This window comes from Klebsiella sp. OBRC7 (assembly GCF_000293135.1).
Lineage (GTDB): Bacteria > Pseudomonadota > Gammaproteobacteria > Enterobacterales > Enterobacteriaceae > Klebsiella > Klebsiella michiganensis.
Genome location: NZ_ALNJ01000146.1, coordinates 113,993 through 226,553, shown reverse-complemented (window position 1 = coordinate 226,553; position 112,561 = coordinate 113,993). Strand labels below are relative to the sequence as shown.

General features: G+C 56.3%; 108 protein-coding genes and 4 pseudogenes (2 of these 112 cut by a window edge). 49 read left to right on the top strand and 63 right to left on the bottom strand.

All coding sequences use genetic code 11. From position 1 onward, the window contains the following. Positions 1–893: the 3' portion of an IS110 family transposase gene (locus HMPREF1144_RS28770; protein ID WP_009652075.1), read on the top strand. The gene continues 88 nt to the left of window position 1, outside the view; the window shows 893 of its 981 coding nt (coding positions 89–981); its start codon lies beyond the left edge, outside the window; the stop codon is at positions 891–893. Positions 894–1,142: 249 nt separating this feature from the next. On the opposite strand, the gene HMPREF1144_RS28765 is transcribed toward HMPREF1144_RS28770, so the two are convergent. Further along, a complete protein-coding gene (locus HMPREF1144_RS28765; protein WP_009654721.1) occupies positions 1,143–2,342 on the bottom strand; it encodes an MFS transporter in 1,200 nt (399 codons plus the stop codon). A gap of 108 nt (positions 2,343–2,450) precedes the next feature. Between HMPREF1144_RS28765 and HMPREF1144_RS28760 the strand changes: the two genes are divergently transcribed. Beyond that, positions 2,451–3,407: an AraC family transcriptional regulator gene (locus HMPREF1144_RS28760; protein WP_004851102.1), complete on the top strand. Its 957-nt coding sequence runs from the start codon at positions 2,451–2,453 to the stop codon at positions 3,405–3,407. Here HMPREF1144_RS28760 and HMPREF1144_RS28755 read toward each other — a convergent pair. After that, positions 3,404–3,721, bottom strand: a pseudogene (locus HMPREF1144_RS28755) (pyrroline-5-carboxylate reductase dimerization domain-containing protein); the annotation flags it as partial. The gene HMPREF1144_RS28760 and the pseudogene HMPREF1144_RS28755 overlap by 4 nt on opposite strands. A gap of 2 nt (positions 3,722–3,723) precedes the next feature. After that, positions 3,724–3,834: pseudogene (locus tag HMPREF1144_RS33865) on the bottom strand (amino acid ABC transporter ATP-binding protein); the annotation flags it as partial. A 234-nt stretch (positions 3,835–4,068) separates the two neighbouring features. Here HMPREF1144_RS33865 and HMPREF1144_RS28750 point away from each other — a divergent pair. Together HMPREF1144_RS28750 and HMPREF1144_RS28745 are read left to right on the top strand one after the other, a co-directional pair. Continuing rightward, positions 4,069–4,278: a YdgH/BhsA/McbA-like domain containing protein gene (locus tag HMPREF1144_RS28750; RefSeq protein WP_004851107.1), complete on the top strand. Its 210-nt coding sequence runs from the start codon at positions 4,069–4,071 to the stop codon at positions 4,276–4,278. A 131-nt stretch (positions 4,279–4,409) separates the two neighbouring features. Further along, a complete protein-coding gene (locus HMPREF1144_RS28745) occupies positions 4,410–4,598 on the top strand; it encodes a hypothetical protein (protein ID WP_004134116.1) in 189 nt (62 codons plus the stop codon). A gap of 41 nt (positions 4,599–4,639) precedes the next feature. On the opposite strand, the gene HMPREF1144_RS28740 is transcribed toward HMPREF1144_RS28745, so the two are convergent. After that, positions 4,640–4,915: a VF530 family DNA-binding protein gene (locus HMPREF1144_RS28740; protein ID WP_009654715.1), complete on the bottom strand. Its 276-nt coding sequence runs from the start codon at positions 4,913–4,915 to the stop codon at positions 4,640–4,642. A gap of 271 nt (positions 4,916–5,186) precedes the next feature. On the opposite strand from HMPREF1144_RS28740, the gene HMPREF1144_RS28735 reads away from it, so the two are divergent. From HMPREF1144_RS28735 to HMPREF1144_RS28720, 4 genes are all read left to right on the top strand, one after another. Then, positions 5,187–6,215, top strand: a complete 1,029-nt coding sequence (locus HMPREF1144_RS28735) for an isopenicillin N synthase family dioxygenase (RefSeq protein ID WP_009654809.1) — start codon at positions 5,187–5,189, stop codon at positions 6,213–6,215. Positions 6,216–6,368: 153 nt separating this feature from the next. After that, positions 6,369–7,175 carry a MetQ/NlpA family ABC transporter substrate-binding protein gene (locus tag HMPREF1144_RS28730; protein WP_042928691.1) on the top strand — a complete coding sequence of 269 codons (807 nt, stop codon included), beginning with the start codon at positions 6,369–6,371 and terminating at the stop codon, positions 7,173–7,175. Then, on the top strand, positions 7,172–7,963 hold the full coding sequence (locus HMPREF1144_RS28725; protein WP_004851116.1) for a methionine ABC transporter ATP-binding protein: 792 nt from the start codon (positions 7,172–7,174) through the stop codon (positions 7,961–7,963). Before HMPREF1144_RS28730 ends, HMPREF1144_RS28725 begins: the two co-directional genes overlap by 4 nt. Continuing rightward, entirely contained in the window at positions 7,960–8,619 is a 660-nt protein-coding gene (locus HMPREF1144_RS28720) for a methionine ABC transporter permease (protein ID WP_009654800.1), read from the top strand. The genes HMPREF1144_RS28725 and HMPREF1144_RS28720 overlap by 4 nt, the downstream gene beginning before the upstream one ends. Before the next feature lie 31 nt (positions 8,620–8,650). Here the strand turns inward: HMPREF1144_RS28720 and HMPREF1144_RS28715 are convergent, their stop codons facing one another. Next, positions 8,651–9,697, bottom strand: a complete 1,047-nt coding sequence (locus HMPREF1144_RS28715) for an NAD(P)H-dependent flavin oxidoreductase (protein WP_009654742.1) — start codon at positions 9,695–9,697, stop codon at positions 8,651–8,653. A 92-nt stretch (positions 9,698–9,789) separates the two neighbouring features. Between HMPREF1144_RS28715 and HMPREF1144_RS28710 the strand changes: the two genes are divergently transcribed. Beyond that, a complete protein-coding gene (locus HMPREF1144_RS28710) occupies positions 9,790–10,626 on the top strand; it encodes a LysR family transcriptional regulator (protein WP_009654762.1) in 837 nt (278 codons plus the stop codon). Here HMPREF1144_RS28710 and HMPREF1144_RS28705 read toward each other — a convergent pair. After that, complete coding sequence (locus HMPREF1144_RS28705; RefSeq protein WP_009654811.1) at positions 10,609–11,796, bottom strand: YbfB/YjiJ family MFS transporter; 1,188 nt, start codon at positions 11,794–11,796, stop codon at positions 10,609–10,611. The two genes, HMPREF1144_RS28710 and HMPREF1144_RS28705, sit on opposite strands and share 18 nt — an antisense overlap. A 207-nt stretch (positions 11,797–12,003) precedes the next feature. Further along, positions 12,004–12,624: a LysE family translocator gene (locus HMPREF1144_RS28700; protein ID WP_004851124.1), complete on the bottom strand. Its 621-nt coding sequence runs from the start codon at positions 12,622–12,624 to the stop codon at positions 12,004–12,006. 156 nt (positions 12,625–12,780) lie between these two features. Here HMPREF1144_RS28700 and HMPREF1144_RS28695 point away from each other — a divergent pair, with 156 nt between their 5' ends. Beyond that, entirely contained in the window at positions 12,781–13,170 is a 390-nt protein-coding gene (locus HMPREF1144_RS28695) for a VOC family protein (RefSeq protein WP_004851125.1), read from the top strand. 3 nt (positions 13,171–13,173) lie between these two features. Here HMPREF1144_RS28695 and HMPREF1144_RS28690 read toward each other — a convergent pair whose 3' ends face one another. Together HMPREF1144_RS28690 and HMPREF1144_RS28685 are read right to left on the bottom strand one after the other, a co-directional pair. After that, positions 13,174–13,392 carry a hypothetical protein gene (locus HMPREF1144_RS28690; RefSeq protein ID WP_042928689.1) on the bottom strand — a complete coding sequence of 73 codons (219 nt, stop codon included), beginning with the start codon at positions 13,390–13,392 and terminating at the stop codon, positions 13,174–13,176. A 49-nt stretch (positions 13,393–13,441) separates the two neighbouring features. Then, the gene (locus tag HMPREF1144_RS28685) at positions 13,442–13,888 is read right to left on the bottom strand and encodes a glyoxalase/bleomycin resistance/dioxygenase family protein (protein ID WP_009654757.1); all 447 of its coding nucleotides are present in this window, start codon (positions 13,886–13,888) and stop codon (positions 13,442–13,444) included. A gap of 150 nt (positions 13,889–14,038) precedes the next feature. Between HMPREF1144_RS28685 and HMPREF1144_RS28680 the strand changes: the two are divergent. After that, positions 14,039–14,272, top strand: a pseudogene (locus HMPREF1144_RS28680) (MFS transporter); the annotation flags it as partial. Between the two features lie 261 nt (positions 14,273–14,533). Beyond that, positions 14,534–14,824 (top strand): hypothetical protein, encoded by a 291-nt coding sequence (locus tag HMPREF1144_RS28675; RefSeq protein WP_009654750.1) that lies wholly within the window; start codon positions 14,534–14,536, stop codon positions 14,822–14,824. A gap of 35 nt (positions 14,825–14,859) precedes the next feature. Here HMPREF1144_RS28675 and HMPREF1144_RS28670 read toward each other — a convergent pair whose 3' ends face one another. The 6 genes from HMPREF1144_RS28670 to HMPREF1144_RS28645 form a co-directional block, all read right to left on the bottom strand. Continuing rightward, entirely contained in the window at positions 14,860–17,973 is a 3,114-nt protein-coding gene (locus HMPREF1144_RS28670; protein WP_009654725.1) for an efflux RND transporter permease subunit, read from the bottom strand. Beyond that, the gene (locus HMPREF1144_RS28665) at positions 17,970–19,439 is read right to left on the bottom strand and encodes an efflux RND transporter periplasmic adaptor subunit (protein ID WP_004851132.1); all 1,470 of its coding nucleotides are present in this window, start codon (positions 19,437–19,439) and stop codon (positions 17,970–17,972) included. Before HMPREF1144_RS28665 ends, HMPREF1144_RS28670 begins: the two co-directional genes overlap by 4 nt. Continuing rightward, on the bottom strand, positions 19,439–20,686 hold the full coding sequence (locus tag HMPREF1144_RS28660) for a TolC family protein (RefSeq protein ID WP_009654697.1): 1,248 nt from the start codon (positions 20,684–20,686) through the stop codon (positions 19,439–19,441). Before HMPREF1144_RS28660 ends, HMPREF1144_RS28665 begins: the two co-directional genes overlap by 1 nt. 13 nt (positions 20,687–20,699) lie before the next feature. Further along, entirely contained in the window at positions 20,700–21,068 is a 369-nt protein-coding gene (locus HMPREF1144_RS28655; protein WP_004851138.1) for a copper-binding protein, read from the bottom strand. A 72-nt stretch (positions 21,069–21,140) separates the two neighbouring features. Beyond that, entirely contained in the window at positions 21,141–21,560 is a 420-nt protein-coding gene (locus tag HMPREF1144_RS28650) for a hypothetical protein (protein WP_004851141.1), read from the bottom strand. Positions 21,561–21,799: 239 nt separating this feature from the next. Then, positions 21,800–22,600 (bottom strand): MBL fold metallo-hydrolase, encoded by an 801-nt coding sequence (locus HMPREF1144_RS28645; RefSeq protein WP_009654799.1) that lies wholly within the window; start codon positions 22,598–22,600, stop codon positions 21,800–21,802. Positions 22,601–22,783: 183 nt separating this feature from the next. Here HMPREF1144_RS28645 and tam point away from each other — a divergent pair, with 183 nt between their 5' ends. Further along, positions 22,784–23,536: a trans-aconitate 2-methyltransferase gene (gene tam, locus HMPREF1144_RS28640; RefSeq protein ID WP_009654740.1), complete on the top strand. Its 753-nt coding sequence runs from the start codon at positions 22,784–22,786 to the stop codon at positions 23,534–23,536. 233 nt (positions 23,537–23,769) lie between these two features. Here tam and HMPREF1144_RS28635 read toward each other — a convergent pair whose 3' ends face one another. From HMPREF1144_RS28635 to sad, 7 genes are all read right to left on the bottom strand, one after another. Then, positions 23,770–24,210, bottom strand: a complete 441-nt coding sequence (locus HMPREF1144_RS28635) for a GNAT family N-acetyltransferase (RefSeq protein WP_009654803.1) — start codon at positions 24,208–24,210, stop codon at positions 23,770–23,772. A 329-nt stretch (positions 24,211–24,539) separates the two neighbouring features. Then, positions 24,540–25,991: a tagaturonate reductase gene (locus HMPREF1144_RS28630; protein WP_009654707.1), complete on the bottom strand. Its 1,452-nt coding sequence runs from the start codon at positions 25,989–25,991 to the stop codon at positions 24,540–24,542. Positions 25,992–26,102: 111 nt separating this feature from the next. After that, positions 26,103–26,633: a GNAT family N-acetyltransferase gene (locus HMPREF1144_RS28625; RefSeq protein WP_004851153.1), complete on the bottom strand. Its 531-nt coding sequence runs from the start codon at positions 26,631–26,633 to the stop codon at positions 26,103–26,105. An 89-nt stretch (positions 26,634–26,722) separates the two neighbouring features. Beyond that, positions 26,723–28,135 carry a GGDEF domain-containing protein gene (locus tag HMPREF1144_RS28620; RefSeq protein ID WP_004851155.1) on the bottom strand — a complete coding sequence of 471 codons (1,413 nt, stop codon included), beginning with the start codon at positions 28,133–28,135 and terminating at the stop codon, positions 26,723–26,725. A gap of 107 nt (positions 28,136–28,242) precedes the next feature. After that, positions 28,243–28,617 carry a DUF4186 domain-containing protein gene (locus tag HMPREF1144_RS28615; RefSeq protein ID WP_004851158.1) on the bottom strand — a complete coding sequence of 125 codons (375 nt, stop codon included), beginning with the start codon at positions 28,615–28,617 and terminating at the stop codon, positions 28,243–28,245. Beyond that, entirely contained in the window at positions 28,617–29,543 is a 927-nt protein-coding gene (gene glsB / locus HMPREF1144_RS28610) for a glutaminase B (RefSeq protein ID WP_004851160.1), read from the bottom strand. Before glsB ends, HMPREF1144_RS28615 begins: the two co-directional genes overlap by 1 nt. Before the next feature lie 204 nt (positions 29,544–29,747). After that, positions 29,748–31,133, bottom strand: coding sequence for a succinate-semialdehyde dehydrogenase (gene sad, locus HMPREF1144_RS28605; RefSeq protein WP_004851163.1), 1,386 nt, complete (start codon positions 31,131–31,133; stop codon positions 29,748–29,750). 105 nt (positions 31,134–31,238) lie between these two features. Between sad and ptrR the strand changes: the two genes are divergently transcribed. Continuing rightward, a complete protein-coding gene (gene ptrR, locus HMPREF1144_RS28600) occupies positions 31,239–32,117 on the top strand; it encodes a putrescine utilization regulator PtrR (protein ID WP_004851166.1) in 879 nt (292 codons plus the stop codon). Here the strand turns inward: ptrR and HMPREF1144_RS28595 are convergent. Further along, complete coding sequence (locus HMPREF1144_RS28595; protein WP_004851168.1) at positions 32,071–32,553, bottom strand: GNAT family N-acetyltransferase; 483 nt, start codon at positions 32,551–32,553, stop codon at positions 32,071–32,073. The genes ptrR and HMPREF1144_RS28595 overlap by 47 nt on opposite strands. A 145-nt stretch (positions 32,554–32,698) precedes the next feature. On the opposite strand from HMPREF1144_RS28595, the gene HMPREF1144_RS28590 reads away from it, so the two are divergent. Continuing rightward, positions 32,699–33,643 carry an L-lactate dehydrogenase gene (locus tag HMPREF1144_RS28590; protein WP_042928685.1) on the top strand — a complete coding sequence of 315 codons (945 nt, stop codon included), beginning with the start codon at positions 32,699–32,701 and terminating at the stop codon, positions 33,641–33,643. A 119-nt stretch (positions 33,644–33,762) separates the two neighbouring features. On the opposite strand, the gene HMPREF1144_RS28585 is transcribed toward HMPREF1144_RS28590, so the two are convergent. Both HMPREF1144_RS28585 and HMPREF1144_RS28580 read right to left on the bottom strand, forming a co-directional pair. Beyond that, entirely contained in the window at positions 33,763–34,551 is a 789-nt protein-coding gene (locus HMPREF1144_RS28585) for a PhzF family phenazine biosynthesis protein (protein WP_009654689.1), read from the bottom strand. Positions 34,552–34,560: 9 nt separating this feature from the next. After that, on the bottom strand, positions 34,561–35,352 hold the full coding sequence (locus HMPREF1144_RS28580) for a PhzF family phenazine biosynthesis protein (RefSeq protein ID WP_004851174.1): 792 nt from the start codon (positions 35,350–35,352) through the stop codon (positions 34,561–34,563). Between the two features lie 205 nt (positions 35,353–35,557). On the opposite strand from HMPREF1144_RS28580, the gene HMPREF1144_RS28575 reads away from it, so the two are divergent. After that, positions 35,558–36,757, top strand: a complete 1,200-nt coding sequence (locus HMPREF1144_RS28575) for a sugar transporter (protein WP_009654776.1) — start codon at positions 35,558–35,560, stop codon at positions 36,755–36,757. Between the two features lie 76 nt (positions 36,758–36,833). On the opposite strand, the gene HMPREF1144_RS28570 is transcribed toward HMPREF1144_RS28575, so the two are convergent. Further along, complete coding sequence (locus tag HMPREF1144_RS28570) at positions 36,834–37,502, bottom strand: MarC family NAAT transporter (RefSeq protein ID WP_004119839.1); 669 nt, start codon at positions 37,500–37,502, stop codon at positions 36,834–36,836. A 261-nt stretch (positions 37,503–37,763) separates the two neighbouring features. On the opposite strand from HMPREF1144_RS28570, the gene marR reads away from it, so the two are divergent. The 3 genes from marR to marB are packed head-to-tail and all read left to right on the top strand — an operon-like array spanning position 37,764 to position 38,845. Continuing rightward, entirely contained in the window at positions 37,764–38,198 is a 435-nt protein-coding gene (marR, locus tag HMPREF1144_RS28565) for a multiple antibiotic resistance transcriptional regulator MarR (protein ID WP_004102349.1), read from the top strand. A gap of 17 nt (positions 38,199–38,215) precedes the next feature. Then, positions 38,216–38,596: an MDR efflux pump AcrAB transcriptional activator MarA gene (gene marA, locus HMPREF1144_RS28560; RefSeq protein ID WP_004102351.1), complete on the top strand. Its 381-nt coding sequence runs from the start codon at positions 38,216–38,218 to the stop codon at positions 38,594–38,596. A gap of 30 nt (positions 38,597–38,626) precedes the next feature. Next, positions 38,627–38,845, top strand: a complete 219-nt coding sequence (marB, locus tag HMPREF1144_RS28555; RefSeq protein ID WP_004851184.1) for a multiple antibiotic resistance protein MarB — start codon at positions 38,627–38,629, stop codon at positions 38,843–38,845. Between the two features lie 31 nt (positions 38,846–38,876). On the opposite strand, the gene eamA is transcribed toward marB, so the two are convergent. Then, complete coding sequence (eamA, locus tag HMPREF1144_RS28550; protein ID WP_004851185.1) at positions 38,877–39,776, bottom strand: O-acetylserine/cysteine exporter; 900 nt, start codon at positions 39,774–39,776, stop codon at positions 38,877–38,879. 192 nt (positions 39,777–39,968) lie between these two features. Between eamA and ydeE the strand changes: the two genes are divergently transcribed. Then, a complete protein-coding gene (gene ydeE, locus HMPREF1144_RS28545; RefSeq protein WP_009654801.1) occupies positions 39,969–41,162 on the top strand; it encodes an efflux MFS transporter YdeE in 1,194 nt (397 codons plus the stop codon). 117 nt (positions 41,163–41,279) lie between these two features. Beyond that, on the top strand, positions 41,280–41,750 hold the full coding sequence (locus HMPREF1144_RS28540; protein ID WP_009654748.1) for a helix-turn-helix domain-containing protein: 471 nt from the start codon (positions 41,280–41,282) through the stop codon (positions 41,748–41,750). Positions 41,751–41,877: 127 nt separating this feature from the next. Here HMPREF1144_RS28540 and urtE read toward each other — a convergent pair whose 3' ends face one another. The 7 genes from urtE to HMPREF1144_RS28505 form a co-directional block, all read right to left on the bottom strand. Next, the gene (gene urtE, locus HMPREF1144_RS28535) at positions 41,878–42,576 is read right to left on the bottom strand and encodes an urea ABC transporter ATP-binding subunit UrtE (protein ID WP_009654761.1); all 699 of its coding nucleotides are present in this window, start codon (positions 42,574–42,576) and stop codon (positions 41,878–41,880) included. 9 nt (positions 42,577–42,585) lie between these two features. Continuing rightward, entirely contained in the window at positions 42,586–43,383 is a 798-nt protein-coding gene (urtD, locus tag HMPREF1144_RS28530; protein ID WP_009654783.1) for an urea ABC transporter ATP-binding protein UrtD, read from the bottom strand. Further along, complete coding sequence (urtC, locus tag HMPREF1144_RS28525) at positions 43,383–44,456, bottom strand: urea ABC transporter permease subunit UrtC (RefSeq protein WP_009654726.1); 1,074 nt, start codon at positions 44,454–44,456, stop codon at positions 43,383–43,385. The genes urtD and urtC overlap by 1 nt, the downstream gene beginning before the upstream one ends. Beyond that, the gene (urtB, locus tag HMPREF1144_RS28520; protein WP_009654771.1) at positions 44,456–46,030 is read right to left on the bottom strand and encodes an urea ABC transporter permease subunit UrtB; all 1,575 of its coding nucleotides are present in this window, start codon (positions 46,028–46,030) and stop codon (positions 44,456–44,458) included. Before urtB ends, urtC begins: the two co-directional genes overlap by 1 nt. Before the next feature lie 84 nt (positions 46,031–46,114). Next, the gene (gene urtA, locus HMPREF1144_RS28515; RefSeq protein WP_009654687.1) at positions 46,115–47,386 is read right to left on the bottom strand and encodes an urea ABC transporter substrate-binding protein; all 1,272 of its coding nucleotides are present in this window, start codon (positions 47,384–47,386) and stop codon (positions 46,115–46,117) included. A 176-nt stretch (positions 47,387–47,562) separates the two neighbouring features. Beyond that, complete coding sequence (locus HMPREF1144_RS28510) at positions 47,563–48,666, bottom strand: cobalamin-independent methionine synthase II family protein (protein WP_009654760.1); 1,104 nt, start codon at positions 48,664–48,666, stop codon at positions 47,563–47,565. A 148-nt stretch (positions 48,667–48,814) separates the two neighbouring features. After that, complete coding sequence (locus HMPREF1144_RS28505) at positions 48,815–49,207, bottom strand: rhodanese-like domain-containing protein (RefSeq protein ID WP_004851202.1); 393 nt, start codon at positions 49,205–49,207, stop codon at positions 48,815–48,817. Between the two features lie 67 nt (positions 49,208–49,274). On the opposite strand from HMPREF1144_RS28505, the gene ftrA reads away from it, so the two are divergent. Then, the gene (gene ftrA / locus HMPREF1144_RS28500) at positions 49,275–50,282 is read left to right on the top strand and encodes a transcriptional regulator FtrA (protein ID WP_009654775.1); all 1,008 of its coding nucleotides are present in this window, start codon (positions 49,275–49,277) and stop codon (positions 50,280–50,282) included. 224 nt (positions 50,283–50,506) lie between these two features. Here ftrA and HMPREF1144_RS28495 read toward each other — a convergent pair whose 3' ends face one another. From HMPREF1144_RS28495 to HMPREF1144_RS28480, 4 genes are all read right to left on the bottom strand, one after another. Then, on the bottom strand, positions 50,507–50,737 hold the full coding sequence (locus HMPREF1144_RS28495; protein ID WP_009654795.1) for a hypothetical protein: 231 nt from the start codon (positions 50,735–50,737) through the stop codon (positions 50,507–50,509). 120 nt (positions 50,738–50,857) lie between these two features. Continuing rightward, on the bottom strand, positions 50,858–51,163 hold the full coding sequence (locus tag HMPREF1144_RS28490) for a DUF596 domain-containing protein (RefSeq protein WP_009654710.1): 306 nt from the start codon (positions 51,161–51,163) through the stop codon (positions 50,858–50,860). Between the two features lie 78 nt (positions 51,164–51,241). Continuing rightward, positions 51,242–56,575: a DUF637 domain-containing protein gene (locus HMPREF1144_RS28485; protein WP_009654802.1), complete on the bottom strand. Its 5,334-nt coding sequence runs from the start codon at positions 56,573–56,575 to the stop codon at positions 51,242–51,244. A gap of 53 nt (positions 56,576–56,628) precedes the next feature. Next, on the bottom strand, positions 56,629–58,305 hold the full coding sequence (locus HMPREF1144_RS28480; RefSeq protein ID WP_042928681.1) for a ShlB/FhaC/HecB family hemolysin secretion/activation protein: 1,677 nt from the start codon (positions 58,303–58,305) through the stop codon (positions 56,629–56,631). Between the two features lie 445 nt (positions 58,306–58,750). Between HMPREF1144_RS28480 and HMPREF1144_RS28475 the strand changes: the two genes are divergently transcribed. Continuing rightward, entirely contained in the window at positions 58,751–59,029 is a 279-nt protein-coding gene (locus HMPREF1144_RS28475; RefSeq protein ID WP_009654759.1) for a hypothetical protein, read from the top strand. A gap of 134 nt (positions 59,030–59,163) precedes the next feature. Here the strand turns inward: HMPREF1144_RS28475 and HMPREF1144_RS28470 are convergent, their stop codons facing one another. Further along, a complete protein-coding gene (locus HMPREF1144_RS28470; protein WP_004851211.1) occupies positions 59,164–60,195 on the bottom strand; it encodes a methionine synthase in 1,032 nt (343 codons plus the stop codon). A 27-nt stretch (positions 60,196–60,222) separates the two neighbouring features. Beyond that, positions 60,223–61,200, bottom strand: a complete 978-nt coding sequence (locus HMPREF1144_RS28465; protein WP_009654753.1) for a DUF1852 domain-containing protein — start codon at positions 61,198–61,200, stop codon at positions 60,223–60,225. A 590-nt stretch (positions 61,201–61,790) separates the two neighbouring features. Here HMPREF1144_RS28465 and iraP point away from each other — a divergent pair. Then, positions 61,791–62,102, top strand: coding sequence for an anti-adapter protein IraP (gene iraP, locus HMPREF1144_RS28460; protein WP_004851215.1), 312 nt, complete (start codon positions 61,791–61,793; stop codon positions 62,100–62,102). After that, positions 62,071–62,277, top strand: a complete 207-nt coding sequence (locus HMPREF1144_RS33165; protein ID WP_128910224.1) for a hypothetical protein — start codon at positions 62,071–62,073, stop codon at positions 62,275–62,277. Before iraP ends, HMPREF1144_RS33165 begins: the two co-directional genes overlap by 32 nt. Here the strand turns inward: HMPREF1144_RS33165 and HMPREF1144_RS28455 are convergent. The 3 genes from HMPREF1144_RS28455 to HMPREF1144_RS28445 form a co-directional block, all read right to left on the bottom strand. Beyond that, positions 62,274–63,500 (bottom strand): diguanylate phosphodiesterase, encoded by a 1,227-nt coding sequence (locus HMPREF1144_RS28455; RefSeq protein ID WP_042928677.1) that lies wholly within the window; start codon positions 63,498–63,500, stop codon positions 62,274–62,276. The two genes, HMPREF1144_RS33165 and HMPREF1144_RS28455, sit on opposite strands and share 4 nt — an antisense overlap. Positions 63,501–63,737: 237 nt before the next feature. After that, positions 63,738–64,172: a GNAT family N-acetyltransferase gene (locus tag HMPREF1144_RS28450; RefSeq protein ID WP_004851221.1), complete on the bottom strand. Its 435-nt coding sequence runs from the start codon at positions 64,170–64,172 to the stop codon at positions 63,738–63,740. A gap of 385 nt (positions 64,173–64,557) precedes the next feature. Continuing rightward, positions 64,558–65,628, bottom strand: a complete 1,071-nt coding sequence (locus tag HMPREF1144_RS28445; RefSeq protein ID WP_009654785.1) for a LacI family DNA-binding transcriptional regulator — start codon at positions 65,626–65,628, stop codon at positions 64,558–64,560. A gap of 209 nt (positions 65,629–65,837) precedes the next feature. Between HMPREF1144_RS28445 and HMPREF1144_RS28440 the strand changes: the two genes are divergently transcribed. Next, positions 65,838–68,945 carry a beta-galactosidase gene (locus HMPREF1144_RS28440; protein WP_009654781.1) on the top strand — a complete coding sequence of 1,036 codons (3,108 nt, stop codon included), beginning with the start codon at positions 65,838–65,840 and terminating at the stop codon, positions 68,943–68,945. Positions 68,946–69,000: 55 nt separating this feature from the next. Then, entirely contained in the window at positions 69,001–70,251 is a 1,251-nt protein-coding gene (locus HMPREF1144_RS28435; RefSeq protein WP_004851226.1) for an MFS transporter, read from the top strand. 62 nt (positions 70,252–70,313) lie between these two features. Here HMPREF1144_RS28435 and HMPREF1144_RS28430 read toward each other — a convergent pair whose 3' ends face one another. From HMPREF1144_RS28430 to HMPREF1144_RS28420, 3 genes are all read right to left on the bottom strand, one after another. Further along, on the bottom strand, positions 70,314–71,402 hold the full coding sequence (locus HMPREF1144_RS28430) for an AAA family ATPase (RefSeq protein WP_009654696.1): 1,089 nt from the start codon (positions 71,400–71,402) through the stop codon (positions 70,314–70,316). 102 nt (positions 71,403–71,504) lie between these two features. After that, on the bottom strand, positions 71,505–71,765 hold the full coding sequence (locus HMPREF1144_RS28425; RefSeq protein ID WP_014229513.1) for a hypothetical protein: 261 nt from the start codon (positions 71,763–71,765) through the stop codon (positions 71,505–71,507). A gap of 28 nt (positions 71,766–71,793) precedes the next feature. After that, positions 71,794–72,048 (bottom strand): hypothetical protein, encoded by a 255-nt coding sequence (locus tag HMPREF1144_RS28420; RefSeq protein WP_004851231.1) that lies wholly within the window; start codon positions 72,046–72,048, stop codon positions 71,794–71,796. Positions 72,049–72,430: 382 nt separating this feature from the next. Here HMPREF1144_RS28420 and HMPREF1144_RS28415 point away from each other — a divergent pair, with 382 nt between their 5' ends. Next, a complete protein-coding gene (locus tag HMPREF1144_RS28415) occupies positions 72,431–72,703 on the top strand; it encodes a DUF883 family protein (protein ID WP_004851233.1) in 273 nt (90 codons plus the stop codon). Positions 72,704–72,764: 61 nt separating this feature from the next. On the opposite strand, the gene HMPREF1144_RS28410 is transcribed toward HMPREF1144_RS28415, so the two are convergent. Then, complete coding sequence (locus HMPREF1144_RS28410) at positions 72,765–73,076, bottom strand: hypothetical protein (protein WP_009654705.1); 312 nt, start codon at positions 73,074–73,076, stop codon at positions 72,765–72,767. A 162-nt stretch (positions 73,077–73,238) separates the two neighbouring features. On the opposite strand from HMPREF1144_RS28410, the gene HMPREF1144_RS28405 reads away from it, so the two are divergent. From HMPREF1144_RS28405 to HMPREF1144_RS28395, 3 genes are all read left to right on the top strand, one after another. Then, the gene (locus tag HMPREF1144_RS28405) at positions 73,239–73,778 is read left to right on the top strand and encodes a DUF2058 domain-containing protein (RefSeq protein ID WP_025105772.1); all 540 of its coding nucleotides are present in this window, start codon (positions 73,239–73,241) and stop codon (positions 73,776–73,778) included. 114 nt (positions 73,779–73,892) lie between these two features. Further along, positions 73,893–74,369 carry a cold-shock protein gene (locus HMPREF1144_RS28400; RefSeq protein ID WP_004851238.1) on the top strand — a complete coding sequence of 159 codons (477 nt, stop codon included), beginning with the start codon at positions 73,893–73,895 and terminating at the stop codon, positions 74,367–74,369. A gap of 938 nt (positions 74,370–75,307) precedes the next feature. Next, positions 75,308–75,568, top strand: coding sequence for a hypothetical protein (locus tag HMPREF1144_RS28395; RefSeq protein WP_004851240.1), 261 nt, complete (start codon positions 75,308–75,310; stop codon positions 75,566–75,568). A 1,216-nt stretch (positions 75,569–76,784) separates the two neighbouring features. Here HMPREF1144_RS28395 and dcp read toward each other — a convergent pair. After that, the gene (gene dcp / locus HMPREF1144_RS28390; protein WP_009654704.1) at positions 76,785–78,827 is read right to left on the bottom strand and encodes a peptidyl-dipeptidase Dcp; all 2,043 of its coding nucleotides are present in this window, start codon (positions 78,825–78,827) and stop codon (positions 76,785–76,787) included. A 171-nt stretch (positions 78,828–78,998) separates the two neighbouring features. Here dcp and ydfG point away from each other — a divergent pair, with 171 nt between their 5' ends. Beyond that, complete coding sequence (gene ydfG / locus HMPREF1144_RS28385; protein ID WP_004851244.1) at positions 78,999–79,748, top strand: bifunctional NADP-dependent 3-hydroxy acid dehydrogenase/3-hydroxypropionate dehydrogenase YdfG; 750 nt, start codon at positions 78,999–79,001, stop codon at positions 79,746–79,748. A gap of 90 nt (positions 79,749–79,838) precedes the next feature. After that, positions 79,839–80,525 (top strand): GntR family transcriptional regulator, encoded by a 687-nt coding sequence (locus HMPREF1144_RS28380; RefSeq protein ID WP_004851246.1) that lies wholly within the window; start codon positions 79,839–79,841, stop codon positions 80,523–80,525. 51 nt (positions 80,526–80,576) lie between these two features. On the opposite strand, the gene HMPREF1144_RS28375 is transcribed toward HMPREF1144_RS28380, so the two are convergent. The 6 genes from HMPREF1144_RS28375 to HMPREF1144_RS28350 form a co-directional block, all read right to left on the bottom strand. Continuing rightward, the gene (locus HMPREF1144_RS28375) at positions 80,577–81,008 is read right to left on the bottom strand and encodes a universal stress protein (RefSeq protein ID WP_004851249.1); all 432 of its coding nucleotides are present in this window, start codon (positions 81,006–81,008) and stop codon (positions 80,577–80,579) included. A 277-nt stretch (positions 81,009–81,285) separates the two neighbouring features. Continuing rightward, the gene (locus HMPREF1144_RS28370) at positions 81,286–82,749 is read right to left on the bottom strand and encodes a mannitol dehydrogenase family protein (protein ID WP_042928702.1); all 1,464 of its coding nucleotides are present in this window, start codon (positions 82,747–82,749) and stop codon (positions 81,286–81,288) included. Positions 82,750–82,982: 233 nt separating this feature from the next. Then, positions 82,983–84,359: an MFS transporter gene (locus tag HMPREF1144_RS28365; protein WP_004851254.1), complete on the bottom strand. Its 1,377-nt coding sequence runs from the start codon at positions 84,357–84,359 to the stop codon at positions 82,983–82,985. A gap of 43 nt (positions 84,360–84,402) precedes the next feature. Continuing rightward, on the bottom strand, positions 84,403–85,422 hold the full coding sequence (locus HMPREF1144_RS28360; protein ID WP_004851255.1) for a Zn-dependent oxidoreductase: 1,020 nt from the start codon (positions 85,420–85,422) through the stop codon (positions 84,403–84,405). A 14-nt stretch (positions 85,423–85,436) separates the two neighbouring features. Beyond that, positions 85,437–86,651, bottom strand: coding sequence for a starvation-sensing protein RspA (rspA, locus tag HMPREF1144_RS28355; protein WP_004851257.1), 1,215 nt, complete (start codon positions 86,649–86,651; stop codon positions 85,437–85,439). 204 nt (positions 86,652–86,855) lie between these two features. Then, complete coding sequence (locus HMPREF1144_RS28350) at positions 86,856–87,182, bottom strand: YnfA family protein (RefSeq protein WP_004851258.1); 327 nt, start codon at positions 87,180–87,182, stop codon at positions 86,856–86,858. 136 nt (positions 87,183–87,318) lie between these two features. Here HMPREF1144_RS28350 and HMPREF1144_RS28345 point away from each other — a divergent pair, with 136 nt between their 5' ends. Both HMPREF1144_RS28345 and speG read left to right on the top strand, forming a co-directional pair. Then, on the top strand, positions 87,319–87,660 hold the full coding sequence (locus tag HMPREF1144_RS28345) for a DUF1283 family protein (protein WP_004851259.1): 342 nt from the start codon (positions 87,319–87,321) through the stop codon (positions 87,658–87,660). 62 nt (positions 87,661–87,722) lie between these two features. Then, positions 87,723–88,283: a spermidine N1-acetyltransferase gene (speG, locus tag HMPREF1144_RS28340; protein WP_004102449.1), complete on the top strand. Its 561-nt coding sequence runs from the start codon at positions 87,723–87,725 to the stop codon at positions 88,281–88,283. Here the strand turns inward: speG and HMPREF1144_RS28335 are convergent. Beyond that, positions 88,277–88,987 carry a YnfC family lipoprotein gene (locus tag HMPREF1144_RS28335; RefSeq protein ID WP_004851260.1) on the bottom strand — a complete coding sequence of 237 codons (711 nt, stop codon included), beginning with the start codon at positions 88,985–88,987 and terminating at the stop codon, positions 88,277–88,279. The genes speG and HMPREF1144_RS28335 overlap by 7 nt on opposite strands. 102 nt (positions 88,988–89,089) lie before the next feature. Between HMPREF1144_RS28335 and HMPREF1144_RS28330 the strand changes: the two genes are divergently transcribed. The 6 genes from HMPREF1144_RS28330 (at position 89,090) to clcB (ending at position 95,498) form a co-directional block, all read left to right on the top strand. Further along, positions 89,090–89,341, top strand: a complete 252-nt coding sequence (locus tag HMPREF1144_RS28330) for a DUF1161 domain-containing protein (protein ID WP_009654767.1) — start codon at positions 89,090–89,092, stop codon at positions 89,339–89,341. 148 nt (positions 89,342–89,489) lie between these two features. Continuing rightward, positions 89,490–91,925: a selenate/tellurate reductase subunit YnfE gene (ynfE, locus tag HMPREF1144_RS28325; RefSeq protein ID WP_009654708.1), complete on the top strand. Its 2,436-nt coding sequence runs from the start codon at positions 89,490–89,492 to the stop codon at positions 91,923–91,925. Positions 91,926–91,935: 10 nt separating this feature from the next. Then, positions 91,936–92,553, top strand: a complete 618-nt coding sequence (locus HMPREF1144_RS28320) for a DMSO/selenate family reductase complex B subunit (protein WP_009654743.1) — start codon at positions 91,936–91,938, stop codon at positions 92,551–92,553. Position 92,554: 1 nt separating this feature from the next. Continuing rightward, the gene (locus HMPREF1144_RS28315) at positions 92,555–93,412 is read left to right on the top strand and encodes a DmsC/YnfH family molybdoenzyme membrane anchor subunit (RefSeq protein WP_004851264.1); all 858 of its coding nucleotides are present in this window, start codon (positions 92,555–92,557) and stop codon (positions 93,410–93,412) included. 40 nt (positions 93,413–93,452) lie between these two features. Next, positions 93,453–94,061, top strand: coding sequence for a Tat proofreading chaperone DmsD (gene dmsD, locus HMPREF1144_RS28310; RefSeq protein WP_009654791.1), 609 nt, complete (start codon positions 93,453–93,455; stop codon positions 94,059–94,061). Positions 94,062–94,202: 141 nt separating this feature from the next. Continuing rightward, on the top strand, positions 94,203–95,498 hold the full coding sequence (gene clcB, locus HMPREF1144_RS28305; protein ID WP_009654777.1) for a voltage-gated ClC-type chloride channel ClcB: 1,296 nt from the start codon (positions 94,203–94,205) through the stop codon (positions 95,496–95,498). Here clcB and bioD read toward each other — a convergent pair. From bioD to HMPREF1144_RS28290, 3 genes are all read right to left on the bottom strand, one after another. Continuing rightward, a complete protein-coding gene (bioD, locus tag HMPREF1144_RS28300) occupies positions 95,451–96,146 on the bottom strand; it encodes a dethiobiotin synthase (RefSeq protein WP_004851267.1) in 696 nt (231 codons plus the stop codon). The two genes, clcB and bioD, sit on opposite strands and share 48 nt — an antisense overlap. 127 nt (positions 96,147–96,273) lie before the next feature. After that, on the bottom strand, positions 96,274–97,494 hold the full coding sequence (mlc, locus tag HMPREF1144_RS28295) for a sugar metabolism global transcriptional regulator Mlc (RefSeq protein WP_004851268.1): 1,221 nt from the start codon (positions 97,492–97,494) through the stop codon (positions 96,274–96,276). Positions 97,495–97,627: 133 nt separating this feature from the next. Next, positions 97,628–98,521, bottom strand: coding sequence for a LysR family transcriptional regulator (locus tag HMPREF1144_RS28290; protein ID WP_009654789.1), 894 nt, complete (start codon positions 98,519–98,521; stop codon positions 97,628–97,630). Between the two features lie 118 nt (positions 98,522–98,639). Between HMPREF1144_RS28290 and HMPREF1144_RS28285 the strand changes: the two genes are divergently transcribed. Beyond that, entirely contained in the window at positions 98,640–99,890 is a 1,251-nt protein-coding gene (locus HMPREF1144_RS28285; RefSeq protein WP_009654683.1) for an MFS transporter, read from the top strand. 35 nt (positions 99,891–99,925) lie between these two features. Here HMPREF1144_RS28285 and HMPREF1144_RS33855 read toward each other — a convergent pair whose 3' ends face one another. After that, positions 99,926–100,018 carry a KPN_01571 family protein gene (locus HMPREF1144_RS33855; protein ID WP_004851273.1) on the bottom strand — a complete coding sequence of 31 codons (93 nt, stop codon included), beginning with the start codon at positions 100,016–100,018 and terminating at the stop codon, positions 99,926–99,928. A 299-nt stretch (positions 100,019–100,317) separates the two neighbouring features. Between HMPREF1144_RS33855 and HMPREF1144_RS28280 the strand changes: the two genes are divergently transcribed. Beyond that, positions 100,318–101,805: a carboxypeptidase M32 gene (locus HMPREF1144_RS28280; RefSeq protein ID WP_004851276.1), complete on the top strand. Its 1,488-nt coding sequence runs from the start codon at positions 100,318–100,320 to the stop codon at positions 101,803–101,805. A gap of 174 nt (positions 101,806–101,979) precedes the next feature. Continuing rightward, positions 101,980–102,405 carry an acid resistance repetitive basic protein Asr gene (gene asr / locus HMPREF1144_RS32210; protein WP_009654716.1) on the top strand — a complete coding sequence of 142 codons (426 nt, stop codon included), beginning with the start codon at positions 101,980–101,982 and terminating at the stop codon, positions 102,403–102,405. A gap of 155 nt (positions 102,406–102,560) precedes the next feature. Here the strand turns inward: asr and HMPREF1144_RS28270 are convergent, their stop codons facing one another. Then, a complete protein-coding gene (locus HMPREF1144_RS28270) occupies positions 102,561–103,166 on the bottom strand; it encodes a LysE family translocator (protein WP_009654790.1) in 606 nt (201 codons plus the stop codon). Positions 103,167–103,283: 117 nt separating this feature from the next. On the opposite strand from HMPREF1144_RS28270, the pseudogene HMPREF1144_RS28265 reads away from it, so the two are divergent. Further along, positions 103,284–104,222 (top strand): annotated as a pseudogene (locus tag HMPREF1144_RS28265) (LysR substrate-binding domain-containing protein); the annotation flags it as partial. A gap of 563 nt (positions 104,223–104,785) precedes the next feature. After that, positions 104,786–105,598: a trypsin-like serine peptidase gene (locus HMPREF1144_RS28255; RefSeq protein ID WP_004851280.1), complete on the top strand. Its 813-nt coding sequence runs from the start codon at positions 104,786–104,788 to the stop codon at positions 105,596–105,598. A gap of 4 nt (positions 105,599–105,602) precedes the next feature. Here the strand turns inward: HMPREF1144_RS28255 and HMPREF1144_RS28250 are convergent, their stop codons facing one another. The 3 genes from HMPREF1144_RS28250 to mdtJ form a co-directional block, all read right to left on the bottom strand. Then, a complete protein-coding gene (locus HMPREF1144_RS28250; RefSeq protein WP_009654739.1) occupies positions 105,603–107,759 on the bottom strand; it encodes a putative bifunctional diguanylate cyclase/phosphodiesterase in 2,157 nt (718 codons plus the stop codon). Positions 107,760–107,864: 105 nt separating this feature from the next. Further along, positions 107,865–108,194: a multidrug/spermidine efflux SMR transporter subunit MdtI gene (mdtI, locus tag HMPREF1144_RS28245; RefSeq protein ID WP_004851284.1), complete on the bottom strand. Its 330-nt coding sequence runs from the start codon at positions 108,192–108,194 to the stop codon at positions 107,865–107,867. After that, positions 108,181–108,543 (bottom strand): multidrug/spermidine efflux SMR transporter subunit MdtJ, encoded by a 363-nt coding sequence (gene mdtJ, locus HMPREF1144_RS28240; protein ID WP_004851286.1) that lies wholly within the window; start codon positions 108,541–108,543, stop codon positions 108,181–108,183. The genes mdtI and mdtJ overlap by 14 nt, the downstream gene beginning before the upstream one ends. A 525-nt stretch (positions 108,544–109,068) precedes the next feature. Between mdtJ and HMPREF1144_RS28235 the strand changes: the two genes are divergently transcribed. The 3 genes from HMPREF1144_RS28235 to HMPREF1144_RS28225 all read left to right on the top strand — a co-directional run. Beyond that, positions 109,069–110,103, top strand: coding sequence for an AI-2E family transporter (locus HMPREF1144_RS28235; RefSeq protein ID WP_004119683.1), 1,035 nt, complete (start codon positions 109,069–109,071; stop codon positions 110,101–110,103). A 563-nt stretch (positions 110,104–110,666) separates the two neighbouring features. Then, positions 110,667–112,322 carry a malonate decarboxylase subunit alpha gene (mdcA, locus tag HMPREF1144_RS28230; protein ID WP_009654794.1) on the top strand — a complete coding sequence of 552 codons (1,656 nt, stop codon included), beginning with the start codon at positions 110,667–110,669 and terminating at the stop codon, positions 112,320–112,322. Beyond that, positions 112,322–112,561, top strand: the beginning of a protein-coding gene (locus HMPREF1144_RS28225; protein WP_009654685.1) for a triphosphoribosyl-dephospho-CoA synthase. 603 nt of this gene lie beyond the right edge of the window; the window shows 240 of its 843 coding nt (coding positions 1–240); its start codon is at positions 112,322–112,324; its stop codon lies off the right edge, out of view. The genes mdcA and HMPREF1144_RS28225 overlap by 1 nt, the downstream gene beginning before the upstream one ends.

Below are 112,561 nucleotides of genomic sequence, written 5' to 3'. Positions count from 1 at the left end.
GTAAAAAATTTGATAATACCCTCTCCGGACACGAAGCGCTGGTCCGCTGGCTTCGCGGCCATGACGTGAACCGTGCCCATGTCTGCATGGAGTCCACCAGCACCTACATGGAAGACGCGGCCGCGCATCTGAGTGATGCCGGGTATACCGTGTCCATCATCAACCCCGCCCTCAGTAAAGCTTTCGCACAGAGTGAGGGGTTGCGCAGTAAAACTGACAAAGTGGACGCCCGTATGCTGGCTCACTTCTGCCGGGAAAAACGCCCGTCAGCCTGGGAGGCCCCTCATCCGACAGAGCGGGCACTGAAAGCCCTGGTGTTAAGGCATCAGGCGCTGACAGAGATGCAGACGCAGGAGAAAAACCGGCGGGAAACCGCGCCGGAGGTTCAACTGGCCAGCATTGATATCCTGCTGGGATGTCTGAGCGCGGAGCTGACGCGTATCGAAAAACAGATAAAAGACCTGACGGATAACGACCCGGATATGAAACGACGGCGGAAGCTGCTGAACAGTATCCCGGGCATCGGGGAGAAAACAGCGGCGGTTCTGCTGGCGTATACGGGCCTGAAGCTGAAGTTCGGTACAGCGCGGCAGTTCGCGGCGTATGCGGGACTGACGCCGGTGCAGCATGAGTCGGGCAGCAGCGTGATGCGGGCGAGCCGGATGAGCAAAGCGGGGCCGGTTCAACTGCGCAAGGCGTTATACATGCCGGCATTATCGGCGCTGTACCATACGGCGTGGGGAAAAGCGTTCAGGAAAAGGCTGGAAGAGAGCGGAAAGCGGGCAAAAGTCATCATAGGGGCGATGATGCGAAAGCTGGCGCAGGTGGCGTACGGTGTACTGAAGTCAGGAAAGGCGTTCGATGCGTCACAGCATGAGTTGTTGATAGCGTAAGAAAGAGTGCCGGATTAAACGACAGCACCGGATGGCGCTGTCGTTGTTGTGCCTGTCATCCGGGAGCCGGAAAAGGTGACAGTAGTTAAAAGAGTTGCAGGCGTTCACAGTATCTACGGGTTACCAGCAATCTGCAGCCCTGTAGCCCGGCTAAGCGCAGCGCAAGCCGGGAAGAAGCCACAGCAATACCACGTCACGGCATATTCCCCGGGCTATCGGCAATCTGCGGTGCTGTAGCCCTGAAAGGTCCTACTCCTCGCTCACGACTGGCTTAACTCTTACCGCAAACAGCACTATCACCATGGCGCTGACCAGCAGCACGCCGCTGCCGACAAAAACGCCGCTCGCGCCGTTAAGATCGAATACCGCACCGCCGCCAGCCGCACCGGCGCTAATCGCCAGCTGAATAGACGCCACCAGCAGACCGCCCGCGCTTTCAGCTTCATCCGGCACCGTGGTGGCAAGCCAGGTCGACCAGCCCACAGGCACCAGACCAAAAGCAAAGCCCCACATCGCCACCAGCAGACCGTCCAGCAGCGCGACGTGGCCGAACGTTACCATCATCATCGCCAGCACGCTCATTGCCAGCGGCACCAGCGCCAGCGTCAGGCGCAGGCTTCGGGCTAACAGATGTCCGGCAATCGAGGTGCCGATAAAGTTCGCTACCCCAAAACCGAGCAGGATCAGAGAAACCCCTTCGACGCTGGCCTGCGCCACGGTTTCGAGGAACGGACGCAGATAGGTAAAGAAGGCGAAGTGGCCGCTAAAAATCAGGATTGTCGCGAGCATACCGCCAACCATGCCCGGACGGCGCAGCACCTTAAACAGGGTAGCGAAGCTGCCGACGCTCTCCGGACGCATGGAAGGCAGAACCCACAGCTGCCAGAGCAGCGCAACCACGCTCGGCAGCGCACAGATAAGAAATACGTTGCGCCAGCCGATCAGCGCGCCGAAATAGCTGCCCAGCGGCGCGGCAACCACCGTCGCGATGGAAACGGCGGAAAAGATAATCGCCAGCGCTTTCGGCACCATCGCCGCCGGAACCAGACGCATGGTGGTCGCGGTCGACATCGACCAGAAGCCGCCGATGGCTATCCCCAGCAGCAGGCGTCCAAGCAGCAAAAACTCCAGCGAACCGGCGAAGGCCACCATCATGCTGGAGATAATTTGCAAAACGGAGAAGAACATCAGCACCCAGCGGCGGTCAATATTTCGCGTCGCGGTAGTGATCAGTAGCCCGGTAACTAACGCCACCAGCGCCGTCGCGGTCACCGCCTGCCCCGCCATGCCTTCGCTAACGCCCAGGCTTGCCGCCATCGGCGTCAACAAACTGGCAGGAAGAAACTCGGCGACAATCAGGCCAAACACCCCCAGCGCCAGCGCATAGACGGCGCGCCACGCGGGCCTGGCGTTGGCCTGGCTCTCTTCAGCTGCAATGCAGGAACTCATAAACATCTCTCCAGAACAATTAACATTTCGTTAAGGTTAAGCGCTTCTGTTCGGACGATCTATGATACATACTCCTTGATTATTGATAATTCGTCCGGGAATGATGTTATGACTCAGCACGCCCTCGATCTCACCAGCGAACTTCTGCGCGGCATGCGCCTTTCCGGCGTCAACTACCGCCGCATCGAAACCTCCCGCCCTTTTGGCGTCGAATTCGGCTTCGTACCCGGCAAAGCGCAGTTCCACTTTATCAGCCGGGGGCCGGTACTGCTGCGCATGGTCAGCGGTCAGCGCCTGATGCTGCAGAGCGGCGATGCGCTGTTTATTCCTAACGGCGATGGTCACGTGCTGCTCTCCGATGACCAGGCAACGGTGGTTAACGTGTCCAGACTGCCCAGCGAACCGGTTTGCGACTCGGTAAGCTGCGTCAAAAACGCCTGCGACGACGCGAAAAGCGACAGCGCTATTATCTTCAGCGCCTGTATGGACTTTGAGCTGGGCGGTATGCAACCGCTGGTCAAAGCAATGCCCGAAGTGATGCTGGTCAGCAGCCTGCTGACCAGCCGTCCGGAGATCCCGCCGATGCTGGCGGCCATGGAACGCGAAAGCCTCACTCGACAGGCGGGCTACGCCGGCATTCTGGCGCGGCTGGCCGATGTGGTCGCCGCGCTGATTGTCCGCGGCTGGGTGGAGTGCGGCTGCGGCAACGCCACCGGCTGGGTACAGGTGCTGCGCGATCCTAAGCTGGCCAAAGCCATTTACGTTATGCATCAGCAGCCGGGCATTAACTGGAAAGTCGAGGATCTGGCCCGCGAGGCGGGAATTTCGCGTTCGGTATTTGCTGAACGCTTCCTCTCCGCCACCGGCACCACGCCCGCCCGCTATCTTACCGAGCTGCGTATGCGCCTCGCGGTGCAGTACATTTCCCATGAGGGTCAGGCGCTGGAAAAAGTGGCCTTCAGGCTGGGGTATAGTTCTCATGCCGCCTTCAGCCGCGCCTTTAAACGCATTATCGGAAAGGCGCCGGGCGCGCTGCGCGATCTGTCGCGGGAAGAAGGATTTTAGCGCTGTCCCAGTTCACGGGTGCGTCTGACCGCCGCCAGTACGCTGCGCTGAAGCCCAGCGGCAAAATCGCTGTTGTTCAGCTCATACAGACCGTGGATCCCGACGCCCGCCGGGGAATTGTTGATATCCAGAAGCTGGCGCGGATGCTTCTGGCTTTGGCGCAGCATCTCGACCGCGCCGAGCAGGTTTTCAAGCACCACCTCCGTTGCCTGGGGTCGCGGCAGCCCCGCCAGTACGCCGGCATCGGTAAGGGACTCTATAAAGTAGTAAATATAGTTAGGGCCCGCGACGCCAAAGCCGGTAAAGATATCGATCTCAGTCCTTCGGTAATATTTTGCAGTGCGGTGAGGTTGTGAAAAAGATTCCACGATTGAAAAACCATAGCGGTTTTTGATCGTAGTTTTTCAATCTCCTTTTTCCCGCTTTTGCACAATCCAAAAAGCCAAAAAATAATTTTTTATATATTTGTTATGACAATGAGGCTTGATTGTAACCAAACCTTATTTGCAAAACAGGATTGCGGTAACCGATAGTTTCATTCAAATTTATTGAACAATGAGAGCAAATTGTTTCGATTTTAATCATCGCGTCGTCGGCCTATTATTTATCACATCGGGGCAACAACGCTCCAACACTGACAAAACACTTAAGGAATACGACCATGAAATCCATCAAAACTTTCGTTGCAATTGCCGCACTTTCTATGATCTCTTTTGGTACTTTTGCACAGAGCATCAGCGCCAGCGCTTCCACACTGGACCGCGCAGAAGCCAAAATTGCCGCTCAGGCCGCAGAGCAAGGCGCCTCTTACAAAATCACCAGCGCTCAGTTCAATAACCGCGTGCATATGACCGCAGAACTGACGAAATAAACTCACCCGTCATACTTCAAGTTGCATGTGCGTTGTCCTGCAACCCGAATTATTTAGGGTATATAACAATATTGCCGGGCCGCCGGAAGACACAGGCGACAGCGACAACACGATGAAATAAGGAACAAAATATGAAAAATATCGGCGTAGTCACCGCACTGCTGTTAGCCGCTACACTTTCGTCCGGGGCGATGGCCGCAGAGAATAGCTTTGCGCGTCCGGAGGCAGGTTCAAATATCGACACGTCCGTGCATCAGAATCATATTGATGTCAGCCATGCCTTTGATAAAGAGAGCCTGACTGCGGGCAATCTTCAGTAACACATAGCACAGGGCGCGCGCGGAATTATCCGCTGCGCGCCTTACTTTTTCTGCCAGTGTGCCCACGGATTATCCGCCGGCGCTTCCGCTTTTACCGTATCGATATCGGACAGCGAATCGATATACAGCGCTTCCACTTCTTTACGCGCCCACGGCGTGCGGCGTAAAAACTTCAGGCTCGACTTAATACTCGGCTCGCTTTTAAAGCAGTTGATGTTGATGCGTTTCGCCAGTTCGGCCCAGCCATATTGCGCGACCAGCGCGTTTAACAGCGCTTCCAGCGTGATGCCGTGCAGAGGATCGTTTGGGTGCTGCATTGCGTCTCTTTACCTGAATTAAAAATTTTGCTCACCATACTGGCTCCCGACGCCAATCGCAACCGCCCCGCCTTCCCCTTATCCAAAATTCGCAAAAGCACAGAACCCTCCACGGTCATAAATTAGAAAAGAACGTTATTGGTTGATTTTTTTCGCTTAAGGCAAGCTGGCTTCAACCACCCGACTGAGGAATCGATCATGCGCTGTTGTTGTCCCCGAACCCTGAATCTGAATCGACGAAAACACCTGAATACCGACTTCGGAGAACACAATGAACGCGACAACCTTACCGATACTGGATCTGGCCCGCTACGCGGACCCCGCTGAAAAAGCGGCGTTTCTCGCCGACCTGCGCCACGCCGCCCGCGATATTGGTTTCTTTTATCTGATTAACCACGGCGTCGATGAATCGCTGCAGCAGGCCGTGCAGCAGCAATCCCGCGCCTTTTTTGCCCTGCCCGACGATCAAAAGCAGAGGGTGGCAATGATTCACAATCCGCATTTTCGCGGCTACAACCGCGCCGCTTCTGAATTAACCCGCGGTCAACCCGACTGGCGCGAGCAGTTCGATATCGGCGCCGAGCGCCCGGCCCTGCAGCTTAGCGAACGCGCGCCGCGCTGGCAGCGCCTGCAGGGGCCGAATCTCTGGCCAGAGGCGTTGCCCTCGCTCAAACCCACATTACTGACCTGGCAACGGGAAATGACTGAGGTTGGGATCACCCTGCTGCGCGCCTTCGCCGAAGCGCTGCGCCTGCCGCTGGATGCCTTCGATGGCCTGTATGGCGATAAGCCCAATGAACATATCAAGCTGATCCGCTATCCCGGCCAGCAGGAGACCCAGAGCGCCCAGGGCGTTGGCGCGCATAAGGACTCCGGCTTCCTCAGCTTCCTGCTGCAGGATGAGCAGAAAGGATTGCAGGTCGAAGTCTCCCCTGACCGCTGGATTGATGCGACCCCACTGGCGGGCAGCTTTGTGGTGAATATCGGCGAGCTGCTGGAGCTGGCAACCAACGGCTATCTGCGGGCAACGGTGCACCGTGTCGTTTCGCCGCCCGCCGACCAGCAGCGGCTGTCGATCGCCTTTTTCCTCGGCGCCCAGCTGGATGCCGTGGTCCCCGTCTACACGCTGCCTGACGAGCTGGCCCGCGAAGCCCTCGGACCGGATAGCGACCCGCAAAACCCGCTGCTGCGCGAGGTGGGCTGGAATTACCTGAAAGGGCGTCTGCGTTCGCATCCTGATGTCGCCGAGCGCTACTACCAGGATGTTTTTCGCGAACGCGCCGAGCAATTGATCGTGTAGACCCTAAATAATTCGGGTTGCAGGCAGGCGGCAAGTCAGTGAATCCCGATGAGCTTACTCTGGTAAGTGATTCGGGTGAGCGCGCGCAGCCAACGCACATGCAATTTGAAGTATGACGGGTATAAACATAACAACAACACAAGGAATAAGATGATGAAATATGCCGCATTTAAACTGGCAGGGGTTGCACTGTCTCTCTCTCTGGCATGGAGTTCCGCCCAGGCCGCCGCGCTGCGCGTCGCCGCGGACCCGGTGCCGCACGCCGAGATCCTTAACTACATTAAGAAGATCGATCCCAGCCTCGACCTGAAAATCGTCGAACTCACCAGCGGCGTTAACGCCAACGAACTGCTGGCCAACGGCGATGTCGATGCCAACTACTTCCAGCACGTCCCCTATCTGAAAGATCAGGAGAAAGCGCTGGGCAAAACCTTCGCCGTCGCGGCGACCGTCCATATTGAGCCGCTGGGGATCTATTCGCGCAAGCATAAAGATTTTAAATCGCTGCCCGAGAACGCCACCGTGGCGGTACCGAATAACACCACCAACCTGAGCCGCGCGCTGTTCCTGCTGCAAAATCAGGGTTTGATTAAGCTGGCGGCAAAATTTACCGACCCGGCGACCACCCTGGCGACGCCGAAAGATATCGTGGAAAACCCGAAGCACCTGAAAATCCTTGAGATTGAATCACCGCAGATCCCGCGGTCGCTGGATGACGTTGACCTGGCGGTGATAAACGGCAACTACGCGCTGGAAGCCGGGCTGGTGCCGGCCAAAGACGCGCTGGGTCTGGAGAGCGCGACCAATAACCCGTACGCCAACATTCTGGTGACAACGCCGGCGCTGGCGAACGACTCGCGCATCAAGGCGCTGGCCAAAGACCTCACCTCGCCGCAGGTCGCCGAATTCATTCGTAAGCAGTATAACGGCTCGGTGATCCCGGTTGCTCCGCAGTCATGATTGAGATTGTCGGGCTGAGTAAAACCTATGCCGGAACAGGCCAACCGGCGCTAAACGATGTCTCTCTGCAGGTGCCGAGAGGAGCCGTTTACGGCATCCTCGGCCGCAGCGGTGCAGGCAAAAGTACGCTGATACGCTGCCTGAATCTGCTGGAGCGGCCCACGTCGGGCCGCATTATTGTGAACGGGAACGATATTACCCGGATGGATAAAACCGCGCTGCGCGAGTACCGGCTGCGTACCGGCATGATCTTCCAGCACTTTAATTTACTTCACGCCCGCAGCGTCGCCGACAATGTCGCGGTGCCGCTGGAGATAGCCAAAGTGCCGAAAGCCGCCCGCCAGGCGCGGGTGGCGGAACTGCTGGAACTGGTCGGGCTGGCGGATAAAGCCGCCGCCTTTCCGTCACAGCTTTCCGGCGGGCAAAAACAGCGCGTGGGGATCGCCCGCGCGCTGGCCGCGCGGCCGGATGTGCTGCTGTGCGATGAGGCCACCAGCGCCCTCGACCCCGAGACCACGGCCTCGGTGCTCAGCCTGCTGGCGGATATCAACCAAAAGCTGAACCTCACCATCGTGCTGATCACCCATGAGCTGGAAGTGGTGAAAACCCTCTGCGACCACGCGGCGCTGCTTGAGCACGGGGAGATTATTGAAAGCGGCAGAATTGCCGATTTGCTGGTGGCGCCATGGTCGCGGCTACGGCAGTCGCTGCTGCACGATCCTCAGGCCGAGCGGGATTTCCTCGCTCGCCACGGTTTTCACGGGAGGCCATTATGCGGAGTAGCATGAGTTGGGAAGATCTCTGGCCGCTGCTGCTTCAGGGCACGGTAGATACCGTTTATATGGTCGGCCTGGCGGCGCTGTTTACCGTGCTGCTCGGGCTGCCGACCGGCGTGCTGCTGTTTGTTTCACGCCGCAACGGCCTGGCGCCGATGCCGAAGCTCAACGCCGTGCTGGGCGCGATTATCAACTTTGGTCGTTCGCTGCCGTTTATCGTGCTGCTGATCGCGCTGATCCCATTCACCCGGCTGATTATTGGCACCACCCTCGGCAGTACCGCCGCGGTGGTTCCGGTCACCATTGGCGCCTTTCCGTTCTTTGCGCGGCTGACGGAGAACGCGCTGGATGAAGTGGATTACGGGCGTATCGAGGCGATTTTATCGATGGGCGGCAATATCTGGCACGTGATCTTTAAATCGCTGCTGCCGGAAGCGCTGCCGACGCTGCTGGCAGGCATCACGCTGACCATCGTTATGCTGATCGGCTTCTCTTCGATGGCGGGCGTGATTGGCGGCGGCGGACTGGGCGATCTGGCCATTCGCTACGGCTATCAGCGCTTCAATAACGAGGTGATGTTCGGTACCGTGCTCATTCTGGTCGCGCTGGTGCAGGGCGTGCAGATGGCCGGCGACCGTCTGGTCCGCGGCCTCGCCCACCGTCGTTAACAATAAGCGGGTGGCCGCGCGCCATCCGCGATTAAAAACCACTTTCGCGCACCAGGGTGCGTATCAGCTCCGCTGCCGGCAGCTCGCGAATCAGGCTCACTCCCTGCCCGGCCCAGTGCGCACCGTACTGACGATCTCCCTGCGCTTTCGCCGCCGATGCCAGCGCCTTCCCGGCGTCGTAAGCCACGGGATAAGCCGGAATCAGCGGCGGATCGTTTATTTCACGCCAGCCGTTAACCAGACATCTCGCCGGGCGTCCGGAAATGGCTGAGGTTAAAACCGTTTGCCCGTCAGACGCGCTTTTAAGGGCCTCACGGTATCCGCCATCCGTGGACGATTCAGGGCACAGCAGAAACGCCGTCCCTAGCTGCGCCCCGTCTGCGCCCAGGTTCATTACGCTGTTAATTCCCGCGCCGTCCATCACGCCGCCAGCGGCGATAAGCGGAATATCGGTATGCCGTCTTATCGTCTGAACCAGAGTAAAGGTGCTCATCTGTCCGTCAGGCGCCAGCGGATCAAAGATGCCGCGATGGCCGCCGGCCTCGTAGCCCTGCGCCACCACCATATCGATTCCCTGCTCTACGGCCAGCAGCGCCTCTGCCACGCTGGTCGCGCTCGCCAGGGTGACGATCCCCTTTTCCCGCAGTTGGCGAAGGGTTTCACGATCCGGCACGCCAAAATGAAAGCTCACCGCCGCCGGAGTCAGGTCGAGCAGCAGCTCGGCCATCCGCGGCTGCTGCTGAAAACTCAGATAAATTTCCGCCAGCGTCTCCGGCGGCAAGCTGCCAAAGCGCGCAAATTCCGGGCGCAGCCTCGCCAGCCACCGGGCTTCACGCTGCGGATCCCTTACCGCCGGGGCGTGGCAAAACAGATTGACGTTAAACGGACGGGTGGTTAAGCGCCGGGTCCGGTTAATCAGCGTTTCAGCCTGCTCTATGGTTGCCGAGCCCAGCCCCAGCGAGCCGAGCGCGCCGGCCCCGCTGACCGCTGCCGCCAGTTCCGGCGTCGACACGCCGGCCATCGGCGCCTGAATAATGGGGTAATCAATATCAAGCTGCTGCGTAAGCCTGTTGCTCATGGTTTGCCCTGTTAAAATTTGTGCGTTCGGGCCATTAAAATCTCTTTTAGAGATGATAAGATCAACATTATTTTCAAATTAAGAATAAAAACATGAACCACACCACATTAGAGATTTTTAAAACGGTGGCGCAAGAGCGCAGCGTCACCCGCGCGGCAAAGCGGCTGGGGCGAGCCCAGTCCAATATCACCACCCGCATTCACCAGCTGGAAGAGGAGCTGGACGTGAAGCTGTTTGCCCGCGGCAATAAAAGGATGCTGCTGTCCCCCGCCGGTGAACATTTTTTAGGCTACGCGCTAAAAATCCTCAGCCTGGCCGAAGAGGCCAGACAGGCGCTGCATCCGGCGACGCCGGGCGGCAGTTTACGCATGGGGGCGATGGACGCCACCGCCGCCAGCCGCCTGCCGCCGCTGCTTCCCCGGTTTCGCGCGCTGTGCCCGGAGGTGACGCTCACCCTCAAAACCCAGCCCACCCGTCAGCTGACCCAACAGGTGCTGGACGCCGCGCTGGATTGCGCGCTGGTGAGCCTGCCGCAGGGAACGCCTCCGCCCGATGACCTGGAGTACGTATCCATCTTTAAAGAACAGCTGCTGCTGGTGCTTCCCGCCAGCCCACAGCGCTTTCGCTTTGCCGCCTTTGCAGAGGGCTGTACCTACCGGGCGATGGGGGAAGCGTTTCTGGCGCAATCAGAGGAGGTGGAGAGCGAGATCCAGGACGTCGGCTCCTATCACGCGATGCTCGCCTGCGTCGCCACCGGCGGCTATGCCGGTATCGTGCCGCAGAGCGTGCTCGATACCCTGACGCTGCCCGAAGCCAGCCAGCTGCGGCCGGTTGGCCAGGCGATCACCCAGCTTATCTGGCGCAAAGGCTACGCGTCTCCCGCCCTCGAGAAAATGCGCCAGCTTCTGGAATCAGCTTCCGACCTTTGACGCTCGCCCCGCCCCTGCCGCCACCAGCGCGGCGGCAGCCAGCAGCGCAATGGCGGCCGCGCTCAGCGAAGGATTAAACGACCCGCTGCGGTCATACAGCGTTCCGGCAACCAGCGGGCCGACGATTTGCCCGATGCCGTAGGTCGCGGTCATGGCGGCAATCATATTGAACGAAACCAGATGATTAAGCCGCCGCCCCTCGGACAGCGCGATGGTCACGGTGCCCAAAAAGGTGCAACCCACCAGCAGCGCGCTTAATATGCAAAACGGTAACGCATGGCTCCACGCCGGGAGAATGACGCCGATTGCCTGAATCAGCAAATTAAGGGTAAACGCGCGGCGGTAGCCGAGCTTGATGACCAGCCGGTGCCAGATAAAGCAGGAGGGAACGGCGGCGAGGCCGAAAATAGCCCAGATCTGCACCGGATCGATAGCGTTCAGCGAACCGCTGAGAAACAGCGGAAGATAGGTGGCGGTAATAATGTAGCCGAAGCCGGCCAGGCCGTAAATCAGCAGCAGTTTCCACGCCTCCCGCACCAGCCCCTCGCCCTCCTCGCGGTGTGCGGTCGCGGCGGGTTGATAAGCGATAAGGTAGTCGGTGGGGCTCAGCAGCAGACGCAGCGCGAGAACAAAAAGCACGCCGGAACTTATCGCGCATATCAGCCATATCTGCTGGCTGGAGAGCGCCAGCGCTTTCCCCAGGGAGATAAATTCCGCCGACAAGAATATCCCCATTCCGACGCCAGAAAAAAGCACCGGCGCGCCGTTAGGGTGCTTCATATGCTGCAGTAGCCAGAGAGAGGCGGCGATCAGCGTCACCGCGCTGAGTAATCCGGCAATTCCGCGCACCACAATAATCGCCAAGGGGGAAACCAGGAACGCCAGTAAGGCCAGGCACACCAGCGTCAACAGTGCGGAAAGCAGGCTTAGCCACCTGGCGTCCGCGGGCCTGGCTTTCGCCAGCAGCAGCGCGCCGGCCAGATAGCCGGCATAGTTCGCCGAAGCGGCAAGATTGCCTTCACGCAGCGTCAGCAGCTGCTCATTGAGCATCAGCGGCAGGATCCCGGTATAGGCAAACCGGCCATAGCCCATACCAACGATCAGCACGACCGAACCGGCCAGCGCCAGCAGAAAGGCCTTCCATTCCGGCCTGGTTGCAAAAACGTTCACCCACTCCCCTCCATTATTATTCTCAAATAAAGAATAATAAATAATAATAATTCTTTATTTATTATGATTTCGCTTACCACGATGCGCAAGCAGCGCCATGCGGCAGCGCCCGGCCTGCGGGGAGAAACTTTACGGCAACGGCCGGGGGATGCTTCGGCGAGTAACGAAATGTGGAGTGAGGCGCTGGACATCCTTGTCCAGAGGGATTTAACGGTGGCTAAAAGCCAGTTTGGCGGCAAATAACATAAAGAGGCCGCCGGTTGCGCGGTCCATCCACCGAATAAATAGCGGCGTCTTTAATAGCCGAGCGGCAGAGCGGCTGGTCAGGATTAGCGTTAACGACCAGAGCGTCCCGATCGCCACATGGATGGCGACCAGCAGGAACGTCCAGACGATGGGCGAGTGGCCGGTCGGAATAAACTGCGGCAGGAAAGAGACGTAAAAGATCCCCATTTTCGGATTGAGCACATTGCCCATCATCCCTTTTAAAAACCAGTTACTTGCAGGCGCCGCCGCCCTGTCCTGATGAACAAAATGACCGCGCGGCTTGAGAACTAACTGAATGCCCAGCCAGCATAAATAGGCGGCTCCGCACCATTTGAGCAGGTCATACGCCAGCTCCGATGCCGCCAGCAGCGCCCCAAGACCGAAGGCGACCGCCGCCCCCCAGATAAAACATCCCGTATCAATGCCCAGCGCCGCCTGAAAGGCTTTTTTTCCGCCTTCAACGGTAGCGGTTCGCAGAATTAAAGCGGTATCCAGGCCTGGGGTAAGGGTGAGCAACAGCGCAGCAAAAGAGTAAGCAAGAAGGGAATCAGCAACGGACATTTTCTCTCTCCGAAAGCGAAGATTCTAGATAAAACCCGCCGCAGAGACAATCGAATAAATTCGCTTTGCCGGGCGCGTTAAAAGCTCTTTGTGACAAATGGCCGCCGCAAAAGCGGATACAGTCAATCGACCAAACCTTTATCGATACAGGCTGTTATGACGCTTAACGCTATCCGCATCGCCAGGCCGGTCACCGACCTTTCACTCAGTTGCCACATGTACTGCACAGGCCTTGGGCTGGAGCAAATCGCGCAGTTTGCCGATCATGACGGCTTTAGCGGCGTGATGGTCGGACGCCGCGATCTCGGCTGGCATCTTGAATTCACCCTCTGCCATCATCATCCGGTGAAGCCCTCTCCGGGCGAGGAAGATTTGCTGGTGCTTTATTACCCGGAAGCCGCTGAATGGCGGGAACAGTGTGCGAAAATGCTGACCGCCGGTTTTGTGCCGGTCAGCGCGTTCAATCCGTACTGGAATGTGAACGGAAAAACCTTTGTCGACGGCGACGGTTATCGCGTGGTGCTGCAAAACAGAAGCTGGCCGTAGACGCTACTCCATAAGCCGGACGTCAGGATGGCGCGGGCTTGCCGCTTCGTGAAAAATATCGCCCAGCCAGCCGGGAATTTCCGACTCCGGGAGATCGTCCGGGATGATGATCCCACGCAGCGGCGAACATTTCCGCTCGTTCAGATCGACGCGGAAAAGTAGCCAGCGTTCGCCCTGGCGCTGGACGCCAATATGGCGCCCGAATACGTCATAAATCAGCATTCCATCACCCTGCCGATCGCAGGGGATGATGGGCGGCTCATGCATGCCATTATGCTTTGCCCTCGCGCAGCCACGGGGTCACGGTAATCCCTGTCAGCAGCCCTTCCGGGCTCAGCAGCCGCGTGACGGTTTGCCCCCACGGCTCAATGCGGTTGTCCACCAGCAGACGATAGCCTCTGGCCTTCAGCGCGTCGGTGGCGGTGTTGATATCACGCACTTCAAACTCGACCCACGCCTGCGGCACCGGCAGATAGTCAGGCCAGAGATCGGCGTCAAAGCAGGAGCGCGCCGCCTGCGCCAGCGGCCACAGGGCAAAATGTTTTACCCCGCCAATGGCGTCATGTTCGGTCAGCAGATACTCTTCGTTACCGGGCATCGGTTTTAGCGGCAGGCCAAGCGCAGCCACATAAAACTCCCTGCTGGCCGGCGTCGATTGCGTTATCGGCCCAAAGCCGGCGACAAAAAGCACATCCATACCGTCTAAATCGTATTCCATACTCTCTCCTGTCATTATCCGTGATGCGTTAACAGATTTTATACTCTGCCGCGCACGACTTGCCCAGAATCCTCTTTTCTCATGACTATTTTTAGTGCGTTTGCCTGAATCATTGAGAAAACGCATGCCCTGCTCGTTGCGCCCAACGGCGCTGCGCTGTTGGTGGGGCGTATTTTCCTCGGCGTCGGGGAAAGTTTTACCGCCATCGGCGCGACCCTTTGGGGGATCAAAACCGTCGGTGCGATTCACACTTCGCGGGTGATCTCGTGGAACGGCATGGCGACCTACGTCGCCATGGCGGTCGGCGCCCCGCTGGGTGTCATGCTTAACGGCTATTTTGGCATCAGCGGATTTGCCGCCGTGGTGATCCTGGCGGCGGCGGTGGTCGCGCTGGCATTTATCTTGATTTTGCGCATTTACCTGCAACAACCCGCTGCTTTACCGCGAACCTGAGGAAGCATCGTCGAACGATAACCGGCGCAAATATGGGTAAAAAATTAATCAATAATTGACGGCAATTCAGCTTCCGTGCCACCATCGCCTCAGCGTCCGGCAAGCGGCGCGATGGTGGTACGGGTGAATATCAGAGACCGCATGTTTAAGGTCCATGCCCGTCCGCAACCTGATTCTGGCGGGAATAAAGACATGCACCAAAGTTTTAATCAGCGCGTTCATTTCTATTACTGCATTCTGGTGGCGCTGAAAATACACGCAAAATCGAAGAAATCAGGCGGTATCCGCGGGAAAAATAATTTCCTGCTCAAGTGGCTGCGTAAAGCGCAGGACAACAATATATTCCACCCGGATATTACCAGCGAGATCGAATGGCTGCGCGGCAAAATCATTCAGGCCGGCTACGATACCGACCTTGAACCCATGCTCGATTTTGTCTACGCCACCGCCAAACGTGCGGAAGATCTTAAGAACGCCGACTGATTCACGCCCGAGCCGCCTGGCCCGGACGTTGTACTTTAGCGTTTGTTACGGTGCGTCAGGAGATAGACTGCCGGGATTACCAGCATCGAGAGCAGCGGCGCGGTGATCATCCCGCCGATCATCGGCGCGGCGATACGCTGCATCACCTCCGATCCGGTGCCCCCTCCCCACATAATCGGCAGCAGTCCGGCCATGATTGTCGCCACGGTCATCACTTTCGGGCGCACGCGCAGCACGGCCCCTTCATGAATCGCCTCGTTGAGCGCGCGATCGTTCAGCTCGGGGCGGCGTTTCGCGATCGCCTGGTTCAAATAGAGCACCATAATCACCCCGAACTCCGCCGCCACGCCGGCAAGCGCAATAAAGCCCACGGCGGCGGCTACCGACAGATTGTAGCCCAGCAGCCAGAGCAGCCAGACGCCGCCGATCAGCGAAAACGGCAAAGTCCCCATAATCAGCAGAGCGTCTTTAACGCGACTGAAAGTGACGTAAAGCAGGATAAAGATAATCATCAGGGTAAACGGCAGCACGATTTTCAGCTTCGCGGTGGCGCGCTCGAGGTACTCATACTGCCCGGACCAGGTCAGCGAGATGCCTTCCGGCAGCCTGACCCGTTTGCCGACCTCGCTCTGCATTTCATCAACTGCGGATTTTAAGTCGCGCCCGCGAATATCCACGTAGATCCAGTCCGACAGGCGGGCGTTTTCGCTTTTCAGCATCGGCGGGCCGTCGGTAATAGTGATGTCCGCCAGTTCCGAGAGCGCTACCTGCGCCCCGCCGCTGGTCACTACCGGCAGATCGCGCAGCTTTTGCAGCGAGTCGCGCATTTCGCGCGGGTAGCGGACGCTGATCGGGTAACGTTCTCGGCCCTCGATGGTTTCGCCGATGTTATCGCCGCCGACGACGCTGGCGACGATTGACTGCAGCTCCTTCACCGACACGCCGTAGCGGGCGGCTTTCACCCGGTCGATAGCGATATCGATATAGCGGCCGCCGTCGAGGCGTTCCGCCAGCGCCGACGTCACCCCCGGTACGCTACGCACGATGCGCTCAATCTCTTCGGCGGTCTTTTCGATCTCCGCCAGATTGTTACCGTTCACTTTGATGCCGACCGGGCTTTTGATGCCGGTCGCCAGCATGTCCAGGCGATTACGGATCGGCGGTACCCAGACGTTGGCTATCCCCGGTACCTTCACCGTATTGTCGAGCTCCTCGATCAGCTTATCCATGGTCATGCCGGGCCGCCATTCGCTTTTCGGCTTGAACTGAATCGTGGTCTCCAGCATGGTCAGCGGCGCCGGGTCGGTAGCGCTGTCCGCCCGCCCGGCCTTGCCGAATACGCTTTGCACTTCAGGAATGGTCTTGATCAGACGGTCGGTCTGCTGCAGCAAGCGTCCGGCTTCGCGGCTGGAGATCCCCGGCAGCGTGGAGGGCATATACAACAGGTCGCCCTCGTCAATTTGCGGCAGAAATTCGCTGCCGAGCTGCGCCAGCGGCCACAGCGTGGCAACCAGCAGCAGGCCCGCCGCCGCCAGCGTTGCCTTCGGCCACTGCAAAACTTTATCCAGCAGCGGCTCATAGGCGCGAATCAGCCAGCGGTTGAGCGGATTGGCGGTTTCATCAGGAATTTTGCCGCGAATAAAGTAGCCCATCAGCACCGGCACCAGGGTGATCCCGAGTCCGGCGGCCACCGCCATCGAATACGTTTTGGTGAAGGCCAGCGGCGAGAACATCTTGCCCTCCTGCGCCTCGAGGGTGAACACCGGAATAAACGACAGGGTGATAATCAGCAGGCTGCAAAACAGCGCAGGCCCCACTTCCGACGCCGCGTGCTGGGCAATCTGCCAGTAGTCGGCGGAGGACGGCTGGCGTTCAGGGTGCTCGTGCCGCCACTGCTCCAGCACCTTATGCATATTTTCTATCATCACGATTGCCGCATCGACCATGGCCCCGATGGCGATCGCAATCCCGCCTAGCGACATCATATTGGCGCTGACGCCCTGATAGTGCATCACAATAAACGCGCCAAGGATCCCCAGCGGCAGCGTGATCATCGCCACCAGCGCGCTGCGGAAGTGGAACAGAAACAGCGAGCAGACCACCGCCACGACGATAAACTCCTCAATGAGCTTATGGGTCAGGGTCTCGACGGAGTTTTTAATCAGCTGCGAACGATCGTAGACCGGAACAATCTCCACGCCTGCGGGCAGGCTTTTTTGCACTTCCGCCAGTTTGGCCTTTACCGCGTTAATGGTGCTGAGCGCGTTTTTACCCGAGCGCATAATGATAATCCCGCCCGCCACCTCGCCCTGGCCGTTGAGCTCGGCGACGCCGCGCCGGATCGCCGGTCCCCGGCGCACGCTGGCGACGTCGGAGAGCAGCACCGGCACGCCACTGCGCGCAGCGATAACCACCTGGTTAAAGTCGTCGATGGACTTCAGGTAGCCGGTGGTGCGCACCATATATTCGGCTTCGCCAAGCTCGAGCACCGAACCGCCCCCTTCCTGGTTGGCGCTCTGGATCGCGCTAATCACCTGCTCGTGGGTGACGTTCAGCGCCCGCAGCCGGTCAGGATTAAGGATCACCTGATACTCTTTGACCATTCCGCCGACGCTGGCCACCTCCGAAACATCCGGCACGGTTTTCAGTTCATATTTGAGGATCCAGTCCTGAATCGCCCGCAGGTCGCCGAGGCTATGCTGGCCGCTTTTATCGGTAAGCACATATTCAAACACCCAGCCGACGCCGGTGGCATCCGGCCCCAGCGACGCTTTCGCTTCCGCCGGCAGGCTGCTCTGGACCTGGCTCAGGTACTCCAGCACGCGGGAGCGCGCCCAGTATGGGTCCGTTCCATCATCAAACAGCACATAGACATACGCATCGCCGAACATCGAAAAGCCGCGCACGGTTTTCGCTCCCGGCACCGACAGCATGGTGGTGGTCAGCGGGTAGGTCACCTGATCTTCGACAATCTGCGGCGCTTTCCCCGGATAGCTCACGCGAATGATCACCTGGGTATCGGAGAGATCCGGCAGCGCGTCCAGCGGCGCCTGCTGTACCGACCAGACGCCCCAGGCGGCCATAATCAGCGTCGCCAGCAATACCAGCAGGCGGTTGCGCAATGACCAGCGGATAACGGCGGCAATCATGGCTGCTCCTTAGCGCCGTTCAGCGGCATCATTGAGGTGACTCGCGCCCCTTCATCGGTCAGGACGAAGTGAAACATCACCGACTCGCCGGGCCGCATCTGTTCCCGCAGCTGCGGCGTAATAGCAAAATCCATGATCATCGCCGGCCATTTCAGCGCCGGTACCGGCTGGTGAGCAATGGTTACCGCCTCATCGCTCACGGCCTTAATAACACCCTGCGCTGAGTAGCTTTTTGCCTCCTCCTCTTGCCCGGCCATTTGCGGCAGCGCGCTGCGCAGGCTGGCTTCGGAGTCAATCAGGAACTGCCCGGAGGTCACCACCTTTTGGCCCGCTTCGAGGCCGGATTTAATCTCAACCAGACCATTCTGCGTTCGCCCTGCGGTCACCTCGACCGGACGGAAATGCCCCTCGCCGTCGGCGATCAGCACCCGATTGCTGGTACCGGTGGCAATTAATGCCTCTTCCGGAATAGCCAGAACGGCGCTCTCCTGCTGCGCCTCAGCCAGCTCAACGTTCAAATACATGCCCGGTTTAAGCCGATGCTGCGGATTATTCAGCACTACGCGGGCTTTCAACGTACGGGTGGTGGTTTCGAGGTCGGGAAGCAGTTCGCTGACGGTTCCCTGAAACGCTATACCGGGCCAGCTGCCGGTGGTGGCTGTCACCTTACTGCCTTCGCGCAGCAGGCTGGCCTGGCTTTGCGGGTAATCAATCACGATCCAGACCGGATCGAGGCTGGCCAGCTCGAACAGCGGTTGGGCTGTCGTGACCTGCGCGCCGGTGCGCACATCCAGCTTGCTGACGTAGCCATCGTGCGGCGCGCGCACCGTCATGCGGGTTTGCGGTTGACCACTGCGCTCAACGCTACGGATAACCGCTTCCGGCATAAACTGCAGCCGCAGGCGGTCGCGGGCCGCGGCGGTCAGCCCGCTATCGCCCAGCCGCCTCACCGCCAGATACTCCTGCTGCGCCGCCGCCCACTGCGGGATCCACAGCTCCGCCAGCGGCTCGTTCTTTTTCACAAACTGCTGGGAGGCGTTGACGTAAAGTTTCTCAATCAGACCGCTGGCCAGCGCCGGTACCGTTTCAACGCCCCGCTCATCAATGGCTACGGTAGCAAAAGCATTGAGCTTCAGCGCCAGCGTCTGGCGGGAGACGTTCGCCGTACGGACGCCAAGGTTTTGCTGCTGGCGGGCGCTAATTTGCACGCCCCCGGCGTCTTCTCCCGCGTCTTCATCGGCGTAGCGCGGCACCAGATCCATATCCATAAACGGCGATTTACCCGGTTTATCAAAGCGCGTAGCGGGGGCCATTGGATCGTACCAGTACAGCACTTTGCGGCCCGTTTCCGCCTGGCCGCCGCCAGCGGAGGGCATCGGCGCGCTTCGTGAACCCAGCCAGTAGCCGCCCGCGGCGGCAAGGGCGACGGCCAGCGCCACAAGGGTAAGAGCAGATTTAAGCTTCATTATTTAACATCCTGTGGAATAAGGTAGCGAATAGCGGCCCACGCATCGGCAAGCGCTTTCTCCGCATTGTTGCTGGCAATTTCTCCGCTCAGGAGATCGCGACGGGCGGCGAGCAGCTCAGGCAGCGCGGAGCTGCCGCCCCGATACTGGGCATTGACGAGACTCACCTTCTTGCGCAGCAGCGGCAGCACCTCGCTTTGCTGGCGATCGTAAATGGCTTTCGCGGCGTTATATTGCGAAATCAGCTGATACTGCTGCGCCTGATGTTCGCGCATCAATAACGTCAGCCGATCGTTGGCTTCATAGGTACGGGAGACGTCCGCTGCGTGGTCTTTGTCCTGACGTTTGCCCTGAAAAATAGGCATATCGACGGTAAACATGACCCCCACCATGTCGTCATAATCATCACCGCGTCGGGCGTAATAAACCTCAACGCCCACGTCGGGGATCGCCGCGACTTCCGACTGACCTGATTTCGCTTTCGCCAGATCGGCTTCTCTGGCGGCCTGGATCACTTCCGGGTGAAGTTTAATCCCGGCCATTAAGTCGGCTTCGTCAGCAGGCAGACGTTCAATGCGCGGCAGCGGGCCGGAGATATCGCGTACCTCCTTCCCGGTGAGCTGCAGCAGGCGCGCCTGGGCGATCTGTACATCGCGACGGGCGTTATCCTGCTCATTTTTCATCGCATTCAGCGCCAGCTGAACGTCCAGCACGCTGCTGGGACTGGCGCTGGCGCTGCTGACGCCGGCCTTTTGTACGTCGATTTGCCGGGACGTTTCGCTAATCAACGTCTGCACCGAGCGCAGCGACTTCTGCGCCAGCGCCAGCGCCAGCCACGCCTGGGCGGTTTCCCGCTGCAGCCGGGCACGAATCACATCAGCATTAGCGGCGGTCTGGCGCGCCTCGGCGGTAATGGAGTCGGCTTTCCGTTCACGCTTGGTACTGCTGACGTAGTCCTGCATCACGCCAACTCTTTGCATGGTCATCCCCTCGCGGGTGAGACGGCCGGCGTTATTGCCGCCCAACGGGACGTTTTCAATACCAAATTTCAGCTTCGGATCGGGGAGCTGCATCGCGGAATCCGCCATATTCTTCAAAGCGTTAACCTGATGATCGTTGGCGGAGAGCTCGGCGGAGTAGTTTTCCGCCGCCGACAGGGCCTCCGCGAGCGTCGTTGCCCAGCCGTTGGTGGACATCAGCGACAGTAAAAGCGGCAGCCCGCAGGCCGCCTTATTGAAGATGTGCATAATGACTCCGGAATTATCGCGCGGTAATTGAAACGATCGCGTAGCCGGAGTCGGTCTGGCGGAAGGTGAAATCGACCTGCGCTCCCACCGCCAGCTTTTTATCGTGGTTATCAGCGAGCGCAAAGCTCATGGTCATCGCCGGCCAGTTCAGCTCGGTAACCGGAGAGTGGGCAATCACGACGGCATCGTCGCGCCAGGCTTTAATGACCCCGCTGGCCGAATAAAGCGTGGCGGAATCATCCGCCTTCTTCATCTCCGGCATATCCGCCATGGAGGACATGGTGTGATGGTGCATCGCGGCGTCTTCCGCGCTGGCGGTAAATGCGCTGAAGGAAAAGGTCAGTACGCTGGTAATAAGCAGAAAAATAGAGGTCGAACGCATAATAAAGTCTCCGAAAAAAACATAAAGTCGCCCGCAGACCGGGCAGATCTGATGGATGTTTTTAACGGTGCGTTATTCCCTGAAACGGCAGAAGCGTATCTCAACCGGCGGACCGGTGACCGGCGGCGTGCGCCAGTCCATACGTTCAGCGCAGGTCTCCTGCTGCGGGGAAACCACGAGTAGCGCGGTTTCGGAGGGGAGCGCGTTCAGCTGTAGAGAGGTTAAAGAGTTAGGCTGCGCGGTATCGGGGTCGCAGTGCTTCTCACAGATAACTTTCTGGCCGACGTTTTCCATGCCGGGCATGTTCATCATGCCATCGACAATATGGTGAATCTGCACCTGCGGCGCCGCGGGCTGCTGCTGGCCGCCATGGTGCGCCGCGACGGCGAGCTGAAGGTTGAGCAGTAACCAACAGGCAATAACCAGCCCTGCGCGGATACGAAGCCGGCGCCGGGTTGCTTGTTTAAATAATGCCTGTAGTGACTGAATCATAGTGATATTCGCAATTAGACGACCGCTGGATTAAATCACACTCACTGCAAGAATTAAACGATATTTCAAAGAGAAAATTCCAGGTTAAATAGAATAAAGTTTCTCTATAAATATTTACACCAAAAAGGGATATCAGTATTTGACCTTCCCCTTGGGGGAAGGTGTATAGCCGGCGGATAATGTATTTAATTAATAGAAAAATGTTATTTATATGTAATTAGCAAAAGTGAACGCGATTATTATTCCAGCACCAACGTATCGCCGGTTGCCGGTGCGCTATCCGCGGCAAGCCACCAGCGCCCCCATGAACCGGTGCAGTGGCAGGCCATGACTCTTTTCACCTTCTGCTGGCGCAAGAATTGTCTAAGCTGACGAATTGCCCACGGAGGCGCGCTGCGCAGATGAAGACCGCCGATAATCGCGTATACCTGCTGGATGCCGGTGATCTTCTGGCAGTGGCGAACGGTATTGATCAATCCGCGATGTCCGCAGCCGCAGATAATGACTAACCCTCGCGTCGAGCGGTAGATCAGGACGCCTTCATCGACAATATAGTCCTCACCCAGGGATTGACCCGTCAGGAGGCCATAGGCACGCGGGTGAGCAACCGTAATCTCACCGGACCACAGCAGTCGTTCGCCGATCGCCACCGGCTCGCGGCTGTACTCCATGCGGTGGCGGGAGTAGTCGATGTCTCGCGACAGCTTTTTGACTTTCCAGTTGCGTCCTGCGAGAGATAACGCCGAGTAGCGGGTGAGTCCAATCTGCGGATGACAAATAATACGGCTGTTGTCCGGCAGCCACGGCACCCCGCCGCAATGATCGTAATGTCCGTGGGAGAGTACCGTGGCGGTCAGGTCAGATAAAGAGACGCCCATACGCTGCGCATTATGAAGAAACGTGCCGTCTGGCCCGGTATCAAACAGCACCCGGCTGGTTTCATCCTCCACAAGCAGGCTTAATCCGGGTTTCGCCTGCAGCAGGCTGTCCTGCCCCTTACCGAGCCGGTTTTCGAGTAACACCTTAATGATTAACGCCATTTAATGACCATCCCCCTGGTTTGCGAGGCCTACTGTAGCCAACCGCTGGCGGGCATGCCGTGATGAACCCTGCATAAGGAAAAGTGACAGCGTCACAAAAAGTAACATATTGATTCTGTTTAGTTGCCAGATAAGCATTGCCGTCTATGCTGATGAACGAGTTTCTCTTAACCGGAGCGCGCTATGGCAGACTGGAATCCTTCACTTTATTTGCAATTCGGCGCTGAACGCACGCGGCCCGCCGCCGAGCTTCTCGCCCGCATCGCCCACCATCCCGCCACGCTGGCCGTTGATCTGGGCTGCGGACCTGGCAACAGTACCGCTCTGCTGCGCGATGCCTGGCCAGATGCAACGATTATCGGCGTTGATAATTCTCCGGCCATGCTGGAAGAAGCCTCCCGGCGGTTACCGGACTGCCGGTTCGTCGAGGCGGATATCACTGCGTTTCGCCCCGAGCGGCCGGCGGACGTCATTTATGCCAATGCTTCGCTGCAGTGGCTCACGGATCATCAGCGCCTTTTCCCATATCTGGTCAGCAATCTTGCGAAAAACGGCGTACTGGCGGTGCAAATGCCGGTGAACTGGCAAGAGCCCTCGCACGTGCTGATGCGTCAGGTGGCTGAAGAGCTGGGGCATCCGGCCAGTGGGCGGCAGCCGCTGCCGGATGTGTCGGAGTATTACGATATGCTGATCACCAGCGGCTGCGAGGTGGATATCTGGCGCACCACCTACTATCACCCGCTGGCATCGCATCAGGCCATTATTGAATGGCTACAGTCAACGGGCCTGCGACCGTTTTTACAACCACTTGATGAACAGCAGCGCCAGGCGTTTCTCGAACGCTATCTGGAGCGGCTGGAACAGCACTATCCGTTACAGTGTAACGGAAAGGTGCTACTGCCATTTCCGCGCCTGTTTATCGTCGCGCGCCGATAGCGCCATCGGAGTGTAAAAAGAGAGAGAGAGCGCTACAGCGCAGGAAGCAGGCGCCGTAGACCAGGTTTACCAGGACAGATGATGGACCAGAGAGAGATCCCATGCGGTGGCCAGCAGCGAAAGAAACATGATGAGGTTCACAACCGTCTCTATGCGTTTTTCCATTTTGTTACTCCTGAGTCGTTTCCCCTGTTTTACAGGGGAAATCTTAATAACTTCTTAATCTCAGATTTTCAGAGCGTCACGCGGTAACGAACATAGTCATCGGCGGGCGTAAATTCATCATACAGACGCCGGGCCGGATTATCAGCGCGAGTGTGCCAGTACAGCCGCGACCACCCTTTCTCTTTCCCTTCAGCTTGCAGCGCCTGCATCAACGCCCTGGCGATGCCTTTTCCGCGCATCGGCGGGGCAACGAACAGATCTTCCAGATAGCAAACAGGCGTCTTTACCCAGGTGCCTTCGTGAAGGACACAAATCGCAAATCCAGCGACGTTGCCATCCGCCAGGGCAACCCGGCCCAGCATAGAAGAAGCGGAATCAAGCATCCGCTGCCAGGTAAATTCCGTGACGTCGGACGGCTGCGGGCTACCGTAGAAACGGGTATAGCCTTCCCATAGCTGTAGCCACTGCGCTTTGTCCTGCTGGCACACTTCACGAATTTCAATGACCATGGGTCTCATCCCTCGTTTGGATAAGCCATTATTTTCCAGTCAGATAATTTGTTCAACCGCCGGAGGCACAATTCATCTTTTTCTCTTAATTGCCCCTGTTTCCGCTGCCGGACGAAATGGGCACAATCTTTCAGACCTGCGTTTATAAAAAAACACACAAGTATGTTGTAACTAATGTGAATGCCAAACTAACCCGGCAACTGCCGGGTTGAGAGTGATGCTCCATCGCTTCAGGAATGTGACCGGATGAGTGCCGGGCGGCGGCTGACGCCTTACCCGGCCGACACAATCGACGCTATTCTGGTCGTCCGTCAGCGGGCTTCAGAGTATCAGCATAATGGCTTAACGGCGGCGCGCATGCCGTCGCGCAGAATAGCATCCAGATCCTGCGTGACCCGATCAACCAGACCCGGCACTTTCGTCAGGTCCTGCTCCCAGTGGGATTCAACGGACAGTACGGCTTTTACCAACTCGCCGGTGGTGATTTGCGCATCCCGATGCTGGGCCCATAGCGCCTTATAGCTCTCCATCCATTCGGCATCATCCTGAACCGGATAGTTCTCACCGTTACGCTCGCCGCGATAAAAGGCGATCAGCGCCGCCAGCGCAAAGGTCAGGCGCGTCGGGAGAGTCCCCTCTTTCTTCTGGCCCGCCAGCAGCTGCGGCAGAATGCGGGTACGATATTTAGTCATGCCGTTCAGCGCGATAGACAGCAGCTGATGCTTGATGTACGGGTTACGGAAACGACCGGTTACCGCGCTGGCGAAGGAGGCCAGCTCATCGCGCGGCAGATCGAGAACCGGAATAATCTCCTGATAAATCGCCTTCTCGACGAATGAGCAGATTTCCGCATCGTTCATCGCTTCGCCCACGGTATCCAGGCCTGCCTGGAAGGCGACCGGCACCAGCGCGGTGTGCGCGCCGTTAAGAATGGCCACTTTACGCTCTTTGTACGGTTTAATATCGTCAACAATCAGCACATTAAGGGGCAGCTTATCGAGGCGCAGCTCGGCGGCCAGGGATTTCGGCCCCTGAATGACAAACAGGTAGAAATGTTCGGCGGTATCGAGGAAACCGTCTTTATACCCCAGCTGCTCTTCAATCTGCGCGGCTTCATCGCGCGGATAGCCGGTCACAATACGGTCTACCAGGGTGGAGCAAAAAGCGTTGGCTTCATCCAGCCATGCCACAAACGCTTCCGGCAGCGCCCACTCCTGCGCATAGCGCAGCACCAGTTCCCGCAGCGCTTCACCGTTATAATCAATCAGCTCGCAGGGAACGATGACCCAGCCTTTATCCGCCGCGCCGGAGAAATGGCTGTAGCGTTCAAACAGCAGGCGGGTCAGTTTTGCCGGATAGCTCACCGCAGGCGCATCCTCGAAGCGGTCGCCCGCGTGGTAGCTAATACCCGCTTCGGTGGTATTGGAAAACACAAACCGCATATCCGGGTTGTGCGCCAGCCGCAGCAGTTCATCGTAATCCGCATAGGCGCTGATTTCGCGGTTTACCGAGCGAATCAGACGCGCATCGCTGACCGCTTCCCCTTTCTCGTTCAGGCCGCGAATAATCGTGGTGTAGAGGCCATCCTGGGTGCTGAGCGACGGCGGAAATGAGCTCTCAATCGGACGCACGATCACCACCCCGGCATTCAGGTCGGTATGCTCGTTCAGCAGATCGATCTGCCAGTCGATAAACGCGCGCAGGAAGTTACCTTCGCCAAACTGAATGATACGTTCAGGGTACTGCGCGCCCGGGAAATCGCGACGGTTTAGTGTTTTCACAAGGGTTCCCTCATAGAGTAGTCATACAACCTGAGTAATTGGTCCAATAAGTTATCAGGTTTTTACGCAAGTGAAACCCTGTTTTGATCAAAGCTGTATGCAATATAAAATTTATGACAGAAATTTATAGAACAGCGATGTTGCCGTCAGCTCGCCGTCGGGCATCAGCGCATAGCGTGGAATTTCCCCAGCTTTTTCCCAACCACACTGTACATAAAAGTTTTCTGCTCCGCTGCCGGTCGCCGTATCCAGCACCAGAACGCTCTTACCCTGCTCGCGCGCGATGGCTTCCAGTCGGGACATCAGCGCATTCGCCAGCCCCTGACGCCGCGCATTTTGGTGAACCAGAAGTTTGGCGACATCGGCGCGGTGCGGCTGGTTTTCCGGCTGGTCGGTAATCAGCTGTACCGTACCAACAAGCCGCTGCTGCGCATCCGCTGCGGCGAGAACAATGCGCTCACCGGCGGCGACGCTCTGCGCCATTCGCAGCCAGAACGCCGTCGCGGTTTCCGGGGAAAAAGGCAGCATAAAGCTCACCGAGGCTCCGCCGTTGACGCAGCTGACGAGGATGTCGGTTAATTCAGGAAGGTGTTCAAGAATATCGTCACGCGACAGCGTGCGCAGAGAAAAGGATGTGGTCATAGGTAACTCCTTGAAATTGACCACATCACTATGTTTTTAACTTATATTTAACACAAGCGGAATTACCATCGTATTTTCTTATATACGATTCAGACCATTTCTTGCGTAAAAATACGATTGCGTCCGGCTTTTTTTGCCCGAATCATAGAATCATCGGCGACCATGAGCAGCTGGTTGAACAGATCCGTTATTCTGGCTGAACCCGGCGCCCGGCTCTCCAGCCCCATGCTGATGGTCAGCTGGATCCTGTTTTGCCCCCAGGTAAAGGTTTGCGACTCGATGCCCTGGCGAATTTTTTCCGCCAGCAGCACTCCGTCTCGCGCGGATGAGGTCAGTGCCGCGACGGCAAACTCTTCCCCACCAATACGCGCCACCATGCCCTCTTCACCCACCAGCTGCCGCACCTGCTGCGCAAACTGGGCCAGCATACAATCGCCGCACTCATGGCCCCAGCGATCGTTAACCTGCTTGAAGCCGTCGATGTCGAGCACCATTACGGTGAGCAGCTCGTTTTCCGCGATCGGCTGACGTTTCAACGCTTCGCTTAGCCCGGAGCGAGAATAGACCCGGGTCTGGAAGTCGAAATCAGCGCGCAGCGCCAGCTGTTTGACCAGGTTATTAATCGCCTCAACGCTGGAAGCGACGATGATGGGGCTGATCAGCATCGCAGCAATCCCCAGGCGCGTTGAAAACAGCTGCCACGGCTGCATCCGGGTATCGGGGGAGAGATGGATAAGCGAGTTCGCCACCAGCAGAATTTCGCTAATCCCGGTAATAAAGGTCAACAGGCAGGTTAACGGCAGCGGATAGCGAATCGCGCACCAAATCAGCGCCGGTAACGGGAAGGTTATGCTCCCGGCCCCGCCCACCGCCACGCCGAGCACAATCGACAGCACCAGCGCAATCGCCGGTAACAGCTGACGCAGGCGAAAACGCCCGAACGCCGAAGGGAGCGTGAGGGTTAAAATGAACGGCAGGATCAGCACGGCAGTCGAAAACTGTTCGCTAAACCAGTCCGCCAGTTGGGGAATAAACGTGGCGCGTTCCACATCTACCGAACCCAGCGCCCCGACGGCCGCGCAGAGCAGCGCCGCCAGCAGACAGTAGCAAAACAGGCTTAGCGCATTTATCGGTCCCGGCATCGAATCAGCCCGGCGCTTATCCCACAAAATGAGCTGCGCCAGGGTGACGATAAAAACAATATTGGAGAAGTTGATCAGAAAGGAGGCGAACCCCATTCCCCAACGAGAAGTTAAACCGTCATATACCAGCATGGCGGCAAAACAAACGGCGTAAAAATAGCTGCGATTTAGCCAGATATAACGCGCAAAAATCCCCGCCATTACCGCGTTCAGCGGCCAGAAGAACGACAATTCTTGTACCAGACGCAGCATCGCGCCAAAGAAATGCAGTAGTAGCGTTAAAGTGAACAACACCAGCGCATCACGCACGGGCTGTTCCTCACGAAACAGCGTGAATGACCGAATCGACAGTGGAGACATTCATGATTATCCGTCTAATTGTTTCAGGCAATTATTATGTTAATAATTAGTTAGCGGTTCATCATATCATGAGAATAATTATCAGGCATATACCGCCGCCCGATGAATTACGGTCTGCTGCGGTCCGGCGAATTCATCTGGATCACCAGCCAGTGGTGAATCACCTGCACCACGTAGCGCTGCTCTTCGTCGCTGAGGCCGCGCCCCCGCGGGATCGCGTGCCACTTTTCCAGACAGCCGCGACAGCAGGTCGCGGTGGCATGCTGGGCGATAAATACCGGATGTCCGCGCATCGGGGTCTGCTTACCGTCATTAGGAATTTGCGCAGGGGCCAGCCGACTGGCGATAAAGTCCGCCGCGTGCTGGTCGATAACCTCCGCACCCTTATCATAACAATACTGCCGTTCTTTCACGCCGAGGCGAAAACGGGAGCGAAAAGTGGAGCGCTGCAGGCGGGCAAACAGGTTTTCTATGGGCACCATCAGAATACCGACCTCCCCAGTTTTTGAGTGAGTTTTTCCAGTAAAGCGATCCCGGCCAGCGAGTTCCCGGCGTCATCGAGCTCCGGGCTCCAGACCGCAATCGCCATCTCCTGCGGAACGATGGCCACAATCCCGCCACCGACGCCGGATTTCGCCGGTAAACCAACGCGCCACGCAAATTCACCGGCGTTCTGATACATGCCGCTGGTCATCATCAGCGCGTTGACCTGCCGCGACTGAATGGGGGCGATAACCGCCGACTCAAGGTGCGGAGCGATACCTCGGTCGGCAAGAAACAGAAAGGTGCGCGCCAGCTCTACGCAGCTCATCTCCAGCGAACAGTAGTGGAAATAGTTTTGCAGCACCGTGGCGACATCGTTATGGAAATTACCGAAGGATTTCATCAGCCAGGCTATCGCGGCATTGCGCGCCGAATGGTCGAACTCCGAGCGGGCAACCACCGGGTCATAGGCGATATCGCCCACACCGCTCAGACGACGCACGATTTCCAGCATCCGCTGGCGAGGCGCGCTGAGACGACTTTGCAGCATATCGCAGACCACCAGCGCCCCGGCATTAATAAACGGGTTGCGCGGTTTGCCTTGTTCAATTTCCAGCTGCAACAGCGAGTTGAAAGGCTGGCCGGAGGGATCTTTACCTACCCGCTGCCAGATCTCCTCTTCCTGATAGTGGTTCATCGCGACCACCAGGCTCAGGACTTTCGAGATAGATTGGATAGAGAAGCGCTCGTGCGCGTCGCCGGCGCTGTAGTGCTGACCGTCGACCGTACAGATAGCCACGCCGAGCTTATCGCCGCTGACGCTGGCCAGCGCCGGAATATAGTCCGCCACTTTACCGCGACCAATCAGCGGCCTGACTTCAGCCAAAATGGCATCGAGCATTGCGTTATTCATTACCGTCGCCACGCGCGGCTCCTTGCCAACAACAAAATTCGGGCGGTAATTATAGGCGCACGGGACGCGAAGAAACAGCCTCTTTCTCGCCCTCGCGTCGCCAGGGGGATGGTTCGCTCGTCAGCGGGGCGCCTGCCCGGGCTACCAAACCGGCAAATCGCACGAATCGGTAGCCCGGGTAAGGCGCTAGCCGCAACCCGGGGATTTTACCGCAGGCTAGCGGCGATCTCTCCAGACGGTCTGCACGTTGCAGAATTCATGCAGTCCAAAATGGGAGAGCTCGCGGCCAAATCCGCTTTTCTTCACGCCGCCGAACGCCACGCGGGCATCGCTGGCACAGTAGCCGTTGATAAACACCCCGCCGCACTCCAGCTCATCGGCAAAACGCTGGGCCTGCGCTTCACTGGTGGTGTAAACCGTTGCTGAAAGGCCAAATTCGCTGTCGTTAGCCAGCGCCAGCGCGTGATCGGCATCGCGGGCTTCGGTAATCGTCGCCACCGGGCCAAACAGCTCCTCGCGGAAACCGGTCATCTCCGCGGTAACGTTTCCGAGCACCGTCGGCGCGTAGTAGTTGCCGGCGCCTTCGATTTTTTCCGCCCCCAGCAGCAGGGTCGCCCCCTCTTTTAGGGTCGCGCGCACCTGCTCGTGCAGCTCATCGCGCAGATCGAACCGCGCCATCGGCCCAATATAGTTCTGCTCATCGCGCGGGTCGCCCATTTTCAGCGCGGCAGCGGCGGCGACAAATTTCTGCGTAAAGGCCTCGGCGATGCCCGCTTCGACGATAAAACGCTTCGCCGCGGCGCAGACCTGCCCGGTATTCTGGTAGCGACCTATCACCGCCGCTTTCACCGCCTCGTCAATGTCGGCATCGTTAAGCACGATAAAGGGATCGGAGCCGCCCAGCTCCAGCACGCATTTTTTCAACGCCGCGCCGGCCTGTGCGCCAATGGCCTTCCCGGCGCGCACGCTGCCGGTGACGGTCACCGCGGCGATGCGCGGATCGTTAATCATTTGCGAAACGCCATCGTTGGTGGCGTTCACCCAGCCAAAGACGCCGTCCGGCACGCCCGCAGCGGCAAAAATTTCGCCGATCATCGCCGCGCTGCCCAGCACGTTTGGCGCATGCTTAAGCAGATAGCTGTTGCCCGCCAGCAGAATGGGCACCGCGCCGCGCAGCACCTGCCACACCGGGAAGTTCCACGGCATGACAGCGAGGATAGCCCCCATCGGGCGGTACTCAATCACCGCTTTATTGTCTTCAACCAGCGTCGCCTCGGTATTGAGCATCGCCGGGCCGTGTTCAGCATACCAGTCACAAAGATTGGCGGATTTAGCCACTTCGCCGCGCGCCTGGGCAATCGGTTTACCCATTTCGCGGCTAATCATTTGCGCCAGCGCTTCGCCACGGGCGCGCATCGCGCTACCGACGTTACGCAGCGTCGCCGCGCGCTCCGCCACGCTGACGTTGCGCCACTGACGATACCCCTGTTCCGCAAGGGCAATGGCCGCATCGACCTGCTGTTCGCTGGCCCAGGGCAGAGACGACAGCGTTTCACCGGTGGTCGGACTCACGGAAAGCGCATGAGTAGCAGATAAATTCATCGTTTTTCTCTCTGTGTTGATTGCGAAGTGACCTTATTCTGGCTTACCCTTCCTTTCATTAAAAATGAATAATATTAAGCAACCCATTCATAAAAGAAGAACACTATGGATCTGACCCAGCTTGAGATGTTCAACGCCGTCGCCAGCACCGGCAGCATTACCCAGGCCGCGCAGAAGGTGCATCGCGTGCCGTCAAACCTGACCACACGCATCCGCCAGCTGGAGGCGGATCTCGGCGTCGAACTGTTTATTCGCGAAAATCAGCGGCTGCGGTTATCCCCCGCCGGGCACAGCTTTTTACGCTATAGCCAGCAAATCCTCGCCCTTGTTGATGAAGCGAGGATGGTGGTCGCCGGAGATGAACCTCAGGGGCTGTTTTCGCTCGGCTCGCTGGAGAGTACCGCCGCCGTGCGCATTTCCCCTACCCTGGCGCACTTTAATCAGCGCTATCCCAAGATTCACCTCGCCCTCTCCACCGGTCCTTCCGGCACCATGATCGACGGCGTACTTGAGGGAAATCTGAGCGCGGCGTTCGTTGACGGTCCGCTGGTGCACCCGGGGCTGGAAGGGTTACCGGTGTTCCCGGAAGAGATGATGATCGTCGCGCCCTTTGGCCACCCGCCCATTGCCCGCGCCAGCGAAGTGAACGGCGCCAGCGTCTACGCATTTCGCGCCAACTGCTCCTATCGCCGTCATTTTGAGAGCTGGTTCCACGCCGATCGCGCCACCCCGGGGCGGATCCATGAGATGGAGTCCTACCACGGGATGCTGGCCTGCGTCATTGCCGGCGCCGGACTGGCGCTGATGCCGCGCAGCATGCTGGAGAGTATGCCGGGCCATCAGCAGGTATCCGCCTGGCCGCTGGCCGAAGAGTGGCGCTGGCTGACGACCTGGCTGGTCTGGCGGCGCGGGGCGAAAACTCGCCAGCTCGAGGCGTTTATAGCGCTGCTGAACGAAGATCGACAAGCAGCAGCTTCTCCATAAAAATGCTTAACGGATCCGGCTGATACGGCGCAAAGGCGCTGCGGGTCTGGTAGCCATTGCGCGTGTATAACGCGACGGCGGCGTGCTGATGGATACCCGTTTCCAGGCGTACGGTATGGCATTCGCGATTTATCGCCTCTTTCTCCAGCGCCGCCAGCAGTTTTTCCCCCAGCTGCTGGCCGCGATGGGTCGGATGAATAAACACCCTTTTCATCTCGCCAACCCCCTCTTCACCGAGCACGATGGCCCCACAGCCGACGGCCCGGTGCTGCCCATCGCGGATAATGAGCGCGATGACCGACGCCGCCGGTAGCGCGCTCAGGTCGATAAGATGATTGCTTTCCGCCGGGTAGAGCGTCTGCTGGTATGCGTCCAGCTCGGCAATTAAGGCGGTCAGATCCGGGTGATTTAGCGGGGTCGCGGCGATAGTGTACATAAAGAAGCTCCTTTTTTGAGCGTACTGTAGCGCGGGGCGTCCGCGGAGCCGCCATAGCATTAACTTATAGCTTCTGACCCGACTTGCGCTCCCCCCTTGAGAGGCAGTAATTTTGCGACATAACGTCTTTTATCAGGAAAATACGATGAATACCAAAGCGCGCAAGGTGATGATTATCGGGGCCGGAAACGTCGGCGCCTCAGCGGCCTACGCCCTGTTAAACCAGAATATTTGCGAGGAGCTGATCCTTGTCGATCTCAATACCTCACGCGCCGAGGCGCACGCTCAGGACCTGAGCGACGCGGCCGCCTACATGCCGGGCATGATGACCATTTCCACCCGGGAAGCCAGCGACTGCGCCGATGTCGATATCGCGGTTATCACCGTTTCCGGCGGCGCGCTCAAGCCGGGTCAAACCCGGCTGGACGAACTGACCAACACGGCAAAAATCGTCAAAAGTATCGTCCCGCAGATGATGCGCGGCGGCTTCAACGGCATCTTTTTGGTTGCCACCAACCCCTGCGACATCATCACCTGGCAGGTGTGGCAGCTTTCGGGACTGCCGCGCGGCCAGGTGCTGGGTACCGGCGTCTGGCTGGACACGACGCGCTTACGCCGGGTACTGGCCCAGGCGCTGGATATCGGCGCGCAAAGCATCGACGCCTTTATTCTTGGCGAGCATGGCGATACCCAGTTTCCGGTGTGGTCACACTCGGCGGTTTACGGCTCCGCCATCGCCGATGTTTACCAAAAACATACCGGCCAGGCTCTCGACCGGGAGCTGATTGCCGAAAAGGTGCGCAAGCTGGGGTTTGAGATTTACGCCGGCAAAGGCTGCACGGAGTACGGCGTCGCCGGAACCATCGCCGAAATCTGCCGCAATATTTTCACCGGCAGCCATCGCGCGCTGGCGGTGTCGTGCATTCTTGACGGGGAATATGGCGTAACCGGCGCGGCGGCTGGCGTTCCCGCGGTGCTGACGCAAAGCGGCGTGCAGCAGATTATTGAGCTGCAGCTGGCCGATGATGAAGCGGAGAAATTCCGCCACTCTATCGAAGTGATTAAAGCCAGTATCGCCCGTCTACCGTGATGGCCTATTTTTCCTGCAGGTTACGCAGGAATAGCGCGCAGGATAAGTTTGCCGGGTAACCCACTCGGATTCGGGATCGGCGGGTCTGCTGCCGATCCCATCTTATGATGACGGGTGAGTTAGCGTAGCGTGATGACGCCATTTAAATAGGTCACCGCCTGGCCACTCATCAATACGCGTTTTCCTTTCAGCTCGCAGCGCATATCGCCGCCGCGCGCGGAAACCTGGCGCGCCAGCAGCTGAGTTTTACCCCGCTTTGCGCTCCAGTAGGGGATCAGCATAGTATGCGCCGAACCGGTTACCGGATCTTCCCACACTGCTTCACCGGGTGAGAAAAAGCGGCTAACGAAGTCATATTCGCCGCTGCCCGCGGCGGTCACGGTCACTTTATGTTCGCCGGGCGTCATCGCAGCAATATTCGGCCGCAGGGCTTCGACCTGCTCACGGGAGGCCAGTTCGATAAGCCATGCGCGCCCCTTGCGGGCATGCAGGTAGCGCTCAACCCCCAGCGCGGAGAGCATCTCCGCGGGCGGCTCGCGCTCTTCCGTTTCTCCCGCCGGGAAATCCAGGGTTAGCCAGTCGCCCTCGCGGCTCACGGTCAGCCGACCGGAAGCGGTCACGAAGTGAATGACCGCGTCAGGATAATCCAGGTGATGAAATATCACGTGCGCGCTGGCAAGCGTGGCGTGGCCACAGAGGTTGACCTCATTGCGGGTGGTAAACCAGCGCAGCGCAAAACCATCGCTCTCAGGTACCACAAACGCGGTTTCCGACTGGTTGTGCTGCTGCGCCATTTTGAGCAGCAGCTCATCCGGCAGCCACTTTTTAAGCAGGCATACCGCAGCCGGGTTGCCGGCGAAAGGCTGGTCGCTGAACGCCGCCACCAGATAAAAAGGAATTTCCGTCACCGTCCCTCCTTAGCGAAGCGTAATCGTGCCGATTAAGTAGGTGGTCGCCTGACCGCCGATCAGAACCCGGTCGCCCCGCCACTGGCAGCGCAGGTCGCCGCCGCGGGCCGACACCTGCCGCGCCTGCATGTCCGTTTTGCCGAGCTTCTCGCCCCAGTAGGGAATCAGCATACTGTGCGTCGAGCCGGTGACCGGGTCTTCCGCCACCGACTCGCCCGGACAGAAGAAACGGCTGACAAAGTCATACTCTTCGTCCGGGGCGCTGATACAGATCATTTTGCCGAGGCGCTCAAGCAGCTGCATATCCGGACGCACCGCCTCCACCTGCTGGCGGTCGGCTAAAACCACCAGGTAATCACGCGCCACGCGGACTTCCACCGCGTCGCTCAGCCCCAGCCCGGCCAGCAGCTCCGCAGGCGGCTGCTCAACGGCGGTCGTCGCCCAGGCCGGGAAATCCAGCGTCAGCCAGTCGCCGCTGCGCGTGACGCGAAGCTCGCCGACAAAGCGGGTACTAAAAACGATTGTCGATGAGGGGTGGTCAAAATATTCAAAAATGACGTGCGAGGCCGCCAGGGTCGCGTGGCCGCAGAGGTTGATTTCGTACAGCGTCGTAAACCAACGCAGCTCATACCCCTCATCCGTACGCACAAAAAACGCGGTCTCCGACTGATTGTGCTGCTGCGCCATTTTCAACAGCGTTTCGTCCGGCAGCCATTCTGTCAGCGGGCAAACGGCCGCCGCGTTGCCGCCAAAGCTCCGATCGCTGAAGGCATCCACCAGATAAAAGCTAATTTCCTGCATTGTTCAGTCCCTCTGTTTTTTTTACTTATCGATAACATGACATAAACGTGAGAAATCCACACGTTTAATAGAAAAATTAATCCGTTAGTGGCGAAAATCTGGCTGAAGCGAAAATGAGATGTAGATCACAAAATGGTTGTATTTTCAGCAGCAATCGTTTTAAGATCGTTCCACTTCTTTCCTCTTTGTAACCAGCCCTGAACTTATGATGACAAATACGGTTTCACGCAAGGTCGCGTGGCTGCGCGTAGTCACGCTTGCGATTGCGGCATTTATCTTTAATACCACCGAATTTGCGCCCGTGGGCCTGCTGTCGGATATCGCCGACAGCTTTGGCATGGAAACGGCGCAGGTTGGGATTATGCTGACGATCTACGCCTGGGTTGTCGCCCTGATGTCGCTGCCCTTTATGCTGCTGACCAGCAAGATGGAGCGCCGCCGCCTGCTGGTTGGCCTGTTTATCCTGTTTATCGCCAGCCACGTGCTGTCGTTCCTGGCCTGGAACTTCAACGTGCTGGTGATCAGCCGTATCGGTATCGCCTTTGCCCACGCGGTGTTCTGGTCGATCACCTCGGCGCTGGCTATACGAATGGCGCCTGCGGGTAAACGCGCGCAGGCGCTGAGCCTGATTGCCACCGGTACCGCGCTGGCAATGGTCTTCGGTATCCCGATTGGCCGTATCGTCGGGCAATACTTTGGCTGGCGCACCACGTTCCTGGTCATCGGCCTCGGCGCGCTGGTTACCATGGTTTGCCTGATCAAGCTGCTGCCTAAGCTGCCGAGCGAGCACTCAGGGTCGCTGAAAAGCCTGCCGGTGCTGTTCCGTCGCCCTGCGCTGCTGAGCATCTATTTGCTGACGGTGATTGTGGTGACCGCGCACTATACCGCCTACAGCTACATTGAACCGTTCGTTCAGACGGTCGCCGGCCTGAGCGGCAACTTCGCTACCGTGCTACTGTTGACCCTGGGCGGCGCGGGCATCGTCGGCAGCATCCTCTTTGGTAAGCTCGGCAACCTGCATGCGTCCGGGTTAATTAACGCGGCGATTGGCCTGCTGCTGGCGTGCCTGCTGCTGCTGCTGCCCGCCTCGCACAACGCCAACCACCTGATGCTGCTGAGCGTCTTCTGGGGCATGGCGATCATGATTATCGGTCTCGGTATGCAGGTCAAAGTGCTGGCGCTGGCGCCGGACGCGACAGACGTGGCAATGTCGTTATTTTCGGGGATCTTTAATATCGGCATCGGCGCGGGCGCGCTGGTGGGCAGCCAGGTCAGTACCCATCTGTCAATGGCGTCCATTGGCTATGTTGGGGCGATCCCTGCGGTCGTCGCGTTAGTGTGGGCGGTGATGATTTTCCGCCGCTGGCCGGTATCGCTGGAAGATCAGCAGCCGCATCACTCCTGATCGTGCTGCAAAAAAAACCTGCCGGTCGTGAGATCGGCAGGTTTTTTTACGTCTGATATCAGGACGGCGATGACCGTCAGGCGTGATAAGTGGAAATAATCTCCAGCACGCCGTTAATAATAAACTGCACGCCCATACAGACCAGCAGGAAGCCCATCAGGCGGGAAATCGCCTCAATGCCGCCCTTCCCGACCAGACGCATGATTGCCCCGGAGCTGCGGAGACAGCCCCACAGGATAATCCCGACCAGGGCAAAAATAATCGGCGGCGCGACCAGCACAACCCAGTCCGGGAAGCTCGCCCCGTGCTTTACCGTAGACGCTGAGCTGATAATCATCGCGATTGTCCCCGGCCCTGCGGTGCTTGGCATCGCCAGCGGAACGAACGCGATATTCGCCGTCGGTTCATCCTCGAGCTCTTCCGATTTCAGCTTAGCTTCCATCGAATCATGGGCTTTTTGCTGGGGAAAGAGCATGCGGAAGCCGATAAAGGCGACGATCAGGCCGCCGGCAATACGCAGACCGGGAATCGATATTCCGAAGGTGTTCATCACCACCTGGCCGGCATACCAGGCGACCATCAGGATGGCGAACACATAAACCGAGGCCATCAGCGACTGACGGTTACGCTCGGCGTTATTCATATTCCCGGCCAGGCCAAGGAACAGCGCCACGGTAGTCAGCGGGTTCGCCAGCGGTAGAATCACTACCAGTCCCAGGCCTATCGCTTTAAAAAGATCCATCATAGTGAATTAAGGTCCTGTCAATATTGGATTATCAAAAAAATGACGCGTGCTGAGTATATCGTCTGTTGCCAGATTGTACCCGTTCTCCTCAGGACGCATTCACCCTTCCTTCAAATCATAAGAGAACAACGTGGAATAGAGTGACCTGCCTCACAACAATTCGTTTTAGCAAATCGTGGCATCGGCTAATTCATCAGGTTGACTTATATTTGCCTAGGCAATAATATCTCCCGCAACTAAGTCATTGCCTGGGCAACCATTGTGAAAAGTACAAGCGACCTGTTTAACGAAATGATCCCTCTTGGCCGCTTGATCCAGATGGTTAACCAGAAAAAAGATCGCCTGCTCAACGACTATCTCTCGCCGATGGATATTACTTCCACCCAGTTCCGGGTGCTCTGTTCCATTCGTTGCGAAGTGTGTATTACCCCCGTTGAGCTGAAAACCGTGCTTTCGGTCGACCCAGGCGCAATGACGCGCATGCTCGACCGCCTGGTCTGTAAAGGCTGGATTGAACGGTTACCCAACCCGACTGACAAGCGTGGCGTGCTGGTACAGTTAACGCCAGACGGCGCAGCCCTTTGTGAGCAATGTCATCAGGTTGTGGGTCAGAAATTGCACCAGGAACTAACAAAAAATCTGTCGACGGATGAAGTGGCCACTCTTGAGTGTTTACTCAAAAAAGTTCTGTCGTAATAAGAAGAGGTAAGATGATGTCCAGACGCAATAACGACGCCATCACTATCCATAGTATTTTGTCGTGGATCGAGGATAACCTGGAATCGCCCCTGTCGCTGGAGAAGGTTTCAGAGCGCTCAGGTTACTCCAAGTGGCACCTGCAAAGAATGTTCAAGAAAGAGACCGGTCACTCGCTGGGACAGTATATCCGCAGCCGTAAGCTGACCGAGATCGCGCAGAAGCTGAAGCAGAGCAACGAGCCTATCTTATACCTGGCCGAACGCTATGGCTTTGAATCGCAGCAAACGCTGACGCGAACTTTTAAGAACTATTTCGATGTTCCGCCGCATCAGTATCGAATTACCAACGTGCCCGGCGAGTCGCGCTACCTGCTCCCATTAAATAACTGTTGTTAACCGCCTGCAAAAAGACGTATTGAGGAAATCATGAAACTATTCGCTTCCGCCGCCATCGTGCTATTGGCGCTGGTCTCGAGCCAAAGTTATGCGGAGCAAACCAGCACCCCAGTTCGCCACAACAACCGGGATGCGATGATTATTCCTTCCGAACATAATGATTCGCCTTTTGATTTCAATCACATGGCTTCTGGCAGTGATAAATCAGATGAACTGGGCGTGCCCTATTACAACCAGCAAAGCCTGTAAAATCCCTTTAGCCCCGTGACCGGGGCTTTTTTTATCCCCGCGCCATGCCCGGACGCACGATCCGCAGGCCAAATACGTTGATATACAGCCCGGCCATAATCAGTACCGCACCCAGCAGCTGCAGGCTATTCAGCGTCTCGCCGAGCAATAGGGCCGCGCTGGCCATCCCGACTACCGGAACCAGCAGCGACAGCGGCGCCACGCGCCAGGTTTCATAGCGGCCGAGCAGCGCCCCCCAAATACCATAGCCGACGATAGTGGCAATAAACGCCAGATAGAGCAGCGACAGGATCGTCAGCAGGTCGATATGCAGCAGGCTTTCCGCCATAACCTGCGGTCCGTCGAGGATCCACGACGCCAGCATAAACGGCAGCACCGGGATCAGCGCGCTCCATACCACCAAAGACATAATCGGCGGCCGGCTCGCATGCGACATAATTTTTTTGTTGAAGATATTGCCGCAGGCCCAGCTCAGCGCCGCGGCCAGCGTCAGCATAAAGCCCACCAGTGGGACATGCTGGCCGCCGAGGCTGGCTTCGGCCAGCACCAGTACGCCGAAAATCGCCAGCGCGATCCCCGCCAGCTGTTTCCCCTGCAAACGTTCGCCGAAGATAAACGCTCCGAGAATGATGGTGAAAAAGGCCTGCGCCTGCAGCACCAGCGATGCCAGTCCGGCAGGCATGCCGAGGCTAATCGCGCAGAACAAAAACGCAAACTGACCGAAGCTAATCGTCAGGCCGTAGCCCAGCAGCAGGCTCAGCGGAATTTTTGGCCGCGCGACGAAGAGCAGCGCCGGGAAAGCCACCAGCAAAAAGCGCAGTCCGGCGAGCATCAGCGGCGGCATATTATGCAGCCCCACCTTGATCACCACGAAATTCAGCCCCCATACCACCACCACCAGCAATGCCAGCAGCCCGTCTTTACGCGTCATACCCGCCTCGGTTGTTATTGGAATTTTTGTGAACAAAATCAAACTACAGAATAATTCGTCCGCCGCCTAGATCATTATTTTCGGTAGGGCGCTGGCGTGCTTTTTATCACCGCCAGGAACTATACAAGCCCCGGTTAGCGTGCTATTTGTGATCGTGACAACAAAAATAACATCACATCAGGCAAGGAAAAAATGATACCGACTCTCAGGCGCTCAACCGCAGCGCTGCTGGCTTCGTCGTTGCTGTTAACCATTGGCCGCGGCGCAACGTTACCTTTTATGACGATCTACCTCACCCGCCAGTACCAGCTCGAGGTAGATAAAATCGGCTATGCGCTGTCGAGCGCGCTGATCGTCGGGGTGCTGTTCAGCATGGGTTTTGGCATTCTCGCCGATAAGTTCGACAAAAAGCGCTATATGACGCTCGCCGTGCTGGCGTTTATTGGCGGCTTTATCGCTATTCCTCTGGTCAATAGCGTCTCGCTGGTGGTGTTTTTCTTCGCACTGATTAACTGTGCCTACTCCGTCTTCTCAACCGTGCTGAAAGCGTGGTTCGCCGACGTACTCTCGCCGGCAAAGAAGGCGCAGATTTTTTCACTTAACTACACCTTTCTCAATATTGGCTGGACCGTTGGGCCGCCTATCGGCACTCTGCTGGTCATGCACAGTATTAACCTGCCGTTCTGGCTGGCGGCCGGCTGCGCCGCCCTTCCGCTGGTATTTATTCAGCTGTTTGTGCAGCGCACCAGCGCCGCGATTGCCCAGGATAACGCGGTCCAGTGGTCGCCGTCGGTGCTGCTGCGCGATCGCGCTCTGCTGTGGTTTACCCTTTCCGGCCTGCTGGCCTCCTTTGTCGGTGGCTCTTTCGCTTCCTGCATTTCCCAGTATGTGCTGGTGGTAGCGGACAGCGATTTTGCCGAAAAAGTGGTTGCGGTGGTACTGCCGGTTAACGCGGTCGTGGTGGTGGCGCTGCAGTATGCGGTTGGTCGTCGCCTTACCGCCCGCAATATTCGCCCGCTGATGACCTTTGGGACGGTCTGTTTTGTGCTCGGGCTGGGCGGTTTTGTTATTTCCGATAACAGCCTGCTGCTGTGGGGCGTCTCCGCCGCCATTTTTACGCTCGGAGAGGTTATCTACGCGCCGGGGGAATATATGCTGATCGATAACATTGCGCCGCCGGGCATGAAGGCCAGCTACTTTTCCGCCCAGTCGCTGGGCTGGCTGGGGGCGGCGTTTAACCCGATGCTGACCGGAACGATTCTGACCCATCTGCCGCACTGGTCGCTGTTTGTGATATTGATGCTGGCGATTATCGCCGCATGGCTGATGATTTTCCGCGGCATGAACGTTCGTCCGTGGAACGGTAGCGCGGTCGCCCGCGCCTGATACCAGGCGCCGTGCGGCTGTCAGGTTGCTGTCGCGTCCCTGTCGGGTTTCGATCGTGGTGCCCGACAGCCCGCTCGATGATACTCCATCTCAGGTTTTCACCCGGAGATAGAAACAATGAACAGTAGTCATCAGGTTAAACAATTACGTTTGCAGCGCGCCTGGTCGCAGGAGCAGCTTGCCGAACTGGCCGGCGTCAGCGTGCGCACCATTCAGCGCATCGAGAACGGCGACCGTCCCGGCCTCGAGACGCTCAGCGCGCTTGCGGCGGTATTTGAAGTTAACGTCGCCGAGATTAGCGGCGAATCGCCGGCGGGCCACGAAGCGTCGCTGGATTTACGTATTGAGGAAGCCAAAGCGCGTGTCGAACGCGAGAGCCGTTTTTACCGTTCATTGACGGTGGCCGTCGTCGTTTGCGTTCTGCTGGCGCTGCTGAACTGGCTGAGCGGCGCAGAGAGCTACTGGTCCGCATGGGTGGCGATCGTCTGGGGAGCGCTGCTGGTGGTTAAAGGGTTGCGCCTGTTTGTTTTTGGCGAATGGATTAATCGCTGGCGTCAGGCGCGCCTGCAGCGGCTGCTGCGCAAATAGCCCTCTGCGCGCTTTTCCCGGGGGCGGCGCAAGCGCCTTGCCCGGGCTACGGGCCAGCAGACTGCTGTATACCTGTAGCCCGGCTAAGCGCAGCGCGAGCCGGGGGGAGGCCGCCATCCGGGGCGAGTTAAATGGTGACCATCCCGCGGACGCCTTCGGCTTCCATATCGCCACCGTAACCTTGTTGAATAATTGCGCCGCGCGACATCACCAGATAGCGATCCGCCAGACCGGCGGCGAAATCATAGAACTGCTCTACCAGCAGAATCGCCATATCCCCGCGGTTCGCCAGCTGGCGAATCACCTCGCCAATCTCCTTAATCACCGACGGCTGAATGCCCTCCGTCGGTTCATCAAGAATCAACAGCTGCGGACGGCTGGCCAGCGCGCGGCCAATGGCCAGCTGCTGCTGTTGCCCGCCGGAAAGATCGCCCCCGCGCCGCTGCTTCATGGTTTTCAGCACCGGAAACAGCTGATAAATCTCTTCCGGCACCGCGCGCGCGTCGCGGGCGGGAAAGCGGGACAGCCCCATCAGCAGGTTCTCCTCGACCGTCAGGCGCGGAAAAATCTCCCGCCCCTGGGGCACGTAGGCGATCCCCGACTGCACCCGCTGGTGCGGTTTACGGTGGGTGATATTCCTCTCCTGCCACAGCACCTCGCCGCTGCGCGCCGGGATCAGCCCCATCAGGCACTTCAGCAAGGTGGTTTTCCCCACCCCGTTGCGCCCGAGCAGGCAGGTGATCTCGCCCTGGCGAGCGGCAAAATCCACTCCACGCAGGATATGGCTGCCGCCATAATATTGATGTAGTTGATTAACCTGTAACATCCGCGCTCCTTAGCGTCCGAGATAAACTTCAATCACCTGTTCGTTGGCCTGCACTTCGCGCAGCGACCCTTCCGCCAGCACCTGTCCCTGATGCAGCACCGTCACCCTGTCGGCGATGGTCTCGACAAAGCCCATATCATGCTCGACCACCATCAGCGAATGCTGCCCGGCAAGGGTTCGGAACAGCTCGGCGGTATATTCTGTCTCCGCATCGGTCATCCCGGCGGCGGGTTCATCCAGCAGCAGCAGATGCGGCTCCTGCACCAGCAGCATGCCGATTTCCAGAAACTGCTTTTGCCCGTGAGACAGCAGCCCCGCCGGAAGATAGCGTTCGCCCTCCAGCCGCAGCAGGCGCAGGGTTTCGCTGATTCGGTCGGCCTGCTCGCTGTTCAGGCGCGCCCGCAGGCTGGCCCACACCGATTTATCACCTTTCATTGCCAGTTCGAGATTCTCTGCCACCGTTAGCGCCTCAAAGACCGTCGGTTTCTGAAACTTGCGTCCGATGCCCTGGCGGGCGATGGCGATGGGATCGAGGGTTGTTAAGTCCACCGACTGATCGTAAAGCGCCCTGCCGCTCTGCGGCCGGGTTTTGCCGGTGATGACGTCCATCAGGGTGGTTTTACCGGCGCCGTTCGGCCCAATTACGCAGCGTAACTCGCCCACGCCAATCTGCAGCGACAGGTTGGTCAGCGCCTGAAAACCGTCAAAGTTGACGTTAATCTCTTCCAGCTGCAGTACCGGATCGGTCTGCTCGCGAAAGCGGTCCGTCGGCAGCTGGCGGGTAAACAGCTCTTCATCCAATGGCATCAGCGATCTCCTTTACGCAGCAGGCCGATAACGCCGCGCGGTAAAAACAGCGTCACGATAATAAAAATCAGCCCCAGAAAGAGCTGCCAGTACTCCGGCATCGCCACGGTAAAGTAGCTTTTCGCGCCGTTGACAAGCCCCGCGCCGAGCACCGGGCCGATTAAGGTTCCGCGACCGCCAAGCGCCACCCAGATGGCCGCTTCGATAGAGTTGGTCGGCGACATTTCGCTGGGGTTGATGATCCCGACCTGCGGCACGTACAGCGCCCCCGCCAGGCCGCACAGTACGGCTGAAAGAGTCCATACCAGCAGCTTAAAGCCGCGCGGGTCGTAGCCGCAGAACATCAGGCGGTTTTCAGCATCGCGCACCGCCGTCAGCACGCGGCCAAACTTGCTTTGCGCCAGCAAATAGCCAATCCACAGGGTGAGCAACAGCAGCAGTACCGTGGCCATAAACAGCGCCGCCCGCGTGCTGATGGCGGTGACGGAGAAACCGAGCAGCGTGGTAAAGCCGGTAAAACCGTTGTTACCGCCAAAGCCGGTTTCGTTACGGAAAAACAGCAGCATCCCGGCGTAGGTGAGCGCCTGGGTCATAATCGAAAAATAGACGCCTTTGATTTTCGAGCGGAAGGCAAACCAGCCGAAAACCAGCGCCAGCAGGCCGGGCACCAGCACCACCAGCAGCATAGCCCAGGCGAAATGCTGGGTGCCCCACCAGAACCACGGCAGCTCGCTCCACGACAAAAACGACATAAAGGCCGGCAATCCGTCGCCCGCCGCCTGGCGCATCAGATACATGCCCATGGCGTAGCCGCCGAGAGCAAAAAAGATCCCGTGGCCGAGCGAGAGCATCCCGGCATAGCCCCAGACCAAATCCAGCGCCACGGCGACAATGGCGTAGCAGAGGATCTTGCCGGTGAGCGTCAACAGCCAGGTGGAGACCGCCAGCGGATGCGAGGCGGGCAGCAGCGCCAGAAACGGCATACTCAGCAGGCCCAGCAGTAGCACAACGCCGAGCCAGCGTAGCGGGCGCGGCGCTTTACGCGCCAGCGTTAAGGTAATAGGTTGGCTCATTAGTCAATAACCCTCCCTTTGAGGGCGAACAGTCCCTGGGGACGTTTCTGGATAAACAGAATAATCAGTACCAGGATCAGGATTTTGCCCAGCACGGCCCCCATCTGCGGTTCGAGGATTTTGTTAAAGATGCCAAGACCAAACGCCGCCGCCACGCTGCCCGCCAGCTGACCAACGCCGCCGAGCACCACCACGAGGAAGGAGTCGATAATGTAGCCCTGGCCCAGCTCGGGCCCGACGTTACCGAGCTGCGACAGCGCGACGCCGCCCAGCCCCGCGATCCCCGAACCGAGGCCAAACGCCAGCATATCGACGCGTCCGGTGGGCACGCCGCAGCAGGCCGCCATCGCGCGGTTTTGTGTCACCGCCCGCACGTTCATCCCTAGCCGGGTCTTGTTCAGCGTCAGCCAGGTAAAAAGCAGCACCAGCAGCACAAAAGCCAGCACCGCCAGACGGTTCCACGGCAGAATGAGATTCGGCAGAACCTGCACGCCGCCGGAGAGCCACGCCGGGTTAGCCACTTCAACGTTCTGCGCGCCAAACAGCATCCGTACCAGCTGGATCAGCATCAGGCTGATCCCCCAAGTGGCGAGCAGCGTCTCAAGCGGGCGCCCGTACAGATGACGGATCACGGTGCGTTCCAGCGCCATACCGATACCGCCGGTGATCAGGAACGCCACCGGCAGCGCAATCAGCGGATAGAAGGCCAGCCACTGCGGCGCCAGCTGCGCCAGCGCCTGCTGAACCAGCCAGCAGCTGTAGGCGCCAATCATTAGCATCTCGCCGTGGGCCATATTGATCACCCCGAGCAGACCGTAGGTGATGGCCAGACCGAGCGCGGCGAGCAGCAGGACCGAACCGAGGGAGAGGCCCATAAAAGCCTGGCCGAGAAGATCGCCCAGCAGCAGGCGGTGCTGGATTTTACTCAGGCTCTCCTGGGCCGCCGCACGAATCGCCGGGTCCGGCTCATACCGGGCATCGGTATACGGCGTCAGCAGCGCCTGGGTTTCCGGGTCACCGGAGTGGCCGAGCAGAGCGATGGCCGCCAGCCGCTGTGCGGGCTGAGGACTGACAAGCTGTAAACGGGCCAGCGCAATTTCCAGCTGCGACTTCACCGCGCCGTCGGTTTCCGCCGTCAGACGCTGCTGTAGCAGCCCCGCCATCTCTGGCGTCGCTTCGCGCTGCAGGGTTTTCGCCGCCGCGGCCCTTTCCGTGACGTTGTCACTGACCAGGAGATGTGTCGCCAGCGCGCCTGCCGCCAGGTTACGCAGGCGGTTGGTCAGGCGTACCGGTTTTGTTGGGCCGACGGGCGCCGGAACCGCGCCCAGCGCCAGCAGGCTGTCGCCCTGTTTGCTGAACGCATGACTGCCGCTATCGGATTGTAATGTTTCACTTTTCAGCGCCCGCAGCAGCGGTAAACGCGAGGCTTCGGGCGCGGCGGCCCACCGTTCAAGCAGCTGAGCCTGCTGGCTACGATTGGCCGCCACAAAATCGTCGGCGTCCGCTGCCTGCGCCCGCCACGGTAGCAACACCATGAGCAGCGCGAAGTAACACATGAGGCGCAATGCGTTCATGGTCGTTCTCCTTTTCGGGGAATTCCGGGCTTTGGGCCCGGAGGACTGAGTCAATCACCCCGGCGCAGCGCCGGGGTCTGGCGCTTAGTTGCTGGCGGTTTTCACCGGGTGATCGGGCTTTTTGTCATTACCGGCAATCCACGGGCTCCACGGCTGGGCGCGTACCGGTTCTTCGGTCTGCCAGACCACGTTAAACTGGCCGTTGCTTTCGATTTCGCCGATCATCACCGGTTTATGCAGATGGTGGTTGGTGGCATCCATGGTCAGGGTAAAGCCTGACGGCGCCTTAAAGGTTTGCCCGGCCATCGCTTCGCGCACTTTGTCCACGTCGGTGGTGCCCGCTTTGGTCACCGCCTGCGCCCACATGTGCAGGCCAACCCAGGTCGCTTCCATCGGATCATTGGTTACGACGGTATCGGCGTTCGGCAGCTTATGGGCTTTGGCGTAAGCGCGATAGTCGGCAACAAACTGTTTGTTGGTTGGGTTATCGACGGACTCGAAGTAGTTCCACGCCGCGAGGTTGCCCACCAGCGGTTTAGTATCAATCCCGCGTAGCTCCTCCTCGCCCACGGAGAAGGCCACAACCGGCACGTCCGTCGCTTTCAGGCCCTGATTAGCCAGCTCTTTATAGAACGGGACGTTGGAATCGCCGTTGATGGTAGAAACCACCGCCGTTTTACCGCCGGCGGAGAACTTCTTGATATTGGCGACGATCGTCTGGTAGTCGCTATAGCCGAACGGGGTATACACCTCTTCGATGTCTTTATCCTGGATGCCTTTGGCGTGCAGGAAAGCGCGGAGAATTTTGTTGGTGGTGCGCGGATAGACGTAGTCGGTACCCAGCAGGAAGAAGCGTTTCGCCCCGCCGCCGTCTTCGCTCAGCAGGTATTCCACCGCCGGAATCGCCTGCTGGTTTGGCGCCGCGCCGGTGTAGAAGACGTTCGGCGACATCTCTTCGCCTTCGTACTGTACCGGATAGAAGAGCAGACCGTTCAGCTCTTCGAATACCGGCAGAACCGATTTACGCGATACGGAGGTCCAGCAGCCGAACACCGCCGCCACCTTATCCTGGGTCAGCAACTGCCGCGCTTTTTCGGCGAATAGCGGCCAGTTTGACGCAGGGTCCACCACGACAGGTTCCAGTTTTTTACCCAGCACGCCGCCTTTGGCATTGATGTCATCGATAGCCATCAGGGCAACATCTTTCAGCGGGGTTTCAGAAATCGCCATCGTCCCGGAAAGCGAGTGCATAATGCCGACTTTAATGGTGTCGGCGGCATAAACCTGCAGGGAGAAGCCCATGCTGATAACAGAGGCGGAGAGAGCAAAAGCTTTTAATATTGTACGACGCTGCATGTGTGTCACTCCTGAATAGCGCAAAAACAAAAAATGAATTAACGACTAACCGGAAGTGATAAGGCAAAAACGATGCCAGGTTGCGAAATTGCCTGAAAGCGCGGCGGAATACGGGAGAAATAAAGGGGGATGCGCCGCGTTGCCTTAAAATAGTGCAACGCTGCGCTATGAAGATATTACCAGACCTGTGCGGCGATGCCGGTGACCAGGCGGACTTTATCCCACTGCTGGGCTTCGGTCAGAGAGTTACCCTCTTCGGTGGAAGCAAAACCGCACTGCGGACTGAGGCAAATTTGCGCCAGCGGGACGTACTGCGCCGCTTCCCGCAGACGAGCCTTCACGCCTTCCGGGTTTTCCAGCTCGCCGTTTTTAGTGGTGATCAGCCCCAGTACCACCTGCTGATGGCCGGGACGAATATAGCGCAGCGGGGCGAAGTCGCCGGAGCGGTCGTTATCATATTCGAGGAAAAACGCGTCGATGTTAACGCCGCCAAACAGCACCTCGGCTACCGGCTCGTAGCCGCCCTCGGCGATCCAGGTCGAGCGGAAGTTACCGCGACACACGTGCAGGCCAACGGTCAGGTCCTCCGGCTTCCCTTCCAGGGCCTTATTCAGAACGTGGGCATAGATGCGCGCCAGTTCATCCGGATCTTCGCCGCGATCGCGAACCTGCTGTCGCTGCTCATCGGAGCAGAGGTAGGCCCAGACGGTGTCATCAAGCTGTAAATAGCGGCAGCCCGCATCGTAGAAGGCGCGAATGGCGTCGCGCCAGGTGGTTGCCAGATCATCGAAATAGTCGGCGAGGTCCGGATATACGGTCGCGTCGATATCTTTGCGTCCGCCGCGGAAGTGCAAAACGCTCGGGCTGGGAATGGTCATTTTCGGCTGCGCGCTGCCGCTGACGCTCTTCAGATAGCGAAAATCTTCCAGCATCGGGTGATCGCCGAAGGCCAGTTTACCGGTGACGCGAACCCCGTGCGCTTTGGTCTGTACCCCGTTGAACTGGATACCTTTTTCTGAATCGTAGCGCTCAACGCCCTGTAAACCGTCAAAAAAATCAAAGTGCCACCACGCGCGGCGAAACTCGCCGTCGGTCACCACGTGCAGCCCGCACTCGCACTGCTGCTGCACCAGATCGCGAATCGCCTCATTTTCTATCTGCCGCAGCTGCTGCGCGTCAATAGCGCCTGCGGCCAGCTGCAGGCGGGCCTGTTTGATGGCGTCAGGACGTAAATAACTGCCGACGATATCTGCGCGGAACGGGGCCTGATGACGTTGCATGGTGTCTCCTTAGCGGCAGGCAAGGTAGTTGCCCGCCGTGATAGTTCATTATTTGAATATTTAGACTTCTGGATGTCTATATGTCCAGATACTGGCATGCAGAGGATTCATCGGCAAACGACAATATTTCATGGCACATGAAATAAATTCATTTTGCGAAAGGCAGCCCTTCATCTTCCCAGCCGGTCAGGCCGCCGAGCATCATTTTTACCGGGCGCCCCAGCAGAGCCAGCTTCATGGCGGCGACGTCCGCCCCGTTGCAGTGCGGCCCGGCGCAGTAGACCACAAACAGCGTGTCATCAGGCCACTGCGCCATTCTGGTTTCATCAATTTGTCGGTGCGGTAAATGCAGGGCGCCCGGGAGATGACGACGGGCAAAGGTTTCCTCACTGCCGACGACGTGCAGCAGAACAAAATCCACTTCTCCTTCGCGCATCGCGCTGTAGACATCGGCGCAGTCGGTCTCGAGGCTTAGCTTATGACGAAACCAGGCGGCGGCGTCAGTAGAACTGGCGGGGGCAATAGCGGTTACAACACTCATGGCATCTTCTCCTTGTCTGTGATACCACTACTTTAATTAACCGCCTGCGCGACATCTGCCGAGAACCATGACTGAAAACGCTGAAATCCTGACAATCCCATCCGTGACGTTGTCACACCACCGGGTTGTTGCCCTCGCCTACGATGGCCTGTGTACCTTTGAATTTGGCGTCGCCGTAGAGATCTTCGGCCTGCCGCGCCCGGAGATGGGCGATCGATGGTATCGCTTTGCCGTGGCCGCCGTCGACGACGGTGAGCTGCGGGCAACTGGCGGAATTCGGCTCATGACCGATGGCGGTATGGCGCTGTTAGGCGAAGCGGACACCATCGTGGTGCCCGGCTGGCGCGGTATTGACTCCCCCGTGCCGCCAGCGCTGTGCGAGGCGCTGGTCGCCGCCCATGCGCGAGGCTGCCGGATAATTTCTATCTGCTCCGGGGTTTTCGTTCTGGCCGCGGCCGGGCTGCTGAACGGCCGCCAGGCGACCACCCACTGGCGCTATACCGACCAGCTGCGGGCGCGGTTTCCGCGTATTGAGGTGATCGATGACGTGCTGTACGTCGGCGCCGAAGGCGTCATGACCTCCGCAGGCAGCGCCGCGGGTATCGATTTATGTTTGCACCTGGTGCGCGAGGACTTCGGCGTCGAAGCGGCGAATCTTGTCGCCCGACGGTTAGTGGTTTCCCCCCATCGCGACGGCGGGCAGGCGCAGCAGATTGTTCGCCCGGTGGCCAAAGCGCGGGAGAGCCAGCGGCTGGGGCAATTATTTGATTTCCTGCACCAGAATCTCGCCGCTGGCCACACCGTGGCCTCGCTGGCGGAAAGAGCCGGCATGGGGCAGCGCACGTTTTTACGCCGTTTCGAAGACGCCACCGGCAAAACCCCCGCCCGCTGGCTGCTTGATGAGCGCCTTCAGCGCGCCACGCAGCACTTAACCCACAGCCGGCTGAGCGTTGAGCAGATTGCCGAGCTTTGCGGTTTCTCACACGCCAGCACCCTGCGCCATCACTTCCGCCAGCAGTTTGCCCTTAGCCCGTTGCAGTACAGGAAAAGCGCGCTGGGTGACAGAAAAAGATAGTATGCATGAGCAAGGACGTAGCCTCACACTTTTACCATTCGGTATTCTCATTTTGGGCTGATAATTGTGCCATTCCCTGTGCACATCGACTTCGCAACCATTATTTCCTCTCCAGTCAGCCAGTTTTTTTTCCATCCTGACTGGCTCATCATGCATCAGAAAATTATATCGCAGCACACTTTCTGCAGCATTAGCGCCACTATTTGCTCCGCCGGATGAGTTCGTTACAGCAGCCCCGTGATTGCTCCAACAATCCTTCCTGCAGACTGAATCTGATTATTCCGCGTCGCTGGTTCAACGAATATTTGACCGAGAGTAATTGCTGCCAGCTCGGCAGCGAGTGCTCCGGCAGCGGCCCCTTTCCCGTCATCACGACCAATTTCAGCACTGATAAGCGGTGCTCCCGTCAGACCTGTCGACACGAGGCTAAGTGGGTCTTTTTCAATGTCGAGCATGTCCCCGGTAACATAAAAAAGACCCGATTTTCCAGGTTTTACTTACCCTGTTTTCGATGGGAAGATCATCATGTTATCCTTCCCATATTAAAGTGCGGGTAGAATGTTAAAATATCTTTACTAAGTCCAATCCTGATAGCCATTTTCATGAATCCAGACAATTCCAGCCGGACAATTTTCACTTAGAAACCAAAATCCCTCAAATGCATCACAATTCATATCATCCTCAGTTTTAGGAAATGCCCTTTCAAAAACCTCAATCTGCTTGTCGATGCTTCCAGGGAGAAACTTCCCGTGGCGAGCAAGTTTGATCTCACCATCTTCCAATAAACGCCAAATGAACCAGATATAAAGCGCTTTTTCTTCTTGATAAGTTAGCTTATAGACGCCATCAACACTATCTGGGTCGATATTTTTCCATAACATAGTCGTAGAAGCCCCTCGCAGTAACTCTTTCCGATCCTGGTATTGTTCTTCGGTTAAATATGTCACTGTACCTCTCCCCTATCTAAATTTCACTTCAAATCTATTCAATGATGTCTTAGAGACAGATTTAATATCAGCATTCCCAATGATTTCAATTGTCCATCTTGCTCCAGTTATCTCTGAGGAAGTTGAAAAATTCCGAATGTTGATTGTTTGATTATCGTTTATCTTTGCATACATCAGCCTCCCTTCAGAAAGAACGCTCTCTTTAAATGGTATTCCACCAGTTAAAGATGTAGCAAAACTAATAATTTCATCCTCAGTCAATTTTTCTGAAGCAAAAACTTTAGTCCTACCCCTTGTGTCACTCCCTCCGGGGCCCAAAACTTGCTGTAAAGATTTCCCAAAAACATTTAATTCAGCGTTTGGATTTTGTTTATTAAAAACACCTACTAATTTGGCAGTGTTATCTCTTTGCAGGCTTTTGACATAATCTGCCGTTTTCGTAGAAAGATTAGCCCCGGAGGCTGTTTCTCCTTTGATAAAGCTGGCAACAGGCTGGGTATTGAACCTTTTAGTTTGGTTAAACTCATCGAAAACGTTCACCAGTTGTCGACCCAGCGTCTTCATGCTGTCTTCGGTTTTACCCAGAATCAATGTGCTGCCAGCCGTTATAGCGCCTGTACCAATGATGGCCTCTGGTGCCACAATGTCTGCCGCATAAATACCCGCCTGATTCAGACAAAGCGCGGGGTTGGTTTTACACCCGGCAATCGCCAGTCGTGCGGCCAGAACCAACTCAGGTGCAGCCCCCACCAGAGTCACCCCTCCCACAGCGAGTACCAGACCACCGCCACCTATGGTTGCCACTATCGAGGCTGCCTCTCGCCGTGCCTGAACACGCTTCGCCGCCGCCGTATCTCCTTTACTCGCTGCCAGAATATCTCGCTGATTATCCAGGGCATACTGCTGCAGCATATGCTCTGTCATGTTGTAGCGATAGACGTTCTGGGCACTGTCCGCACCGCTGTATACACCTTCGGGTGTGTGCGTAATCAGTGCCCCGGTCAATGCGCCAATCACGCGAGCCGTCTGCTCTTTTGCCTCGTTACCATTTAAGGCTTCCTGCAACCGCAGTAACTGACGTTCCCGTTCATTCAGATTAGCCGGCTCAAACAAAGAACTTTGCATGACAACCCCGGCAAGCTCCGCAGCCAGCGCTCCGGCAGCGGCCCCTTTCCCGTCACCACGACCAATTTCAGCGCTGATACCGGCAACCACCGCATGACTCAGCGACTTGCCAGGTATACCCAGAACCTCGCCGTTATCGCCAATCAGCCCGGCCCCTTCGGCATTAATCTGGTTGCCAATATTCGCCAGCAGGGCATTAGTCAGGTTATCCTTAAAACTGCCGCCAATGATGGCGGTGTTCAGGCTTGAGCTGATAACCGACTGCCCGGCCACGCGCTGGACGATTTTTCCCCATCCCTCGTTTTTGACCAGCGCCGGTAACTGGGCCTTGTCGGGCGGAACATCAATATTCATGACCTTATCAAAGCCCGCCAGCGCGCCCCCGATAACCATAGAGGTGGCCAGCGATTTGACCGAACTGCTGCTTCCCAGCGCCGACAGCGTTTTTGACAGATTTCCCTGATTTTCCACCAGTGCCACGGCGGCCTGTGCAGCCAGCGAAGACATCCCGGCTGTAACCGCGCCGGTCGTTACTGCGCCACCACCCACGGTGGAAGTTACTGAAGATGCAACTGTCGCCGCCAGTGAACTGCCTGCGGTGGCCGCAGCTGCTGCGATAGCGATTACTGCCGCCACTGCCGGATTCAGGCTCTGACTTTTATAATTCCAGCTGTCGTAAGCATCCTTAACTGTATTCCACTGAACATCGCTGCGTGTATTCAGTCCCTTCAGCCACTCTGTTCCGGGTAGCGCGCCCAGAGCAGTAATCGCGCCCTGCAAAGCCTGACCATTTTTCGCTTTGATATCGGCACTGATACCGCTGGCCGCGTTAACCGTCAGTTTTCCGCCAGCATAAACTGACGGAAGCACCCATTTTCCTTCACTGTAGCCTTTATTTGCCTGTTTGATATAGAAGCCTTTCGAGGTGCTGACAGTCTGTTCGAAAGTGGTGTTTTTCACGGCCAGGAAATTGACTTTTCCGTTGGTACTGGTCAGCGTGGCGTTCTTTTTTGCCTCGATTTTACTGGCTTCATAGGTACTGTCATCGCGGCTCAGCAGGCTGAGATTGCCTCCCGCAATAAACTCCGTCACCCGGTTGGTAGTGGTGCGTTTCGTTTGTTTGACGGTCGTTTTCTTACCCCACCACTTTCTCTTCGTAGTTTGACGTTCATAATGACTGGACTCTTCCATCGCCTGGGCATAGAGCCAACCACCTTTTGCTGCAACATCCATCGCCCCTTTTGCCAGTAAACGCGATGCCTGAAAAAGAATGCTGCCACCCGAGATAACCGTCAGTGCTCCACCTGAATTCAGCGTGACGCCCGTCTGGCTGACGTTTTCCGTCCAGCTGTTCCCTGACTCACGGTATACCGTCCCCCGGGCGGACTGAAACTGCATATTCCCGCCGGATGTCAGCGTGATGTTACCGTCAGAGTTCAGCGTACTGCCGTCAGCCTGGATACCGCCGTTTGCCGCCAGTGTCAGGCTTTTCGCACCGTGCAGACGGGTCAGTACGTTGAGTTCATCCCTGTTATTGTCATTACTGCTGTCCGTTACGCCATATCCGTATGCGCCCAGCCAGAGAAGTTTCCCTGCCTGCAGCGTCGCGGTTTTCCCGGCGACAATATGAGCACCCTGCACGCCGATATCTGCCGCTGAGCTGATGAGCAGATTACCTCCTGCTTTCACATTGCTGCGTAATTCAGGTATCCGGCTGTCCGGAAAAAACTCACTGTAGAGGTCACTCAGGCTCCGCATGTTCAGGTCAGTATTGGCAGCCGATGAGAGGCTGATATTCCCGCCGGCTTCGAGCCCTGCACCATACAAAGACAGACGCCGGCCGCTCAGGGTGATATCACCCGAAGCACGCAGCGGCTCTCCCGGTAACATCCGGTTAAACAGCTCCTGCTTGCGGGCGTAGGTAAGGACTGCACCAGGTCGCCCGTTCCACAGCATGGCGTCATTTTTATCAAACGTGATATCCCCGTTCGCAACCAGAGAAATATTCTGGCTCAGGACAGGAAAACGCGTATTCCTGAGCAGAATATTGCCACCTGCCGTGACTGATAAATCACGTGAAGCCTCCAGGCTTCCCAGCCAGCGTAGCCCGTCAGAATGGAAAAAGTTGGGCCACTCGCTGGTATGAGAGGTGACATCACCGCCGCGACTGACCAGGGTAATGTTCTGTCCTTTGAGCTCACTCTGCCAGGACTCAACACTTACGCCCGCCAGAACCGAGATATCCTTTCCGGCCGTCATCAGCGCCAGCGCCATTTTTGTGCCACGGTCTGACTGTAAGGTAATATCCCCTGAGGCCTTCATCACATCGGTGGTAACAATGCTTCCGGCGCGCAGCAGGATATTTCTCGCCGTCATCGTATCCGGACGGCCTATCACCTCTGAATATTGGACATTCGTGGCATAAGGTTCAGTACTCTCAATACGTTCAGAAAAATCAGCCACCAGATTACCACCGGCAGAGAGTATTGCGGGGGAGAGCGTTGGATTTTTCCAACTATTGATCTCGCCGGTTTTCTGGAACGTATAAGTTTTATTTTGTTTCCCGGCAATAGTTAACTGATTTTCCGGAACCGCAGGTGACGCAGTATTAGATGGACGATACGCCGTATTATATGAGGACCAGGTATCCCTGGTACCGGTGATGCCACTGATATGATTAAACGTTTTTCCAGTGAGAATCAGATCTTGATTTGCTTTTATAAGACTTTCGTTATTAGTCAGATAAGTGGTATTGAGATAAACATTTCTGCCAGCCTGAATGGAGGCTGCGGACGATGTAGCGGTTCGCCGGTATTCTTTTCTGGCTGTATTGACCAGGTCCGACTGGTTAAAATTAGCAGTACCAAACCATTTGCCGCCTAATGTCGCATCCCAGTAGATCACATCAGCAAGAGTAATATTTCCTGAAGCATGCCTGATAGCACTGATAGTACGGAATTGTGGAAGATTAACAAATGCAGTTGAATTGGGACTGATATCTTTCCATTCGTAAGTCAGAATATCACGAATGTTATCCAGCTTTTCTGAGCGTATTACCAGATCACCCGTATTGGTCTGAATGCGAGCCGACCGGTTCTCCACCAGAGTGGCTTTGTTACCTTGGGCATCCTTCTGTATCCACAGATTTTTATGGCTGTGTAATGACGCACCATTGCCCGTATTGCGCACCGTCGACGCAAATACCCGCATATCTCCGTGAGCAGTGGTGCTGCTCCGGTTGTCCACTGTGGTCGCCGCCAGCGTCATATCACGTTCAGCGCGCACGCTGAACCCGGCTGGCGTGACGATATCCCGCCCGCTGACGTTCAGATCAGTCTGCGCCTTAACATTACTGAGGGTGATTTTTCCGGCCGTCGTCAGGGAAATGTCCCGCTGAGTTGAGATCACATTGCTCAGGTTGACGCCGACCCCGGCTTCAGTGGCGACCAGGCGGATTTTACCGGCATACATGCCACCAAGCGCCTTTGTATCGACGGCAAGCTGAGGCTTTGCCCCCTCACCGGCAATGGGTTTTACCGTACCATCCTTAAAGCTGACCCGGTTCGCTCCCTGAGTCAGGGTGAGGGTTTTCGCGTTAATTTTGCCGTTCAGTTCAGTGGCCCGGCTGATGACGTCAACATATTCAGCACCGGCCCCATCCAGGCCGTTACCGCCGATAATCACCGCACCTTTTTTGACTTCAAGGGCATCGAGCGCCCCTTGTTTATCAAACTGCGGTTTGCCCGTCGTCAGAGTGACTGACGGGGTATTGATGAAACCACATCCATCACAGGTGATGCCATTGGGATTAGCAATCATCACGCCGGCTTTATTGCCGAAGACCTCCAGCCTGCCTTTCAGTTCAGAACGGTTGCCGCTGGTCACCTCGTTAATAATCAGTTCGGCCGGTTTACCTTTGAGTCTGGCATTGCCGTTGTCGATGGTGACGCCGAGCTGTGTTTTCCCGCCCTGCGTGGCGTTATTTAGCACCGCGCCCGGCGTTCCCACGTTAAAATCCTGGTAGGTGTTGTGCGATATACCGGCCGCGTTGGGCGTGGCGATGTTCACCACCGGGACATTACCGGGTTTCATCACGACCTGAGTGTTGCCATTCGCGGCAGTGATACCCGCGGCAATGGCGGGATGCAGAGGCTGAACGGCGGTGAGGTATATCAGCAGCCAGCTGGCCCCACGGGCCAGCGGATGTGCGAGTTTATCCATGTCAGAACATCCTGTATCAAGGAGCCGTCATAGCCCCTGCTGTGTGCCGGCAGTTAAAGTGAAACGGTGGCCCGCCAGTAAACCACGTGTTTATCCGGAGTGAGTCTGTCGGGGTACGACAGCGGCAGCCCCAGCGTCAGGGACTGGCTAAGCCTGCGACCAGCCAGCTCCAGTCCGACGGAAGCGCCTGTTAGCGTACCGCCGTCGCTTATCCCTTCCTGGCGCATGACATGCCCGGTATCCAGTGCACCCGTTGCTGAGAATGCCCCCACGCCCGGCACCGTCATCCATTGCCATGTCAGTTCATTGCGCCAGTAGCCGCCGCGGTTGCCGCTGAGATATTGCTCTTTAAACCCCCTGACCGAATACTGTCCTCCGACGGACAGTTGCTCACTGGCATAAAGTCTGTCAGGCGTGGTCTGCCCCCAGGCTGAGGTCAGCCAGTACACAGAGGATGTCATGGGGTAAAACCAGCTTGCGCTAACGCTGAAGCGCCGGAATTCGCTGCGGGGCAGGCCGGGATGCGCCGGGTCATCCCGCGTCGCGCCGGCGAACGGGACGCCGTGAGAAAGGGACGGGCCCAGCGTGAGGTAACCACCACCGATACTCCGGCTGTAGCTCAGTCCGGCAGTCACGCTGCTGAGCGTCGGGCTGCTGACGTCAAGACGTACGCTGCCCAGCCGGTTTTCGGTTTCCCGGCGGGATAAGGCGACATCCAGCGCCAGACGTTGCTTACCGTCACGCAGTAGTGTCCGGCTGGCGGCCAGCCGCTGTGATTGCACGGTGCCTTCATAGCGCCAGTGCTGCGGGGCTCCACCAACAGAAAGCGTCTGATAAAAATCAGACCACGCATATTGCGCGCTGAACAGCCAGTACCCGTAAGGAACCGAAACGCCGGCCTGAATATTACGGCTGCGTCTGTCATGGTGAAACTCACTGTCCCTGCCTGCGGCCAGCGTCCACTGGTCAGCCAGTCTCATCACATTGTCTGCCGTCAGGCGGGCATTCAGCTGTCCGCTACCGGTACTTTTCTGCCCGCTGTTATCTGCGCCCACATCAAGACTGACGGGAAAATGCTGGCTGACCGGTACCAGCGTTACCCGGGAAAAACCTTCCCGGCTCTCCGGCAAAATATCCACGGTCAGTGGACGTGAGTTCAGACGGTTAAGCTGCTCCAGACCCTGTTCAGTATCCCGGAGATTGAGTACCCGGCCCTCCGCCCCGGGAAAAGCCATCCTGATGGCATTTTCCTCATGACCACCCAGCGTAACGGCTTCCACCTTCCCTTCTGTGACGGCAATGACCAGCGTTCCTCCGGAAATATCCTGTTCCGGTAGCCAGGCGCGTGAAGTGATGAATCCCCGGGAAAGATAGTCCTGGGTGACATCCCGCACCCGCTCCCGGATATCCGGGAGCGTCATACAACCCGATGCCGGGACGGTCGTCAGTTTTCGCACGGCAGAGCGCGGGAGCACTGTGACGTTCTCCAGCCGGATATGCCGGAGCTGAAAACACTGACCAGTCGGCTCTGAAGGGGTTGCTTCCGGGAGAGAGGGCTCGGATGTGGAATGGCGGAGCATGTCGCGCTGCTGTTGCGTCTGTTCCAGCAATGCCTTTTGTTGTTGCTCAATGACATTCTGGTCCACAGGACTCAGGGGCGCTGCCGGGAGGGCTGTTGCAATGAGACTGCCCAGCAGAAGCCCATACCTGGCAGAGGACAGACACGACATCAAAAACTCCGTTTTCTGAAATGTTGTGAAATCAAATGTAATGATTTGCAATTAGATTTCCATTTGATTTTCACATTTATTCGATATTTGCGCCGAAAATTTAGCCTCCATGATTTGAAATTAACCTTCACCTTAAATACAAAGTATTGTTCGATAGATCTTATGCATGCGACAAGCAGCGGATTTTTCACGCTGCCAGGGCATATGGTTGGGTTATCTTTATTTGTTGATAGCGGGTTTGAATGAAAACACGAGATGACAGGATGTATTAACCATCTTTCTCAGAGATCATAGTCACTAGCAGCAGGTAGTAAGGACCATCTGGATTTCATACCCAAATGGTCCTTTCGGTGCCAACGATCGTGTCCGCATCGGCTAATGCCGATCGCAGGCTGGTTCTTGATGAGCTATGTTATGCTTTAAAAACACGGACAAGGAACGGCACATGCACATCAATACCAAAATGAGGCTTGCGGCGCTTTTATACCTTATGGCGGCGTACGCGGTTGCTCTGCCGGGGCTTGCGCTGTTTACAGACCTGATGATAAACGGTGGCATTATTGATATGTGGAAAGGCGCATATTCATTTATGGACCTGCTTGCCCGACGTAAAATACTTTATCTGCAGTTTGCCGGGCTGGGCGCTATTCTGGGTTTTGTCTACTGGCTGTTTTTCTTCCGAAAATACCGCCATCACGATCCCCTCGATAAATATTTTAAGTAGCGCCCGGCACGACGTACTGATTATGCCCGGTCAGCGAATGATGAAATCTGAGCCAGAAGCATCTCGCATACCTTACATACCATTCGCTGGACATCTGTCAGCTGCGTCGAGGCTTCCAGCCCTTTGCCAGGGTTCTATTTAGCCTGCAGCTCCCTGCGGATAATTTCCGCCCCGGCGCTTAGCGCATTGAGCTTGCCGCTCGCCACCGGACGCGATAGCGGCGCCATGCCGCAGTTGGTTGAAGGATAAAGCTTATCGGCATCCACAAACTGCAGCGCTTTACGTAAGGTCGCGGCGACTTCCTCCGGCGTTTCGATCGCATTGGTCGCCACGTCGATGGCTCCAACCATCACTTTTTTACCGCGAATCAGCTCGAGCAGATCCATAGGCACCCGCGAGTTATGGCACTCCAGTGAGATAATATCAATGTTGGATGTTTGTAGCTTAGGGAACGCTTCTTCATATTGGCGCCACTCCGTTCCCAACGTCTTTTTCCAGTCGGTATTGGCCTTGATGCCGTATCCATAGCAAATATGGACCGCGGTTTCGCATTTAAGCCCTTCAATCGCTCTTTCTAATGCCGCGATGCCCCAATCATTGACCTCATCAAAAAACACATTAAAGGCTGGCTCATCAAACTGAATAATGTCGACGCCGGCGGCCTCCAGTTCCCTGGCTTCCTGATTAAGTATCTTCGCAAACTCCCAGGCCAGTTTTTCGCGGCTCTTATAGTGATTGTCATAGAGCGTATCAATCATGGTCATGGGACCCGGCAGAGCCCACTTAATCGGCTGGCTGGTGAGCTGACGTAAAAAACGCGCATCTTCGACAAAAACGGGTTTTTGACGCTCGACGGCGCCCACGACGGTCGGAACGCTCGCATCGTAGCGATTACGGATTTTAACGACTTCGCGTTTTTCAAAATCGACGCCGCTGAGGTGCTCAATAAACGTAGTAACAAAATGCTGACGGGTTTGCTCGCCATCGCTGACGATGTCGATGCCGGCGCGCAGTTGGTCGAATAAGGACAGGCTCAGCGCGTCTTTTTTCCCGGCAATTAACTCTTCATTCTGCAGTTTCCATGGGGACCACAGTTTCTCAGGCTCTGCAAGCCAGGACGGTTTCGGTAAGCTGCCAGCCGTTGAAGTGGGTAATAATTTTGTCATTATCGATAGCCTTATATATGCGATGTCTTAAAGAGCGTAATGAGCAGACCATTGCTGCAGAATATTTTTATACGGTTTAATAAAGTGCTCTTCGGTAAACTTCCCCTGCTCTACCGCCAGCTGGCTGCGCTCTTCACGATCGTAAACAATTTTGGTTAATGAATGGTCCTGATGATGCAGATCGGGCTGATAGCAGAGTCCTGCGGCAGAGTTGGCGTTGTAGATCTCCGGGCGGTATATCTTCTGGAACGTCTCCATCGTGCTGATGGTGCTAATCAGCTCAAGGCTCGTGTAATCGCTCAGCAAATCCCCTGAGAAATAAAAGGCCAAGGGCGCAACGCTGTTTTTCGGCATAAAGTAGCGAACCTTCAGGCCCATTTTGCCAAAATATTGCTCAGTCAACGATGACCCATCTGGCCGGTATTCGAGCCCCAGGACAGGATGTTGATTTCCGGTCTGGTGATAGGTGTCTTTGCTGGAGACGCTAAGGCAAATGACCGGTGATTTTTTGAAATTGGCCTTGTACTGCGCTGAATTGACGAAATGTTTAAATATGTTGCCGTGCAAATCGCCGAATCCTTCAGGAAGGCTAAAACCTGCGCGTCCTTTATTATGGTCTAACAACCATACGCTAAAGTCGTAGTCGCGAACGTACGAAGAGAAATTATTGCCAACGATACCCTCAATACGTTCATCGGTCTTTTTATCAATAATGCTGGTTTGCAATATTTCAATCACCGGAAAGGTATCGCCGGTGGCGTTGAACTTCATTTCGGCTGAAATAATTTCCAGCTCAACCGCGTAGCGATCGCCTTTGGGATTATCCCAATGCGCCAGGTTGTTGAAACGGTTGTTTATCATGGCTAACGTATTGCGCAGATTCTCCCGGCGATTTTCCCCTCTGGCTAAATTAGCAAAGTTGGTTGTAATACGCGTATTTTCTGAGGGGTTATAGTTTTCATCAAAGAGAGTGCGTTTAATAGTAAAGGTAAATTGTTGATTCATCGCAGATGTGCATCCTAAGTTCTGAGATAAAAACTGCAGTCCTTTCTGATGGTTGCAGGCTGGCGCAGGCTTCCATAAGCAGTCTTCATCTTCATATTATCTATATCGAATACAGCATGTTATGCCAGAGCCATTAGATGAGTGAAAGCGAGTTAATTTCATTACAACATGAGCCATATTCATGGTCTGACGTTAGCCCATGCTGTATCTCGTTGGACAGATCCAGCCGCTCTTGCCAACGAGCTTGTCCTGCCGGTTAAACATCCGCACATTTTCCTGTCGCCTGTATGAGTTGATGCTGAAGCAAGAAACATCAGAGGTCGGCCAGGCTAAACACGACCTCAAGCCTGGCGTCTTTCTTTTCAACAACCGCACTCTTCATGCTCCTTTGCGCTCTGTCGGGCGCGATCGTTGGAGGAATATGGAAGTGGGACCGGCGCGTTTTCATGCTTTAGTTTGGTGATGTCCAAAACCTGACTAACGCTACCGATATTTTTTCTGGCATATTTATGTTCTATGGTTAATTCGGATTATCAACAGCGAATATAGCCATCAACAACCCGCTCTAACTTATTGATTTGAGGGATACAATGAATAATGTCATTCTCAGCATAATTGCTAAAATTTCCGCCATGGATGCCGAAAGTAAGCAGCTTGCTGCCCAGGTCGAGGCGCAGTCTTTGCTCATTAGCGCGCTGATGCTCGCTATCGGCAAGGAAGGCGGCGTCGCGGAATTAGTTAGCAGCGTAACGAAAGCGATAAATTCAGTACTGGAATCATCTGAAGACGTTCTGAAGACGGACGCAGAACTGCTTCTGACCAAGTTTCAGGAACAAATAGCGCTCACGCAGTTGATAAGCACCCACGAAGATGAAATCAGTCATGACAGGCTCGATGATTAACAAAGGTCAGTCTGTTATAGATTGGGAATATGCAGGACTTGCGGTTAGTCATGAGCTTACCGGCCATCAGCAACTATTGGCCGGTTCAGCTTCAGAAAATAGGGATACTCCAGGCGGAATACGCTTTGTCTACTCGCCTGCGCTGCTGCTGGAGGCAAACCGCTCGGTACATTAAGGCAAATCAGGCTTCACTTTTTCCCCGGGCCAGCGTATGTCACCGACGCCGTTAACTTTCGGCATGGCAAATAAAAAGCCCTGGAAACGTTTGATACCCGCAGATTCGAGCCAGCACCACTCCTCTATCCGCTCTATGCCTTCAGCAACCACCGCAATCTCAAGTTCACGGCAGCAGTTGATGATCGATCTGACCACCGCTTGTTTAGGGCCGCTCTGATGGATGTCGGTAATAATCTCGCGGTCGATTTTAACTTTATCAGGCTGAATTTTTGTCAACAACGAGAGTCCAGCATAACCGGCGCCAAAGTCATCAATTGCCAGCCCCATACCAGAGACGCGCAGTTTTTTTATCGCGCTGCTGAACTGGCTAAAACCGGAGATCATTTCATCTTCCGTCACCTCCACGATCACCTGTTCGGGTTCAAGACCCTGTTTTTTTATTTCCTGCAACAGGTATTCAATGGCATCAGGAATAACAACCAGAGACATCGGAAGGATATTAATGGATATTTTATGGTCGCCAATATTGATTTCCTTCGCCAGGGCAAAGGCAACTGATTTCGCTTTGAGATCAACTTCATAACGTTGCTCTGGCGGAATCGAGGCAAAGAAATTAGCGGGACTACCGCCGTCTTTATCACGAATAAGCGCTTCAAGCGAAGTGATATTCCCGGCCAATGGTTCGATAATGGGCTGGAAAGCAAACTGACAGCATTGACCGGCAAAAAACGATTCTCGCGGCGCATGAAATGCATGTTTACGCGAATGAAGCGACCATTTGTCAGGCCGTAAAAAGGGTGACGGCGCGGCAGCGCTTTTTTGACTGATAAAAGTATGGATAAATTTATAGACGCGCTCTTCGGTGGAAAGATAACCTTTCAGCTGGCTAAGCTGGCGAACCTTTGTCAGGACGTCAGCGGCTTGCAGTTTATTCAGGTCAAAAAACATCATCCCTACGTTTTCAAAGCGCCGGCGCGGCGCGTAATCACGCATCAGCTCGACAACCTGATAGTGGCGATCGTCTTGCTTTATCGTGCTGAATAGCTGCTCAAGCACGCACTCATCCCCCTCAAGTATCTGAAGGTAAACATTATCTTTTAAAAGAAGTATGCCCGTAATCCCGCGTGCTGCGTTCTCAGTATTTGCTTTTTCAACCAGCAGTATGAGATCGGTTTCTTGTGTTAAATGCATCTGACTTCTGTAAATCAGAGTTGTCAGCATAATCCCATCCAGATGTTTGCCAGGAGAATGGAACTGTGTAACACAGTTTACCCTTTTAACCCAGGCTATCTGTCATAATTAACTGGACCGGCTGTAGCCGACTAAGTTTATCCGATTATTTACGGCAGCAACCGGCAAGGGTCAGCGAAATAATCCTCAGCGGCGCGGGTAATGGCAGTGATTCATTCAGCAGCCATTTAAACCGTTTGGTAAATGCGTTTTTTTAAGCGGTATTTACTAGCCAACAAATCCCTGCTCGCGCATACGCGCTATCGCCTCTTCGCTGGCGCAGACCATGCCCGTGGTCAGCGTTTCAAAACCAAAGCGGCGATAAAAGCCGACTTTATCCACCACCGAGTAGATGAAGGTTTTGCCGAACGGCCGCAGCCGATCGCTGACCGATTGCATCAGCTGCTGCCCGTACCCCTTTCCCTGACAGCGCGGGTGCACCGCGACATCCGCCAGATAGCTGCACCAGGTCAGGTCGCTAATCGCCCGGGCAACGGCAATAAGCTGCCCGTTTTCATAGCCAAACCAGCAAAAGGTACTATGGCGAAACGCACGCTCCACCAGCGCGACGTCCCGCTGATTGAGACCTGCGGCGGCGATAATCTCCGCCACCGTCAGCCAGTCAACCGAGTCCACGTGCTCTTTATCTTTTAATATCATCATGACGTTGCCTTTCACTCGCCTGCTTTGGCTTTCAGCATAGCCGAATGGCGCTAAAAAAAGCGCGCCCTGCCGCCCCGGTCAACAGCATTTTATGCTGGATAAAAAAGTATAAGCCGGGGAAATTTTCTGACACCGCGGCGTGAAAACAGCGCATTTATGCTTAACAGCGGCGAGTAATCGCCCTGCTAGCAGAATTAAATAAAATAACGCCATGTTCCAACGACCGAAAACGGGCAAAAAAAAACCGCCATGTGACTGGCGGTGAATGAATGCTTGCATGGATAGATTGTGTTTTGCATTTTTACGTTCAGAGCATAACCCCCTGAGTACGCTTGTCCGATAAGCTATCACGCGCAACATCAATGAAAGCTAAACGGACCGTTGCTTACAGCTTTTCCACCAGCGCTTTGATCTGCGCGACAAGACCCTCTTTCTCCTCCTGCCTGGCGCCCGCGCAGGGCCAGGTGGAGTGGCGGATAATCAGGCGCGTCGGCAGCAGCTCGCGGATCTTCATCTGCGGAGCGGACATGAGCTTGATAAGCAGCTCGACCGCCCGTTTCCCGAGAACATTAAAATCCTGGGCGACGGTGGTCAGCGGCGGCTGGAAATAGAGACTGTCCGCGGTATCGTCATAGCCGGTGACCGAGATAGCCTGGCTGCCGGTGCGGTTAAGCTGCGCCAGCGCGCTCAGCACCCCAAGCGCCATCTGATCGTTAGCCACCACGATGGCGCTAATGCGCGGATGATGATGCAGCAGCTCAAACGTTTTGTGCCAGCCGCTGGCGGCGCTCCAGTCGCCAAACACCGTCACCGCATTACTGACCCCCAGCCGGTGCAGCGCCTCGCGCCAGCTGCTCAGGCGCATACGCGCGGAAATCGAACTTTCCGGCCCGGCAAGCAGGCCGAACTCGCGGTGCCCGGCGTCCCAGAGATGACGTACGCAGGCGCCGCAGCCGTCGCGGTGATCGAAACGCACGCTGCAAACGTCGGCCTCCGGCGAAACGTCAAGAAACAGGCAGGCAATGTCGGGATTCTCCGCCACCAGCCGCTCCGCAAGACTGCTTTCGAGCGGCAGGCTGATAATCGCGCCGCGGATATGCTGGGCGCGAAACTCATTGAGCCTGGCCTGAAGCGACGGATAATCGATCTGCACCGGCATCGCAATTGAAACTTCAAGCTGATGCAAACCCGCATAGCTTTTCACCGCCGCGGCGATTTGCGAAGGCGCGTGCAGCGTTAGCGAGGCGGTAATCAGGCCAATCGACGGCGCGGATTTCCCCGCCAGCAGCTGCGCAGAACGGTTCGGCACATAGCGCAGCGCCTGCATCGCGCGGATCACTTTATCGCGGGTTCTTTCAGACACCACGTCCGGATTATTCAGCACTCGGGAGACCGTCTGCTGGGATACCCCGGCCTCGCGGGCCACATCTTCTAGCGTTGCCGATCGACGCTGCATAGCGCGCTCCTTCCCTATTTTGAACCCTCAATGTCGTCCGCTAACATTTTATGTTTAAAGGACGACAAAAATCAGCCCTTTTTCCAGCTTTTCGTGATCGCCAGTAGGTTTCATTTTCGCCAATATTGCGGCCTTGACGAAAATAACTGATAACAAATTTATATTGTCTAGCGAATGACATTTTTCTCACTTATCCTTCAGGTATGCGTATGCAACAACACGACTCAATCTCCGCCGCAGGAGCGACGTTTCATCAGGTTCTCGCCCGCGAAGACTGGCAAAACCAAACCATTACCCATCTCAACCGTTTACCGGCCCACCCGACGTTCGCCAGCTGGCGCGATACCGACGCGGCGCGGAAAAACCAGCCCTCGGCGTTCCGCCGCCGGCTTGACGGCCAGTGGCAGTTTTCCCTTGCCCGCAGCCCGTTTGATGTGGATGCCCGCTGGCTGAAAGACGATCTGCCGGACAGCCGCAGTACGCCGGTGCCGTCAAACTGGCAAATGGAAGGCTACGACGCCCCGATCTATACCAACGTCCGCTACCCGATCGACACTACGCCGCCGCGCGTGCCTGAGGAGAATCCAACCGGCTGCTACTCGCTGACGTTCAGCGTCGATGAGAGCTGGCGAGCCGACGGCGAGACGCAGATTATCTTCGACGGCGTTAATTCGGCTTTCCATCTGTGGTGCAACGGCGAATGGGTCGGTTATTCGCAGGACAGTCGCCTGCCCGCGGCCTTCGATCTCTCGCCCTACCTTCAGCCGGGCGATAACCGCATCTGCGTGATGGTGATGCGCTGGAGCGCGGGGACCTGGCTTGAAGACCAGGATATGTGGCGCATGAGCGGCATTTTCCGTTCGGTCTGGCTGCTGAACAAACCGACCCTGCACCTCAGCGACGTTCAGCTCACGCCGCAGCTCGATGCGCTTTACCGCGACGCCGAGCTGCTGGTGAACTTAAGCGTTGCCGCGCCGGTCGCGCTGCTGGAGGCGCTGACGGTGAAGGTTGAGCTGTGGGATGAGGATCGTCTGGTCGCCAGCCACCAGCAGTCGCCGGGTTCGCCGATTATCGATGAGCGCGGAAACTATGCCGAACGCGCGGCGATTCGTCTGCCGGTAGAAAAACCGGCGCTGTGGAGCGCGGAAACGCCAAACTGCTATCGGGCGGTGGTGTCCCTGTGCCGCGGCGATGAAACGATCGAGGCTGAAGCCTGGGATATCGGCTTTCGCCGGGTTGAAATCAAAAATGGCCTGCTGCTGTTAAACGGCAAACCGCTGCTGATCCGCGGCGTCAACCGTCACGAGCACCATCACCTGCGCGGCCAGGTGGTGACCGAAGAGGATATGGTGCAGGACATCCTGCTGATGAAGCAGAACAACTTTAACGCCGTGCGCTGCTCGCATTATCCAAACACTCCGCGCTGGTACGAGCTGTGCAATCGCTATGGCCTGTACGTCGTTGACGAAGCCAATATTGAAACCCACGGCATGGTGCCGATGAATCGTCTTTCCGACGATCCGGCCTGGCTGCCGGCCTTCAGCGCCCGCGTCAGCCGAATGCTGCAAAGCAACCGCAACCACCCGTCGATTATTATCTGGTCGCTGGGAAATGAATCCGGCGGCGGCGGCAACCATGAAGCGATGTATCACTGGCTGAAGCGCAACGACCCTTCCCGCCCGGTGCAGTACGAAGGCGGCGGCGCCGACAGCACCACCACCGATATTATCTGCCCGATGTACGCTCGCGTTGAGCGCGACCAGCTGATTCCAACGGTGCCAAAATGGGGGATCAAAAAGTGGATCAGTCTGCCGGGCGAGCAGCGACCGCTGATCCTCTGCGAATACGCCCACGCGATGGGCAACAGCCTCGGCAACTTTGCCGATTACTGGCAGGCCTTCCGCGACTATCCGCGCCTGCAGGGCGGATTTATCTGGGACTGGGCGGATCAGGCCATCAGCAAAACCTTCGACGATGGCAGCGTCGGCTGGGCCTACGGCGGTGATTTTGGCGATACGCCGAACGATCGCCAGTTCTGTATGAACGGCCTGGTCTTCCCCGACCGTCGCCCGCACCCTTCATTAATTGAGGCGAAACACGCGCAGCAGTACTTCCAGTTTACCCTGCTTGCGCAATCCCCGCTGCGGATCGGCGTCAGCAGCGAATATCTATTCCGCGCCACCGATAACGAAGCGCTGCGCTGGCAGGTCCAGGCCGGCGGAGAAACCTTTGCCGAGGGTCAAGTGAAGCTTGAGCTGAGCCCTGAAGGCCAGAGCGAGCTGACGCTGTGCGATGCGCTGGCGCTGCCCGTGGGCGCCGAAGCGGTGTGGCTGACGCTGGAGGTTGTCCAGCCAAAGGCCACCGCCTGGTCCGACGCCGGGCATCGCGTCGCCTGGCAGCAGTTCCCGCTCGCCGCCCCGCTGGCGCTGCGCCGGCCTTCCCCCGTCGGCACGGCGCCAGTGCTGGAGAGCAGCGACGCGGCCTGGACCGTACGCAGCGGCTCGCAGCAATGGACTATCGACCGGGAGAGCGGCCTGCTGACCCACTGGCAGGTCGAGGGTGTGGAACAGCTGCTGACGCCGCTGCGCGACCAGTTTGTGCGCGCGCCGCTGGATAACGATATCGGCGTCAGCGAAGTGGAGCGCATCGACCCCAACGCCTGGGTTGAACGCTGGAAGAGCGCCGGGCTCTACGGCCTCAGCGCCCGCTGCGTACAGTGCGACGCCCAGCGCCTGGCCCATGAAGTGGTTATCGATAGCCGCTGGCACTATCTGCGCGGCGACGAAGTGGTGATTGTCAGCCACTGGCGGATGACGTTTGATGGCGAAGGCAAGCTGCATCTGGCGGTCGATGGCGAACGCGCCGGCACCCTGCCGCCGCTGCCGCGCATCGGGCTGAATTTCCAGGTTCCGGACCAGCATCAACCGGTTTCCTGGCTCGGCTACGGCCCGCATGAAAACTATCCGGACCGCCGCACCAGCGCCTGTTTCTCCCGCTGGCAGCTGCCGCTGGAAGAGATGACCACACCGTACATTTTCCCGACGGAAAACGGCCTGCGCTGTGATAACAAAGCGCTGGACTGGGGGCGCTGGCACGTCGCGGGCGATTTCCACTTCTCCGTACAGCCCTACAGCACCGCGCAGTTAATGGAGACCGATCACTGGCACAGGATGAAGCCGGAAAACGGCGTCTGGATCGCGCTCGATGCTCAACACATGGGCATCGGCGGCGATGACTCCTGGACACCCAGCGTACTACAGGAATGGCTGCTGCTTGAGACACAATGGCAATATCAGTTAACGATTCATTTCCAATAATAATCGGGGGCGCCAGCCCCCAACCTTACAGGCATAATAATATGGAATATTCACAATGAAACTCTCTGAACTCGCGCCACGAGAACGGCATAATTTTATATATTTCATGCTGTTCTTTTTCTTCTACTATTTCATTATGTCAGCCTATTTCCCCTTTTTCCCGGTGTGGCTGGCGGAAGTTAACCATTTAACCAAAACCGAAACGGGGATCGTCTTCTCCTCCATTTCGCTATTCGCGATAATTTTCCAGCCGGTGTTTGGCCTGATTTCCGATAAGCTCGGCTTGCGCAAACATCTGCTGTGGACGATTACAATTTTATTAATTCTGTTTGCCCCTTTCTTTATTTTTGTTTTCTCGCCGCTGCTGCAGATGAATATCATCGCGGGCGCGCTGGTGGGCGGGATCTATCTGGGGATCGTCTTCTCCAGCGGCTCCGGGGCGGTAGAAGCCTATATTGAACGCGTCAGCCGCGCCAACCGTTTTGAATATGGTAAAGTGCGCGTCTCCGGCTGCATCGGCTGGGCGCTGTGCGCTTCGATCACCGGCATTCTGTTTAGTATCGACCCCAATATTACCTTCTGGATCGCCTCCGGCTTCGCGCTGATCCTCGGCGTGCTGCTGTGGGTTTCAAAACCGGAGAGCAGCAATAGCGCCGAGGTTATCGACGCCCTGGGCGCCAACCGTCAGGCCTTCTCAATGCGTACCGCCGCAGAGCTTTTGCGGATGCCGCGCTTCTGGGGCTTTATTATTTATGTCGTTGGCGTCGCCAGCGTCTATGACGTTTTCGACCAGCAGTTTGCCAACTTTTTTAAAGGCTTCTTCGCCAGCCCACAGCGCGGCACCGAAGTCTTTGGCTTCGTGACCACCGGTGGGGAATTACTCAATGCGCTGATCATGTTCTGCGCGCCGGCGATTATTAACCGAATTGGCGCCAAGAATGCCCTGTTAATTGCCGGGTTGATTATGTCAGTCCGCATTTTAGGCTCGTCTTTCGCGACCTCGGCGGTGGAAGTGATTATATTGAAAATGCTGCATATGTTTGAGATCCCGTTCCTGCTGGTCGGCACCTTTAAATATATCTCCTCGGCATTTAACCCCAAACTCTCGGCGACGCTGTTCCTGATCGGCTTTAATTTATCGAAACAGCTTTCAGGCGTGGTGCTCTCAGCGTGGGTGGGACGGATGTATGATACCGTCGGCTTCCATCAGGCTTATCTGATCCTGGGCTGTATTACCCTGAGCTTTACCGTTATTTCGCTGTTTACCCTGAAAGGCAGCAAAACGCTGCTGCCGGCCACGGCATAAAACCAGGCCGCCGGAAAGCCTCCGGCGGCGATTCGTTTCCGGGCCGGATTAGGCCCGTGCCGCTAGTCGGCGATCCGCGTTTCCCCGTCGCGATTTTCCAGGCCGTAAAGTCGTGCTTGCGCCATCGATGAAATCAGCTCAGCCAGCTCGGCGGAGTGGCTGGTTAACCAGATTTGGCTATAGCGCGAAGCTTCAACAATGAGCCGGGCCAGCGCGGGAAACATCTGGCGATGCAGGCTGTTTTCCGGCTCGTTAATGGCCAGAAACGCCGGAGGACGCGGGCTCAACAACGCCACCGCCAGGCACAGGAAGCGCAGGGTGCCGTCGGACATCTCCGCCGCCAGTAAAGGCCGCCAGACGCCGTTGCGGCGCATCTTTACCGAGAAACGCGAGTTTTCGTTTTCACAGTAGAAGGTACACTCCGGAAAGGCTTCGCCGAGGATTTCGTGCAGCAGCTCTTCCGCGCCGATTTCCACGATCGTCTGAAAGGCGGCGGCGAGGTTGTGTCCATCGCTGTCGAGCACCGGCGAGCGATAGCCGACTGTCGGGTGTCGCAGCGGTGAGAGTCTGCCAATATTAAATTCGTGATAAAAGCGCCAGTGGCGCATGGTTTCCCTGACCCGCGAAACCTCCGGAAAACGGTGCGGCTCGCCCAGTTGGCCAAAAATCGATTCATTCTCGTAAATGGCGTCGGTAAAGGTACTCTTTTCGCCATTCACATCCACCAGGAACGCCGCCTGGTTTTTACGCTCCAGCACGCGCGATGAAGGACGTCGGGAAAATCCCGCCAGCCAGATCGACTCTTCTTTAACGATCGGATCCAGCTGAAACTGGGTAGGGTAAGGCAGCTTTTCCGGAAAACCCACCAGCAGCTGGTAGTCAAACTCGTCGGTCACACAGCCAATCTGCAGCCGCCGCGGAAAGCGGTCGGTCGGCGCGCCTGGCCCGGACCACATAATGTTTTCCAGCCCGCCCTCATCGCTGATATAGCCAGAAAACTTCCCGTCGGCGCAGGCGGTTAACAGGTGGATGGCTTTATAGATATTGGACTTACCGCAGCCGTTGGGGCCAAAGACGATATTCAGCGCCCCGAGTTCCAGCTCAATATCCCTGACCGATCTGAAATTTTTTATCCGGATATGGTTAATCATAGATTCCCGAAACTGATAAAAGCGTTAGGCGCTACTGTATCGGAGGCGAAAGGAAAACAAAACAGGCGCGGACCGGACGACAGCTTGCCGCCCGGCTCCGGCTTAGCTGAAGAGTTTTTTCATGCCGCGGGTCAGCGCGACTCTTTTGAGTTTGTCCGTATCCTCATGGCTCTCGTTGAAAACGCCGAAAAAATAGCGTTCATCGTCGATAGTTTGCGATACGATTCTGTAGCTCAGCGGCTGGCCGGATTTCGCGCCGTACTGCGCGGGCGTCACGGAAATCTCCGTCGCGTTATCGGCGACGCTAACCATCAGGCCGTCGCCCTTCCCTCCAACCAGCATCACCTTAATTAACGGATGCACCATGTCCCTCCCGGGTTGAGGTCAATGATTAATTTGCGATGGCCGCAGGCTGACAGTTGGCCGTTGCACCGCCGTGGCCGGACTTGTCTTTAGCGGAGACCGACCGAGCGCCCTCTTTTCCAACAACGGGCGGCAACGGCACACCTTCTTTGTCCACCGCAGGCGACGCCTTCTGGCAGGTCGCCGTTTTCGTGGCCTCTGCGCCCCAGACAGGGGTTTGCAGATTAAGGATCGCCAAGGGAGCAAGCAGCAACGTGTTCTTCAGTACTTTCTTATAGTTCATACCGGCCTTGAGTAAAAAAATTTCTTTCTTATGCTGAGCTAAGCGCTGATTATTAGGAGTAAAAGCTGACAAATGATGAAGGAAAAAAGAGGAATTGTGAACATCAATAGTTCTTATTTATGAATTGCTGCCTTTCCTGCCCCCGTGCCCGACGGATCTTATCTCCAGGAATTACCTTAATCAATTGAAATGACGGCAATCCCACCCATTCTGGCGACGTTTCTTTTCGCCAGAGTGTAGCGCTTTTGTGGCAGAAACAGCGACCTGGTTTATATCCCGGACGTTGTGGAAAATTCCTGGAGTGAGGCTCACCGACGGCTGAGCATTTGTACTTCGCTTGTTAGCCACTAGACTTAAATAAGTCAAACCAAAGGAGACTCCCATGTCATCACAAGAGTATGAAAACGACGCGCAGAATCTGGCGGACAAAGTGAGCAACAAAGTCAATGAATTCGCCGGGGAAGCCCAGCAGCAATTTGGTGATGCGGTTGATTCGCCTAAACATCAGCTAAAAGGCGCGGCCCGTAAGTACGCCGCTCAGGCGTCGGATGCCGTTTCAGAGGTCTCGGAACGCGTCAGGGAAAATCCCCTAACCGGGCTACTGGCGGCCGGCGCCATCGGGCTGGTGATTGGTTTGCTGGCGGGAAGGAAATAACCCTATAAGGCCCTTTGGGCCTTAATTTTTGTCTCTCAAGCACGCCGATGCGCAAGCCAACTCAAATCGCCACAACGTCAGCAACCTCAAACTGAAAAACATACGGGTCGGAAAGCAGCTGAAACCGCTCATCATCCGCGTAGGTCACCGCCACATGATAGTCTTCACCGGCAAAGGCGATGACCGCATCCAGATTGTGCCAGTACGTTGCCAGGAAGAAGTGTTCCCACTCCCCCTGCGTTTCCCGTCTGACAAACGCCCCCGCGTTGCCGCTGATGCCCTGGGAATGCTGTACGCCTGTCGACTGCAGATGAACCGCAAACGCATCGCCAAACTCAACGGGAACACAACCATGCCAGGTTCTGACAATCATCTCCACACTCCATAAAAAATCAACAAAGATGCATTTATAGCAAATAAATTCCGATAAGAGTGACTTTTTATGCAATTACTTTATGCGAATCATACCGCCTGGTACATCCCGGACATTTGCAGGTATAATCTCACTCATTATTCAGCGGATTCAGACACGAAGATGACAAAACTCACCTTACAGGAACAAATGCTTAAAGCCGGGTTGGTAACCAGCAAAAAAATGGCCAAAGTTCAGAGAACGGCGAAAAAGTCCCGCGTTCAGGCTCGTGAAGCCAGAGAAGCAGTGGAAGAGAATAAAAAAGCGCAGCTTGAGCGAGATAAGCAGCTTAGCGAGCAGCAAAAGCAGGCGGCGCTCTCGAAAGAGTATAAAGCGCAGGTTAAGCAGCTCATTGAAATGAATAAAATCGATATTTCAAAAGGCAATATTGATTTTAACTTCACGGATAACAACTTCATTAAAAAAATCGCCGTGGATAAACTCACCCAGGCACAGCTGATTAGCGGCCGTCTCGCCATTGCCCGTCTGGCCGGCGATAACGACGGCGAAAGCAAATACGCGATTATCCCGGCGAGCGTCGCCGATAAAATCGCCCAGCGCGACGCCAGCAGCATTGTCTTAAACAGCGCGCTAAGTGCGGAAGAGCAGGACGAAGACGATCCGTATGCTGATTTTAAAGTTCCCGATGATTTGATGTGGTAAGCAATACGGGCCTGCGCAGACCGGAGATTCAGGCCTGGTCTGCGCAGGCGTTGCGCTTTACACTCCGCGCAGCAAAAATTGAGTAGATAAACGATTAACCAGGCGGTAACGGCGATGAACGGAACGATCACAACGTGGTTTAAAGATAAAGGTTTTGGATTTATCAAAGATGAAAACGGCGATAATCGCTATTTTCATGTGATTAAGGTTGCCAACCCGGAACTCATTAAAAAAGATGCAGCAGTCACTTTCGAACCCACCACCAATAACAAGGGTTTGTCAGCCTATGCGGTAAAAGTCCTGCCGGAAAGCAAATATATCTATATTGCAGGCGAGCGGATTAAGCTTACATCGATCAAATCTTTCCTGGTATACAGCGAGGAAGAGCCCGCCGATGCCCGCATCGACAAAGAGAATGCGGTCCTTTCCGTAGGCCTGTTGATGGGAAACATCAGGCCAAAATCCACCGCTAAGCCTGGCGAAATGCGCTCGGTGAAAAAGCTGGCCATTACCACCTTCCAGGGAACCACCCTCATCTTCTCAGAAGATGAGATAGATATTGAAGCCACGGTAAAACTGCTTAAGGTGTGAAAGCGTACGGCTCAACAAACCGGGCTCTGCGCCCGGTTTGGGAGTGATGACAAATCTGTTTAAACATCTTCACCGGGTGGCGGTTGACGCCTTACCCGGCCTGCCAATATCAGAGTCACAATCTGCCGCGCAGTTTCTTCGGACTCGTGCAAGCGAAGCGCCGTCAGGTAATTCCCGCCGTTCTGTTCTTTATCCGCAATGGGACGCCGGGCTCTGCGTCCTTTTATTAACCAGATAATTTTTCTCCTCCCTCAGCCAATATCCGCCTGCCTCTCGGTTTATTCCAGTCGCGCGCGCGTTATGCCCGTAAAAACATGACGCAAAATACGCTAATCCGCATTAGCTGTTAAAAAAGGTTATTATTACCCTAAATAATTCAAGTTACAGGACAAGGCACTCGTGCCTTGAACAGCGCTTACGCTGGCCTCGAAGGGGCGAGGCCGCAGGCAGACATTATATTGAGCCTTGTTGATACCCTATTTTCATTTGCCTTGCGCACGGTGATGAGTAAGGTAAGTCCTAAAATGTTCCCGGCGGTAAACGGTTTGTTGGTTTTGCCCGCAGCGCGAGGCTAAAATTTTGCCGCTATGGTACTGCCTCCATAGCACATTGCTCACCTGCAGCTCTTGCATACGGTTTGCAGGTGAGCAGCCTTATCCGCAGCAAAATTTACTTATTCACATTTTATCCGCTGATTTCTTGATATATCGGCGATCCGTTGCATAATGAAGTCTACGCACATCGCGCCCTTCTTTAGGGGATACGCCAGTAGCAGCGCTTTTGGACATAACCGCTTCTGCAGCTAGCCCCCATCCGGCTTGATCATCGACATCTCTCAGTAACAGAGTTTTTGGATGTTATTCAATAGCTTTTTCCTGTGAAGTCAGAAATGCGTTTTCTCAAAAAAATCTTGAAGTGAGGATTTAAGCCTATGAAATATGTATAGTTACCTTGATATAGAAAAAATCAAAGCCAATCTTGAGTGGATTGTTAATCAATCTTTAGCAAACTCTGAGATGCCCTCCGTTTCCGATCGCAAAACAATCTACAGCCTTCTGGAGCTCATACAGACCTATGACGGACTGCTGGAGTTAATTGTCCAATACGGAATTACCGTAGTCGATAAGGAAATCATCGAAGGCTTGTCGCTTACAGAAGAGTTTATCGCTAAGGTCAAATCGAATGCGAATGCATTTTAACCATGCCCTGGCACCTCTGCAGTATCACGTCCCCATCTTGATGAATGTAAGGCTTCAGTTTGGGAAGGAAAAACGGACAAAAAACGGGCCTGGCGCTCGGCCCTCTTCACGTGACAAACGCCGGACTAACCCAGTCCGCGGTTTTCCCGCATCAGTTCATTCTCAACAGCGCGCTCGCGCCAGTGGCGACAAAGCGCAGTTAAATCAAAATCCGTGCCGCGAGACAAAATGGCCTCGCGGAAACGCTGGCCCTATCCGCGGGTTAAACCGCCCAGCTCAACGCGTCCCGGATAGCTACGCGGTTGAAGTATCAAATCAACGGCATGCATGCCGTTAAATGAGGAATAGCGTCTCGCCCTATGATTCAATGGACGTCGCTAAAGATTAGCTTTCGATGCTATAATCATATGATTTTCTGAATGATTGCCATTAATTAATAAGATCCATGAATACAAATTACCACTGGCATAACAAACCCTGGCAGTTAGTGCGATTGAAAATCGCTGAAAAATAAACAAATCACTTTCACAAGCCGCTGATTTGGCTGCAGATTCTCATTAAAAAGTTATAAAAAATTTTTCTTTAACGCTATTGCCATTATATTAAACAAGAAATACCCCAATCTCATTGGGCGTTACTTAAATAAAACATCATACGTCGTTCGAAATCCCTTCCACTTTCTTTTTAAAAGAAGAACATCATACTAAAATCGCCATCACCACCAAAAATATTTATTTAGAAAAGTCCATAAAGGAACTTACCCAAGAAATTGCGAATAATGAAAAACCCCAGTTAGACAACAATCAGGAACTTATCAGATCCTTTTTCATCGTTATAAGAAAAACATCTCTCCATTTTAATTATAATTTCATGCACTTGCTTTTAAAACTCAACTTTTTCTGTCTTTAAAATCCGAAAATCCAGAAATCAGTGAAACCAGCAATATAAAACCGCTAATACCAGAAGCAATATATTAGCCATACTCAATCCGTTCAATGAAAGATTAATATTATTTTTCGCCAAAAAAACCTCATGCCGGAGTTCATGTTTTTAAGCAAAAGTGGCCAGCGCGTCGATGCACGGGATTACCTAAAAGCGACAAACGATCCGGAGAGCACTAAATTTGGCAGAGACATTTTGCAGGGATTTTGAGGAAGAAAAAAAACAAAAAACCGGGCGCTGGGCCCGGTCTTCTTCTACTTGTCAAAACGCTCGATTAGCTCAGCCCGCGGTTTTCCAGCATCGGCTCAATCTGCGGATCGTGTCCGCGCCACTGGCGATAAAGTTCAGCTAAATCAGTGCTATTGCCGCGAGACAAAATCGCTTCGCGGAAGCGCTGGCCGTTTTCACGGGTTAAACCACCCTGCTCAACAAACCACTGGTAGCCGTCATCCGCCAGCATCTGCGTCCACAGATAGGCGTAATAACCCGCGGCGTAGCCGCCGCCGAAGATATGCGAAAAGTAGCTGCTACGATAGCGTGGCGGCACGGCGGCCAGATCCATATTCTCCGCACGCAGGGACGCGGCTTCAAACGCATCGACATCGTTCGGGAATTGATCCTCCCTCACACTATGCCAGTGCATATCCAGCAGCGCCGCAGCGAGCAGTTCGCTCATGTCGTAGCCTTTATTAAACTTCGCCGCGCGAAACATGCTGTCGCGCAGCGCGGCCGGCATGATTTCCCCGGTTTGATGATGCCGCGCATAGTGGGCAAATACCTGCGGCTCGCTGGCCCAGTGTTCATAAATCTGTGAAGGAAACTCAACAAAATCGCGCGGCGTATTGGTTCCCGACAGGCTGGCATACTTCTGGTTGGCAAACAGGCCGTGCAGGGTATGCCCAAATTCGTGAAATAAGGTGATGACCTCATCCCAGGAAAGCAGCGCGCTATGTCCGGCTTTGGGTTTCTGGTAGTTACAAACGTTATAAATCACCGGATGCTGCGCACGCAGGGTGGATTGTTCAATAAATACGCCCATCCACGCCCCGCCGCTTTTGCTGTCCCGCGAGAAGTAGTCGCCGTAGAACAGCGCAATCCCCTCTCCGTTAGCGTCGATAATTTCCCATACCTGCACGTCCGGATGATAAACCGGAATATCGAATCGCTCGACAAAGCGAATCCCGAACAGCTGTGTTGCCGTCCAGAACACGCCGTCGCGCAGGACGCGGTCGAGGGCAAAATAGGGCTTGAGCTGCGCTTCATCGATGGCAAATTTCGCCCTGCGCACCTGCTCGGCGTAATAGAGCCAGTCCCACGCGGCCGCGCGGAAATCACCGCCTTCATTATCAATAACTTGCTGAATATCCGCCAGTTCCTGCTCTGCCCGCGCCTTCGCTGCCGGGGCGATTCGCCGCATAAAGGCAAACGCTTCTGCCGGATCGCCCGCCATCTGATCGGCCATTGACCAGCTGGCGAAGTCATCAGCGCCCAGCAGCTGCGCTTTGCGCGCGCGGAGTGCCGCTAGCCGCAGCACCAGCTCGCGAGTGTCATTCGCATCGCCCTTCTGATTTCGCGTCCAGCCTGCTGCAAACAAATTCTCTCGCGTCTGCCTGTCCTTCAGCGAAAGCAGCGCGGGCTGCTGGGTCGTATTGAGTAAAGGCAGCAGCCAGCGACCACCTAACCCCTTCTCCTGCGCGGCTTCTGCCGCTGCGCTTATCTCATCGTCGCTAAGCCCTGCGAGCTGATGAGCGTAATCCACCACCAGACCACCAGATTTTACCGCCGCCAGCAGGCGCTGCTGAAACTGGCTTTGCAGCGCTGCCGTTTCGGTATTCAACGCGCGAAGCGCCGCTTTGTGATCGTCCGCAAGCGTGGCTCCTGCAAGGGTAAAGCGTTGCCAGGTCACCTCCAGCAGACGTCGGGATTCGGCGTCAAGGGAGAGCGACTCTCGCCGCTCCCACACCTGCTTCACGCGCTGAAAAAGGGCATCGTTGAGCCAGATATCATTCGCCAGTTCCGCCATCTCAGAGGAAAACTGCTCATCAAGCGCCTGAATGGCCGGATTGGTCTCCGCGCCCGCCATCGCGAAAAAAACGTTGGTTACCCGAGCCAGCAGCTGGCCGCTCTGTTCCAGGGCTTCCAGCGTGTTGGCAAAATCAGCCGGCTGCAGGTTATTCACGATAGCGGCAATCTCTGCGCGCTGGCGACGAACGCCCTCGTCGAAGGCCGGACGGTAATGACTCACGTCAATCAAATCGAAATGCGGCGCCTGATAAGGCAGCAGACTGACGCAAAAAAAAGGATTGTTCTCCGACATCTTCATCTCCTGGACACGATTATTCTGTAAGATTAGGCAACTCATTGATTGACCGCAATGATTACTCTGTTCACCGCCGCGTTCGGCAGGGAGGTCTGGTGATTTCCATTACCCGTCGCCGGGATCGCGTGCTATGGTATGAAGACACAAAAATCTTTGAGGAACAGTAAGATGATTATCCTGGTTACCGGAGCAACAGCGGGTTTTGGTGAAAGCATAACTCGCCGTTTTATCGCTAACGGTCACAAAGTGATTGCCACCGGGCGTCGCGAAGAACGCCTGAAAACGCTTAAAGATGAGCTGGGCGAGAACCTTTATACCGCCCAGCTGGACGTGCGCAACCGTGCAGCCATTGAAGAGCTGATTGCCGGACTGCCGGCAGACTGGCAGGCGATTGATGTTCTCGTCAATAATGCCGGGCTGGCGCTGGGTCTGGAGCCCGCGCATAAAGCCAACATTGAAGACTGGGAAGACATGATTGACACCAATAACAAAGGGCTGGTGTATATGACCCGTGCCGTTCTGCCAGGAATGGTTGAGCGTAATCGCGGCCACGTTATCAATATCGGTTCGGTCGCCGGCGCCTGGCCTTATGCTGGCGGTAACGTCTACGGCGCGACCAAAGCGTTTGTGCGTCAGTTCAGCCTCAATCTGCGTACCGACCTTCACGGTACCGCCCTTCGCGTGACCGATATTGAGCCCGGCCTGGTCGGCGGCACCGAGTTCTCTAACGTGCGCTTTAAAGGTGATGACGCTAAAGCCGAGAAAGCCTACGAAAATACTCAGGCCCTGACTCCGGAAGACGTCACCGAAGCGGTCTGGTGGGTCGCAACCCTGCCAAAACACGTCAACATTAATACCCTGGAAATCATGCCGGTGAGCCAAAGTTTTGCCGGACTGAACGTGCACCGCCAGGGCTAAGCTCTGTGACCCGGCCCGCGGGCCGGGTCTGGGCTGGAAGACAAAAAACGCGTAAAATAGCGCAAATACCTCATATAAAAGTAATCATCCATGGCCGCAGAAGCACAACTGAATCCGACACAGCCCGTTAATCAGCAAATTTATCGTATCCTGCGTCGGGATATCGTCCATTGTCTGATCCCGCCAGGCACCCCGCTTTCGGAAAAAGAAGTCTCCGTGCGCTTTGACGTTTCCCGGCAACCGGTACGGGAAGCTTTTATCAAACTGGCTGAAAATGGCTTAATTCAGATCCGTCCGCAGCGCGGCAGCTATGTGAATAAAATCTCGCTCTCGCAGGTGCGTAACGGCTGTTTTGTCCGCCAGGCCATCGAATGCGCCGTGGTGCGACGCGCCGCCGGAATGGTGAATGATGAACAGCTCTACCAGCTTGAGCAAAATCTCAATCAGCAGCGTACGGCGGTGGAGCGGCAGCAGTTAACGGATTTTTTCCAGCTGGATGACGAATTTCACCAAAAGCTCTCGCAAATCGCCGACTGCCAGCTAGCCTGGGATACCGTTGAGAATATTAAAGCCACCATTGACCGGGTGCGCTATATGAGCCTCGATCATGTGACCCCTCCCGATATGATGCTGCGTCAGCACTATGATATTTTCCAGCCGCTGGTCGCCCGCAATCCGGATGCGGTTGAAAAAGCCATGCGCCTGCATCTGCAAGAAATTAGCGAGTCCGTGCTGCTTGTACGTCAGGAAAATAGCGACTGGTTCAGTGAGGAATAAAACGAGTTGCGGCAGAACAGGTTTTCTGCCGCGAGAGATTGATGATGAGTCTTATCTGACAACCAGAACTGGTATTTTAGCGTGACGTAAAATCGACTCAGCGTTTGAACCAAGAAGATGAGTGGATATACCCGGCTTGCGGGAACCAATAACGATAACGTCAAAATCCTCATTGCCGCTCACCGCCAGAATTTCATCGCGCACGTTGCCAAAGACCACTCTGGAATGAATCCGCCCGGCGGGAATGGAGAACAGACGGGATATCGTCTTCATCTTTTTCTCAGACTCCTCACGCATATAGGCTTCAAACTTTCGTATATCGGCCGCAAAACCGCGTAAAATTGAGCTGCTGCTGTTCGGCAGAACGTTGAGCAGCGTAATCTCCCCTTCATCCGCTGATGCTAAAAACTCAGCATGGCGAACCGCTTTGTCACTTAAATCCATTTCAAAAACGTCTACGGGTAGCAAAATTTTTTTGTACATAGTCCGTTCTCCTTTTTTCTGAGGAAACTTAGTAAGTTAACTCATCATGCCATATTTACTTCACCAGGAGAATGAATAATCATCCAGATAAATATTTAATTCATTAAAATAAACACCAGTTATTTATACTTAGCTGTTGTTAGATAAAGTTTTGTATATACAACGATCTGGATCAAAGATTACCCCTGACGGGAAATATATCTCTGGTGGGAAAAGCGTTCAGGGATTAAGCGTGAGGGCAATGCCGCCGGGACCGGCGGCACGCGGGCGAAAGAAATTAGTTTGCCTGAGCCCAGGCCGCTACGGTCGCTTTTGCGCCGTGCTGCTGAAGGGATAAATAAGCGCGCACCACCGCGTTGACGAAACGGCTCTCCTGGGGCAGACTGGCACCGAAAATAGCCTCAATACCCAGCAGCGCGCGCACGCGTTCTTCGCCGTCTGCGCTATTCTGTACGGTTTGCGCAATCACCGGCAGTAAAGGATCTGAGATTTCAATCGCCTGCCCCTGGTCATCCACACCGCTGACATAGCGCATCCAGGCCGCGACGCCCATTGCCAACAGCGTAAAGTCGCCGCCATGCGCCAGATGCCAGCGAATCGAATCCAGCATCCTCTGCGGCAGTTTCTGACTGCCGTCCATCGCTATCTGCCAGGTGCGGTGCTTCAGCGCCGGGTTGCTATAGCGTTCGATCAGCAGACCGGCATAGCGTGCCAGATCCACACCCTGCACGTTCAGCGTCGGCGCCTGCTCCTCCAGCATCAGCGCACGCGCGGCGCGACGGTAGTTTTCGTCCTGCATACAGTCATTAATATGCTGGTATCCCGCCAGATAGCCCAGCCAGGCAAGAAACGAGTGGCTGCCATTCAGCATGCGCAGCTTCATCTCTTCAAAGGGCAGCACGTCCGACACCAGCTCAGCGCCGGCTTTTTCCCACTGCGGACGACCGGCGACAAAGTTGTCTTCAATGACCCACTGGCGAAACGGTTCGCAGGCGACGCCGGCCGGGTCGCGAACGCCGGTGAGCTGTTCAATTTTCTCCAGCGTTTCGGCATTCACCGCCGGTACGATGCGGTCTACCATGGTAGAAGGGAAAGTGACACTGCGCGCAATCCACTCGGCTAATTCGGCATCAACGGCGCGGGCATAGGCGCAGACGACATTACGCATGACGTGACCGTTTTCCGGCATATTGTCGCAGGACATCACGCTGAAGGCCGGCAGACCTGCCGCCTTGCGGCGTGCCAGCGCTTCTACCACCACTCCCGGCGCGGATTTCGGTTGATGAGGGTTTTGCAAATCGGCAACAATCAACGGGTGGTCTAACTGCAGTTCACCGCTGGCCGGCGAGTGGCAGTAGCCTTTTTCGGTAATGGTCAATGATACAATAGCGACCTGAGGCTCGCACATTTTTGCCAGCACGCTTTCCAGACCATCGACCTGGGCATGCATCGCCTCTTTAACCACGCCAACAATGCGGGCGGTCCAGGCATCCGCCGACATTTCGGCGACGGTGTAAAGTAAATCCTGCTGTTGCAGATCGGCGATTTGCTGCTCGCCACCGATCAGGTTCACTTCGGTATAGCCCCAGTCGCTGCCGTGTTCTGTCGCCAGAATATCGGCATATACCGCCTGGTGAGCGCGATGAAATGCGCCAAAGCCCAAATGAACGATACGTGGAATAAGACGGTTGCGATCGTAAGCTGGCAGCGTGGCGTTCGCGGTTAATAGCATATGTTCCATGGTGGCTCTCATATTTATGATTTCTGGATCCCCACGGTAAGTGGGAACCGGCTGGTGAAATAAACCATCTCATGCAATTGGTATAATATCTTTGACTTCCATCAACTACCATACAAGAAGACGGCGAGTTATACTTTCGATATTTCTGGGAATAAAAGAGTGAAAATGCCGGGCTAATGGCCCGGCAGAGTGTTATTTACGGCGATCGTCATTCGGTGCGGAGTTTGTGTTTTTTAAATATATTGCCCGTTACCCACCGCTTTATTCTGCGGCGCGCAGTCTGCGGCGTCATTCAGCAAGCTCAGATCGCGGTCACGAACTTCAGGCATCAGAATGGCGGAAATTAAGCCAATGATGGAGTAGCACACCAGCATCACAACAATGGGCATCCACGAACCGGTCATATTGCAGAAAATACCGGCCAGCACCGGGCCAAAGCCTACGGCGACTAATCCCCCCGCCTCTTTTGAAATTGCCATACGGGTAAAGCGGTTACGTGAACCGAACATTTCCGCCATGGTGATATTTTCCAGCGCAAACAGACCCAATACCGCGATATTATGAATGACGATCAGTGACGCCATGATGGTGCTCACGCTATAGCTCTTATCCACAATAATCGACAGCATGGGGTACGCCAGAATAATGGCTGAAATATTAATGATAATATAGGGTAAGCGACGCCCCACTTTATCTGACAGCCACCCAAGGAATGGGATGGTAATAAAACCGATAACAGAGCTAATCATTAACGCATCGGTAGGGATAGCTTTATCAAACAGTAATGTTTGAACCAGATAGCCCGCGAGGAAAGTTTGCAACAATCCCGAATTTCCCGCCTGTCCGAAGCGCAGACCCGTCGCCAGCCAGAAGGACTTACTTTTCAGCATGGCGCTAAAGGTACCTTCCTGGGTTGCTATCTCTTTCTGCAGGACGCTGTCTTCGCTCACTTTCTCAAAAACCGGGCTCTCTTTCAGATTGAGACGCAGCCAGATGGCAAAAATCATTACCACCACGCTTGCCAGGAACGGCACTCGCCATCCCCACGCGACGAGCTGTTCACGGTCCAGCACGAAGAACATCACCGCCCAGATAGCCGTGGCGCTTAACGTACCGCAGTTGGTGCCCATAGCCACCAGCGAAGAGATAATTCCACGCTTACCTTTCGGCGCATATTCCGCCAGCATGGTACCAGCACCTGATATTTCAGCGCCGGCGCCCAACCCCTGAATAATACGTAAAGTCACAAGTAACACAGGCGCTAAAATACCGACCTGGGCATAGGTTGGCAGCACGCCAATAAGCGTGGTACAGATCCCCATCATGGTGATGGTAATAAACAGAACCTTCTTACGCCCAATACTGTCGCCCATTTTACCAAAAATAAAGGCGCCGACGATCCGCGCAATATAGCCCGCGCCGTAGGTTCCCATTGCCAGAATCAGCGCCATTGCGGCGGATTGCTCCGGGAAAAAAATCTCATGGAAAACCAGCGCTGCGCCAAGGGAATAGAGTTGGAAATCCATAAACTCCAGTGCCGTGCCTAACCAACCAGATACGGCTGCACGAATGAGATCGGAAGTTGTTCTCTCATTTTTTACGGTAGTCATAATGATTATCTCTAATTGTAGAATACAGAGTCCGCACCTGTTGTTATTGGCTGAAGGTTAATAAAACCTTACAGCAACGTTTCCTGTCATTTTCAAAAAGCTCCAGTGCATCGATAACATGTTGATAAGCAAATTGATGAGTAATCAGCTCCTCCGGGTTTATTAAGCCTTGTTCCAGCCACTTTATGACCACCGGGAATTTATTGGCGTTAAGACGCGACGAGAAAATAGAGAGCTCTTTGCCGGTAATACCTTGCTGTGCAACCTGCGAAGGCTCCGTCGAGAATCCCATCAAAACAATTCTCGCCGCCGGAGAAGCCAGGGTGACCGCCTCTTGTAGAATCGAGGGATGACAGGCCGCATCGATAATCAGCGTCGGTAGTACCCCCTCCGCCTTCAGCGTATCCGCCAGAGGCACGACGTTGTTGTTAATCACCCAATCCGCGCCATTACGCTGGGCCATCTCCAGGCGTTCCTCAATGCGATCGACCACGATGACCTGCTTAACGCGATACACCCTCTTCAGCACCTGAATGGTCGTCAGGCCCATTGGCCCGGCGCCGTAGACCAGCGCGATATCCTGGTCGGTTGGCGAAACGTGCCCGGTAACGTTGGCCGCGATAGTGAAAGGCTCAATCATCACCGCATGTCTGTCCGTCACGTTGTCCGGAACCTGCCAGGCATTTTTCGCCGGCACCACCGCGTACTCGCTAAAACCACCATCCCGATGCACACCGAGCACCACCAAAGAGGTGCAGACATTTGGTTTGCCCACCGAGCAAGGATAGCAATGGCCGCAGCTGATGACCGGATCAACGCTGACCCGCTGGCCGATGGCTTTGTCGGTAACCCCTTCTCCGATGGCGTCGATAACGCCAAAAAATTCATGGCCAATAACGCGCGGGTATTTGGCAAACGGATTGTGGCCGCGATAAATATGGCTATCGGAACCGCATATCCCCGCCAGCTTAATTTTTACCCGCACTTCGCCCGCGGCAGGCTGCGGGATAGGACGCTCTTCAATCACCAGTTCGTTGGGCTGGCGAATCACGATACTTTTCATTTTGACTTCCTTCTTTACCAGTTCCACAACGTGCCGTCTTCCAGACGCGCTACAGGCAAGTAGGCCGGTTCATAGGGGTATTTCGCGGCCAGTTTTTCATCGAACTCAATTCCCAGCCCCGGTTTTTCACCCGGATGCATATAGCCGTTATCAAACGTCCAGCTGTGCGGGAAGACTTCCAGCATCTGTTCGGAATAGCCCATATATTCCTGGACGCCAAAATTCGGCACCCACAGGTCGAAGTGCAGCGCGGCCGCCATGCAGACCGGAGAAAGGTCGGACGGCCCGTGTGAACCAGTGCGTACCTGATAAAGCGAGGCAAAATCGGCGATCCGACGCATCCCCGTAATCCCGCCCGCGTGGGTAATGGTGGTGCGGATATAGTCAATCAGTTGCTCTTCGATCAGCTGTTTACAATCCCAGATGCTGTTGAACACCTCTCCGACGGCAATCGGCGTGACGGTATGCTGGCGAATTAAACGGAAACACGCCTGATTCTCCGCCGGGGTCGGATCCTCCATCCAGAACAGGCGGTAATCTTCAATACTCTTGCCAAAACGCGCCGCTTCAATCGGCGTCAGGCGATGATGCATGTCGTGCAGCAGATGTTCGTTAAAGCCAAATTTTTCGCGTACTGCGGCAAACAGCTGTGGCGTAAAATCGAGATACTTCTCGGTAGACCACAGCTGCTCTTCCGGCCACTGGCCTTTGGTTGCCGGTTCGTAGGCCTGCCCTTTACCTTTCGCCATCCCGTAGGTGGTTTTCATCCCCGGCACGCCGCACTGCACGCGAATCGCTTTAAACCCCATCTCTTTGTGGCGGGCGTAGTCATCCAGCACTTCATCGATGGAGTGACCCGTAGTGTGGCAGTAGACCATCACGCCTTCGCGCGAAGCCCCACCCAGCAGTTGGTATAGCGGCATGCCTGCGGCTTTCGCCTTGATATCCCAGAGCGCCATATCGATAGCGGAAATCGCCGACATCGTGACCGGACCACGACGCCAGTAGGCGCCCTTGTAGAAAAACTGCCAGATATCTTCGATGCGATGCGCGTCGCGGCCAATCAGCTGCGGACAGAGATGATCCCGCAGATAGGACGCAACGGACAGCTCGCGACCGTTTAGCGTCGCGTCACCTAACCCGACGATCCCGTCATCAGTGGTGACTTTAAGGGTGACGAAGTTGCGTCCCGGACAGGTGACGAAAACTTCAGCGGCAACGATCTTCATTTCTCATTCCTTACTTCTGTGCGGTTAGTGGGTAAAAGTAAATCACCAGACCTACTACCATACAAGTATAATGATCGAAAAAGACGCGGCAGATCACAGTATCTCATCGAGGATAAAAGCGGCGTGAACAGAGAAAGCGAACGAGAAGGCAGAGAGATGGGCCGGGACAGCGCCACCTGACCTGGCTCACTGAGTAAAAGAAGGCTAGGCGCGTCCCCAGCCTGCCACAATAATCAGCATGCCGCACAGCGCAACCAGCGCGCCGGCCCAATCATAGTGGCTGAGTTTGACGCCATCGATAAAGCGTAGCCACAACAGCGCAGTACACACATACACCCCGCCATAAGCGGCATAAACCCGTCCGCTAGCCTCGGGGTGCAGCGTCAGAAGCCAGACAAAAAGCGCCAGCGCCAGTGCCGTCGGCATCAGCAGCCAGGGCGTCGCCCCGCGTTTTAACCAGAGCCAGGGTAAATAGCAGCCAATGATTTCGCACAGGGCGGTAGCAAAGAAAAGCAGCGTGGTTTTTAACATCCAAAGCGTCGTAAGTTGAACAAGCGTTAACGCATTCTACGCAATAATGGCCGTCGTTTACTCTGTTTTGTCGGGTATGCCGTCGAAAGGAGATGTAGTAAACTCAATCCAAGGGAATCGCTTAAAGGAAATCGTGATGAACACAACACTGAACAAACGCTGGTGCCTGACTGCCCTGCTGGCGCTGAGCGCGGTGGTCTTTACCGCATCGTCATTCGCCAAAACGGACAAGCTGGTCATCGAATCCGGCGACAGCGCCCAGAGCCGCCAGCAGGCCGCTATGGAAAAAGAGCAGTGGAATGACACCCGCACTTTACGCCAGAAGGTCAACAAGCGCGCCGAAAAAGAGTGGGATAAAGCCGACGTGGCTTTTGACGCCCAGGACAACTGCCAGAAGAGCGCGAACGTCAACGCTTACTGGGAGCCCAACACCCTGCGCTGCCTTGACCGCCGCACCGGTCGCACCATTACCCCGTAATAAATGGCGCCCGCACGGGCGCCACAATCACCAAAACGTCGCTATAACACACAGGTACTCCCATGACTGACGCTTATCACGTCAAACTCCGCCCGCTTGAGCGTGAAGATCTTCGCTTTGTCCACCAGCTCGACAACAACGCCAGCGTTATGCGCTACTGGTTTGAAGAGCCCTATGAAGCCTTTGTTGAGCTTTCCGACCTGTACGACAAACACATTCACGATCAGAGCGAACGCCGCTTTGTCATTGAATGCGACGGCGAAAAGGCCGGACTGGTTGAGCTGGTTGAAATCAACCACGTGCACCGCCGCGCCGAATTTCAGATCATTATCTCTCCCGATTATCAGGGAAAAGGTCTGGCCACCCGCGCCGCTAAGCTCGCGATGGACTACGGCTTTATGGTGCTCAACCTGTATAAGCTCTACCTCATCGTCGATAAAGAAAATGAAAAAGCGATCCACATCTACCGCAAGCTCGGATTTATGGTGGAAGGCGAGCTGATTCATGAATTCTTTATTAACGGCGAATACCGCAATACCATCCGCATGTGCCTGTTCCAGCACCAGTATCTGGCCGAGCATAAACCGCAGGGCCAGACGCTGCTGAAACCGACGGCTCAGTAATAGTCAATAGTGCTTTTAATGGTGTAGTGGCGGGTTAGCGCAGGCTGCACGCTGTCGTCGACAACCTTAAGCTCGCAGCTTACCGGGTTGTCGTGACTGTCGTAATCGCAGGTCTGGCTTACGTTGCCCAGCGCGCGGTCATTGAAGGTGCTCACTGCGGTGTAGTCCATTTTTTTGCGCGGATCGGATGACGGCGTTGAGGCCACCGTAAATTGTTCACCTTTGGCTATGGTGGTTTTGCCCAGCGGATAGCCTTCTCTATCGTAGCGGTACGTCGCTGTACTCTCCTTGCCGCGAGCGGTGACGACAAACCCGTTATCATCGGTTTCCCAGGAGACCCCCGCCGAGGGCATTTCCGCTAGCTGACATTTGCCTTGTAAACGCAGGCGCTTTTCGTGGCTTTGCGCATCCAGGTAGTAGTTAGCGTCCAGCACCAACGCCGCACCGGTTTTATTCTCCCGATCCTCAAATGCCAGCAGGTCAAAGCACCCTTCGCTGGATAAACGCCCTTTAACCCACTTCACCACCTGATCGTGTTCGTCATACAGCGTCTGGCTAAACGCTTTCACCGGCCCGCGCAGCGGATCGAACTCAAATTCGTTAGAAAAGCTGGCCATTTCCGGGGTGAAGGCCTGCGGCGCGCCCTTTTCATCGCAGGCGCTAAGCGCCCCGACAGCCAGTAACAGCAACAACCATTTTTTCACGCGCGATTCCTTTTGTGCATAGTACAATCATATTAGCAAATACAATTGTTTACACCACTTCTGCTATGCTTAAGTCTGGATAACGTTAATAAGGAGTTTATGATGAAACTATCACCCTGGCTATGTGCGGCTCTGCTGCTGGGTTCGACAGCTGCTTTCGCGGCGCCGGATTCCTGCGAGCGGGTAAAAAGCGATATTCAGCAAAAAATCATCAACAACGGCGTCCCGGAATCGGGCTTCAGCCTGACGGTAGTCCCGAACGACCAGCCCGATCAGCCCGGCGCACAGGTTGTCGGCCACTGCGCCAACGACACCTTTAAAATCATCTATACCCGCGACAGCGGTGCGCAGTAACCTCGCCGAATGTCTGGAGAAGTCTTATCCCTCGGTTGACCAGGGATAAGATCTCTCTACTCCATTTTAAGTATCATTCCTCACTCTCCACGCCGACCTTACGAAGGCGTTGGCATTACGCCATTATAACAAAATCATGGAGTGAGCAATGTCTAACCAGGAACATACCGACGGCCTTACCCGTCGAACGTTAATCAAATCAACCGCCCTTGGCTCGCTGGCTCTCGCCGCCGGCGGTTTATCGCTGCCTTTCAGCCTGAGTCACGCCGCTGCCGCGGTGCAAGACGCCGCTCACGGCGAGGAGCGTATCGTCTGGGGCGCCTGTTCGGTCAACTGCGGCAGCCGCTGCGCCCTGCGTTCACACGTGCGTGACGATGAAGTCGTCTGGGTCGAAACCGACAATACCGGCGCGGATATTTATGGCGATCACCAGGTGCGCGCCTGCCTGCGCGGCCGATCCATCCGCCGCCGCATTAATCATCCTGACCGCCTTAACTATCCCATGAAGCGCGTCGGCAAACGCGGCGAAGGCAAGTTTGTCCGCATTAGCTGGGAGGAGGCGCTGGATACGATCGCCGACAATCTCAAACGCATCGTCAAAGAGTATGGCAACGAAGCGGTTTATATTAACTACTCCTCCGGGATTGTCGGCGGCAATATGACGCGATCGTCGCCCACCGCCTCACCGGTTATGCGCCTGATGAACTGCTACGGCGGTTCGTTAAACCAGTACGGGACCTACAGTACCGCGCAAATTGCCTGCGCCATGCCCTATACCTACGGCAGCAATGACGGCAACAGCACCTCCGATATCGAAAACAGCAAGCTGGTGGTGATGTTCGGCAATAACCCGGCGGAAACCCGCATGAGCGGCGGCGGTATCACTTATTATTTAGAACAGGCGCGCGAGCGCTCCAGTGCGCGGATGATCGTTATCGACCCGCGCTACACGGACACTGCCGCCGGGCGGGAGGATGAGTGGATCCCAATTCGCCCCGGCACCCACGCCGCGCTGGTGGCGGGCATCGCCTGGGTGCTGATTAATGAAAATCTGGTCGATCAGGCGTTCCTCGATACGTACTGCGTCGGCTACGATGAAAAAACGCTGCCGGCAGATGCCCCGAAGAACGGGCATTACAAAGCGTATATTCTTGGACAGGGCGATGACGGCGTGGCGAAAACGCCGCAATGGGCCTCGCGGATCACCGGTATTCCCGTCGACCGCATCATCAAGCTGGCCCGGGAAATCGGCAGCACCAGGCCGGCTTACATTTGCCAGGGATGGGGTCCGCAGCGCCAGGCTAACGGCGAGCTGACCTCCCGGGCGATTGCCATGCTGCCTATTTTGACCGGCAACGTCGGCATTAACGGCGGCAACAGCGGCGCCCGCGAATCCACCTATACCATCACCATTGAACGCCTGCCGGTACTGACCAACCCGGTCAAAACCGCCATCTCTTGCTTTAGCTGGACCGACGCCATCGACCGCGGCCCGGAGATGACCGCCACCCGCGACGGCGTTCGCGGGAAAGAGAAGCTGGACGTACCGATTAAATTCATCTGGAACTACGCCGGCAATACCATCATTAACCAGCACTCCGATATCAATAAGACCCACGAGATCCTGCAGGACGAAAGCAAGTGCGAGACGATCGTGGTTATCGAAAACTTTATGACCTCCTCGGCCAAATACGCCGATATCCTGCTGCCGGACCTGATGACCGTCGAGCAGGAAGACATTATTCCCAACGACTACGCCGGCAATATGGGCTATCTCATCTTTATTCAGCCGGTTACCTCCGCTAAATTCGAGCGCAAACCTATCTACTGGATCCTCAGCGAAGTGGCAAAACGGCTTGGCGAGGATGTCCACCAGAAGTTTACCGAAGGCCGTACCCAGGAGCAGTGGCTGCAGCATTTGTACGCAAAAATGCTGGCGAAAGACCCGGCGCTCCCGAGCTACGATGAACTGAAAAAGATGGGAATTTACAAGCGTAAAGACCCAAAGGGTCACTTTGTGGCCTACCGCGACTTCCGCAAAGATCCGGTCGCCAATCCGCTAAAAACCCCGTCGGGTAAAATCGAGATCTACTCCAGCCGTCTGGCAGATATCGCCGCCAACTGGCAGCTGGAAAAAGACGAAACCATCAGTCCATTACCGGTATATGCTTCTACTTTCGAAGGCTGGGACGATCCTCTGCGCGAGAAATTCCCGCTGCAAATGTTCGGCTTCCACTATAAAGCGCGTACCCACTCCAGCTACGGCAACGTGGATGTCCTGCAGGCGGCCTGTCGTCAGGAGGTGTGGCTAAATCCGCTGGACGCCGAAAAGCGCGGGATTAAGAACGGCGATATGGTGCGCGTATTCAACGCCCGCGGCGAGCTGCGCATTCCGGCTAAGGTGACCCCGCGTATCATGCCCGGCGTGTCGGCGATGGGCCAGGGCGCCTGGCATGACGCCAACATGAATGGCGATCGTATCGATCGCGGATCCTGTATTAATACGCTGACGACGCACCGCCCTTCGCCGCTGGCTAAAGGCAATCCGCAGCACACCAATCTGGTCGAAATCGAGAAGGTTTAAGGAGTAAACCATGAGCGCTCAGTATGGATTTTTTATCGATTCCGCCCGCTGCACCGGCTGTAAAACCTGCGAGCTGGCCTGCAAGGATTATAAAAACCTCACGCCTGATGTGAGCTTTCGCCGCATCTACGAATACGCGGGCGGCGACTGGCAGGAGGACAACGGCGTGTGGCAGCAAAACGTCTTCGCCTATTACCTGTCCATCGCCTGCAACCACTGCGAAGATCCGGCCTGCACGAAAGTGTGCCCCAGCGGCGCCATGCGCAAGCGCGATGACGGCTTTGTGGTGGTGAACGAAGCGGTGTGCATCGGCTGTCGCTACTGCCACATGGCCTGCCCGTACGGCGCGCCGCAGTACAACGCGGCAAAGGGCCATATGACCAAATGCGACGGCTGCTATGACCGGGTCGCCGAGGGTAAAAAGCCGATTTGCGTCGAGTCCTGCCCGCTGCGGGCGCTCGACTTTGGCCCCATCGAAGAACTGCGCGAAAAGCACGGTCAGCTTGCCGCCGTCGCCCCGCTGCCGTCCGCGCACTTCACCAGGCCGAGTATCGCGATCAAACCGAACGCCAACGCGCGTCCGTGCGGCGATACCACCGGCTATCTGGCCAATCCGAAGGAGGTGTAAAATGGGAAACGGATGGCATGAATGGCCGCTGGTGCTGTTTACGGTGCTGGGGCAAAGCGTTGCAGGGGCAATAATCGTCAGCGGGCTCGGCTGGCTTTCGCTGAATAATAACTCCGAAGCCCGGCAGCGCCTGGTGCGCTGCATGTTTTTTATCTGGCTGGTCATGGGGATTGCCTTTCTGGCATCGATTATCCACCTCGGCTCGCCGCTGCGGGCATTTAACTCTCTTACCCGGGTCGGTGCATCGGCGTTAAGTAATGAAATCGCCAGCGGCGCGCTGTTTTTCGCCGTCGGAGGAGTCTGGTGGCTGCTGACGTTTCTCGGCAAAATGCCGGCAATCCTGGCCAAGGCCTGGCTTCTGCTCACCATGCTGCTCGGCTGCCTGTTCGTCCTGGAGATGACCCTGGTCTATCAAATTAATACCGTGCCGACCTGGTATAATGCCTACACCACCGCCGCCTTCTTCCTGACGATGGTGCTGTGCGGGCCGCTTTTCGCCGCCCTGCTGCTGCGGGTAGCCAACGTGCCTTTTAACGGCACGGTCTTCGCGTCGATGAGCGTCCTCGCGCTGCTGGCAAGCCTGGCGGTGGTCATTTTGCAGAACAGCGAACTGGCGGAGATCCGCAGTTCCGTGCAGCAGGCCAGCGCCCTGCTGCCAAACTACGGCTGGCTACAAATCCTGCGTTTAGCATTTTTGACGCTGGGCCTTGGCTGCTGGATCTGCCCGCTGGCAAGAAAGAAAAACCCGCGCATCGCCAGCCTGCTGCTCGGACTGATACTGGTATTACTCGGCGAGTTTATCGGTCGCGGCCTGTTTTATGGCCTACATATGACCGTCGGTACGGCGATTGCCGGTTAATGAATGGGTGCCGCGGCACCCTCTGCAGTAAGGAATAGATATGATGCAATCGCAAGACCGCGATGCCGTCGCACTCAGCGCCCGTACGCTGGGGGCGTTGTTCTCTTATGCTCCGGGCAGCGAGCAGGCTGCTCCGCTGGTTGCCGCCCTGCGCGACGGCAGTTGGCAAAGTCAGTGGCCCTGGCCGGTCGCGAACGGCCTGGCGGCGCAGTTCGCCATCGAAGACGATGAACCGCTGGCGGACGCCTGGCAGCGGCTGTTCATCGGCCCGTGGGCGCTGCCAGCACCGCCGTGGGGCTCCGTCTGGCTGGATAAAGAAAGCGTGCTGTTTGGCGACTCTACGCTGGCGCTGCGCGAGTGGATGCGGGCTAACGGCATCGGTTTGTCTGAGCAACGCGCTGAACCGGAAGACCACTTCGGTACGCTGCTGCTGCTGGCGGCCTGGCTTTGTGAATCCGGTGAGGATGAGGCATTTAACCAGCTTCTGGCCTGGCATATTCTCCCGTGGTCGGGCCGCTTTCTGAGCGTGTTTATTGCCGGGGCGGGAAACCCTTTTTATCAGGCTCTTGGTCAGCTGGCGCAAGAAACGCTGACGCGATGGCAGGCCTGGCTGCCCTGCGCGGTCGCGAATAAGCCGCTCTACCGCTAATGCCCTGACGTTATGCCCGCCCGCCGGGCATAACGCATTTTGTGACAACGTCACCTTTAGTCTCTTTCGCACTTATCGCTTTTGCGTCTATGCTTATTCCCGGTAAAAATAAGCCTTATTCCCCGTTAACCGAATTCGCTGATGCATCGTCTTCACGCTTATCCTGATGTCCAGATTATGTTTCGCCGCATGATTATCGCCATGCTGGTCGGCGTCCTCGCCGCGCTCGCGGTTGCCCTGTTTCGCCATGCGATGACCGGTCTGGAAAGCCTGTTTCTGAGCAATGACAGCGGAAGTCTGGTGAACGCCGCCGAGTCGTTGCCAGCATGGCGTCGGTTGCTGACGCCCGCGCTTGGCGGCCTTGCGGCTGGCGCCCTGCTCTGGCTCTGGCAGCGCCGCACCCTTGCGCGGCCCCGTGCGCCAACCGACTATATGGAAGCGCTCGAGACCGGCGACGGCGTGTTTGATACGCCAGCCAGCCTGGTAAAATCGCTCGCCTCTCTGCTGGTGGTGACGACCGGCAGCGCCATCGGTCGCGAGGGGGCGATGATCCTGCTGGCGGCGCTGGCCGCGTCGCTGTTCGCCCGCCGCTTTACGCCAAAAGAAGAGTGGAAGCTATGGGTAGCCTGCGGCGCCGCCGCCGGGATGGCCAGCGCTTACCACGCTCCGCTGGCCGGGAGCCTGTTTATCGCCGAGATCTTATTCGGCACCCTGATGCTGGCGTCGCTTGGCCCGGTGGTGATTGCCGCGGTGGTGGCCCTGCTGCTGACCAATCTGCTGAACGGCAATTCGGCTCCGCTGTATCACGTTGAGTTCCACGAAACCCTGAGCGCGACGCACTATGCGCTGATGCTGGCGACGGCGCTGCTGGCCGGGCTTTGCGGGCCGCTGTTCATCTGGCTGATGAGCTATAGCCACCGGTGCTTTGTCCGGCTGCGCCTGTCACCTCCGTGGCAGCTGGCGCTGGGCGGCTTTATCGTCGGTCTGCTGTCGCTGCTCGCGCCGGCCGTCTGGGGAAATGGCTATAGCGTTGTGCAAAGCTATCTTCTTTCGCCGCCGCTCTTCAGCGCCATGATTGTGGTGTTTGTCTGCAAGCTGCTCGCCGTGCTGGCCAGCAGCGGTTCCGGCGCGCCGGGCGGCGTTTTTACACCAACGCTGTTTGTTGGGCTGGGGATCGGCATGCTGTTCGCCAGCCTGACAGGGCTGTGGCTACCTGATTACCAGGCTATCGCGATAGTGGTTGGCTTAACCGGCATGGCGGCGTTTCTGGCAGCCACCACCCACGCGCCGATTATGTCCACGCTGATGATTTGTGAAATGACCGGACAATACGTTTTACTGCCCGGTTTACTGATTGCCAGCGTACTGGCGTCGGTGCTGTCGCGGACGTTACGCCGGGATTCTATCTACCGCCATCACCTCGCCGAGTATCGATAAGTCGATATACTGGCTCAGTTCACGCTGCTCCGCGCGCGGTAAGTAAGGCAGTTCACCGATCAGCGGCGCCGGCAGCTTTTTGCTCAGCACCTCGATGATTTCAGCATAATGCGCCAGGCCTGGGTTAATCCGGTTGGCCACCCAGCCGATCAGCGGCAGGCCGTCGTTGGCAATCGCCTGCGCGGTCAGCAGAGCATGATTGATACAGCCTTCCTGAATGCCGACGACCATTAACACCGGCAGCTGTTCCTGCACCACCCATTCCGAAAGCGGACGCAGATCGTTCATCAGGCTGCGCCAGCCGCCGGTACCTTCAACCACCACATGTTCAACCTGGCCGCTGAGGCGCTGGAGACCATCCGACAGCAGTCCGTAGTTGATCGGGCAACTGTGCGCCACGCTGCTTTCATCTTCGCTTAACGCGATGGGATTGACAGCTTCATACGGTAACACCAGCGATGACACGCTCTGTAAGACCAGCGCATCTTTGTTCCGCAGTCCGTCCGGCGTCTCTTTACTGCCCTTCGCCACAGGCTTGTACCCGGCGACGCTTTTGCCGCTGGCAGCCAGTGCCTGCAACAGCGCACGGGAAACCACCGTCTTGCCGACAGCGGTGTCAGTACCTGTTATGAAGAAACGCTTAAACATCACTAACCCCACAGTTATGTTGATGAAATATACGGGAGAGAAATAATCAACTGTGGAAAAAGTCTACGCGATGCTGCCGGAGGCCAGCTTGAGATAGCGCAATTTTTGGTGTGAATATGAAAAAATGTTAACCCTGTAACAGTCGTATCAGCAGCGATCCGTTATAGAGGGCATCCTTTACCAGGGCCGCGCCAGCCATCGTTCCCCGGTTAGAAAACTGGGTGCTTTCCACGGCAATATGTCGGCTATAGGCTGGTAACGATTGTTGTCGAATACAATCAGATATTGCCGGAAACAGAATATCCGCGGCGAGATTGAAGGGAGAGCCGATAAGGATTTTCTGCGGGTTAAAGAGGTTAACCATAATCGCCAGAATCCGTCCAACGTGGTTCCCGACGCCGCTGATAATGTCCCGCGCCAGTAAATCCCCCTGCAGCGCGGCCTGACATAGCGATTCAACGCTCAGCGGCTGCTGATGCAACATTGAGCTCATCGACTTCGCCATACGGATCTGCGCCAGTTCCAGCACGCTCTCCACGCTGGCAATGGTTTCCAGACAGCCATGGTTACCGCAATAGCAGCGTTTACCATACGGGTCAACCTGGGTGTGGCCGATTTCGACCAGACTGCTGCTGCCTGCGTGCAGTAGACGACCGTCGGTGATCACGCCCGCGCCAACGTTATGGTCGATCACCACCTGAATCACATCTCGCGCTCCCCGGGAGGCGCCAAACAGCGATTCAGCCATGGTCCAGGCGCTGATATCGTGCTGAATGTAAACCGATACGCCGGTATGATTGGCTAAGATTTCGCCCAGCGGCATGTCCTTAACGTCTTCATAAAACGGCATCCGGTGGATGATTCCGTGCTCGGTATCGATGATCCCCGGCATGGTGACGGCGATGGCGGTTAAACGCTCCAGCTTCTTTTGGTGACGAATAAAGAACTGGTCAACCTGATCGAGCAGCCGGCTCGCGAAGGGCTGAACGTGCTGTAACGCCAGTTCCAGCTGCTCTTCCACCACCAGCGCGCTGCTTAAATCCCGTAGCGCGAGGTGGATCTCGCCGCGGCTGATGCGGATAGAGAGGTAGTGCCAGGCTTCGGTTTCCACCATCAAGCCAACGGCAGGCCTTCCCCGGCTACCTGGCTCCTGGATCTCCGTCTCCTGGACCAGATGCGCTTCCAGCATTTCGCGGACGATTTTGGTGATGCTGGCAGGGGCCAGCTGCGCGAAGCGCGAGAGGTCGATGCGCGATACCGGGCCAAGCTGATCAATCAGGCGATAAACCGCGCCCGCGTTGGTCTGCTTAATTTGATCGATATGGCCTGGCTGACTGTCCGCTACCACCGTTGACTCCCTTTATTTTCGCGCTTCGAAATAAACTGATGGCTATGGTGAAGCACTTCAACGGTACTCGTCAAATTTTTGCTTAGCCTTGTGATTTACCGCACATTTTTAGCCGTTATTTGTCCTAAATGTCTCATGTGGTGCTGGCAAGCAGCGATTCACGAAAACGCCGGGCCGCTTCCCCCTGTTCGTGATGCTTCGACCACACCAGCCACATTTCCGACACTGCGTCCTGCTCTTCGATCGGCAGCCAGCACATTTCCAACAGCTGGACCCGCCTGAAGGACGCCGGTAAAATCGACACGCCAAGACCGGCGGCCACCAGGCCGATAATCGTCATTGCCTCCCCCACCTCCTGGGTGATAGCGGGCGTCAGGTCGTAGCGGCGCATCAAGCCCAGAATGTCGTCATACAGCCCGGTACCCACATGGGGATCGAAAAACACGAACGGCTCCCGCGCCAGTTCCCGCAGGCTTACGCACGTCTGGCTGGCCAGCGGATGATCGCGGGGCACCATCGCCAGCAGCGGTTCGCGCAGCACTCTTTCCCAGACCAGGGTATCCGGCAGATGGGTATTACGCATCAGTCCCAGATCCAGCGCGCCTTCGTTCAGCGGCACAATCTGCTCGCGCGTGTTGGTTTCCCGCGTCTGAATATGCACATCGGGATAGCGGCGGCGAAAGGTCGACAGCGTGTCGGAAACCGCCTTGATAAAGGGGGCCGATGAGGTAAATCCAATGCGCAGCTCGCCGGTTTCGCCGTGGTGAAGCCGAGCCGCGCGCGCGGCAGCATCATCGACCTGCGAGAGGATTTGCCGGCTATCGGCGAGAAACTGCCTCCCGGCTTCGGTCAGGCTGACGCTGCGATTAGTACGAGCAAACAGACGCGCGCCAATTTGCTGTTCAAGGATTTGAATCTGCTGGCTAAGCGGCGGCTGAGAGATATTTAACCGCGCCGCCGCGTGGCCAAAATGGAGCTCTTCCGCCACGGCAATAAAATAGCGCAGATGGCGCAGTTCAATATTCATATTTAAAACGTCTTATTTGAGATTATTAATATATTAGACAGAATATTTACATTTTCATACCCTGAATAAGTGGCCATTGCGGTCACTTAACTCTCTGTATATCAGCAAGGATTTTTCCGTGAGTCGTACAACTACCGTTGACACCGCCCCGGCAAACGACGTCAGCGACATCATCACTCCTCAGCCAAACCAGTTTATCAAACGCGGTACTCCGCAATTTATTCGCGTCACTCTCGCCCTCTTTTCTGCCGGGCTGGCGACGTTCGCGCTGCTTTATTGCGTCCAGCCGATCCTCCCGGTGCTCTCCAGTGAATTCGGCGTCTCACCGGCCAGCAGCAGTATCTCGCTGTCGATTTCCACGGCGATGCTGGCGGTCGGCCTGCTGTTTACCGGTCCGCTGTCCGACGCTATTGGCCGCAAACAGGTGATGGTTACCGCGCTGGTGCTGGCCTCCTGCTGCTCACTGCTGTCGACGATGATGTCCAGCTGGCATGGGATCCTGATGATGCGCGCCCTGATCGGCCTGTCGCTGAGCGGCGTGGCGGCGGTCGGCATGACCTATCTGAGCGAAGAGATTCACCCCAGCGTGGTGGCGTTCTCAATGGGTCTTTATATCAGCGGAAACTCCATTGGCGGCATGAGCGGCCGTCTGCTGACGGGGGTATTTACCGATTTCTTCGGCTGGCGGATAGCGCTGGCGGTCATTAGCGGCTTCGCGCTGGCAGCCGCGCTGATGTTCTGGCGCATCCTGCCGGAATCGCGCCACTTCCGTCCAACCTCGCTACGGCCAAAATCGCTGCTGATCAACTTCCGCCTGCACTGGCGCGATCGCGGGCTGCCGCTGCTGTTTCTTGAGGGTTTCTTGTTAATGGGGTCATTCGTGACGCTGTTTAACTATATCGGCTACCGCCTGATGCTTTCTCCGTGGTCCCTCAGCCAGGCGGTCGTTGGCCTGCTATCGGTGGCCTATTTGACCGGTACCTGGAGTTCGCCGAAAGCCGGGGCCATGACCGTTCGCTACGGCCGCGGCCCGGTGCTGCTGTTCTCGACGGCGGTGATGCTCGGTGGCCTGCTGCTGACCCTGTTCTCGTCGCTGTGGCTGATTTTTATCGGCATGCTGCTGTTTTCCGCGGGTTTCTTCGCGGCCCACTCGGTGGCCAGCAGCTGGATTGGCCCGCGCGCGCGTCGTGCCCGCGGCCAGGCGTCATCGCTCTATTTATTCAGCTACTATCTGGGTTCCAGCACGGCGGGGACGTTAGGCGGCGTATTCTGGCATAACTACGGCTGGAACGGCGTAGGTGGGTTTATCGCGCTGATGCTGCTGGCGGCGCTGCTCACCGGCGCGTGTTTACACAAGCGACTGAAATAACGCAGATTAACGTGGCCTGAAACGGGCCACGTTCTTCACCACATCCCCAGTACCGACGACATTCCCAACAGTTCTCTAACGGCATCGACGGAAAGCAGTGCTATAAACAGCCAGGTAAACGGATTCATAATCCACCTCGCATCGGCGGCCTGTGCCTGCATTAAGTTTAGCCGTAGTTCAGAGAAAGCGTCTGCTACTTTACGCACATCTGGATTATTTCGAGCCAAACATAAAATACGCAATCGATTAATCACTACATTATGCTGATGCTTGCGTCGAGCGGGCGAGCCGACGCTGTGGGCAATTTCCCATTAACGTCGGGGTGATTTATGTCGAAAGCGCCCGCATCCCTCGACCCCACCGGCGGATCGCGATAGTGTAGGCCCATGAAAAGCTTTTGTTCACTTGCCACCGTCAGAGTGTAAACATGACCGAAAATAAAAATTATCATCAGCTTACCCGCACCTTCCAGCGACTCTCCCGCTTCTCGCATCTTTCCGCCATCGCCGGCTGGGATATGTTCGCCATGATGCCCCCCGGCGGCAGCGCGGCCCGCGGCGAAGCGCTGGCCGAGCTTGGCGTTTTGCAGCATCAGATCCTGACCGATAAAAAAGTGGGTGAATGGCTGCAGAATGCGCTTCAGGAAGAGCTAAATGATGTGGAACAGGCCAACCTGCGCGAAATGACCCGCCAGTATGAACAGGCGGCGCTGCTGCCGGAAAGCCTGGTGGAAGCGAAGTCGCTGGCGGGTAGCCGCTGCGAGCACGCCTGGCGCAGCCAGCGTCCGGCGAACGACTGGCAGGGTTTTGCCGAGAACCTGCGTGACGTCGTCAAACTGAGTCGCGAAGAGGCACAGATTCGGGCTGGGGCAAAAGGCGGCTCCCGCTACGACGCGCTGCTGGATATTTTTGAACCCGATATGACCAGCGCCCGTCTGGACGTATTGTTCGCGGATCTGAAATCCTGGCTTCCTTCGCTGCTGGAGAAGGTGGTTGAGAAGCAGGCGCAAACGCCGCTCATCGAACCTCAAGGGCCGTTTCCGATTGCCGACCAGCGCGAGCTGGGGCTGGAGGCGATGCGCGTGCTGGGATTTGATTTTGACGGCGGACGCCTGGATATCAGCGCCCACCCGTTCTGTGGCGGCGTGCCCCAGGACGTCCGTATCACCACGCGCTACAACGAAAACGACCTGCTCAGCGCGCTGTTTGGCGTCATTCACGAAACCGGCCACGCGCGCTATGAACAAAACCTGCCGCGCAACTGGCTCGATCAGCCCATTGCCCTCGCCCGTTCCACGGCGATCCATGAATCGCAAAGCCTGTTTTTCGAGATGCAGCTTGGCCGTAGCGACGCCTTCCTGCAGCGTCTGCTGCCAACGGTACGCCAGTACTTTGGTGAACAGCCGGCATTTAGCCGCGAAAACTTTATCGCATGGAATCAGCGCGTCAAACCGGGCTTTATCCGCGTCGACGCTGACGAAGTGAGCTACCCGGCACACGTTATTCTGCGCTACGAAATTGAACGCGCGCTGATTGATGGCGATATTGAGGTCGAGGATATTCCGGCGCTGTGGGATGAAAAAATGCAGCACTGGCTGGGACTTTCCACCCTCGGCAACTATCGCGACGGCTGTATGCAGGATATCCACTGGACCGACGGCGGTTTTGGCTATTTCCCTTCCTACACGCTTGGCGCGATGTACGCCGCTCAGCTGATGGCTTCCGCCAGACGGGCGCTACCGCAGCTGGAAAGCGATATCGCCAACGGTAACTTCAGCGCCCTGTTTGACTGGCTGCGGCAAAATATCTGGCAACACGGTAGCCGTTTTACCACCTCGCAGCTGATTCAGCATGCAACCGGAGAAGACCTTAACAGCGACTATTTCCGCCAGCACCTTACCTCGCGTTATCTGTAAATCACCGGCGTCGGGCCGCGCCCGACGCCGTGTTCCATCGTTGTAGCAGCGCGTTGTACATATGGTTACACGCCGATACCAAACACTCACGGAAACCTCGATAAGACAGGCATATAGTTCTTTCAACGGCCCCGCAGTGGGGTTGAAACAAGAAACCTTTTCGAGGATATCAGAATGAAAAAAGTATTAGCTCTGGTCGTTGCCGCTGCAATGGGTCTGTCTTCTGTTGCTTTCGCTGCCGATGCTGCCACCACCACGACTCCGGCGCCGGCTGCTGCAACTCACAGCACCACCGCTAAAGCGACCCACCACAAGAAACATCATACCGCCGCTGCGAAACCAGCTGCTGAGCAGAAAGCGCAGGCTGCGAAAAAGCACAAAAAAGCAGCCGCTAAACCCGCTGCCACCCAGAAAGCTCAGGCCGCTAAAAAGCACAAAAAAGCAGAAGCTAAACCGGCTGCCACCCAGAAAGCTCAGGCCGCTAAGAAACACAAAAAAGCCGCAGCTAAACCGGTAGCTCAGAAAGCACAGGCAGCGAAAAAACACCACAAAACCACCAAACATCATACCGCTAAACCAGCTGCACAACCGGCTGCTTAATCTCCCGGGTTAAGCGATGTGATATGATATCGGCGCTGGCTTCAGCGCCGTTTTTTTCTGGAGAGCACCATGCTGCGGCGCTATCGTTTTGAGCTCATCCTGATCCTTCTGATTATCTGCGCGCTGGTCGCCAGCCGTTTTTTTCTTTACTAATACTAATGAGTTAGCTGCCACACGTTGTAACCCAGTCCATAGAACGCCAACAATAACAGAAAAAGCGCCGAGACCATCGTCACTCGTCTGGCGTAACACGCCGTTAACCATCGGCGAACCGCCAGGATGTAAAGCGAGAGCACGCTCAGGTCGATAATCACCCACACCGCCGTCAATAGCCCCAGGCTGAAGCCGAAGCTATCGGTAATATGGATAAACTGCGGAAAAAACGCGGCAAAAAAGAGAATATCTTTGGGATTGCTTAACGCAGTCGCAAACCCTGCCATCACCCCGCTACGCTTTTTTGACGCCTCCTGCGTAACCGCCTCTTCACGCAACATTGCCACCGCAAGCCAAATAATATACAGCGACCCGATCGTCGCCAGCAGCATTAGCGCTCGCGGATCGAGCGTCAGCATGCCGTTCAGCATCGCGGCAGCCACGGTCAGCAGCACCAGAGACGCCAGATTCCCGCCAATCATCGTGCGCACCGCGCTGGCATAGCCTTCGCGCGCCGCCGTACCGGTCACTAACAGCACCACCGGTCCTGGCGTGGCGATCAGCGCCAGGACCGTCAAAGCGTAGGCCGTCAGCAAAGAAATATTCATCAAGTAAACTCACTCTTTCACAATGAAAGCCCTATATTCCTCTCTCATTTCACAGTTGAAAAACGACTAATAGTGAGTTTGAATGTGAGTTTTACTCAATATAGAACATAACCGACGATGTCCATGCCGCCGCTCTACGCCCTGCGTGCTTTTGAAACCGCCGCTCGCCTTGGTTCATTCAGCAGGGCCGCCGCTTCCCTGAACGTGACGCCAGGCGCCGTCAGTCGTCACGTCAGCGGCCTGGAGTCATGGTTTGAATGCCGGCTTTTTCTTCGCCATGGGCCAAAAGTCACGCTGACCGATGCCGGATATCAGCTGGCGAAAGCGTTAGATCAGAGTTTTTCATCAATAGAACGGGCCTGCCAGGCTCTGCGCCGTCAGGCTGGCAAACTCCGTCTGAAGGCGCCGTCAACGCTCTCGATGCGCTGGCTACTGGACGTGCTGCAGCTGTTTCGCCAGCAGCATCAGCGCCCGGAAATAGAAATGAGCAGCCTGTGGATGGACCGCGACAGCGTCGATTTCACTCAGGAGCCTTTCGACTGCGCGATCCTGTTAGGGAACGGAAATTTTGGCGACGAGAACAACGGCTGCCTGCTCTTTGCCGAATGGCTAATTCCGCTTTGCGCACCGGGGATGATGGAGCAGGCCAGACAAGATTTGTCGGCCTGTACGCTGATTCATCCATCAACCGATCGCCGGGACTGGCGGCGCTGGCTGCAGCATGATGACCGGCTTGCGCCGAATATCGATCGGGGTATCGTCTTTGACACCCTTGAACAAGGAACCATGGCCGCGATGAGCGGCCATGGCGTCAGCATTGGCGATCTGCTGCTTAATCTGCCCGCGATCCGCGCGGGGCTGCTGGCCTTGCCCTTCTCCACAGCGATAGCCACCGGCGAGAGCTACTACTTTGTATGGCCGAAAAACACGCTCTGCCCGCAGCCGATCGCCCTATTGCATCGCTTTTTAAACCAGCATATTCCCGGCCCGCTCCCCGATGACATTATCCGCCTCGGAGAGGCCCCCGGGTTACAGAACGTGGACCGCCGTCACCAGCAGATAGCCCGTCGCGCCCCAGATCATTGCTGATACCAGCGAAACGTAAACTAATGCGCGAATACCTTGTTTAGACATAAATCCTCCCGTACATCGGGTGTTTGACATTGCAGATATCATCACCGGGATAACATCTCTGTTTGCTCAACAAGGTGGTAGCAATACCAACGTTTACGGTGAGAAAATGTTTCGCTTTGAAAGTAAGTGATAAACAGGTAAAGAAGTACGATTTTCCTGTGAACATATCTCTTTTTTTGCGTGATATTGGCCGTTTTCGCCATTAACTGCCTTGAGAAAAAGCTGAACCGCAAATCCTTTATTCGCCACCCGCCGGCTGTACGTTCGGATACACGATTTCTGTTGCTTCCGCTGCCCTTTTCTGCGGAAATAACGCCGCAGGAAAATGGCGTTAACATATTGAATTCACGCCATTCATCCGTAAGCGACTGGCGTTTTTTGCTGATTTCGCCTGCCGCCTGGCTTAATTAAAATTATTCTTAACTTTCATAAACTTAAATCTGCTGCTACTTTCAATATACATAATTATCTCCCCAGAGAGTGATATGCGTAGAGACGTCCTGTTATTACTGTGTTCAATTTCCCTGTTTCCAGCGCTGGTCCAGGCCGACGATGATGGCATGAGTGCAAAAGATATTAAAACGCTGTTTTTTGGTCACGACGACCGAAAACCGGTCAGCAACCCCACGGACGATCCCTGGGATGCGATCGGGCAACTGGAAACCGCCAGCGGTAATCTCTGTACCGCCACGCTTATCGCCCCTAATCTGGCGCTCACCGCCGGGCACTGCCTGCTCACGCCGCCCAAAGGCAAACCGGATAAACCCGTCGCGCTGCGTTTTATCTCGCGTAAAGGCGGCTGGGTGTACGAAATTCACGGTATTGAAGGCCGCGTAGATCCTTCGCTGGGGAAACGGCTTAAGGCGGACGGCGAAGGCTGGATAGTTCCCAGCGCCGCGGCGCCCTGGGATTTTGGCCTTATCGTGCTGCGCTACGCCCCTTCCGGCATTACGCCGGTGCCGATTTTTAGCGGCAGCAAAGCCGATCTGACCGCCGCGCTAAAAACCGCAGAACGAAAAGTGACTCAGTCTGGCTATCCGGAAGATCATCTGGATAATCTCTATACCCACCAGGATTGCGTAGTCACCGGCTGGGCGCAGACATCGGTGCTCTCTCATCAGTGCGATACGCTGCCGGGGGATAGCGGCTCGCCGCTGCTGCTGAAAACCGACAACGGCTGGCAGGTGATTGCGGTGCAGAGTTCGGCGCCTGGACCAAAAGATCGCTGGCGGGCGGACAACCGCGCCATCTCCGTCACCGGCTTTCGCGACAAGCTTGAAGCGCTGGCTGCACAGTAAGCGGTCAGCCTTGCTGCTGGCGCAGCTGCAATAACGACGCGACGGGCATCGGCTCGCTGAAGAAGAAACCCTGCAATCTGTCGCATCCCGCCCGCCGCAGCAGCGCCAGCTGTTGCTGATTCTCAACGCCCTCCGCCACCACCGTGATGCCTAACGCCCCGGCAATACGGACGGTCCCGCGCACCAGCTCCGCCGCCTGGGTATCCACATCCACCAGCCCGGCCAGGGATTTGTCGATTTTAAGGCTGTCGAAGCTGAAGCTGCGTAAATAGCCGATGCTGGAATAACCGGTGCCAAAATCATCGAGCGCCACTGCGATGCCGAGCGCCTTTAAGTTCTCAATGGCCGACTTCGCCCGCTCGGGATTCTCCAGAACGTAGCTCTCCGTGACTTCAAGCTGTAACCGCCGGGCCGGGAAATGACAGCGGCCCAGCACCTGCACCACCCGCGATTCAAACTCCGGATCGCGGAACTGCGCAGGGGAGATATTCACCGACAGCAACAGATCGTCCAGTGGCTGCAGTTCGCTACAGGCGCGTTCAAGCACAAACTGGCCAAGCGCGTAGATCAAACCGCTACTTTCGGCGATACCGATAAACACGTCCGGCGGCAGCGCCCCCTGAGGACGCCGCGGCCAGCGCAGCAGCGCTTCCACGCCTTCCATAACCAGCGTATCGGCGTTGACGATTGGCTGATACCAGACATCAAACTCTTCGTTCTCCAGCCCCTGACGAATGCCATTTTCGATATTCAGCTGATACTGCCGCGCGTCGCTGAGCGCTTCGTCATACCAGGTCGTGCGCCCTTTGCCGGTTTTTTTCGAATGGTACATGGCAATATCGGCGCGGCGAAAAAGCTCGGTGCTGGAGCAGCTCGCCGGGACGCCGCTGGCGATACCGATACTGGCGCTGATATAAATTTTTCGCTCGTTGAGGATAACGGGCGCTTTTAACAGTTCCAGTACCGCCCAGGCAAAGGCCAGCGCCTGATTTACCGCCTGTTCGCCGCTTACCGTCATCGCGAACTCATCGCCGCCCATACGCGCCAGCATCCCTTCAGGCGGAACGCGCTCCCGAAGTTCTTTAGCAACATGAATAATCAGCGCGTCGCCAACATCATGACCGTAGTTATCATTAACATCCTTAAAGCCGTCGAGATCGATAAACACCACGCTTTGCATTTGGTGTTGGGAGGTTTCGCACACCTGGTTAAGGCGTTCAATCAGCGCCCGTCGGTTTGGCAGGCGGCTCAGCCAGTCAGTCATGGCACTGTCCCGCGCCAGCTTTTCGCCGCGCGCCAGCTTGTAAAGCCCGAGGTAGCTGAAGAGAATAAACAGCAGGATCAGCCCAGCCGCCACGGCGGCGATCAGCCGCATACTGTCGGAGGCCGCCCGCGCGGCTTCCGCACCGGGAAACCCCGGCTGCCAGCTCAGGTAACCCACGATCTCCCCGGCCTGGGTGCGCAGCGGAATACTGTATTCACCGCCGCCTGGCGTGATGTGCAGGTTGCGAATCTGAAACGTGTCGCCCAGGCGCTCAAGCATTTGCGAGTTGATATGGCGGGTGATCACCAGATAGCGACGCGTATCATCATGCACCTGTAGCCGCCCTGTCGTCGGGCGAATCAGGCCAATACCAATAAACGCAATACCTGCGCGGGTTCGCGTGATGCCGGCATAAGCGCTTTTACCGCTGCGCAGCGCGGCGGCATGCTGCGAGATAAGCGAACGAAAACCGTTGCCGAGGAATTGGGTATTCTGCTCGGTAAATCTCTCACTGCGAAACGATCCCCACAGCACCCGATAGTGCTGGTCGAGTACGAAAGTGCCGTCATAGAGATTATTGATTTTAAAACCCGATCCCCATGAGTTGTAGAGCCATTGCGGATCGAGCCTGTCGGCATAGGTCTGATGTACCGCATCATCCCAGATAGCGTTATCCATCACCAGCGACAGCACGCGGTTCACCGAGGTCTGCACCGCCCCATCCACCGATAGCACGGAACGATGCTTATCAATTTCGTTTGCTTTCAGGCCGATCAGGTGTTGGGTGAGATAAAGGAGCGAAACAATGGACACGATTAAGCCGATCCCGGCGAGGACAATCATGATGGACAGCGTTCTGGCGGAGGGAATATTGCGCCAGCCTGGCAAATGAATCATGTTCTGCCCTCATATCGGCCGGCAGCAAAATACGCCGAACTGGCTCTTTTTTAAGAGTAATACAGAGAGCAGAATTTGCCGCCCGCATTCACAGGCGGCATCATATCAGGCGAGTTTAATTAATACCATGCCGACCACCAGCAGAAGCAGGCCAGCCCAGCCTTTATGATTCAACCGCTGGCCAAACAGCACCCAGCCGGCGGCAATGGTCGCCGCGATACCGAAACCGCCCCACAGCGCATAGGCCACCGACAGGTCAATTCCTTTGACCGCCTGCGAAAGCGCGCTAAAGGCGCCCAGGACCGCCGCCAGCGACATAATGCCGTAGAATTTACGTCGAAAGCCGTCGGAAAATTTCAGAAAAACGTTGGCCAAAATTTCCAGCGCAATCGCCAGCGCCAGCCAGGCGGCGTGGACCCACTCAAACTGTTGCATGCGCTTTCTCCTTGCCCGGCTTCACCGCTTTCTGCGTCCCCGATTTAATCAAGACAATCCCGGCGACCAGGGTCACCAGACCGGCGATTTTTATCGTCGACAGCGTCTCATCAAACAGCAGGACGCTGAAGATAGTGATCAGTAAAATGCCGATCCCCTCCCAGAGGGCATAGGCCACGCCGAGGGCGATTTTTTTCACCGCGAAAGCCAGAAAAATATAAGAAAGCGCGATCATGACCAGCATTAAAATAAAACCAGTATGGCCGCCGCTTACGCTTGCCCATTTCATCGACAACGTGCCGGTAATTTCAGCAACGATAGCTAAAGCTAATAAAATCCAATAAAACATGATCCCTTCTCCTGCTTGAGAATATAATCCATGGCGGCTTACAGCGAAGTAAACCGGAAAAATTCTGACGTTAAATTAGCCGTGCGCAGCGCGCCAGCTCAGGCAGAGAGAAGAAGACTAAAGCGCCGAGCGCCAGTGCTGCTCGCCGAGAAAGCGGGAGTGAGAAAGGGATACTGCAGGGTGAAAAGAAATATACATCCTGAACTGATTGTCCATAAAATTACAATTATCCGCGGTATTGCTTCTCGTCATTTGCGGATCAAAATTGTCCTCTGTAGTTATACACACGCAGATTTGTACCATAACGCCACATTTAACTCAAAGTCTTTGCAGTTCTTTACCTCTGGTATTTGATTTGGATTAGTTTTTTCCGATCGCAATCACCATTATGATATCGTTCCGGCCATTATTGATTAATTGGTCGTTTTTTTTCATTTTAGCGGACACGACGCGCTGAGACGCCGACTTTGCCAACGTCTACAATGACTCACATTAGACCCCATTTTTTCTCTCGCAGGGAGCGGTATGGCCAAACCCATCATCACGCTTAACGGCTTAAAAATAGTCATCATGCTCGGCATGCTGGTTATCATCCTGACAGGCATTCGCTTCGCGGCGGATATTATCGTTCCTTTTGTTCTGGCGATCTTTCTGGCGGTGGTGATAAACCCGCTGGTTCAGCTCATGGTGCGCTGCCGGGTGCCGCGGGTGTTGGCTATTTCGCTCCTGGTCGGCGTGATTGTCCTGCTGGCCGTTGTGCTGCTGGCCTCGCTCGGCACATCGCTTAACGAGCTTGCGCGCACCCTGCCGCAGTACCGTAATTATCTCTATGAACCGATGCAGACGGTTGCGCCCTGGCTACAGCGCTTCGGCTTTACCGTGTCGGTGGTGGAGCTGAATAAGTATATTGACCCCAACGCGGTGATGACGCTGGTGACCGGCCTGCTCACCCAGCTTTCCAACGCGATGTCCTCTATCTTCCTGCTGCTGCTGACGGTGGTCTTTATGCTGCTGGAAGTGCCGCAGCTTCCCGCGAAGCTGCAGCAGCTGATGTCGCGGCCGGTGGAGGGAATGGGCGCGATTCAGCGCGCGCTGGATAGCGTCTCCCACTACCTGGTGTTAAAAACCGCCATCAGCCTGGTGACCGGACTGGTGGTCTGGGGAATGCTGGTGCTGCTGGACGTCCGCTTTGCTTTTATGTGGGGACTGCTGGCCTTTGCGCTCAACTACATTCCCAACATTGGTTCGGTGCTCGCGGCGATCCCGCCGATCCTCCAGGTGCTGGTGTTCGGCGGTCTGTACGAAGCGCTGGTGGTCCTGGCGGGCTATCTGGTGATTAACCTGGTTTTCGGCAATATTCTTGAACCGCGCATTATGGGCCGCGGGCTGGGGCTGTCGACGCTGGTGGTCTTCCTGTCATTGATCTTCTGGGGCTGGCTGCTGGGCCCGGTGGGTATGTTACTCTCGGTACCGTTGACGATTATCGTCAAAATCGCCCTCGAACAGACGGTGGCCGGGCAGAGTATTGCCTTTCTGCTGAGTGATTTAAGTAAAAACTAACGAGATTGCTCACCGTTGCCCCGGAGGCGATGCTGGCGCATCTGTCCGGGCTACCGGCCCGCAGACGACCCTTAACCTGTAGCCCGGGCAGGCGCTTTGCGCCGCCCCCGGGAGCAGCAGAGCGTGGAGCCGCTGAACTTCCCAGGAGGCGATGCTGACGCTTCTGTCCGGGCTACCGGCCCGCAGATGCCCCTTAACCTGTAGCCCGGGCAGGCGCTTTGCGCCGCCCCCGGGAGCAGCAGAGCGTGGAGCCGCTGAACTTCCCCGGAGGCGATGCTGACGCCTCTGTCCGGGCTACCGGCCCGCAGACGCCCTTAACCTGTAGCCCGGCTAAACGCAGTGCGAGCCGGGAAGCCGCGCCAATGCCTCAACCCGGAACATCCCCTGCTCGTAGACCAGTCATTCGCAATCATTATTGATCGCCATCACATCTCTGCCCCGTCAATCATTACTCTTACGCTAACGATTTATCATCGGCCTTAATTGATGCCCGTTACGTCGCGACGCACACTTACTTCCACACCAGGACAATCAAAACGATTCGTCGAATCAGGAGGTTAATAATGAGTGCCGAACAAACGACGGGACGCGTCTGGAACCGTCGCCGTACGGAAAAACAGCGGCGACTGACCGAGGCGAAGGTCTCGGGCAAAGTGATCCCCACCGACCAGCTGGTCGCCGTTCTTGAGCAGCTGCTGGCCCCCGGCGACCGGGTGGTGCTGGAAGGCAACAACCAGAAACAGGCTGATTTCCTCTCGCGGATGCTGGCGGAAGTTAACCCGCAAAAAATTCACGACCTGCATATGATTATGCCGAGCGTCGGGCGCAGCGAACACCTGGACCTCTTCGAAAAAGGTATCGCCCGCAAGCTTGATTTCTCCTTCTCCGGCACCCAAAGCCTGCGTATTTCGCAGCTGCTGGAAGATGGCCTGCTGGAAATCGGCGCTATCCACACCTACATCGAGCTTTACTCTCGCCTGTACGTCGACCTGTCGCCAAACGTCGCGCTGATCGCCGGTTACAAAGCCGACCGCAAGGGCAACCTGTACACCGGGCCGAGCACCGAAGATACACCGGCGCTGGTGGAAGCCGCCGCGTTCCATGACGGCATCGTTATCGCGCAGGTTAACGAACTGGTCGATGACGAGTGCGATCTGCCACGCGTGGATATCCCCGGTTCGTGGATTGACTACGTGGTCGTCGCGGATAAACCGTTCTTTATCGAGCCGCTGTTTACCCGCGATCCGCGCCTGATTAAGCAGGAGCATATCCTGATGGCGATGATGGCGATTAAAGGCATCTACGCCGAGCATCAGGTGCAATCCCTGAACCACGGGATCGGCTTTAACACCGCCGCCATCGAACTGCTGCTGCCGACCTACGGCGAACAACTCGGCCTGAAGGGCAAAATCTGTAAACACTGGACGCTGAACCCGCACCCCACCCTTATTCCGGCAATTGAAAGCGGTTGGGTCGAGAGCGTGCACTGCTTCGGCGGCGAGCTGGGAATGGAAGAGTACATTCGCGCGCGTCCGGATATCTTCTTCACCGGCGCCGACGGCTCCATGCGCTCCAACCGCGCGTTCTGCCAGCTGGCGGGACAGTATGCGGTGGATATGTTTATCGGCTCGACCTTACAGGTTGACGGCTACGCCAACTCCTCGACGGTGACCCGCGGCCGCCTCTCCGGCTTCGGCGGCGCGCCGAATATGGGCCACGACCCGCACGGTCGCCGCCACGCAACGCCGGCATGGCTCAACATGATCACCGAACCGGATCCGATGCAGCGTGGTAAAAAGCTGGTCGTGCAGATGGTTGAAACCTTCCAGGCGGGCGTGAAGCCGACCTTCGTGGAAAAACTCGACGCCGTTGAGGTCGCCAAAACCTCCGGAATGCCGCTGGCGCCGGTGATGATTTACGGCGATGACGTCACCCACGTACTGACCGAAGAAGGCATCGCCTATCTCTATCGGGCGGAAAGCCTGGAAGAGCGCCGGGCAATGGTGGCGGCCGTGGCCGGGATCACCGATATCGGGCTCGGCGTTGACGCCAAACGCGTGGCCGCACTACGCCAAAGCGGCAAAGTCGTCTATCCGGAAGATATCGGTATCCGCCGCAGCGACGCCACTCGCTCTCTGCTCGCCGCCAGCAGCGTGGCCGATTTGGTGGAGTGGTCCGACGGTCTGTACAACCCACCGGCAAAATTCCGGAGCTGGTAATGAAAAAACTCTCTCCCCACGTTGCTGAAACCCGGGCCCGCTGGCTGGCCCATACCGCCAGCGCCTGCCTGGTTGACGAAGCGCGACTTAGCCCCAAACCGGGCCTGGTGGATAGCCGCGGCAACGGCGCGCATCAGGACCTGAACCTGGCCCTGATGGAGCGTTCGGCCCACAGCCTGCAGCCGACGTTTCACGCGCTGGCTCAGCAGAGCTGGCGGCGTCCGGCCGACGTTGCCCTG

Excerpts from the sequence above, each read along its gene's own strand:
- clcB (WP_009654777.1), top strand. The coding sequence starts at position 94,203 with ATGCATCGTCTTCACGCTTATCCTGATGTCCAGATTATGTTTCGCCGC.
- HMPREF1144_RS28420 (WP_004851231.1), bottom strand. The coding sequence starts at position 72,048 with ATGAACTATAAGAAAGTACTGAAGAACACGTTGCTGCTTGCTCCCTTG.
- HMPREF1144_RS28415 (WP_004851233.1), top strand. The coding sequence starts at position 72,431 with ATGTCATCACAAGAGTATGAAAACGACGCGCAGAATCTGGCGGACAAA.
- tam (WP_009654740.1), top strand. The coding sequence starts at position 22,784 with ATGGCAGACTGGAATCCTTCACTTTATTTGCAATTCGGCGCTGAACGC.
- ynfE (WP_009654708.1), top strand. The coding sequence starts at position 89,490 with ATGTCTAACCAGGAACATACCGACGGCCTTACCCGTCGAACGTTAATC.
- bioD (WP_004851267.1), bottom strand. The coding sequence starts at position 96,146 with ATGTTTAAGCGTTTCTTCATAACAGGTACTGACACCGCTGTCGGCAAG.
- HMPREF1144_RS28635 (WP_009654803.1), bottom strand. The coding sequence starts at position 24,210 with ATGGTCATTGAAATTCGTGAAGTGTGCCAGCAGGACAAAGCGCAGTGG.
- marB (WP_004851184.1), top strand. The coding sequence starts at position 38,627 with ATGAAACTATTCGCTTCCGCCGCCATCGTGCTATTGGCGCTGGTCTCG.
- HMPREF1144_RS28760 (WP_004851102.1), top strand. The coding sequence starts at position 2,451 with ATGACTCAGCACGCCCTCGATCTCACCAGCGAACTTCTGCGCGGCATG.
- urtE (WP_009654761.1), bottom strand. The coding sequence starts at position 42,576 with ATGTTACAGGTTAATCAACTACATCAATATTATGGCGGCAGCCATATC.
- HMPREF1144_RS28375 (WP_004851249.1), bottom strand. The coding sequence starts at position 81,008 with ATGTACAAAAAAATTTTGCTACCCGTAGACGTTTTTGAAATGGATTTA.
- dcp (WP_009654704.1), bottom strand. The coding sequence starts at position 78,827 with ATGTCGGAGAACAATCCTTTTTTTTGCGTCAGTCTGCTGCCTTATCAG.
- HMPREF1144_RS28665 (WP_004851132.1), bottom strand. The coding sequence starts at position 19,439 with ATGAAGCTTAAATCTGCTCTTACCCTTGTGGCGCTGGCCGTCGCCCTT.
- HMPREF1144_RS28480 (WP_042928681.1), bottom strand. The coding sequence starts at position 58,305 with ATGTCGTGTCTGTCCTCTGCCAGGTATGGGCTTCTGCTGGGCAGTCTC.
- dmsD (WP_009654791.1), top strand. The coding sequence starts at position 93,453 with ATGATGCAATCGCAAGACCGCGATGCCGTCGCACTCAGCGCCCGTACG.
- HMPREF1144_RS28715 (WP_009654742.1), bottom strand. The coding sequence starts at position 9,697 with ATGAGCAACAGGCTTACGCAGCAGCTTGATATTGATTACCCCATTATT.
- HMPREF1144_RS28510 (WP_009654760.1), bottom strand. The coding sequence starts at position 48,666 with ATGCAACGTCATCAGGCCCCGTTCCGCGCAGATATCGTCGGCAGTTAT.
- HMPREF1144_RS28735 (WP_009654809.1), top strand. The coding sequence starts at position 5,187 with ATGAACGCGACAACCTTACCGATACTGGATCTGGCCCGCTACGCGGAC.
- sad (WP_004851163.1), bottom strand. The coding sequence starts at position 31,133 with ATGAATTTATCTGCTACTCATGCGCTTTCCGTGAGTCCGACCACCGGT.
- HMPREF1144_RS28485 (WP_009654802.1), bottom strand. The coding sequence starts at position 56,575 with ATGGATAAACTCGCACATCCGCTGGCCCGTGGGGCCAGCTGGCTGCTG.
- mdcA (WP_009654794.1), top strand. The coding sequence starts at position 110,667 with ATGAGTGCCGAACAAACGACGGGACGCGTCTGGAACCGTCGCCGTACG.
- HMPREF1144_RS33855 (WP_004851273.1), bottom strand. The coding sequence starts at position 100,018 with ATGAATCCGTTTACCTGGCTGTTTATAGCACTGCTTTCCGTCGATGCC.
- HMPREF1144_RS28360 (WP_004851255.1), bottom strand. The coding sequence starts at position 85,422 with ATGAAAAGTATCGTGATTCGCCAGCCCAACGAACTGGTGATTGAAGAG.
- HMPREF1144_RS28280 (WP_004851276.1), top strand. The coding sequence starts at position 100,318 with ATGACCGAAAATAAAAATTATCATCAGCTTACCCGCACCTTCCAGCGA.
- ydeE (WP_009654801.1), top strand. The coding sequence starts at position 39,969 with ATGATACCGACTCTCAGGCGCTCAACCGCAGCGCTGCTGGCTTCGTCG.
- HMPREF1144_RS28730 (WP_042928691.1), top strand. The coding sequence starts at position 6,369 with ATGAAATATGCCGCATTTAAACTGGCAGGGGTTGCACTGTCTCTCTCT.
- HMPREF1144_RS28720 (WP_009654800.1), top strand. The coding sequence starts at position 7,960 with ATGAGTTGGGAAGATCTCTGGCCGCTGCTGCTTCAGGGCACGGTAGAT.
- HMPREF1144_RS28505 (WP_004851202.1), bottom strand. The coding sequence starts at position 49,207 with ATGAGTGTTGTAACCGCTATTGCCCCCGCCAGTTCTACTGACGCCGCC.
- HMPREF1144_RS28750 (WP_004851107.1), top strand. The coding sequence starts at position 4,069 with ATGAAATCCATCAAAACTTTCGTTGCAATTGCCGCACTTTCTATGATC.
- eamA (WP_004851185.1), bottom strand. The coding sequence starts at position 39,776 with ATGACGCGTAAAGACGGGCTGCTGGCATTGCTGGTGGTGGTGGTATGG.
- HMPREF1144_RS28655 (WP_004851138.1), bottom strand. The coding sequence starts at position 21,068 with ATGCGTTCGACCTCTATTTTTCTGCTTATTACCAGCGTACTGACCTTT.
- urtC (WP_009654726.1), bottom strand. The coding sequence starts at position 44,456 with ATGAGCCAACCTATTACCTTAACGCTGGCGCGTAAAGCGCCGCGCCCG.
- HMPREF1144_RS28370 (WP_042928702.1), bottom strand. The coding sequence starts at position 82,749 with ATGGAACATATGCTATTAACCGCGAACGCCACGCTGCCAGCTTACGAT.
- HMPREF1144_RS28765 (WP_009654721.1), bottom strand. The coding sequence starts at position 2,342 with ATGAGTTCCTGCATTGCAGCTGAAGAGAGCCAGGCCAACGCCAGGCCC.
- HMPREF1144_RS28330 (WP_009654767.1), top strand. The coding sequence starts at position 89,090 with ATGAAACTATCACCCTGGCTATGTGCGGCTCTGCTGCTGGGTTCGACA.
- HMPREF1144_RS28675 (WP_009654750.1), top strand. The coding sequence starts at position 14,534 with ATGCACCAAAGTTTTAATCAGCGCGTTCATTTCTATTACTGCATTCTG.
- HMPREF1144_RS28235 (WP_004119683.1), top strand. The coding sequence starts at position 109,069 with ATGGCCAAACCCATCATCACGCTTAACGGCTTAAAAATAGTCATCATG.
- HMPREF1144_RS28465 (WP_009654753.1), bottom strand. The coding sequence starts at position 61,200 with ATGAATCAACAATTTACCTTTACTATTAAACGCACTCTCTTTGATGAA.
- HMPREF1144_RS28570 (WP_004119839.1), bottom strand. The coding sequence starts at position 37,502 with ATGATGGATCTTTTTAAAGCGATAGGCCTGGGACTGGTAGTGATTCTA.
- mdtJ (WP_004851286.1), bottom strand. The coding sequence starts at position 108,543 with ATGTTTTATTGGATTTTATTAGCTTTAGCTATCGTTGCTGAAATTACC.
- HMPREF1144_RS28270 (WP_009654790.1), bottom strand. The coding sequence starts at position 103,166 with ATGAATATTTCTTTGCTGACGGCCTACGCTTTGACGGTCCTGGCGCTG.
- HMPREF1144_RS28470 (WP_004851211.1), bottom strand. The coding sequence starts at position 60,195 with ATGACAAAATTATTACCCACTTCAACGGCTGGCAGCTTACCGAAACCG.
- HMPREF1144_RS28315 (WP_004851264.1), top strand. The coding sequence starts at position 92,555 with ATGGGAAACGGATGGCATGAATGGCCGCTGGTGCTGTTTACGGTGCTG.
- HMPREF1144_RS28740 (WP_009654715.1), bottom strand. The coding sequence starts at position 4,915 with ATGCAGCACCCAAACGATCCTCTGCACGGCATCACGCTGGAAGCGCTG.
- HMPREF1144_RS28495 (WP_009654795.1), bottom strand. The coding sequence starts at position 50,737 with ATGCTCGACATTGAAAAAGACCCACTTAGCCTCGTGTCGACAGGTCTG.
- HMPREF1144_RS28690 (WP_042928689.1), bottom strand. The coding sequence starts at position 13,392 with ATGCTGATTTATGACGTATTCGGGCGCCATATTGGCGTCCAGCGCCAG.
- HMPREF1144_RS28580 (WP_004851174.1), bottom strand. The coding sequence starts at position 35,352 with ATGCAGGAAATTAGCTTTTATCTGGTGGATGCCTTCAGCGATCGGAGC.
- iraP (WP_004851215.1), top strand. The coding sequence starts at position 61,791 with ATGAATAATGTCATTCTCAGCATAATTGCTAAAATTTCCGCCATGGAT.
- HMPREF1144_RS28455 (WP_042928677.1), bottom strand. The coding sequence starts at position 63,500 with ATGCTGACAACTCTGATTTACAGAAGTCAGATGCATTTAACACAAGAA.
- HMPREF1144_RS28250 (WP_009654739.1), bottom strand. The coding sequence starts at position 107,759 with ATGATTCATTTGCCAGGCTGGCGCAATATTCCCTCCGCCAGAACGCTG.
- marA (WP_004102351.1), top strand. The coding sequence starts at position 38,216 with ATGTCCAGACGCAATAACGACGCCATCACTATCCATAGTATTTTGTCG.
- HMPREF1144_RS28440 (WP_009654781.1), top strand. The coding sequence starts at position 65,838 with ATGCAACAACACGACTCAATCTCCGCCGCAGGAGCGACGTTTCATCAG.
- HMPREF1144_RS28430 (WP_009654696.1), bottom strand. The coding sequence starts at position 71,402 with ATGATTAACCATATCCGGATAAAAAATTTCAGATCGGTCAGGGATATT.
- HMPREF1144_RS28475 (WP_009654759.1), top strand. The coding sequence starts at position 58,751 with ATGCACATCAATACCAAAATGAGGCTTGCGGCGCTTTTATACCTTATG.
- speG (WP_004102449.1), top strand. The coding sequence starts at position 87,723 with ATGACTGACGCTTATCACGTCAAACTCCGCCCGCTTGAGCGTGAAGAT.
- urtB (WP_009654771.1), bottom strand. The coding sequence starts at position 46,030 with ATGAACGCATTGCGCCTCATGTGTTACTTCGCGCTGCTCATGGTGTTG.
- HMPREF1144_RS28450 (WP_004851221.1), bottom strand. The coding sequence starts at position 64,172 with ATGATGATATTAAAAGATAAAGAGCACGTGGACTCGGTTGACTGGCTG.
- HMPREF1144_RS28365 (WP_004851254.1), bottom strand. The coding sequence starts at position 84,359 with ATGACTACCGTAAAAAATGAGAGAACAACTTCCGATCTCATTCGTGCA.
- HMPREF1144_RS28320 (WP_009654743.1), top strand. The coding sequence starts at position 91,936 with ATGAGCGCTCAGTATGGATTTTTTATCGATTCCGCCCGCTGCACCGGC.
- HMPREF1144_RS28490 (WP_009654710.1), bottom strand. The coding sequence starts at position 51,163 with ATGTTATGGAAAAATATCGACCCAGATAGTGTTGATGGCGTCTATAAG.
- ftrA (WP_009654775.1), top strand. The coding sequence starts at position 49,275 with ATGACTGAAAACGCTGAAATCCTGACAATCCCATCCGTGACGTTGTCA.
- urtA (WP_009654687.1), bottom strand. The coding sequence starts at position 47,386 with ATGCAGCGTCGTACAATATTAAAAGCTTTTGCTCTCTCCGCCTCTGTT.
- HMPREF1144_RS28695 (WP_004851125.1), top strand. The coding sequence starts at position 12,781 with ATGACGCTTAACGCTATCCGCATCGCCAGGCCGGTCACCGACCTTTCA.
- HMPREF1144_RS28645 (WP_009654799.1), bottom strand. The coding sequence starts at position 22,600 with ATGGCGTTAATCATTAAGGTGTTACTCGAAAACCGGCTCGGTAAGGGG.
- HMPREF1144_RS28685 (WP_009654757.1), bottom strand. The coding sequence starts at position 13,888 with ATGGAATACGATTTAGACGGTATGGATGTGCTTTTTGTCGCCGGCTTT.
- ydfG (WP_004851244.1), top strand. The coding sequence starts at position 78,999 with ATGATTATCCTGGTTACCGGAGCAACAGCGGGTTTTGGTGAAAGCATA.
- HMPREF1144_RS28345 (WP_004851259.1), top strand. The coding sequence starts at position 87,319 with ATGAACACAACACTGAACAAACGCTGGTGCCTGACTGCCCTGCTGGCG.
- HMPREF1144_RS28620 (WP_004851155.1), bottom strand. The coding sequence starts at position 28,135 with ATGTCTCCACTGTCGATTCGGTCATTCACGCTGTTTCGTGAGGAACAG.
- HMPREF1144_RS28625 (WP_004851153.1), bottom strand. The coding sequence starts at position 26,633 with ATGACCACATCCTTTTCTCTGCGCACGCTGTCGCGTGACGATATTCTT.
- HMPREF1144_RS28700 (WP_004851124.1), bottom strand. The coding sequence starts at position 12,624 with ATGTCCGTTGCTGATTCCCTTCTTGCTTACTCTTTTGCTGCGCTGTTG.
- HMPREF1144_RS28745 (WP_004134116.1), top strand. The coding sequence starts at position 4,410 with ATGAAAAATATCGGCGTAGTCACCGCACTGCTGTTAGCCGCTACACTT.
- HMPREF1144_RS28290 (WP_009654789.1), bottom strand. The coding sequence starts at position 98,521 with ATGAATATTGAACTGCGCCATCTGCGCTATTTTATTGCCGTGGCGGAA.
- HMPREF1144_RS28590 (WP_042928685.1), top strand. The coding sequence starts at position 32,699 with ATGAATACCAAAGCGCGCAAGGTGATGATTATCGGGGCCGGAAACGTC.
- HMPREF1144_RS28595 (WP_004851168.1), bottom strand. The coding sequence starts at position 32,553 with ATGTACACTATCGCCGCGACCCCGCTAAATCACCCGGATCTGACCGCC.
- HMPREF1144_RS28575 (WP_009654776.1), top strand. The coding sequence starts at position 35,558 with ATGATGACAAATACGGTTTCACGCAAGGTCGCGTGGCTGCGCGTAGTC.
- HMPREF1144_RS28410 (WP_009654705.1), bottom strand. The coding sequence starts at position 73,076 with ATGATTGTCAGAACCTGGCATGGTTGTGTTCCCGTTGAGTTTGGCGAT.
- HMPREF1144_RS28540 (WP_009654748.1), top strand. The coding sequence starts at position 41,280 with ATGAACAGTAGTCATCAGGTTAAACAATTACGTTTGCAGCGCGCCTGG.
- asr (WP_009654716.1), top strand. The coding sequence starts at position 101,980 with ATGAAAAAAGTATTAGCTCTGGTCGTTGCCGCTGCAATGGGTCTGTCT.
- HMPREF1144_RS28405 (WP_025105772.1), top strand. The coding sequence starts at position 73,239 with ATGACAAAACTCACCTTACAGGAACAAATGCTTAAAGCCGGGTTGGTA.
- HMPREF1144_RS28650 (WP_004851141.1), bottom strand. The coding sequence starts at position 21,560 with ATGATTCAGTCACTACAGGCATTATTTAAACAAGCAACCCGGCGCCGG.
- HMPREF1144_RS28660 (WP_009654697.1), bottom strand. The coding sequence starts at position 20,686 with ATGCACATCTTCAATAAGGCGGCCTGCGGGCTGCCGCTTTTACTGTCG.
- ptrR (WP_004851166.1), top strand. The coding sequence starts at position 31,239 with ATGGATCTGACCCAGCTTGAGATGTTCAACGCCGTCGCCAGCACCGGC.
- HMPREF1144_RS28725 (WP_004851116.1), top strand. The coding sequence starts at position 7,172 with ATGATTGAGATTGTCGGGCTGAGTAAAACCTATGCCGGAACAGGCCAA.
- rspA (WP_004851257.1), bottom strand. The coding sequence starts at position 86,651 with ATGAAGATCGTTGCCGCTGAAGTTTTCGTCACCTGTCCGGGACGCAAC.
- mdtI (WP_004851284.1), bottom strand. The coding sequence starts at position 108,194 with ATGCAACAGTTTGAGTGGGTCCACGCCGCCTGGCTGGCGCTGGCGATT.
- urtD (WP_009654783.1), bottom strand. The coding sequence starts at position 43,383 with ATGCCATTGGATGAAGAGCTGTTTACCCGCCAGCTGCCGACGGACCGC.
- HMPREF1144_RS28380 (WP_004851246.1), top strand. The coding sequence starts at position 79,839 with ATGGCCGCAGAAGCACAACTGAATCCGACACAGCCCGTTAATCAGCAA.
- HMPREF1144_RS28400 (WP_004851238.1), top strand. The coding sequence starts at position 73,893 with ATGAACGGAACGATCACAACGTGGTTTAAAGATAAAGGTTTTGGATTT.
- HMPREF1144_RS28445 (WP_009654785.1), bottom strand. The coding sequence starts at position 65,628 with ATGCAGCGTCGATCGGCAACGCTAGAAGATGTGGCCCGCGAGGCCGGG.
- HMPREF1144_RS28255 (WP_004851280.1), top strand. The coding sequence starts at position 104,786 with ATGCGTAGAGACGTCCTGTTATTACTGTGTTCAATTTCCCTGTTTCCA.
- HMPREF1144_RS28350 (WP_004851258.1), bottom strand. The coding sequence starts at position 87,182 with ATGTTAAAAACCACGCTGCTTTTCTTTGCTACCGCCCTGTGCGAAATC.
- HMPREF1144_RS33165 (WP_128910224.1), top strand. The coding sequence starts at position 62,071 with ATGAAATCAGTCATGACAGGCTCGATGATTAACAAAGGTCAGTCTGTT.
- HMPREF1144_RS28710 (WP_009654762.1), top strand. The coding sequence starts at position 9,790 with ATGAACCACACCACATTAGAGATTTTTAAAACGGTGGCGCAAGAGCGC.
- HMPREF1144_RS28435 (WP_004851226.1), top strand. The coding sequence starts at position 69,001 with ATGAAACTCTCTGAACTCGCGCCACGAGAACGGCATAATTTTATATAT.
- HMPREF1144_RS28615 (WP_004851158.1), bottom strand. The coding sequence starts at position 28,617 with ATGGTGCCCATAGAAAACCTGTTTGCCCGCCTGCAGCGCTCCACTTTT.
- HMPREF1144_RS28670 (WP_009654725.1), bottom strand. The coding sequence starts at position 17,973 with ATGATTGCCGCCGTTATCCGCTGGTCATTGCGCAACCGCCTGCTGGTA.
- HMPREF1144_RS28395 (WP_004851240.1), top strand. The coding sequence starts at position 75,308 with ATGTATAGTTACCTTGATATAGAAAAAATCAAAGCCAATCTTGAGTGG.